100 protein-coding genes, 1 pseudogene and 1 riboswitch are annotated in these 115,343 nt (G+C 54.8%); of the genes and pseudogenes, 54 read left to right on the top strand and 47 right to left on the bottom strand.

Features of this window, described 5'->3' with window-relative positions:
* The first annotated feature begins 16 nt into the window (after positions 1–16).
* On the top strand, positions 17–424 hold the full coding sequence (locus ACOOFE_RS15070) for a nuclear transport factor 2 family protein (protein WP_420410811.1): 408 nt from the start codon (positions 17–19) through the stop codon (positions 422–424).
* Positions 425–498: 74 nt separating this feature from the next.
* Here the strand turns inward: ACOOFE_RS15070 and ACOOFE_RS15075 are convergent, their stop codons facing one another.
* Positions 499–1,659 (bottom strand): methyl-accepting chemotaxis protein, encoded by a 1,161-nt coding sequence (locus ACOOFE_RS15075; RefSeq protein ID WP_420410812.1) that lies wholly within the window; start codon positions 1,657–1,659, stop codon positions 499–501.
* Between the two features lie 51 nt (positions 1,660–1,710).
* On the bottom strand, positions 1,711–2,247 hold the full coding sequence (locus ACOOFE_RS15080) for a PAS domain-containing protein (protein ID WP_420415587.1): 537 nt from the start codon (positions 2,245–2,247) through the stop codon (positions 1,711–1,713).
* A 403-nt stretch (positions 2,248–2,650) separates the two neighbouring features.
* Between ACOOFE_RS15080 and ACOOFE_RS15085 the strand changes: the two genes are divergently transcribed.
* Positions 2,651–3,574, top strand: a complete 924-nt coding sequence (locus ACOOFE_RS15085) for a hypothetical protein (protein WP_420410813.1) — start codon at positions 2,651–2,653, stop codon at positions 3,572–3,574.
* A 44-nt stretch (positions 3,575–3,618) separates the two neighbouring features.
* Here the strand turns inward: ACOOFE_RS15085 and amt are convergent, their stop codons facing one another.
* Complete coding sequence (gene amt, locus ACOOFE_RS15090) at positions 3,619–6,759, bottom strand: ammonium transporter (RefSeq protein ID WP_420410814.1); 3,141 nt, start codon at positions 6,757–6,759, stop codon at positions 3,619–3,621.
* 374 nt (positions 6,760–7,133) lie between these two features.
* Between amt and ACOOFE_RS15095 the strand changes: the two genes are divergently transcribed.
* Complete coding sequence (locus ACOOFE_RS15095; RefSeq protein WP_420410815.1) at positions 7,134–7,616, top strand: DUF962 domain-containing protein; 483 nt, start codon at positions 7,134–7,136, stop codon at positions 7,614–7,616.
* Positions 7,617–7,690: 74 nt separating this feature from the next.
* Here ACOOFE_RS15095 and ACOOFE_RS15100 read toward each other — a convergent pair whose 3' ends face one another.
* The gene (locus ACOOFE_RS15100) at positions 7,691–8,227 is read right to left on the bottom strand and encodes a winged helix-turn-helix transcriptional regulator (RefSeq protein WP_420410816.1); all 537 of its coding nucleotides are present in this window, start codon (positions 8,225–8,227) and stop codon (positions 7,691–7,693) included.
* A gap of 41 nt (positions 8,228–8,268) precedes the next feature.
* Here ACOOFE_RS15100 and ACOOFE_RS15105 point away from each other — a divergent pair, with 41 nt between their 5' ends.
* On the top strand, positions 8,269–8,640 hold the full coding sequence (locus ACOOFE_RS15105) for a VOC family protein (RefSeq protein ID WP_420410817.1): 372 nt from the start codon (positions 8,269–8,271) through the stop codon (positions 8,638–8,640).
* 35 nt (positions 8,641–8,675) lie between these two features.
* Here ACOOFE_RS15105 and ACOOFE_RS15110 read toward each other — a convergent pair whose 3' ends face one another.
* A complete protein-coding gene (locus ACOOFE_RS15110; RefSeq protein WP_420410818.1) occupies positions 8,676–9,746 on the bottom strand; it encodes a metal-dependent hydrolase in 1,071 nt (356 codons plus the stop codon).
* Between the two features lie 277 nt (positions 9,747–10,023).
* On the opposite strand from ACOOFE_RS15110, the gene ACOOFE_RS15115 reads away from it, so the two are divergent.
* Both ACOOFE_RS15115 and ACOOFE_RS15120 read left to right on the top strand, forming a co-directional pair.
* Positions 10,024–10,623: an RNA polymerase sigma factor gene (locus ACOOFE_RS15115; protein WP_420410819.1), complete on the top strand. Its 600-nt coding sequence runs from the start codon at positions 10,024–10,026 to the stop codon at positions 10,621–10,623.
* Positions 10,580–10,939 carry a DUF6768 family protein gene (locus ACOOFE_RS15120; RefSeq protein WP_420410820.1) on the top strand — a complete coding sequence of 120 codons (360 nt, stop codon included), beginning with the start codon at positions 10,580–10,582 and terminating at the stop codon, positions 10,937–10,939. Before ACOOFE_RS15115 ends, ACOOFE_RS15120 begins: the two co-directional genes overlap by 44 nt.
* A gap of 59 nt (positions 10,940–10,998) precedes the next feature.
* Here ACOOFE_RS15120 and ilvD read toward each other — a convergent pair whose 3' ends face one another.
* Positions 10,999–12,843: a dihydroxy-acid dehydratase gene (gene ilvD, locus ACOOFE_RS15125; protein WP_420410821.1), complete on the bottom strand. Its 1,845-nt coding sequence runs from the start codon at positions 12,841–12,843 to the stop codon at positions 10,999–11,001.
* A 399-nt stretch (positions 12,844–13,242) separates the two neighbouring features.
* On the opposite strand from ilvD, the gene ACOOFE_RS15130 reads away from it, so the two are divergent.
* Entirely contained in the window at positions 13,243–14,493 is a 1,251-nt protein-coding gene (locus tag ACOOFE_RS15130) for a GGDEF domain-containing protein (RefSeq protein ID WP_420410822.1), read from the top strand.
* A gap of 100 nt (positions 14,494–14,593) precedes the next feature.
* Positions 14,594–15,061 (top strand): GyrI-like domain-containing protein, encoded by a 468-nt coding sequence (locus tag ACOOFE_RS15135; RefSeq protein WP_420410823.1) that lies wholly within the window; start codon positions 14,594–14,596, stop codon positions 15,059–15,061.
* Between the two features lie 87 nt (positions 15,062–15,148).
* Here the strand turns inward: ACOOFE_RS15135 and ACOOFE_RS15140 are convergent, their stop codons facing one another.
* The 3 genes from ACOOFE_RS15140 to ACOOFE_RS15150 all read right to left on the bottom strand — a co-directional run bounded on the left by ACOOFE_RS15140 (position 15,149) and on the right by ACOOFE_RS15150 (position 18,293).
* A complete protein-coding gene (locus ACOOFE_RS15140) occupies positions 15,149–16,255 on the bottom strand; it encodes an alkene reductase (RefSeq protein ID WP_420410824.1) in 1,107 nt (368 codons plus the stop codon).
* Between the two features lie 110 nt (positions 16,256–16,365).
* Positions 16,366–16,962 carry a TetR/AcrR family transcriptional regulator gene (locus ACOOFE_RS15145; protein ID WP_420410825.1) on the bottom strand — a complete coding sequence of 199 codons (597 nt, stop codon included), beginning with the start codon at positions 16,960–16,962 and terminating at the stop codon, positions 16,366–16,368.
* Positions 16,963–17,105: 143 nt separating this feature from the next.
* Positions 17,106–18,293 (bottom strand): ABC transporter substrate-binding protein, encoded by a 1,188-nt coding sequence (locus ACOOFE_RS15150; RefSeq protein WP_420410826.1) that lies wholly within the window; start codon positions 18,291–18,293, stop codon positions 17,106–17,108.
* A gap of 280 nt (positions 18,294–18,573) precedes the next feature.
* On the opposite strand from ACOOFE_RS15150, the gene ACOOFE_RS15155 reads away from it, so the two are divergent.
* The 4 genes from ACOOFE_RS15155 (at position 18,574) to ACOOFE_RS15170 (ending at position 21,974) form a co-directional block, all read left to right on the top strand.
* Positions 18,574–19,731, top strand: a complete 1,158-nt coding sequence (locus tag ACOOFE_RS15155; protein ID WP_420410827.1) for an SH3 domain-containing protein — start codon at positions 18,574–18,576, stop codon at positions 19,729–19,731.
* Between the two features lie 93 nt (positions 19,732–19,824).
* Positions 19,825–20,283 (top strand): hypothetical protein, encoded by a 459-nt coding sequence (locus tag ACOOFE_RS15160; protein ID WP_420410828.1) that lies wholly within the window; start codon positions 19,825–19,827, stop codon positions 20,281–20,283.
* 147 nt (positions 20,284–20,430) lie between these two features.
* The gene (locus tag ACOOFE_RS15165) at positions 20,431–21,627 is read left to right on the top strand and encodes a lytic murein transglycosylase (RefSeq protein WP_420410829.1); all 1,197 of its coding nucleotides are present in this window, start codon (positions 20,431–20,433) and stop codon (positions 21,625–21,627) included.
* A complete protein-coding gene (locus tag ACOOFE_RS15170; RefSeq protein WP_420410830.1) occupies positions 21,627–21,974 on the top strand; it encodes an SMR family transporter in 348 nt (115 codons plus the stop codon). The genes ACOOFE_RS15165 and ACOOFE_RS15170 overlap by 1 nt, the downstream gene beginning before the upstream one ends.
* 182 nt (positions 21,975–22,156) lie before the next feature.
* On the opposite strand, the gene ACOOFE_RS15175 is transcribed toward ACOOFE_RS15170, so the two are convergent.
* The 4 genes from ACOOFE_RS15175 to ACOOFE_RS15190 all read right to left on the bottom strand — a co-directional run bounded on the left by ACOOFE_RS15175 (position 22,157) and on the right by ACOOFE_RS15190 (position 27,477).
* Entirely contained in the window at positions 22,157–23,908 is a 1,752-nt protein-coding gene (locus ACOOFE_RS15175) for a B12-binding domain-containing radical SAM protein (RefSeq protein ID WP_420410831.1), read from the bottom strand.
* Positions 23,909–24,162: 254 nt separating this feature from the next.
* On the bottom strand, positions 24,163–25,914 hold the full coding sequence (locus tag ACOOFE_RS15180) for a caspase family protein (RefSeq protein ID WP_420410832.1): 1,752 nt from the start codon (positions 25,912–25,914) through the stop codon (positions 24,163–24,165).
* Positions 25,915–26,116: 202 nt separating this feature from the next.
* The gene (locus tag ACOOFE_RS15185; RefSeq protein WP_420410833.1) at positions 26,117–26,668 is read right to left on the bottom strand and encodes a cupin domain-containing protein; all 552 of its coding nucleotides are present in this window, start codon (positions 26,666–26,668) and stop codon (positions 26,117–26,119) included.
* A gap of 104 nt (positions 26,669–26,772) precedes the next feature.
* Positions 26,773–27,477, bottom strand: coding sequence for a metal-dependent hydrolase (locus ACOOFE_RS15190; protein ID WP_420410834.1), 705 nt, complete (start codon positions 27,475–27,477; stop codon positions 26,773–26,775).
* Between the two features lie 240 nt (positions 27,478–27,717).
* Between ACOOFE_RS15190 and ACOOFE_RS15195 the strand changes: the two genes are divergently transcribed.
* From ACOOFE_RS15195 to ACOOFE_RS15210, 4 genes are all read left to right on the top strand, one after another.
* On the top strand, positions 27,718–30,120 hold the full coding sequence (locus ACOOFE_RS15195; protein ID WP_420410835.1) for an EAL domain-containing protein: 2,403 nt from the start codon (positions 27,718–27,720) through the stop codon (positions 30,118–30,120).
* A 289-nt stretch (positions 30,121–30,409) separates the two neighbouring features.
* Positions 30,410–31,873, top strand: a complete 1,464-nt coding sequence (locus ACOOFE_RS15200; RefSeq protein WP_420410836.1) for a hypothetical protein — start codon at positions 30,410–30,412, stop codon at positions 31,871–31,873.
* Positions 31,874–32,011: 138 nt separating this feature from the next.
* Positions 32,012–32,497: a Holliday junction resolvase RuvX gene (gene ruvX, locus ACOOFE_RS15205; RefSeq protein WP_420410837.1), complete on the top strand. Its 486-nt coding sequence runs from the start codon at positions 32,012–32,014 to the stop codon at positions 32,495–32,497.
* A 74-nt stretch (positions 32,498–32,571) separates the two neighbouring features.
* On the top strand, positions 32,572–33,498 hold the full coding sequence (locus ACOOFE_RS15210; protein ID WP_420410838.1) for an AEC family transporter: 927 nt from the start codon (positions 32,572–32,574) through the stop codon (positions 33,496–33,498).
* Between the two features lie 94 nt (positions 33,499–33,592).
* Here ACOOFE_RS15210 and ACOOFE_RS15215 read toward each other — a convergent pair whose 3' ends face one another.
* Positions 33,593–35,272 carry an acyl-CoA dehydrogenase family protein gene (locus ACOOFE_RS15215; RefSeq protein ID WP_420410839.1) on the bottom strand — a complete coding sequence of 560 codons (1,680 nt, stop codon included), beginning with the start codon at positions 35,270–35,272 and terminating at the stop codon, positions 33,593–33,595.
* Positions 35,273–35,524: 252 nt separating this feature from the next.
* Between ACOOFE_RS15215 and ACOOFE_RS15220 the strand changes: the two genes are divergently transcribed.
* Together ACOOFE_RS15220 and ACOOFE_RS15225 are read left to right on the top strand one after the other, a co-directional pair.
* Positions 35,525–36,481: an aspartate carbamoyltransferase catalytic subunit gene (locus ACOOFE_RS15220; protein ID WP_420410840.1), complete on the top strand. Its 957-nt coding sequence runs from the start codon at positions 35,525–35,527 to the stop codon at positions 36,479–36,481.
* 21 nt (positions 36,482–36,502) lie between these two features.
* Positions 36,503–37,804: a dihydroorotase gene (locus ACOOFE_RS15225; RefSeq protein WP_420410841.1), complete on the top strand. Its 1,302-nt coding sequence runs from the start codon at positions 36,503–36,505 to the stop codon at positions 37,802–37,804.
* Positions 37,805–37,822: 18 nt separating this feature from the next.
* Here the strand turns inward: ACOOFE_RS15225 and ACOOFE_RS15230 are convergent.
* Positions 37,823–38,419 (bottom strand): annotated as a pseudogene (locus ACOOFE_RS15230) (peroxiredoxin).
* Between the two features lie 116 nt (positions 38,420–38,535).
* Between ACOOFE_RS15230 and plsY the strand changes: the two are divergent.
* The 8 genes from plsY to rpmG all read left to right on the top strand — a co-directional run bounded on the left by plsY (position 38,536) and on the right by rpmG (position 47,688).
* Positions 38,536–39,198, top strand: coding sequence for a glycerol-3-phosphate 1-O-acyltransferase PlsY (gene plsY / locus ACOOFE_RS15235; protein WP_420410842.1), 663 nt, complete (start codon positions 38,536–38,538; stop codon positions 39,196–39,198).
* Positions 39,195–40,331 (top strand): DNA-processing protein DprA, encoded by a 1,137-nt coding sequence (dprA, locus tag ACOOFE_RS15240; RefSeq protein WP_420410843.1) that lies wholly within the window; start codon positions 39,195–39,197, stop codon positions 40,329–40,331. Before plsY ends, dprA begins: the two co-directional genes overlap by 4 nt.
* 175 nt (positions 40,332–40,506) lie before the next feature.
* Positions 40,507–43,242, top strand: a complete 2,736-nt coding sequence (gene topA / locus ACOOFE_RS15245) for a type I DNA topoisomerase (RefSeq protein ID WP_420410844.1) — start codon at positions 40,507–40,509, stop codon at positions 43,240–43,242.
* Between the two features lie 62 nt (positions 43,243–43,304).
* The gene (gene rnr / locus ACOOFE_RS15250; protein WP_420415588.1) at positions 43,305–45,584 is read left to right on the top strand and encodes a ribonuclease R; all 2,280 of its coding nucleotides are present in this window, start codon (positions 43,305–43,307) and stop codon (positions 45,582–45,584) included.
* On the top strand, positions 45,584–46,048 hold the full coding sequence (locus ACOOFE_RS15255) for a DUF983 domain-containing protein (protein WP_420410845.1): 465 nt from the start codon (positions 45,584–45,586) through the stop codon (positions 46,046–46,048). The genes rnr and ACOOFE_RS15255 overlap by 1 nt, the downstream gene beginning before the upstream one ends.
* 2 nt (positions 46,049–46,050) lie before the next feature.
* Positions 46,051–46,794 carry an NUDIX hydrolase gene (locus ACOOFE_RS15260; protein ID WP_420410846.1) on the top strand — a complete coding sequence of 248 codons (744 nt, stop codon included), beginning with the start codon at positions 46,051–46,053 and terminating at the stop codon, positions 46,792–46,794.
* 81 nt (positions 46,795–46,875) lie between these two features.
* Entirely contained in the window at positions 46,876–47,277 is a 402-nt protein-coding gene (locus tag ACOOFE_RS15265; protein WP_420410847.1) for a RidA family protein, read from the top strand.
* 243 nt (positions 47,278–47,520) lie between these two features.
* The gene (gene rpmG / locus ACOOFE_RS15270) at positions 47,521–47,688 is read left to right on the top strand and encodes a 50S ribosomal protein L33 (RefSeq protein ID WP_008192710.1); all 168 of its coding nucleotides are present in this window, start codon (positions 47,521–47,523) and stop codon (positions 47,686–47,688) included.
* A gap of 69 nt (positions 47,689–47,757) precedes the next feature.
* Here rpmG and ACOOFE_RS15275 read toward each other — a convergent pair whose 3' ends face one another.
* Complete coding sequence (locus tag ACOOFE_RS15275; protein ID WP_420410848.1) at positions 47,758–49,473, bottom strand: methyl-accepting chemotaxis protein; 1,716 nt, start codon at positions 49,471–49,473, stop codon at positions 47,758–47,760.
* 590 nt (positions 49,474–50,063) lie between these two features.
* Positions 50,064–50,435, bottom strand: a complete 372-nt coding sequence (locus ACOOFE_RS15280) for a response regulator (RefSeq protein ID WP_141187116.1) — start codon at positions 50,433–50,435, stop codon at positions 50,064–50,066.
* 140 nt (positions 50,436–50,575) lie between these two features.
* Here ACOOFE_RS15280 and ACOOFE_RS15285 point away from each other — a divergent pair, with 140 nt between their 5' ends.
* From ACOOFE_RS15285 to ACOOFE_RS15295, 3 genes are read left to right on the top strand one after another with little or no spacing between them, the layout of a single operon-like run.
* Entirely contained in the window at positions 50,576–50,875 is a 300-nt protein-coding gene (locus ACOOFE_RS15285) for a DUF3572 domain-containing protein (RefSeq protein ID WP_141187117.1), read from the top strand.
* Positions 50,868–51,530 (top strand): hypothetical protein, encoded by a 663-nt coding sequence (locus ACOOFE_RS15290; RefSeq protein ID WP_420410849.1) that lies wholly within the window; start codon positions 50,868–50,870, stop codon positions 51,528–51,530. The genes ACOOFE_RS15285 and ACOOFE_RS15290 overlap by 8 nt, the downstream gene beginning before the upstream one ends.
* A gap of 48 nt (positions 51,531–51,578) precedes the next feature.
* Positions 51,579–52,877 (top strand): DNA polymerase IV, encoded by a 1,299-nt coding sequence (locus ACOOFE_RS15295; RefSeq protein WP_420410850.1) that lies wholly within the window; start codon positions 51,579–51,581, stop codon positions 52,875–52,877.
* Between the two features lie 3 nt (positions 52,878–52,880).
* Here the strand turns inward: ACOOFE_RS15295 and ACOOFE_RS15300 are convergent, their stop codons facing one another.
* Positions 52,881–53,768, bottom strand: a complete 888-nt coding sequence (locus ACOOFE_RS15300; RefSeq protein WP_420410851.1) for a cell envelope integrity EipB family protein — start codon at positions 53,766–53,768, stop codon at positions 52,881–52,883.
* Between the two features lie 250 nt (positions 53,769–54,018).
* Between ACOOFE_RS15300 and ACOOFE_RS15305 the strand changes: the two genes are divergently transcribed.
* From ACOOFE_RS15305 to ACOOFE_RS15320, 4 genes are all read left to right on the top strand, one after another.
* On the top strand, positions 54,019–54,486 hold the full coding sequence (locus ACOOFE_RS15305) for a RidA family protein (protein WP_420410852.1): 468 nt from the start codon (positions 54,019–54,021) through the stop codon (positions 54,484–54,486).
* 43 nt (positions 54,487–54,529) lie between these two features.
* Positions 54,530–55,297 (top strand): glycerophosphodiester phosphodiesterase family protein, encoded by a 768-nt coding sequence (locus ACOOFE_RS15310; protein WP_420410853.1) that lies wholly within the window; start codon positions 54,530–54,532, stop codon positions 55,295–55,297.
* A gap of 91 nt (positions 55,298–55,388) precedes the next feature.
* Positions 55,389–56,714, top strand: a complete 1,326-nt coding sequence (locus ACOOFE_RS15315) for a GNAT family N-acetyltransferase (RefSeq protein WP_420410854.1) — start codon at positions 55,389–55,391, stop codon at positions 56,712–56,714.
* Positions 56,715–56,821: 107 nt separating this feature from the next.
* Positions 56,822–56,939, top strand: a riboswitch (SAM-I-IV-variant riboswitch).
* Between the two features lie 34 nt (positions 56,940–56,973).
* Positions 56,974–57,891, top strand: a complete 918-nt coding sequence (locus tag ACOOFE_RS15320) for a homoserine O-succinyltransferase (protein WP_420410855.1) — start codon at positions 56,974–56,976, stop codon at positions 57,889–57,891.
* A gap of 229 nt (positions 57,892–58,120) precedes the next feature.
* On the opposite strand, the gene ACOOFE_RS15325 is transcribed toward ACOOFE_RS15320, so the two are convergent.
* On the bottom strand, positions 58,121–59,482 hold the full coding sequence (locus ACOOFE_RS15325) for a pyridoxal phosphate-dependent decarboxylase family protein (protein WP_420410856.1): 1,362 nt from the start codon (positions 59,480–59,482) through the stop codon (positions 58,121–58,123).
* 40 nt (positions 59,483–59,522) lie between these two features.
* Here ACOOFE_RS15325 and ACOOFE_RS15330 point away from each other — a divergent pair, with 40 nt between their 5' ends.
* The 4 genes from ACOOFE_RS15330 to ACOOFE_RS15345 all read left to right on the top strand — a co-directional run bounded on the left by ACOOFE_RS15330 (position 59,523) and on the right by ACOOFE_RS15345 (position 62,955).
* Positions 59,523–59,870: an ArsR/SmtB family transcription factor gene (locus ACOOFE_RS15330; protein WP_420410857.1), complete on the top strand. Its 348-nt coding sequence runs from the start codon at positions 59,523–59,525 to the stop codon at positions 59,868–59,870.
* Positions 59,871–59,992: 122 nt separating this feature from the next.
* Entirely contained in the window at positions 59,993–60,421 is a 429-nt protein-coding gene (locus ACOOFE_RS15335) for an HIT family protein (RefSeq protein ID WP_420410858.1), read from the top strand.
* Positions 60,422–60,561: 140 nt separating this feature from the next.
* Positions 60,562–61,896, top strand: coding sequence for an MFS transporter (locus ACOOFE_RS15340; protein WP_420415589.1), 1,335 nt, complete (start codon positions 60,562–60,564; stop codon positions 61,894–61,896).
* Between the two features lie 408 nt (positions 61,897–62,304).
* A complete protein-coding gene (locus ACOOFE_RS15345; protein ID WP_420410859.1) occupies positions 62,305–62,955 on the top strand; it encodes a substrate-binding periplasmic protein in 651 nt (216 codons plus the stop codon).
* A 53-nt stretch (positions 62,956–63,008) separates the two neighbouring features.
* Here the strand turns inward: ACOOFE_RS15345 and ACOOFE_RS15350 are convergent, their stop codons facing one another.
* Positions 63,009–63,635, bottom strand: a complete 627-nt coding sequence (locus tag ACOOFE_RS15350; RefSeq protein WP_420410860.1) for an AAA family ATPase — start codon at positions 63,633–63,635, stop codon at positions 63,009–63,011.
* Between the two features lie 148 nt (positions 63,636–63,783).
* Here ACOOFE_RS15350 and rnd point away from each other — a divergent pair, with 148 nt between their 5' ends.
* Entirely contained in the window at positions 63,784–64,962 is a 1,179-nt protein-coding gene (rnd, locus tag ACOOFE_RS15355) for a ribonuclease D (protein WP_420415590.1), read from the top strand.
* Positions 64,963–65,003: 41 nt separating this feature from the next.
* Here rnd and ACOOFE_RS15360 read toward each other — a convergent pair whose 3' ends face one another.
* From ACOOFE_RS15360 to ACOOFE_RS15375, 4 genes are all read right to left on the bottom strand, one after another.
* Complete coding sequence (locus ACOOFE_RS15360; protein ID WP_420410861.1) at positions 65,004–66,527, bottom strand: exopolyphosphatase; 1,524 nt, start codon at positions 66,525–66,527, stop codon at positions 65,004–65,006.
* Between the two features lie 277 nt (positions 66,528–66,804).
* Entirely contained in the window at positions 66,805–69,027 is a 2,223-nt protein-coding gene (locus tag ACOOFE_RS15365) for an RNA degradosome polyphosphate kinase (RefSeq protein ID WP_420410862.1), read from the bottom strand.
* Positions 69,028–69,113: 86 nt separating this feature from the next.
* The gene (locus ACOOFE_RS15370) at positions 69,114–69,812 is read right to left on the bottom strand and encodes a hypothetical protein (RefSeq protein WP_420410863.1); all 699 of its coding nucleotides are present in this window, start codon (positions 69,810–69,812) and stop codon (positions 69,114–69,116) included.
* Between the two features lie 11 nt (positions 69,813–69,823).
* Positions 69,824–70,939 (bottom strand): AI-2E family transporter, encoded by a 1,116-nt coding sequence (locus tag ACOOFE_RS15375; protein WP_420410864.1) that lies wholly within the window; start codon positions 70,937–70,939, stop codon positions 69,824–69,826.
* Positions 70,940–71,177: 238 nt separating this feature from the next.
* Between ACOOFE_RS15375 and purM the strand changes: the two genes are divergently transcribed.
* On the top strand, positions 71,178–72,260 hold the full coding sequence (purM, locus tag ACOOFE_RS15380; RefSeq protein ID WP_420410865.1) for a phosphoribosylformylglycinamidine cyclo-ligase: 1,083 nt from the start codon (positions 71,178–71,180) through the stop codon (positions 72,258–72,260).
* Positions 72,257–72,907 carry a phosphoribosylglycinamide formyltransferase gene (gene purN / locus ACOOFE_RS15385; RefSeq protein WP_420410866.1) on the top strand — a complete coding sequence of 217 codons (651 nt, stop codon included), beginning with the start codon at positions 72,257–72,259 and terminating at the stop codon, positions 72,905–72,907. The genes purM and purN overlap by 4 nt, the downstream gene beginning before the upstream one ends.
* 5 nt (positions 72,908–72,912) lie before the next feature.
* On the opposite strand, the gene ACOOFE_RS15390 is transcribed toward purN, so the two are convergent.
* The 3 genes from ACOOFE_RS15390 to ACOOFE_RS15400 form a co-directional block, all read right to left on the bottom strand.
* Positions 72,913–73,680, bottom strand: a complete 768-nt coding sequence (locus tag ACOOFE_RS15390) for a hypothetical protein (protein WP_420410867.1) — start codon at positions 73,678–73,680, stop codon at positions 72,913–72,915.
* 14 nt (positions 73,681–73,694) lie between these two features.
* Positions 73,695–74,183: a Panacea domain-containing protein gene (locus ACOOFE_RS15395; protein ID WP_420410868.1), complete on the bottom strand. Its 489-nt coding sequence runs from the start codon at positions 74,181–74,183 to the stop codon at positions 73,695–73,697.
* A 95-nt stretch (positions 74,184–74,278) separates the two neighbouring features.
* A complete protein-coding gene (locus tag ACOOFE_RS15400) occupies positions 74,279–75,166 on the bottom strand; it encodes an amidohydrolase family protein (RefSeq protein WP_420410869.1) in 888 nt (295 codons plus the stop codon).
* A 176-nt stretch (positions 75,167–75,342) separates the two neighbouring features.
* Here ACOOFE_RS15400 and ACOOFE_RS15405 point away from each other — a divergent pair, with 176 nt between their 5' ends.
* Positions 75,343–76,737 (top strand): PLP-dependent aminotransferase family protein, encoded by a 1,395-nt coding sequence (locus ACOOFE_RS15405; RefSeq protein ID WP_420410870.1) that lies wholly within the window; start codon positions 75,343–75,345, stop codon positions 76,735–76,737.
* A gap of 190 nt (positions 76,738–76,927) precedes the next feature.
* On the top strand, positions 76,928–77,338 hold the full coding sequence (locus ACOOFE_RS15410) for a DUF983 domain-containing protein (RefSeq protein WP_141187139.1): 411 nt from the start codon (positions 76,928–76,930) through the stop codon (positions 77,336–77,338).
* A gap of 304 nt (positions 77,339–77,642) precedes the next feature.
* Here ACOOFE_RS15410 and ACOOFE_RS15415 read toward each other — a convergent pair whose 3' ends face one another.
* The 6 genes from ACOOFE_RS15415 to ndk all read right to left on the bottom strand — a co-directional run bounded on the left by ACOOFE_RS15415 (position 77,643) and on the right by ndk (position 84,225).
* Complete coding sequence (locus tag ACOOFE_RS15415) at positions 77,643–78,845, bottom strand: HlyD family secretion protein (protein ID WP_141187140.1); 1,203 nt, start codon at positions 78,843–78,845, stop codon at positions 77,643–77,645.
* Positions 78,838–79,455 (bottom strand): hypothetical protein, encoded by a 618-nt coding sequence (locus tag ACOOFE_RS15420; RefSeq protein WP_420410871.1) that lies wholly within the window; start codon positions 79,453–79,455, stop codon positions 78,838–78,840. Before ACOOFE_RS15420 ends, ACOOFE_RS15415 begins: the two co-directional genes overlap by 8 nt.
* A 308-nt stretch (positions 79,456–79,763) precedes the next feature.
* A complete protein-coding gene (locus ACOOFE_RS15425) occupies positions 79,764–81,860 on the bottom strand; it encodes a molybdopterin-containing oxidoreductase family protein (protein ID WP_420410872.1) in 2,097 nt (698 codons plus the stop codon).
* 98 nt (positions 81,861–81,958) lie between these two features.
* Positions 81,959–82,396 carry an EF-hand domain-containing protein gene (locus tag ACOOFE_RS15430; protein WP_420410873.1) on the bottom strand — a complete coding sequence of 146 codons (438 nt, stop codon included), beginning with the start codon at positions 82,394–82,396 and terminating at the stop codon, positions 81,959–81,961.
* A 90-nt stretch (positions 82,397–82,486) separates the two neighbouring features.
* A complete protein-coding gene (locus tag ACOOFE_RS15435; RefSeq protein WP_420410874.1) occupies positions 82,487–83,620 on the bottom strand; it encodes a YHYH protein in 1,134 nt (377 codons plus the stop codon).
* A gap of 182 nt (positions 83,621–83,802) precedes the next feature.
* On the bottom strand, positions 83,803–84,225 hold the full coding sequence (gene ndk, locus ACOOFE_RS15440; protein ID WP_133950293.1) for a nucleoside-diphosphate kinase: 423 nt from the start codon (positions 84,223–84,225) through the stop codon (positions 83,803–83,805).
* Between the two features lie 238 nt (positions 84,226–84,463).
* Between ndk and ACOOFE_RS15445 the strand changes: the two genes are divergently transcribed.
* Positions 84,464–85,339, top strand: coding sequence for a DUF4344 domain-containing metallopeptidase (locus ACOOFE_RS15445; RefSeq protein WP_420410875.1), 876 nt, complete (start codon positions 84,464–84,466; stop codon positions 85,337–85,339).
* A 266-nt stretch (positions 85,340–85,605) separates the two neighbouring features.
* On the opposite strand, the gene ACOOFE_RS15450 is transcribed toward ACOOFE_RS15445, so the two are convergent.
* On the bottom strand, positions 85,606–86,520 hold the full coding sequence (locus ACOOFE_RS15450; protein ID WP_420410876.1) for a helix-turn-helix domain-containing protein: 915 nt from the start codon (positions 86,518–86,520) through the stop codon (positions 85,606–85,608).
* Between the two features lie 248 nt (positions 86,521–86,768).
* On the opposite strand from ACOOFE_RS15450, the gene ACOOFE_RS15455 reads away from it, so the two are divergent.
* A complete protein-coding gene (locus tag ACOOFE_RS15455; protein ID WP_420410877.1) occupies positions 86,769–87,839 on the top strand; it encodes an alpha/beta hydrolase family protein in 1,071 nt (356 codons plus the stop codon).
* Positions 87,840–87,952: 113 nt separating this feature from the next.
* Complete coding sequence (locus tag ACOOFE_RS15460; protein WP_420410878.1) at positions 87,953–89,839, top strand: ABC-F family ATP-binding cassette domain-containing protein; 1,887 nt, start codon at positions 87,953–87,955, stop codon at positions 89,837–89,839.
* Between the two features lie 22 nt (positions 89,840–89,861).
* Here the strand turns inward: ACOOFE_RS15460 and ACOOFE_RS15465 are convergent, their stop codons facing one another.
* On the bottom strand, positions 89,862–91,886 hold the full coding sequence (locus ACOOFE_RS15465; protein ID WP_420410879.1) for a DUF1963 domain-containing protein: 2,025 nt from the start codon (positions 91,884–91,886) through the stop codon (positions 89,862–89,864).
* Between the two features lie 448 nt (positions 91,887–92,334).
* Between ACOOFE_RS15465 and ACOOFE_RS15470 the strand changes: the two genes are divergently transcribed.
* Complete coding sequence (locus ACOOFE_RS15470) at positions 92,335–93,042, top strand: HAD family hydrolase (RefSeq protein ID WP_420410880.1); 708 nt, start codon at positions 92,335–92,337, stop codon at positions 93,040–93,042.
* A gap of 266 nt (positions 93,043–93,308) precedes the next feature.
* On the opposite strand, the gene ACOOFE_RS15475 is transcribed toward ACOOFE_RS15470, so the two are convergent.
* Entirely contained in the window at positions 93,309–93,704 is a 396-nt protein-coding gene (locus ACOOFE_RS15475) for a rhodanese-like domain-containing protein (protein WP_420410881.1), read from the bottom strand.
* A gap of 315 nt (positions 93,705–94,019) precedes the next feature.
* Here ACOOFE_RS15475 and ACOOFE_RS15480 point away from each other — a divergent pair, with 315 nt between their 5' ends.
* Both ACOOFE_RS15480 and ACOOFE_RS15485 read left to right on the top strand, forming a co-directional pair.
* Positions 94,020–94,985 carry a hypothetical protein gene (locus ACOOFE_RS15480; RefSeq protein WP_420410882.1) on the top strand — a complete coding sequence of 322 codons (966 nt, stop codon included), beginning with the start codon at positions 94,020–94,022 and terminating at the stop codon, positions 94,983–94,985.
* Positions 94,986–95,004: 19 nt separating this feature from the next.
* The gene (locus ACOOFE_RS15485) at positions 95,005–95,367 is read left to right on the top strand and encodes a hypothetical protein (protein ID WP_420410883.1); all 363 of its coding nucleotides are present in this window, start codon (positions 95,005–95,007) and stop codon (positions 95,365–95,367) included.
* Between the two features lie 56 nt (positions 95,368–95,423).
* On the opposite strand, the gene ACOOFE_RS15490 is transcribed toward ACOOFE_RS15485, so the two are convergent.
* The 3 genes from ACOOFE_RS15490 to ACOOFE_RS15500 all read right to left on the bottom strand — a co-directional run bounded on the left by ACOOFE_RS15490 (position 95,424) and on the right by ACOOFE_RS15500 (position 98,552).
* Positions 95,424–96,134, bottom strand: a complete 711-nt coding sequence (locus ACOOFE_RS15490; protein ID WP_420410884.1) for a class I SAM-dependent methyltransferase — start codon at positions 96,132–96,134, stop codon at positions 95,424–95,426.
* On the bottom strand, positions 96,131–96,583 hold the full coding sequence (locus ACOOFE_RS15495; protein WP_420410885.1) for a DNA polymerase III subunit chi: 453 nt from the start codon (positions 96,581–96,583) through the stop codon (positions 96,131–96,133). The genes ACOOFE_RS15490 and ACOOFE_RS15495 overlap by 4 nt, the downstream gene beginning before the upstream one ends.
* Before the next feature lie 469 nt (positions 96,584–97,052).
* Positions 97,053–98,552 carry a leucyl aminopeptidase gene (locus ACOOFE_RS15500; RefSeq protein ID WP_420410886.1) on the bottom strand — a complete coding sequence of 500 codons (1,500 nt, stop codon included), beginning with the start codon at positions 98,550–98,552 and terminating at the stop codon, positions 97,053–97,055.
* A gap of 235 nt (positions 98,553–98,787) precedes the next feature.
* On the opposite strand from ACOOFE_RS15500, the gene lptF reads away from it, so the two are divergent.
* From lptF to rsmA, 6 genes are all read left to right on the top strand, one after another.
* Positions 98,788–99,975 carry an LPS export ABC transporter permease LptF gene (gene lptF, locus ACOOFE_RS15505; protein ID WP_420410887.1) on the top strand — a complete coding sequence of 396 codons (1,188 nt, stop codon included), beginning with the start codon at positions 98,788–98,790 and terminating at the stop codon, positions 99,973–99,975.
* Complete coding sequence (gene lptG / locus ACOOFE_RS15510) at positions 99,972–101,066, top strand: LPS export ABC transporter permease LptG (RefSeq protein ID WP_420410888.1); 1,095 nt, start codon at positions 99,972–99,974, stop codon at positions 101,064–101,066. Before lptF ends, lptG begins: the two co-directional genes overlap by 4 nt.
* Before the next feature lie 59 nt (positions 101,067–101,125).
* Entirely contained in the window at positions 101,126–103,450 is a 2,325-nt protein-coding gene (locus ACOOFE_RS15515; RefSeq protein ID WP_420410889.1) for an LPS-assembly protein LptD, read from the top strand.
* A gap of 162 nt (positions 103,451–103,612) precedes the next feature.
* On the top strand, positions 103,613–104,533 hold the full coding sequence (locus ACOOFE_RS15520; protein WP_420410890.1) for a SurA N-terminal domain-containing protein: 921 nt from the start codon (positions 103,613–103,615) through the stop codon (positions 104,531–104,533).
* 6 nt (positions 104,534–104,539) lie between these two features.
* On the top strand, positions 104,540–105,571 hold the full coding sequence (pdxA, locus tag ACOOFE_RS15525; protein WP_420410891.1) for a 4-hydroxythreonine-4-phosphate dehydrogenase PdxA: 1,032 nt from the start codon (positions 104,540–104,542) through the stop codon (positions 105,569–105,571).
* Positions 105,572–105,575: 4 nt separating this feature from the next.
* Positions 105,576–106,427, top strand: a complete 852-nt coding sequence (gene rsmA / locus ACOOFE_RS15530) for a 16S rRNA (adenine(1518)-N(6)/adenine(1519)-N(6))-dimethyltransferase RsmA (protein WP_420410892.1) — start codon at positions 105,576–105,578, stop codon at positions 106,425–106,427.
* Positions 106,428–106,479: 52 nt separating this feature from the next.
* On the opposite strand, the gene gmk is transcribed toward rsmA, so the two are convergent.
* The 8 genes from gmk to ACOOFE_RS15570 all read right to left on the bottom strand — a co-directional run bounded on the left by gmk (position 106,480) and on the right by ACOOFE_RS15570 (position 114,817).
* On the bottom strand, positions 106,480–107,175 hold the full coding sequence (gene gmk, locus ACOOFE_RS15535) for a guanylate kinase (protein ID WP_420410893.1): 696 nt from the start codon (positions 107,173–107,175) through the stop codon (positions 106,480–106,482).
* A 7-nt stretch (positions 107,176–107,182) separates the two neighbouring features.
* Positions 107,183–108,076, bottom strand: coding sequence for a YicC/YloC family endoribonuclease (locus ACOOFE_RS15540; RefSeq protein WP_420410894.1), 894 nt, complete (start codon positions 108,074–108,076; stop codon positions 107,183–107,185).
* A gap of 76 nt (positions 108,077–108,152) precedes the next feature.
* Positions 108,153–109,256, bottom strand: a complete 1,104-nt coding sequence (gene mltG, locus ACOOFE_RS15545) for an endolytic transglycosylase MltG (protein ID WP_420410895.1) — start codon at positions 109,254–109,256, stop codon at positions 108,153–108,155.
* Positions 109,257–109,369: 113 nt separating this feature from the next.
* Complete coding sequence (gene fabF, locus ACOOFE_RS15550; protein ID WP_141187163.1) at positions 109,370–110,635, bottom strand: beta-ketoacyl-ACP synthase II; 1,266 nt, start codon at positions 110,633–110,635, stop codon at positions 109,370–109,372.
* Positions 110,636–110,725: 90 nt separating this feature from the next.
* The gene (locus tag ACOOFE_RS15555) at positions 110,726–110,959 is read right to left on the bottom strand and encodes an acyl carrier protein (RefSeq protein WP_008194310.1); all 234 of its coding nucleotides are present in this window, start codon (positions 110,957–110,959) and stop codon (positions 110,726–110,728) included.
* Between the two features lie 243 nt (positions 110,960–111,202).
* Entirely contained in the window at positions 111,203–111,940 is a 738-nt protein-coding gene (fabG, locus tag ACOOFE_RS15560) for a 3-oxoacyl-[acyl-carrier-protein] reductase (protein ID WP_420410896.1), read from the bottom strand.
* Between the two features lie 77 nt (positions 111,941–112,017).
* Positions 112,018–112,962: an ACP S-malonyltransferase gene (gene fabD / locus ACOOFE_RS15565; protein WP_420410897.1), complete on the bottom strand. Its 945-nt coding sequence runs from the start codon at positions 112,960–112,962 to the stop codon at positions 112,018–112,020.
* A 301-nt stretch (positions 112,963–113,263) separates the two neighbouring features.
* On the bottom strand, positions 113,264–114,817 hold the full coding sequence (locus tag ACOOFE_RS15570; protein WP_420410898.1) for a lipase family protein: 1,554 nt from the start codon (positions 114,815–114,817) through the stop codon (positions 113,264–113,266).
* Positions 114,818–115,343: the final 526 nt, after the last annotated feature.

A 115,343-nucleotide genomic window follows, 5' to 3' on the forward strand; every position in this document is an offset into this window, starting at 1 on the left:
GATTTCGGGAGGATCCATGACCGAATACTCAGACCATCTGAACCTGTGGCTCAGCGGCCTTGAAGGTGGGGATAAATTCAAGATCCTGAACAAGATTTTGGCAGATGACTGCGTGTTTTACAGCCCCGTCATGCACACACCGCAAAAGGGCAAACAGCTGACATTTCTTTATCTCGCCAGCGCGTTCACTGTCTTGCTGAAAGAAGGCAAATTTCAGTACCGGCGGATCCTTGAACAAAGCAATGATGCTGTTCTGGAGTTTGAAACCGAGATCGATGGGATCCTCATCAACGGCGTCGACATGATGACCTTCAACGACGATGGGCAGATCACCGAATTCAAGGTGATGCTGCGGCCGATGAAAGCGCTTGAAAAGGTCAAGGCGTTGATGATGGCTGAGCTTGAGGCGATAAAATCAGCTTAAGCTGGCACCTGAACTCTTGATCAGTACAGCACCAACAAAATCAGAGATGTGGCAGGTGATTGTGCGCAGAACCGTCAGCCGACCTTGGTCGCGCTGGCAATAAATTCTCTAATATCAACGCGCAACGATCGCATGTGTTCTTCCTGCGCGCTAAGAGTCTCGGCTTCCGCAAGCACTTGATCGCTGATTTCTTTGCTTTCCACCATAGCTGTTTGAACGTCGGAAATGCTTTTGCTGACTTCAACAGCTCCGGTGGCAACTTCGTCAATATTCTGTGCAATTTCACTCGTCGCATCCGCCTGCTCTTCCACGGATGATGCAATTGCTGTTGAGACTTTGCTGACCTGGTCAATTGCTTTGCCAATTTCCTCGCTTGCTGAAACTGCATTTCGAGTTGCGGACTGCAAACCTGAGATTTGACCGTTAATGGTCTGCGTCGCATCTGCGGTCTGACCGGCCAGGGCTTTGACTTCCTGCGCAACAATCGCAAATCCGCGGCCATGTTCGCCGGCGCGCGCTGCCTCAATTGTGGCATTCAACGCCAGAAGGTTGGTTTGTGCAGCGATATCCGTAATCAATTGAACCACATCACCAATTTCGGATGACATTTTCGCAAGGCTACCGATTTCCTTTTTCATGACTTCTGATTTAGAAACTGCACCGGTGGCTGTGTCAGCAGCCGAATAGACCTGCCGATTGATCTCCTTGACCGAACTGCTCAATTCCTCAGTGGCAGCCGAAACACTTTGCATGTTGGCCGATGTTTCCTCTGCCGCAGAGGCTAACATCGTAGAGTGTTCATTTACGGTGTTGCTAGTGTGTGCCACACCGGTCGACAACGTATTCAACTCCTCGACGGATTTAGTGACCGTATCCACGACCTCTTTCAGCCTGGATTCAAATTGATTTGCGAGTTCACAAAAGGCGTCATGCTTTTCTTTTATGGCAATGGTCGCCTGGTTGATGCTGCTGGCGGCACTGGCAAAACCGCCGACCATTCCGGTTTCGGATATCAATCGGAAATGCTGGTTGCGACCGACATAATCCAGACACGCCTTGGATTCGCGCAAATAGGCGTCCGTCCGGTCAATGAGCAAATTGATCGAATGCATCAGCTCAGCGGCATCGCCCTTCTCCGTGATGCCAATGATGCGGGCTTCGAAGTCACCGGCAGCGACTGCCTTGCACACCTTGGTCGCCTTTTTCAAAGAGGATCTGCTCAATCCGGTCATCATGTGTCTCTTCCCAAACTCAAACTGAAGCGAAGTCCCATTCGTCACCTGCAATCAAGCAACCGCGCGCAAGTTTGCGAGGAACTCGTCATAGCCAATCCCATTTTCCGCCAGCAGATTCAGCACCATCTGTTCTGCCGCGAGCATGCCTTCTTTACGGCTGGCATGACGTTTCTCCTCTTCCAGGAGGGCGCTGTAGAGAGGAATAATATGCTGATTGATCACTGCTTTTTCCGGAACACGCCGGTTGGAGTGATAACTGATTATTTTCCCGCTTGAATCAAAGCTCGGCGTGACATGAGCATAGACCCAATAATGGTCACCGTTTTTGCAGCGGTTGATGACATAGGCGAAGATTTCATTCCCCGCCTCTAACGTCGCCCATAGCAGCTTGAAAACGCATCGAGGCATGTCCGGGTGACGGATTATGCTGTGAGGCTGCCCCAAGAGTTCTTTTTCGGTAAAACCCGCCACTTCTAGAAAAACACGATTGGCGTAGGTGATCCGGCCCTTCAGGTCGGTCTTGCTCACAATAACATCATCGCGCGCGAAGGTTCTTTCGTGTCCAGTTAACGTAACTGTCTTAGGCACCCCAACACCCCCGGTAAGTTGCAGCAAAAAACTCAGCACACCTCAAAAAATCCTCGCAAAGTATTCGGTGAAGCAATTTAAATTTTACTAAACACGACAATACGTATTATCACAATATTATTTTCTACATTGATATAAATACGGTTATTGTTTTCAACAAATACGACCGACCCATAAATCCGAACATCAATATTCGAAATTAAACATCGAAATGAAAAATTCATATGAATATATTTGAGATTTCCGCGAACCTTCACCTAGGTAAGGTAATGAAATATACGCTTATATTGCCGCCAAGGTTTTAACGAAGTAAAAATCGAGCTAATCTTCAAATGGGCTTTCCCACCGGAACAGCTGCTCGGTGGGCAGATGAGTTCGGTTGTAACTGTGGCAAGGATCAGCGGTGAAGATTTCAAGACCATTCCGACGCCGCCTTTTTGCACTGCCGCTTGCATCGTGTTTGCTTGTATCCGCTGCGTTGCTGCTGCCGATGCCAAAACCGGCAAGCGCCCAGACACCGCTGATTGAAAACACCTTACTGGGTATTGGCATTTGCCCGCCGTGGCACCCGCAATCCGTAGAGGTTTGCCGCAACAGTGTGGAAACCGTTTTAGACGCTTTTTCTGCGCGCCTTGACATATCGGCAGCCGGTAGACGGATGATGCTCAATGAAGGCGCCTCTGCGGCCAATTTGAAAAAAACCGTGATGGAGCTAGCCAACACACTGGGCCCGTCCGACCGGCTGATCATATACGCCAACTTGCCGTCGACCAGCACCGACCAAACGGACGCGGGTGAAAACAGCCGCCAAATCCTGCAATTGTGGGCCGATCACGAGCCGGAAACCACACAGATAGCTATTGAAACCGGTACATGGGTCTCAGCACCGGCCTTTGCCGCCATGTTACATACCGTGCCCGCCGGCGAGGTTATCTTAATTCTGGACACAAACAATTCAGATACGATCGACGCCGAACTCTTGGAAAAACACGCGACCAATTTGGACGAACGGCCGGAAGCGCTAGTGACATCCGCAGGCGCAGGACAAAAGGCCAATTTTTCCGCAGACCGGACGATTGCCCTGTTCGCAAAACACCTGGCAGTAGCCCTGGAGGCGGTCGACGGAACACTGGCTGATGTGATCCAAACCGCTTCCGCGGGAACACGGCAGGCAGCCATCCCCATTTGTATTTCTCTCAAGGAAAACCAATCGGATGGCCCGAAGGAAGAAAAAAACTGCACACAGGTCCCGGAAATCCATGATCCGGCAGGTATCCTAGGAACAATCGCTATGCCGGTGATCGTAGCCGCTTCTAACGGCAATTGACCGCAGTATTTGGCAATGACCCGTCGGTAAATCCGAGAACCTGATCAGTTGGCAAGCTCTTTTGCCTCAAACGGCTCTTCCCCAAGCTCACAAGCAAACCGCAGCTGATCAAGCGCCGATCTCACATCTGCAGGCGCTTCATGGACAAGCTGATCAACCGGAGCTGGCTTGCCGATCAGAAACCCTTGAGCTTCATGGCAGCCACGCTCTGCTAATAGACAGAGCTTTTCGGTATCCTCAACCCCTTCGGCAACAATCCGCATGTCCAACGCTTTGCCGAGCCGGACCACAGTTTCAACAATGGCCAGCGAGTTATAGTTCCGCGAGGCTTCTTGAACGAATGACCGGTCGATCTTGATGCAATCAAACGGGAAACGGCTCAGATAACTGAGCGACGAATACCCAACACCAAAATCGTCGAGGGCGATTTTGACACCAACGGCTTTCAACTTCGTCAGGATCGACAGGGCCCTAGCATCATCTTCAATCAACGTGTTTTCGGTGATCTCCAGCTCAATCCGGTGCGCCGGGATGCCCGACGCTTCGATCGCGCTTTCGACATCTTCCAAAAAGTCCTTGTCGCGGAACTGGACCGGACTGACATTCAAACTGATGTTTGCGGACGGAATCTCCTGCGCTGCCACCGCGAGCGCTCTTTGCAAAACGAATTTGCCAATACCAATGATTTGGCCCGAGCCCTCAGCGACAGGGATAAACTCGCCTGGACTGATGAGCCCTCGTTCCGGGTGGTGCCACCGGATCAATGCCTCATAAGATACGATTTGTCCGGTCGCCAGATTGAGCCGCGGCTGAAAATAGAGTTCGAACTCGTTGTTTGAGAGAGCGGAGTTCAAGTCCTTTTCCATAGCCCGGCGCTTGCGGACCTCAGCCCCCATGCCCTGGCGGAACAGACAATAGGTTTGCCGCCCCCGGCTTTTGGCGTTGTAAAGTGCGATATCGGCATTTGAAATGATCTGTTCTTCGCTATCAGCCGATGTAATCAACGCCACTCCGACACTTGCGCTTGGTTTGACGACCAGCCCGTGACCACAGTTGATCGGCTCTGACAAAAGCGAGACCAACCGGTGCGCCATATCCTCAGCCTGATTGGCAAAAGCAATCGAAGTCTGAATGATTGCAAATTCATCCCCACCAAGCCGGGCAACCGTATCACTTCCCCGGCAAGCGGAAATGAGCCGTTCAGCGGTTACCCGGATGACTTTGTCGCCCGCCGGATGCCCATGCAGATCATTGATGTCTTTGAACTTATCCAAGTCGACCAACAATAGGGCCGCCCCCTGCCCGGCCTTATGACAACGCGTGAGTGTATGTTTCAACTCTGCATTAAAAACGGCCCTGTTGGGCAAATCCGTCAAGGGATCGTGCTGGGCCAGATGCAGAATTTGCGCCTCAGCTTTCTTCCGCTCCCGCAAGTCAACCAAAGCCGAGACCCGGGTCGGCGTCCCGCGGTAAGAAATCACACGTGTCCGGATTTCGACCGGCACCCTCTCGCCCGAACGGTTGATGAAAGTGACTTCGCGCGGTTCTTTTTCTGCTTTGACCAAATGCTCTTCCAAGGTTCCGGCTAAATCGGTCTCGACAAACTCATAAAGTCCGCGCATCTCCAGATCTTCTATGGAGTGACCGACCAGCTCTTCAAAGGTTTTGTTGCCGTCTAGAATGCGGCCATCGACCGAAATTACGATGGCATCAAAGGTCGCGTTGGCCAGCGCCGACAGGCGCTCAGATTCTTCCTGTGTCCTCTTCGCATCGGCAACACGTGAATACGCCTGTTCCTGGCTTTGAACGGTTTCCATCAATGCATTGAAGAGACGGGTGAGCCTTTCGGAATCTTCGCCCTTAGACACTTTAAGTCGCATCGACAAATCCGCTTTGCCAGCAATCAAGCTATCAAGTGCATCTTCCACATGGCCAATGCCGAGCCGCGTGCCATGCTCGGCTTCATTCAGCCCAATATCCTCATCCTGGCGGGACAGGCGGAGCGGCCGAAGCTTATTCAGAAGCCCAAGTACGAGGAAACTTACGCCAAAGCACCAGGCGAAATTCGTCAAGACACCTTGAAGCTGGATCATTAACTGCGGCATACGTGCCCCAAGCGGCAATGAGTCTATCGGCGCTAGCAGAGCTAAGGCAAGCGTCCCGGCAACACCGGCAAATCCATGTACACTGATCGCGCCGACTGGATCATCCAGCTTGAACCTGCGCTCCAGAAACACTGCTCCCAACAGAGCAACGGCGCCACCAAGCGCACCAACGGCCAAAGCTGCTGGCGGGGTTAGAATATGGCAACCGGCGGTCACCGCGACCAAGCCGCCCAAAAGGCCGGAGATGGAGTTTTCCGGCAGAACCACACCGTCCCGGTATTTTCCTAGCAGATAGCCTGCCGCTGTTCCGGCTGCGGCAGCCAGAACCGTATTGGCAAAAATGCCTGGCACGTCCGGGCTTGCTGATAGGGTCGATCCACCGTTGAAGCCAAGCCAGCCGACGAACAGCGCAAGTGCTCCTGCGGTTGCCAGAACCGAGCTATGGCCCTGGATCCGACAAGGGCGACCCTCGGTATCAAAGCGCCCAATCCGCGGCCCTAGGAAGATACAGGCTGCCAGCGCTATCCAGGCACCTGTTGCATGCACCACGGTGGACCCCGCGAAATCGACAAATCCCCTGTCAGCAAGAAAGGCCTCGGCATCCGGATACAGCACACCGCCCCAGGCCCAGCGGGCAAAAACCGGATAAATCAGTCCAGCAGTCAGTACGGTGCACCAGATGTATGCTTGGAGCCGCATGCGTTCCGCGACCGCCCCTGAAATGATGGTTGCCGCAGTCCCGCAGAACATCACTTGAAAGGCAAAAACGGTCAAAATCCAAGGAGTAACATCCGACAAGGCAATCAGGCGTAGATCAATCCCGGCGAACCAGCAGCCGCCAGCGCCGAATGCTAGGCTAAAGCCGAACACGGCGAAGATGATCACACAGATAGCGAGGTCAAGCAGGTTTTTCTGCGCCACATTGATGGAATTCTTGGACCGGACCAGGCCCGCTTCCAACAGCATGAAACCAACCTGCATCAGCAGTACGAGCCCAGCGGCCACCAGCAGCCAGACCATATCCAATGTTCTTTGCAAGCCTTCGACCGCTGCAGCCGCAGGTGATGCCAGAAATGGCAAACAAAAAACTCCAGGCAGCAACCCAAGTCCAAATAGAGCCCGCATCATGTGTAATCGATTTACCTGCTTGTCCGACCAAGCGGCATGATTTAAGCGCAATTCTTAATTATGCATTGCCAAAAATATCAATGCTTACAACTTCAGCAACTTGCGCAAATTTGCAGCACTTCAAAGTGATCCATCAATTCACAGCTACGAACTCTTCAAATTCACAAAGACAGCCCAATGATTGCCTGAAATTGCTTCATTTTCTGCCGCCCCATTAAACCTCATAGCAAGCAGAGAGCCTGCTCCAACTATTGCGATTTATAGTTGATATTTATTGAACGATTGATCAATCTAAATCAGCTCATAAGGGGATATTGGAGGAAACGATGGCAACTCGATCTGCAACAAGCCGCAGGATTGACGGCTTACTGACCGAATATGGCGAAAGCCACCAGAACGCGACCAACAAATTCATTCACTGGATTTGTGTACCTGTGATTGTCTGGACGGTCACAGCGCTGCTTTGGAGCTTGCCTGTCCCGGCAGTCTTCGAAACCGTCCCTTATCTTAATTGGGCTACCGTCGTGATTGCTCTGGCGACTGTTTATTACCTAACGCTTTCGATTCCGCTGGCTTTCGGCATGGCATTTATCGGGATTGTTTGCAGCATAATCAATGGGGCCTATGACCTCCGCTTGCCGTTGTGGCAAACAGCACTCGCTGTTTTTGTTGTTGCCTGGATCGGCCAATTCATCGGCCACAAGATCGAAGGCAAAAAGCCATCCTTTTTCAAAGACATCCAGTTCCTGTTAATCGGACCTGCATGGCTTTTGCACTTTCTGTACCGAAAGGTCGGGATCAAATACTGAACGGCAAATGTGTCCTATTCCGGCTGACAACTCACACGCAACGCCGCTCCCTTAGGCCACACAGCTCAATGTGCCTAGAAAGATAAACCGATAGCCTGGTTGATGTGCCAACCAGTATTTGCGGCATGATAGATTGGGAACGGTGTCCGGGCGGAAACAATGATATCGCGCTTCAACCAATCCTGATTTTCCAGGATTGAAAGCGTTTGCGATAAAGCACGGTCCGTCACCGGTGCCAGCCCGGACCTGATGTTCGAAAAGCGCTGCGGCGTTCCAGTCACAGCCAAAATCGGGACAACCCAACTCCGGCGAAGGAGATGAACGGCTGTGTCATCTGGAACAGCCTCCAGAATTCTATGCGCCATGGCAGCAGCCTCAATCCCCTTCTTCGTTAAACGGAATTCTGGCCGCAAAGGATGACCGTGACCGGGATTTTTCTCAAGAAGGCCCAATTGACCCAGATGTGCCAGACTTGAGGCAAAGGATGTCCGGCTGGCCCCTGTTGCGGCGATCAATGCAGCTTGCCGCCCCGGCACACCTGAATGCAAAAGGGATAGGATTTTTAAAGACCACGCCTTTGACGTGAGCTTGACAAGGAGCTCAATTTCCATGATTTATAGTTACTATATTTTCGATACATAAGGAAGCAGATATGTCGATTGTTTCATTGGACAACACCATCACCCTGGCTCTTTCCGTGCGGGACCGGCACGCCAGCGCCGAATGGTATGAAAAGACACTCGGCTTCAAGCTCCGTATGCATATTGACGAAGCTGGCTGGAGCGAACTGCAAACAAACACAGATGGCGTCACCCTGGGATTGGGTGAACAAACGGAACCGCAACCCGGCAACAGTGTTCCGGTGTTTGGTGTCGCCGACATTGCGAGCGCACGGTCAGCCTTGGAAGAAGCCAATGTGAAGTTTGACGGGGAAACCGAGACCATTGATGGCATGGTTAGCATCGCGACTTTTTACGATCCGGACGGCAATGCCTTGATGCTGGCTCAAGACCTGTCCTCGTGACCTTTTGAGCACGCCGCAATCAATTGGGTCGTGCTCTAGCAGGCCCGTTCTGCCGGCTTTTCAGCTTGCTGGTATCTATCCGGGACTTCAGCTGCCCGGATAGCCGGGCGCCCCAAAAGGCGCTCACCCAGCCACTGGAAGTCTTCATCGCTGACGCGGCGCTGCGACAGGTCACGTTCCGGCGCCATTGGCACAATGCCAGCATCTGTCTGTTCGCCGATGGCAAAACGGAACGCGTAGCCTGGGGTCAGCCCCATACGCAGGTCAGACATGACCACCTTACCGTCCAACAGCTCTGCCCGGTTAAATCCCCGGCTGAACCACTCCAGCTTTTGGTAAGCTGCCGAGCTTTCGAGGCAGGCGACCAATTCCGGGCGGCGCGGATGTTCATAGATCTCTGGTGATTGCGCCCCATCAAACAAAGAGAAATACAGGTTTTGATACCGGTCTTTGTCGAGGCCGATCACTTTCCAAAGCGCAATATTGAAGGGCGCCGCAATGGCATAAATCTTGTCCGGAACAGGTCCTGATTTTGCAAAAATCTGCTGGGCCCGATGTTCGACATAACTCTGAATACCAAGAGAGGCCACCATATAGGCCGTGGTGATTGTCAACACACCCCTTATCCAACGGCCGAACCGCTGCGACCAGTCCTTCTTGAAAAACGCCCAGACCACTACAGCCAGGAGCGGCAGACTATAAAAAGGATCGATGATGAAAACCGACCCTGCCCCAACGGGGTCGGGATAAAAAGGCCAGAATATCCGGGTGCCATAAACAGTCATGGCATCGATGATCGCGTGCGTTGCAAAACACAGATAGACGGTCAGATAGGTCAGCCAGCGGTGGTCCTTCAAACCTTTGACCAGACGGACCAACACTTCTCCGAACAAAGGCGCGGCGAGCGCATGTACAAAAATCGAATGGGTCCACCCGCGGTGATAGACAAAACTGTCGACCGGGTCGTCAAAGGGAAGAAAGACGTCCAGATCCGGAACTGTCCCCAACAAGCCGCCCAAAAGCGCAGCCTTCCGCGGTCCGATTGTTTTGCCGAGGCAAACCGTTGACACCGCCGCGCCGAGAACAAATTGAGTAAGTGAATCCATGGATGGGTCCGGTAAGGTTTTTTCGACGACTTACAATCGACTTTTAAGTGGGTCAACGCTCATAGGATGCAAGCCTGAGGAGCCGAGAATCTATCAATGGTGAAGTTCAACTCTTAGTATGACTACAACCTGTTGATTTCCAACCATTTCCAGCTGATTCCAGAGGCCCGTCCTTCATCACGATTGAAGCCTCTGTCAAAAAAACAGTGTGCCCAATGAACCAAAACTCATCTGCGCGGCACTTGTATCCTGGAACCGATGAAAAACGGGAACTTGGATGACTGACACCCGGTTGCAGAAAGTCAGGGCATTGGAAGCCCTGCTGGTGCTCGACGCCAAAGCAGGAAACAAACGGGCTCTTGAACACCTCGTGGCTCTGCGCGGCGACCGTCTTTATGCACATGCTGTACGGCTGGCTGGAGACCGGGAGGCAGCTCGCGACATTGTCCAGGAGGCCTGGGTGCAGATCCTGCGCAGCTTGCCGGGGCTCACAGATGAAACGTCGTTTCTTCCTTGGGCGCTCTGCATTGTCTCGCGCCGGGTCGCAGCCTTTATCAAGACCCGGCAGAAAGACCGTAGGCTGGCCGAAGACTTTGCACCAGAAGCACCACAGGCGTTCACACTGAATACGGACCAGATACTCGATGCGCCGAAAGTCCGCGAGATTTTGCGCCAGCTCCCGCCAGTTCAACACGCCACAATCGCTCTGTTTTATCTGGAAGACATGAGCGTCGCCGAGGTCGCAAAAGCGCTGGATGTGCCCATAGGAACAGTCAAGACCCGGCTGATGACTGCGCGGGCAACCTTGAGAAATTACCTTGAAGGAGACCAAAATGGACAAGCTCGACAAGCTGATCGAAGATGCCATGAAGGGTGAAGACCGTGTTCTTTTTGAAGATACAAGGGAGCTTGGTTATTTCGCCCTTGGGCTGAAGCAGTTCCGCGGCAAGCTCGGCTGGGTCACTTGGGTGATCATGGTCACTCAGAGCCTGATGTTTTTGGCTGGGATCTGGTGCCTCTATGAGCTTTACGTCGCAACTGACGCATTGCTTGCGGTGAAATGGGGTGTCACAGCAGCGACTTTGATCCTGATCGCCACCAACCTGAAACTCAGCATTTGGCCGCAAATGCAGGCGGACAGGGTCTTGCGCGAATTGAAAAGGGTTGAACTGATGCTGCTCAACCGAAACTGAAGCAATATAAAAGAAGGCGGGCTCAAAGGCCCGCCTTCTGCATTTGTTTTTGAAGGTGATCAATCCACCTGACGGAATGCTCCTTTTGAAGCAGATGTCGTCATCTTGGCATAAGCGCGCAGCGCCGTAGATACCTTGCGAGTGCGTTTCTCCAGAGGCTTCCAACCGTCAGCGCCCTTAGCATCCATGGCAGCACGGCGCTCAGCCAGAACAGCGTCAGACAAATCGACTTTCAACACCCGGTTCGGGATGTCGATGACAATGGTGTCGCCCTCTTCCACCAGGCCAATTGCGCCGCCTTCCGCCGCTTCCGGTGAAATGTGGCCGATGGACAATCCCGAAGATCCGCCGGAGAAGCGGCCGTCTGTGATCAGCGCACAGGCTTTGCCAAGCCCCTTGGACTTCAGATAGGAGGTCGGATACAGCATCTCCTGCATACCCGGACCGCCGCGCGGGCCTTCATAGCGGATCAGCACCACGTCGCCTTCCTTGACCTTGTTGGTCAGGATCGCGGAAACGGCACTGTCCTGGCTCTCAAAGATCCGGGCCGGGCCGGTGAAGGTCAGAATGCTCTCATCCACACCGGCGGTTTTCACCACGCAGCCATCTTCGGCAATATTGCCATAAAGAACCGCAAGGCCGCCGTCCTTGGAATAAGCGTGTTCAGCATCGCGGATCACACCAGCGCTGCGGTCGGTGTCAAGATCATCCCAGCGCCGGTCCTGGCTGAACGCAACCTGTGTCGGCACACCGCCGGGCGCTGCCTTATAGAACTGATGGACGCTATCGGAATTGGTCTGAACGACATCCCAACGCGCCAAGGCTTCCTTCATGGAAGCGGAGTGAACGGTGGGATTGTCCGAATGCAGCAGCCCAGCCCGGTCGAGTTCGCCCAGGATGCCCATGATACCACCCGCACGGTGAACATCTTCCATGTGGATGTTTTCAACCGCCGGAGCGACCTTACACAGCACAGGAACCTTTTTGGACAACCGGTCGATGTCATCCATGGTGAAGCCGATATCGCCTTCATAAGACGCGGCCAGCAAGTGCAGGATCGTGTTGGTCGAGCCGCCCATAGAAATGTCGAGGCTCATGGCATTTTCGAAGGCATTGAAATTGGCGATGTTGCGCGGCAAAACGCTTTCATCGTCCTGCTCGTAGTAACGCTTAGCCAAATCAACAATCAGGTGCCCTGCTTCCACAAACAGGCGCTCGCGGTCTGCGTGGGTCGCAAGTGTCGAGCCATTGCCCGGCAACGCCAGCCCCAGAGCTTCCGTTAGGCAGTTCATGGAGTTGGCCGTAAACATTCCCGAGCACGAGCCGCAGGTCGGGCAGGCATTTTGTTCCATTTGAAGAACATCGGCATCGGACATGCTGTCGTCAGCTGCTGCGATCATGGCATCAATCAGATCGATGGACTTGGCTTCGCCGTTTTCCAAAACAACCTTGCCCGCTTCCATCGGCCCGCCGGAGACAAACACCACCGGAATGTTCAGCCGCATGGCTGCATTCAGCATTCCAGGAGTGATCTTGTCGCAATTGGAAATACAAACCAGAGCATCCGCGCAGTGGCCGTTGACCATATATTCCACAGCGTCAGAAATGACTTCCCGGCTCGGCAGTGAATACAGCATGCCGTCATGGCCCATAGCGATGCCGTCATCCACCGCGATGGTGTTGAATTCCTTGGCAACACCGCCTGCCTTTTCCACTTCCCGTGCCACCAGCTGGCCGAGATCCTTCAGGTGCACATGGCCCGGCACAAACTGGGTGAAGGAGTTGGAAATCGCGATGATCGGTTTGCCAAAATCATCATCCTTCATGCCCGTTGCGCGCCATAGGCCGCGGGCACCGGCCATGTTCCGGCCATGGGTGGATGTTCTTGAACGATATGGAGGCATATCGGGTCTCCCTGGAGAATTCTTGTCCGGCCAAAGCACGGCATGCTTGAGCCGCTGTACCGGCCTTTGTCGCGTCAGCCGGTGCTGTCTTAACTAGCGGTGTGACAGGTTTTGAAAACATTGAAAAGGGCTGTTCCGCCCAAAACCGTACGCTCCGGTACGATTTTGGTTCATTCGGTGACTTTCACAGCCACATCCCTCCCTACAAATTGATTGGATATTGGATATTCAACTCATAATCTCTGATTATTTTTTATCATTATTTCCAGATACTTATATTGATGACCTGCATTCCGAAGCAGCCATTCAGCAACTATACCGAGGACACAAAGGGCGAATTGTTGTATACATTTACAACTTTCCGATTCCGTCACCTTCCGTTTAAAGACCACATATTTCATGAATCTGGATGTCAAAACCCTCTTTATGGTGGTCACTCAAGGGTACTTTACTGGTGCCCTCATCCTTGGTGTCCTTGCAGTTACAGTCCGGTCAATTCCCAAAACAATACGGGCCGGATGGGGACTGTGGTCGCTGTGCCTGCTGTTATCCGGGCTAGGTGCATTGTTGATCGGGCAGCGCGGTGCCATTCCCGATTATCTGAGCATTGTTGCCGCAAATGCGTTTTTAACAATCAGCTTTGGACTGACACCAAATGCAACTGCGTTGTTGAACAACAAGAAGATGCCGTACCTCTCCTTGCCAGTACTAGGAACAGTCGGTTGGTTTGCGCTGTATAGCTTTGATTTTTTTCGCGAAGATACGTTTCTCCGGGTGATTTATGTAAATGTGTTTTGTCTAATCGGCATATTGCTGTGTCTGCGTGAAAGTCTGCAATTAGACCGCCAACAGATCAGCAGCTGGTTTTTAACGGTGGCTTTTGTTCTTGATGCTGTTGTCCGTGTGAGTTTTATCGTTCCACACCTACAACAACAGTACCCTTCATTGCTGGTTTCCTATGAAACGATGCACCTGCAAATCTGCATGCTCGTGTTGATCGGAACGATTGTGATCAAGGTTGTCGGGATCAGCGTTTCGATTTTCGAGATACAACGGCAGCAATTTCGAGAAGAATCCGAAAAGGACGCTTTGACCGGACTTCTCAATCAACGGGGCTTTCTCAGAACCGCATCAGTTCAGACTGAAAAGCACAGCTTACCAATCACGAATTATGCCCTTGTCCTGATGGAAATCGACGATCTGAGGTTGATCGAAAAGCGTTACGGCGCATCCATGATGGACGCTCTATTGAAATTGTTTGCGCAGATTTCCCGTGTTTCAATTCCTCAAGACGTCATTGCCGGTGTCGATCGGAATGGACAAATAGCGCTTTATCTACCGCAATCGGATCAAACCGGGGCGAATTCCTATGCCCGCCGGATTTCAAAAACACTGATCACAAAAAGCCGCTCGGCATCCGGTTCGCAGGTTTCAACCACAATGAGCGCCGGCATTTTTGCCGGAACAAGCGAAACACCGCTTCAAAGGGCATTGGAAATTGCAGGAAATTGTCTGCATCAGGCCCACAAAAACGGTGGCAACAAAATCATAACCCATGAACCCGGCAATAAGGGTCACCTGAAACACATAGATGCCGACATTCCTTTTGCGCGCCGGCTCAAATCCCATGTTCCGAATCCCAGTCCTTAGCCCAAGCCCTATACTGTCATATTTGACAGGCATCAAAGACAAGTCCGCAGAAAATCCTAGTGTATTGAAAATTGTAATCCTGTGAAAAAAGGAGAGCACAATGCCGGACTTCAAAGTGGTGACCACCCAAGAAATCCCCTATTTCTACATACAGGAAACCTGCAGCATGGACCCGAAAGACATCGGCGCTGCGATGGGGCGAGCTTTTCAGACGGTCTGGGAGTTTTTGCAATCAAACGGTGTTGCGACAACCGGTAAGGCGCTGGCGGTCTATCACACCTACGATCCGGAGCAGATGACATTTCAGGCCGGTTTTTCCGTCGCTCCTGATGCGGCCGCCAAAGCAGCCGACCCGGTCAAGTTCGACAAGACACCGGCCGGAGAAGTGCTCTATTTCCAGCACAAGGGCGCCTATTCGAAACTGCGCAACAGCTATGGCCTGATGATGGCTTATGCGGAGCAGAATGGATTAAAGATCGGTGCGCCCGCTTGGGAAGTCTATGTGAACGATCCCGCAACCACCCCGGAAGACGAGCTGTTAACCGACGTTTTTGTGATGCTTGGATAAAAAAACCGGCGCAGGATCTCCCCTGCACCGGCTTCTTTCGGGCCGCCCTGGATTTGTGGATGTCAGGCGGTCTGAAATTCAAGTTTGTTATTCCGCGGCAACAGCGCTTTCGGCCAGTGTCGGGTAGTCGAGATATCCCTTCTCACCGCCGCCATAGAGCGTTTCCGGGTCGAGCGGATTGAGCGGCGCGTCTTTTTCCAGCCGCTCAACAAGATCCGGATTGGAAATGAACGGACGGCCAATCGCAACCAGATCCAAACCACCTTTGTCGACAGCATCCAACGCCATTTGCCGGTCATACCCGTTGTTGCCCATCTTCGCACCATCAAACAAGGCATAGAGCTTTGCCAGATCACCGCCTTCTGGGATCTCGCGCGGGCCGCCTGTCTGGCCTTCGACAAGATGGAGATAGGCCAGGCCGTATCCGTTGAGCAGCTTTATCACGTGAGTGAAGACCGCCTGCGGATCGCTCTCAGTAATGTTATTGGCATTGGAGAACGGGCTTAGCCGGATCCCGACACGGTCTGCGCTCCAGGCACCAGTCACGGCATCGACAACCTCTTTCAAGAACCGTGTCCGGTTTTCGATCGATCCGCCGTATTCATCCGTCCGTTGGTTCGCACCATCCTTCAGGAACTGATCGATCAAATAACCATTGGCCGCGTGAATCTCGACACCATCGAACCCGGCCGCTTTGGCGTTCAAAGTTGCCTTGCGATAGTCCTCAACAATGCCAGCAATCTCATCGGTTTCCAGCGCCCGCGGCGTTGTGGTTTCAATGAAGCTCTGCCCGTCAAATGTCTTTGCTTCCGCTGAAATCGCAGATGGCGCCACCGGATCTGCCCCGCCTGGCTGCAGAACCGGATGAGAAATCCGGCCGACATGCCACAGCTGAATGACGATTTTGCCGCCTTTAGCGTGAACCGCATCTGTAACCTTCTTCCAACCCTCGATTTGAGCGTCGGAATAGATGCCAGGGGTCCAGGCATACCCTTTCCCTTGCGGGGTAATCTGCGAGGCCTCGGTGATGATCAAGCCCGCGCTAGCACGCTGCTCGTAATACTTGGCTTGCAATTCAAACGGCGCATCGTCTTCGGCCCGAGCTCGGTTCCGGGTGAGCGGTGCCATGACTATTCTGTTTTTCAGATCTATGGCTCCGGCACTGGCCGGAGAAAACAACGTTGTGTCGGACATCATGTTTCCTTTTAACATTTCAACGCAGTGAACTTTATTTTTGGACTTTTCAGTCCATATTTAGGCCATCAACATCAATCTCGAGATGCTGACGGCAAACTTGTGTTTCCTTAAGTGGACACGATCGATTTCGCCTGAGCGAGTGTCTTGGCAATCCTCTCAGCCGGAAAACCGGCTTTGCGCAATGCCAAGGTTCCGATTGCGAGCGAGGCATAGGCGCTGGCGCTGTCCCGGGCTGCCTCCGGATGTTCCGGATCGATGGACTTCGCCAAGATTTCCTCAATGGATTCCAGATGCTGCCGGCCAATGCGGGCAACTTCTTCGTCATGCGGCGCCAATTCTGTGATGCAATTGATCAGCATGCAGCCGCGGGAACCGCCCTGAGGATTGGCGAGTGCTTCGACCATTGCCCCAACAGGATCTTCTCCAGCGGTATCGGCGACAGCCTGCAGGTTCTTCAAAGCATTACGCGAATAATGCGCCAAGGCCCGCTGAAACAGCGCCTGTTTGCTACCGAAGGTTCCGTAGAAGCTTGACCGGCTCAGCCCCATTGCCTTGGTGAGGTCTTCAAGAGACGCGGCTTCAAAGCCTTTTTGCCAAAACACATTCAACGCCACTTCGAGCGCTTTCGCTTCGTCGAATTCCCGCGGCCGGCCAGGTCCCTGCCCGCGGGTGTTGGTCTTTTGTATGTCGGCTGTCTCGCTCATGAAATGGGATATGGACCGGCCATTCCGCAATTACAAGGCTTGGTCGGAAATTTTCGGACCGGTCAGTCCGAAACAGATAATTTAATGCTGAATACGCCCAACGCCTATGCAATGCCGCGCTGGCAGTTTGAAAACAAAAAGAACTACATCCGGCAGGATCCGGAATAGGCATCCCCGACATCGTCGAACACCCGGGCAGTCGCCTCCATTTCATAGAGCTTGCTTGTCCGGCGGACGCCTTCGACCAGATAAAAGTCCTGGATCGGAAACTGATTGTCATTAAAGCGGAAATCACCGCGCACACTTTCAAAGGGGGCAGCGTTCATCGCCGAAATCAGTGTTTCGGTGTCTTTGAGACCTCCGGTCAGCTCCAGCGAGAAATGCAAAAACTTCGCCGCATCATAACCTTGTGCGGCATAGACAGACGGCTGGTAGCCGTAGGCCCGATAGAACTCACGCATGAAGCGTTTGTTGGCGGGATTGTCCAGATTGGGGGCCCAAGGCGACGCCGACATCAACCCCTCCGCGGTTTCCGCGAGATAAGGCAGAGACACACCATCGATGGTGCGGGCCGACAAAAATGGGATGAGCCCTTTTAAGCCGGATGTGTGAAACTGACGCACAAGGGCGACCCCCATGCCGGACGGCATGAAAGCATAAATGGCATCCGGACCAATCTCCTCGATTTGGGCGAACTCAGCAGAAAACTCAGTTTGACCCAGTTTCGGGTAGAGTTCCCGTGCGATCTGTCCTTTGAAGTGCCGCTGGAAGGCTGCGATCGCATCACGGGCAGCTTCATAGTCCGGAGCTATGGTGACAACCCGCTGGTACCCTTTCAGGCTGGCATAGCGGCCCATGGTTTCATGAACCTGATCATCCTGCGAAGCAGTCGAATAAAAATACCGGTTGCAAGCACGCCCGGCGATCGGAGCCGGACCGGAACTCGTGCCGATAAACAAGGTCCGCGACCGAACGACAGGATCATGAACCGCTAGCATGACCTTTGAAAAGTTCACCCCGACCAAAACATCAATGCCGTTGACCTCAATCAGCTGCATGGCCTTGTCAGCGGCATAGTCCGGATCAAGCTTGTCATCGGTGATGAGAACATTGGTTTCCAGTCCGCCCAAGGCGCCATTGGACTGTTTGACCGCCAACATAAAGCCGTCCCGCATATGTTCGCCATAAATGGCAGCAGGCCCAGATAGGGTCGCCATCAGCCCAACGGTCAGTTTTGGTGTTTCTTGGGCCTGAGTTGACGCGGCGCTGATCAGAAGGCTGCCCAAAACCGCTCCGGCCATTTTCTTCAACCGCGCGTGCAATTGCATCATCGTGTTTTGCCCAAGTTAGATCTGTCTTCGTGCCGCCCAAAGTAAGAAGTTTTTCGCCTGCGCCGCACGTCACCTTTGCTGACAGTTTGGCACCCACAAGTTAGGCATTTGCAAACAAACGGCAGGTTTGCCCCAATCTCTCATCGCCGAAAATGCCAAAAAACTCCCCAGAGCCGCCGCATTCCGGCCCGCATGCAGGCGCATTGCGCGGGCTTATTGCACTAGTCTTAAAACGGTAAACGCTCCGCGCGTGCCACACCGCAACCAATGGAGGGCTTTTATGAAAGCTGTATCCGCCCAAACTCATGTTTGCGATCCTCAGACCGAGGGCACACCGGACAATGCAAAAGAACAGTCTTTCTCAATCCAGGCAGACCTAACAAAAGACCTTGGTGAGGAGACAAAAACACCCATTGATCGCCTACATGCTGGATCTGATGAGCACGATCCCAGTGAGCTGGCCGCCCGTATTCTACAGCTGCATGCGGCAAATGACGCAGCTCTTCCCCAGCGCACAAAACGGCCGGAACTGCTTTGGGAAGATGATGATCCGCTACAGATGCCGGTTGTCTTTGCCTCAGATTCAGCTAGCGAGTGGCTTTCAAAAGACCACCAACAGACTTTTCGCCCATCCCAACCGACGCGGTATGGCCCTTCGTTTAGAGCCCTTCTTGCCAGTACGGTTCTTCTGGCAGCCGCGGGCAGCGGAGCCATTGCATTAGGACTTCCAGATATGGTGGGCAATGCAGACACAAAGGTTTTGGAAGTTCAAACCACGAAAATTTCTGCCGTTCCTAAAGAAGACCGGTTTGCGGGCATTACCACGTCTCAGAGTTCGTCATCCTCCAACTCAGCCAATCCGAAACAAATTGAAAAGGCGAAGGATCGCATCCGGCAGGCGTTTGTAGATACATCTCCAAATTCTCAGAACCAGACGACCGATATTTCCGGGCGCACTGCTCCGCCGGAAACGGGCCAATCGACCATTCCATCTTCAAGCACAACGGCCGATGTCCCGTCCCTTCCCCTCGCGCCGCCACCCGAAGCCTTGGCAGCGATCCCCAAAACAGGTTCGATCCCTCCTGCTGTATTGAAAGAACCAGCGAAAGCAACGCTTGAGCAGACCCAATCTGACACCTCCTTGCAGGACAAAAGTGATGGCGGGAAAAGACCGGAACTCCCTCAGCAAGAATTCCTGAAGGAGCGCCAGTCAGCAGCCCCCTCCAAAGCAACAGCCGGCAAGGATGCAGGTCCGTCGAACACAGGCATTGTGACGGCCTCTGTCAACCTCCGCCAATCGGACCAGAAAAACGGCAAGATCATCGGCACAGTCCCGGATGGCACCGAAATCCAGTATGAGACTTGCGGCAAATGGTGGTGCGAAGTCGTCTATGAGGGCAAGACCGGTTTTGTCGGCCAGAAATTCGTCCAGCGATAAGTGCACAAGACCGGGCAGCGGCCAACGTGTAGAGGCTTGTTAAGGCCCTGCCCCTATTCTTTTATCCTGGTACCAACCACAAGAGACGCAATCATGGCCGGAAAAACCCTGAAGTACTGTGGCTTTGCCGCCTTTCTGCTGATGCCGGTTCACGCATTCGCCGGCGGCACTGATTGCGTCGTCTATGCCACCGATTATGCCAATGCCCACGTTGGCAGCGGCGATATGGTCGGTGATGCGGTCTCCGGTGGCATGGCCGGAGCTGTCGCAGGTGGTCAGTGGAATCCTCTGACGGGCGGTGCCGAGCGCGGTGCAAGGGCTGGCGGTGCGCTTGGTGTTCTCAACAACCTCGGCTCCATCCCGCAAGGCTGGCAGGCGCTGTACGACATGGCTTACCAGATCTGCCGCCAACAAACCTCCGGTGCATCTGCAGCACCCAACCCATCCGGCCCGGGGACTGGCTGCCGGTCTTCAGTCGGCGTCAACAAACCGATGGAAGTCACCCCAGATGGCGGCCTAATGGCCGGTTCCGGTGGCCGGAACTGCCGCTAACTCGAACAAAACGTTGCGTCTATCGTGGATGAGTGCATCTCGCGCTCCGGAAACGGTTGACCTTTAAAACGAACCACCTTCAACTGAGCATCGATTTATTCCGGCCCGATCGGGTCACAAGATTCTCTTTGATGACAGGACAGGTTCATGACCGGCCGTATTTTGCCCAGTAAACTCTTTGCCGCAGCCGCACTGGCGAGTTTTACGCTTGCCGCTTCACCGGCGGCAGCCCAGCAATGCGGCGGCGACTTCCGGCAGTTTCTGGCAGGTGTGAAACAGGAGGCTGTATCAAAAGGGCTGTCCGCCAAAGCCGCCGACCAGACACTGTCAGGCGCCCAGATCGACCGCAAGGTTCTGTCCCGCGACCGGGCGCAAGGCGTCTTCAAGATGACCTTCTTGGATTTTTCCAAGCGGGTGATTTCCGGTTACCGGATGAAAAACGGCGCCGCCAATATGAAAAAATATGCGAGCGTGTTTGACCGCACAGAACGCGAATATGGCGTCCCGGCGCCTGTGATCACCGCCTTCTGGGCACTGGAGACCGACTTTGGCGCCGTTCAGGGCGACTTCAACACAGTCAACGCTCTGGCGACGCTCGCCCATGACTGCCGCCGTCCGGAACTCTTCCGCCCGCAACTGATCGCCGCCATTGAGATGGTTCAACACGGTGATCTCGACCCGCGCCGCACCACCGGCGCCTGGGCCGGGGAAATCGGCATGGTTCAGATGCTGCCCGAAGACATCATCAAATTCGGCAAGGACGGTGATGGCGACGGCCATGTACGCCTTAAGAAAAGTGCACCGGACGCGATCCTGACGGCGGGCGCTTTCATCAACCATCTCGGCTGGACGGCAGGCCAGCCGTGGCTGCAGGAAGTCATTGTGCCTAAAAACCTCAATTGGGCGGAGACCGGCCTGGGCAAAACAAAGTCCGGCAGCGATTGGGCCGCACTTGGTGTCAAATCGCGCTGGGGCCAGATATCCGGCAATCTGCCGGCCTCTCTGCTGCTGCCGCAGGGCCGCAAAGGACCGGCGTTCCTCGCCTATCCGAACTACAACATCTATCTGGAATGGAACCAGTCGTTCATCTACACGACTTCTGCTGCCTATTTCGCAACCCGTCTAGCCGGTGCGCCGCGCTACAATGCCGGAAACCCGGATCAGGGCCTGAACGACGCGCAGATGAAACAGCTGCAAACCAAATTGCGGAACATGGGCTATGACGTCGGCAAGATCGACGGCATTTTGGGCTCCGGCACCCGTGGCGCCGTTCAAGCCGTGCAGCAAAAACTCGGCATGCAGGCCGATGCCTGGCCAACCCCGGCATTGCTGAACAAACTCTGATGCAGGCGGTTACCCTTAGCACTTACCTGTTTTTGGGGGCTGCCATTGTCGCGGAAGTGATTGCGACTTCCGCGCTTGCAAGGGCTGAGAATTTCACCAAGCTGACGCCGACGATCATTACGATCGTCGGCTATGCCCTATCATTCTGGCTGCTGTCGTTTCCGATCCGCGTGCTGCCGACGGGCATTGTTTATGCGGTCTGGTCTGGTGCCGGCATCGTCTTGATCACCATGGTTGCCTGGTTTCTTTTTGACCAGAAACTGGACGTTCCCGCCCTCCTCGGCCTCGGCCTGATCATCGCCGGGGTCATTGTGATCAACGTCTTTTCCAAGTCGGTTGGGCATTAGTTCGAGTAGTACACTTTTGGGCTCACAATTGTCGTCCCCGACTTGATCGGGGATCCACTCACAATCCCACTTGTCAAAGCTATGAAAGATTGCGCATAGGCTCTGCAAACGAGTAGATCCCGGATCTCCGCTTTTGCGTCGTCCGGGATGACGATTGAAAGGTCTAACGTTACAGTCAGCCACTACTCCGCAGCCGTCACCTTCCCGGCAACGTCGGGAGCGCCGTGGGTTTTCGGTATAGCCTCCTTGAAGACCTGGATCAGCTCCATTTCGTTCTCTTCCGCCTCGGTGGTGGGGGTGAGCGCCAGATCCACGTAATTCCGGCGGTTTTCATCGGCCAGCACGCGCTTCATCGCCGGACGGAATTTCAGGAACAAGGCCGCCCAGCGCAAGCCGACCCACAGCGCTTCTGCATACCGCTTGGGATAGAAGATCAGCGGGTTTTCCAGTTTCATACCGGACCGGCGCTGGTCGCGGTGTTTGCGGCGGACGATGCCGCATTCAAGCGGATGTACCTTTTCGATCAGGATCGCGCCCAAAAAATGGATCATCGAGGAATAGAGCGCTTTGGTCCGCGCGCCGCGCGCCGCATCCCGCCGTAAAACCGTCTCGACATGCTCGGTCGTATAAAACTGCTTCCAGCTGTCGTAGTAGACCTTCTCCCACTCCTGATCCGACATAATCGGATGATGCGTAACCCGGTGGTTGAGATCGTATTTGTTAAAGTCCGGATCCATCCAGACATTCTTTGAGGCCAGAACCTTGTGATCTTCTGATCCCGGTAGCGGGGTTAGGAAAAAGAACTCAATAAGGTCGAGCGGCAGTTCCTTTTTGATGATCTCGATATTGCGGGCAATTTTCTCCGGCGTGTCATCCGGAAAGCCGAGAATGTAACCAGCGTAAGTGATGACACCTGCGTCTTTCCACGCCTGCAGCATCTTGCGGTATTCCCAGATCTTGTTCTGCTTCTTCTTCGCAGACGACAAGGCATCCGGATCGATGTTTTCAAGCCCGATAAACACCCGTGCGCAGCCAGCTCGCGCAGCCTTCTCAATGAAGCCCGGCAGACGGTAACACAGCGTGTCAACCTGAAGCGTCAGCTTGAATTTGAGCCCCGCCTCTTCGCGCAGCCAGATCAGACGATCAAGAATGGCTTCCCAATTCTTGTTTCGGGCAAAATCATCATCGGTGATGAAAAAACGATGGATGTTCTGCGCATCATTGGCGCGGATAATAGCTTCAATATCATCGGGCGTGCGGAAGCGGGATTTGCGGCCCTGGACATTGATGATCGTGCAAAACGAGCACTGGAACGGGCAACCGCGCCCGGCGTCAAAACTCGTGTAAGCGCCAGCCATTTTCCGCACCGCATCCGCAGGCAAGATCGGCTGCACGGCATTTTCCAGGCTCGGCAGATCCTTCATGAAATTGTAGAGAGGCTTCAGGTCTCCTTCCCAGGCATCCTTCAAAAGCGCATCCATGCGACCTTCCGCTTCACCGGCATAGATGGTCAGCCCCAACTCCTGCGCCGCTATGATTTCCGGCGGCACCTCGGGCAGCATCGCAATGCTGCCAGCTGCGTGAAAACCGCCGGCCGCTATTTGGATACCCGACGCAATAAAATCCCTGGCAATATCGACAGCCCGTGGAAACTGATTGGTCTGCACGCCGACCAACCCCACGAGACAGCCATCGGCCTGCTTCAATTTTGGGATGAGTTTTTTGACTTCAACCTTGGTGTTGGTTTCGTCGATCACCTCAATTTCAATGTCGACGTCGTCTCCCAGTACCCTTCTGTCGCGGCAGTCTTGGATCAGACCGTAGACGGACGCCAAAGAATTGGATGGGATCGGTGCCCGCAGCCACTGGATAACATAGCCTTCGTCGTCATAGTGCGACGGTTTAATCAAAAGCACTGAAAAGCGTTTGCGCATGAAATTCGATGCTCCGTTCAGCTAAAACCAAACCGGGATCGTAGGTATTTCCCCCATGGCTCATACTGACGGCGCATTTCCCCTTCCGCAAGGGAATTTTGAATCTGGATATGCCAACACTTCTATCTGCCAATTTGCACAGTCAGAGTTCACACGCCAATTAACGTTCAGTGTGTTCACAACCCTTCGCCGTTTATTGCCTGCATTGGCTTGTTCAGCAATTCATCCGTATCGGCAAAAGGCCCATCGTTTGTCTACTGCCAGCGGCAATTCCACGTGTCACCCTTTCTCATTCTTGTGCAGATTACCGACCGACCGCAGGCGTGTGTTCCTTTTATGCTATTCTGGCTCCTTGCCGAACCTAATCCCCAGAGTTGATGCGCAGCTGTGATTGCACTGGGACAGTTGCTTGCCGTCTTGCGGTTGCTCGATGCCCTGTTGTTTGGCTTAGACCCGGTGTTTGTTTTTCTTTCTTTTGCAACCGTCACGCATTTGCTGCCGACCAGTTTTTTCCCCGACGCGCATTGAATTGGACAAGCTCTCTCTGCAAGGTCTTTGAGCTGATTGATGAGTGCCGTGGAAGGTTCCAAAGATGCCAATTCAAGCGAACGGTACTCTTTTGCTTGCTCCAAAGCTGCCTTGCTTTTTCGCCCCCATAACCCATCCGCTTTCCCAACCGGGCAACCAAGGCGGATAAGCTCTGTTTGTACACTCCGGGCCAGTTCTTCCTTAGACGGTGAGGGCTGCACCGGTTCACCATCTTTGACCGGTCGCGCGGATGTGTTCCCTGCGAGCTGAGAAGCCTCACTGTGTAAACGTTCTTTGATATTTTCTGGGGCGACAGACTGTTTTTGTTTCTTTTCGAGCTCTGCAGCCCGTTCCGCCAACAGTGCCTCAATTCTGATTTCTGCCAATTCCGAATAAACACCTGCTGGATAGCGCGCAATGTAACTGCTAAATGATTTTGGATTTTTCGATTTTTGGATGGATTGCCAGAAAGCTATTTCAGCCGAAAGATCTGGTTGGACCGGCTGTTTTTTCTTGGCAGCGGCTTTGTTCTTTAATTCCTCAACTCGAACTATCGCAATGTCCGTAAATTGCCCTTTTGGAAAGCGTTTCAGATAGTTTTCGAAATAAAGAGCATTGTCACTGTTTTTGATTGTATCCCAGTAGGAGAGTTCAATTTTAGGGTCCACCGCAGGTGGCTTGGCTTTCTCGACAACAGCTGGCTTTTCCGGCACTTTCGGCCGCAAAATGATCTCACCTGTGAGAGATGAGTTTTCCCAAGGCACCTGCTTTCCGTTTGTCGCGGCTAGGACATCACGTCGAACCGCGATAAGGTCGCGTGAAATATCTTGACCAGGCGTCCCGAGATGTTTCAGAAGCGCCTTTGTGAATGGGCTATTTTTTCCTTGCCCGTCCAACGCCACATTGCCGGGCTGCGTAGCAAACGAAATTAAAGTACCGATTCCCGAACTTGTTTTAGCAAGTCCTCTTCCAACCGCCGTCGACCGCGTTCCCATAGAACGGGCAAGGTTTTCGGCAAGTGGGTTATCCCGGCAGGCATCCAGAAAGACCAAATTGGTTTTACTGGTTTGCTCCATTGTTCTCAGGATTAGGTTTATGGGGACAGCTTCGAACTCAAGATCCAACTGCGAGTTGAGCTGCGCATCCGTGGGCAGAATGTAGTTTTCGCCATGCACTTGAAGTCCATGACCAGCGTAAAAAAACAACGCAATGTCCGCTTGGTCGAGCTTTGAAACGAATTCATTGATTTTGATACGCAGTTTCTGGAGATTGAGATCTAATCCTTCGACAACGTCGAAGTTCAGGTCTTCCAGTTTCTCGGCCATTCCCTTCGCGTCGTTGTAGGGATTGTTGAGTTTCGAGACGTGTTGGTAACCCGAATTGCCAATAACCAGCGCTACGCGACGTTCTGCGTGAACTGTTTCTGAGTAAGAAAAAACTACAAGAACAAAAATCAGAAAACGAAATACCCAAACCACTCTACCGCCCCCATGACGTACGTGGGATCTTTGTTTGATTTTAGCTTCAAATTGTCAGGAAGATAAACCGCAACGGAAGCGATTTTTGAAGTAATCTCGTTAGTCAGCCCAATCGTCAGGTCGGGTGAACAGCACTTCTTGCATAAATTTCAAGAACAATTTTTCGCTCGTGCGTAGTAAAAAATCTGGCAATATACTTCATTTATTCGATTTTTTGCGTAGAACTTCCGCCCGGCGCCGCTTCCAGCACCGTCGCCTTGCCATCGTCACCCAAAAGGAACACAGCCAAGATCCGCACCGGACCGTCTCCAGTGTTTACACCGCGATGGGTGACATTCATGGCTTCCAGCAGCCCCTCACCTTTCCGGTAGATCTTTTTGCCGATCCCCTCATAGGTCACGGTTATCTCGCCTTCCAGTATGTAGGCAAAAAGCGGCGCATGGTGCTGATGCCAGTCGGTTGCCTCGCCCGGCGCCATGGTGACAACAAGGGAGCGCACCGATGGGTTTTCCTGCGGAAACCGGACAGTCTCACCAGCGACCGTTTTATCTCCGGAGAAGACGTCCCGAACCTTGTCGTAGGGTGTTTTTGCCGTTTCTTCGGCAGCTTTGGCCGCTTCGGATCCGGGCTTAGCCGCTGGTTGCGAGGGGGCCGGTTTGCCGTCCGGCGTGATCGCCTTGTCCGCTGCGAGGCTCGAGGACAGACCCAAGTTTAAGGCAAGTCCAAGACTTGCAATCCAGACGACCGGCCGCATGCTTTCTCCTGCGTTTCGTTAATAGGTTCAAGAGACCTGCGGATCAGAGCACTTCACTCCCCTGCCCCGCAGTTCTCGGACCCTTCAAGCGGCCTATTTTACGCCTAAATCTCGATCGATGCGCCTGGTGACACAGCCGCAACTTTCGAGCCGCCTGCGCCCATGGCACTTATGAAGGTATCCGTGTTCTGGTCCAGAATCGGGAACGTGCCATAGTGGCAGGGCACAATTGTGTCGAACTCGAAATAGCGCTGGCAGGCCATGGCGGCTGTCTTTCCGCCCATGGTGAAGCGGTCACCAATCGGCACCAGACCGATACTCGGCCGGTAAATCTCATTGATCAGCGCCATGTCGGAAAAAATGTCCGTATCGCCCATATGATAAATCACCTTTTGGCCAGGCACTTCAACAATCACACCGTGGGGATTGCCGAGATAAATCGCCTCTCCGTCGGTTTGTTTGGAGGACGAATGATCCGCGCGGACCATACCGACCCGGAAAGAGCCAGTGTCGACCATGCCGCCGGAATTCATGGGATTGATGTTTTCTATACCCTGCCGCGTCGCCCACATGCAGATCTCAAAGTTCGCCGTCAGCAACGCTCCGGTTGATTTCAGGATCTCAATGCTGTCGCCGATGTGATCGTCGTGGCCATGGGTGAGAATGACGTGGGTTACGCCGTCCGTCACCTGATCAACGCTCAGATCAGCTGGGAACATCGGGTTGCCGGTTAAGAAAGGATCAATCATGATCGAGGCTTCACCAGTTTCGATTTTAAAGGCCGAATGACCATACCAAGTGAGTTTCATAGGCTTACTTCATCCATACTAATAAAATTAACCGACTTCACAGCGCACCACCTGCAAAATAACAGTGTTGTGATTTCCTATGTTATCATAAAGACGTTTTTGCTACGGTGATGCAACATTAGACTTTTGCAACCAGAGCGCATTTAGACGGAAAACGAAGCACGGATTCAAAAGACAACAAATATAAACAACCTGTTTCCTGTGGCGGTGTCCCATTCGGCGATAAAAAGGATGTCAGAAATGAAAATCCGAAGCTATGTGGTTTTCTGTTTTTTGCTGGCTGCCTTGCTGCCCACCGTCGTCTTCAGCACCTGGTCGTACCGCGAAACAGTTTCGCGGGAGTTTTCCGAGGTGAAAGACCGGCATCTTTTACTTGCCCAGAAAGCCGCTGCGACACTGGATCACTATCATCACAATCTGGTTGCCGCAGTTGAGGCTGTCGGCAAGAGCTTGATGAAATCCAATGGCGCAGGTGAATATGCAAAGCTATTTGATCAGCTTAAAATCAAAGGCGTGATCATTTCTTATAAGACCGGTGGCCAAGTCATCTACTCAGCCGGAGAGAATTCCGTCGACACGGTCACCATTCCCAAGACAGTCCTTGCCGGCCTTATTGAAACGGCCGAGCCCGGAAAACCAAGTTTCTCAGACATCACGGCAACTGCAGCCGGTGAGAACCTAATCTATCTCACCCTGGAAAAAAGCGACCGCTTTCTGATCGGGCTAATCGCACCGGACTACATTGTCGCTCTGGGCAAAAGCATCGTTTTTGGCGAAAAAGGTCACGCCGCAATTGTCGACCGCTCCGGAAACGTTATTGCGCATCCACGAGATCAGTGGATGAAATCCCGAAAGAACATCGCAAGCCTTTCAATTGTTGGCAAAATGATGAATGGCGAAACCGGCATAGAAGAATTCTATTCGCCAGCAGTCGAACGCACTATGATTGCCGGATTCACAACCGTTCAAGGCCCTGGCTGGGGCGTAATGGTGCCACAGCCAGTTTCTGAGATATATGCAAAGGCTGACCAAGTTCACGCCTCGCTGATCCCAACGATTGCTATCGCCCTTGTATTGATCTTCGCAATCGGATTGTTTCTTGCCCGTTCTTTGTCCCGGCCAATTGAAGAATTGGCAGGCGCTATGCACAAGGGCGCCCTTGATCAAAAATTGTCACCGCTGCACATGCCCAGAAGTCTGGTTCAGTTTCAGGAAAACAAGGAAGTTTGCGAAAGCTACAACAGATTGGTCCAACGCATGACGCTGGCCAATGACCAGATAGAAAAACTGGCGTTTAGCGATCATGTGACCGGACTGCCGAACAGGAAGCATTTACAACTCCGGGCTAGCGCTATTCTCAAAGAGGCTGGCGAACCCAAGCGAGGTGGGGTTATCCTCCTCGTAGATCTCGATAATTTTAAAGAAATCAACGACCTGCATGGCCACCACACCGGCGATCAGCATTTAAAAAATTGCGCCCAAATCCTTTCCAAAGTGGCAGATGATGTTGCCTCGGCACTTCAAGGCCCCAAACCCTATGCTTCGCCGATCGTGGCCAGGATCGGCGGTGATGAATTCATTGTATTGATCCAGGGCCTGATGGGTGATCAAGCGATTCGTGCGTTTCTGAATACAGTTCAGGCAGCCCTCTCTAAACCTGTCCCAGAACTCAACATCACGCCTGGAGCCAGCATCGGCTGTGCCCAGTTTCCAAGTGACGGCGTGGAACTGAAAGAGCTGCTGAAGCGCGCGGACATCGCCATGTACCATGCCAAACGGTCAGGCAAAAACCGGACCCAGGTTTACTCTCCTCTTATCGGCACAAAGTCGATCGGCGAGATCCGGCGGGAACTGACAGCAGCCATCGAAACTGGGGGACTGTTCTTAGAATATCAGCCAAAGATCTGTACCAAGCGGCGTACGGTCATCAGTGTTGAAGCGCTCGCCCGCTGGAATCATCCGGAGCTTGGCCTGTTTCTGCCCAAATTCTGGGTTCCGACCTTGATGGGATCGCACACCATGTCCCGGCTTGGCGAATGGGTCGTAGCGACGGCGATGCGGGATTTGGCAGCTATCCGGGCGGAAGGCCATGATCTTTGGATGTCGGTGAACATCGGGTCTGATCATTTTGTGACCGGCGATTTCGCGGACAAGATTGAAGCGATCCGGAGCGATCAGAAATTCAGTGCTGAGCACCTGGAATTCGAGGTGACCGAAGACACACTTTTCAACTCCGAAGAAAGGGCGGTCCAAGCTTTCAATCGGCTTCACAGCCTCGGATATAAAATCTCAATCGACGATTTTGGCATCGGATATTCAAATATCACCCGGCTGGCAAATCTGCCGGTAGACTTTCTGAAAATCGACCAGTCCATTATCGCCGGAGCCAGCAAAGACCCGCGAATCCGGACAATTCTGGCGTCCACGATCGCCATGGCCAAAGACCTCGACTGCGCCACGGTGGCAGAAGGGATCGAAACGAATTTCCAAGCTGAGTTTGCAACTCAATTGGGCGCAAATTGTCTGCAAGGCTATTATTTTACGGGCAGTTTGCCGCTGGATAAACTGTTGGTCTGGCTTGACGAGCAACCCGGCCCAACAGGGCACTCCTACCTCCGCGAAACGGATGATAAAGTGGCGTGAACCTTTCCGGCCGCGCGAATGTTTTCGGACGTGAATCTGAAATTCATTTCGCCTCTGAGGGGACATGCAAAGGGCTACGAATTCGAGTGCCGCCAATTCGGCTGACAAGCTGACATATGAAGGTTTCTTCCCGCCCTTTTGGCAAATTGTCCAAACCCATTCTTGAAAATTCTCCTGTAGCTGGAAATAGAATTTCAACCGCTTCATGAGAAGTTCTTAAAGCATCATATGCTTTGTTATTTGACCTAGCGAAATCCCAGAAAGTGGCAATTTCCGCGCCATAGGACCTATGCCGAGTATTACTTCAGAGGAAATTTTTCAGATCCTGCTCGGAACTGAGCACTCAGGAAACTCGGCGACCGTTTATCGAGTTTCCTTTGCAGTGCCGAATTCGCTGTTAGGTCAATCTCACAGCGGCAATAACGCCGGTTTTTCTTTCGGGATTGTTCAGCTAGACGCCGGAAACAATAGTTTTGCGCAATCGGCGCTTTCGCAAATCCTTCAAAGCGCACGCGACACCGGTGCTATCGACAACACTCAGTATGTGAGATTGAGCCAATATATCGGCGCGAGCCGGCCAGACCTGGACCCAGTCCTTGCATCAACTTACGCCGCTGACAGATCCTTCCTGAATGACACCGTTTTTGGTCAGCAATATGCAAACGACATCGTCGATCTCTATAGCGAACAATATATTGCCAGTTCGCTGCTCCCAACTCTGCAAACCTTTCTAACGGTCATCGAAGAGAAATGGGGAACCGGGACAGTCTTTAGTAGCAGCCACCCGGATTACGCGTCGGCGCTGGCCATGATTACGTCAATCGCAAACCGCTTTGGCTCAATCAACGAAACAACGGCGCATTTTTTGGAAAATGAACCGTCCAGCCTTGCGGTGGTAAAAGCCAGGTTCGATCAACTCGCTGCCACAACCGTCGTCAATCCGCAGGATTGGGATCTCATCCTGATCGGAGCGGATCTCTGGCAAAGCCGATTTGGCGACACTGGCGGTGACGATATTCTTAACGGCACATCAGGGAGTGACAGCTTGTTCGGCGGAGCTGGCAATGACCTCGTGACTGGCGGTGGCGGCAATGATGTGGCTGACGGAGGAGACGGCCTCGACACCGCGATTTTTTCCGGTTCCAGGGACCAATACGCCATCTTCACAAGCAGTGACGGCAAACTCATCGTCAGCGATGCCGTCTCTAACCGCGATGGGACCGATACGGTTGAGAATTTCGAGAGTTTGCAGTTTTCCGGCAACACACTGGATATCACTACATCCCTGATCGAGCCAACTGACACTGACAACAGCGCTCATCAGATTTACCGCTTTTTCAATTCCAACACAGGTGCGCATTTCTTCACTTCAAACATTGAAGAACGAAACACGGTCATCGAAACGCTGCCCAGTTTTATCTACGAAGGCAACAGCTACGACAGCAACGCCACTTCGTCTTCCGGAAATGCCGTTTTTCGCTTTTTAAACGCTGATACCGGAATTCACTTTTATACGGCTTCCGAAGCCGAACGAGACTCTATTCTAGATCAACTGCCGAACTATGCTCTGGAAGGTATTAGCTACTACGCCGCACCGGATGGCAGCGCGGACGGACAGGCCCTTCATAGATTTTACAACACCGCCAACGGAACCCATTTCTATACGGTTTCAGAAGCAGAGCGGGACACGATCATCGAAACCCTCGGGCAGTATTCCTATGAAGGTATTGCGTATTATGTCGATCTGGCCTGATTGAAGCCGAGCTGGGCGTTTTCATCCCTCCCCGAAGATTATCAGCTGACTTGTTCGCGGAAGCAAATTGTCTGTACTCCGCCGTTTTTCGCAACGATGGACTGGATCGGCCATCGCCATGCTGATACATGCGGGGCCATGGCAAACGATCCCACCTTATCGCTTGAAGACTTTTTGGCAGCTGTCCCGGAGCGGACACGCCTGATCGGACTGGACCTCGGCACCAAAACCATTGGCCTTGCCCTCTCTGATCTTGGCCGCGGCATTGCGAGCCCGATGGAAACCATCCGGCGCAAGAAGTTTACACAAGACGCAGAACAGCTCTTGAAGATCTGTGCTGATCAAGAGGTCGGCGGGATCGTTCTGGGATTGCCGCTCAACATGGATGGCACCGAAGGCCCGAGAGCCCAGGCAACACGAGCCTTTACCCGCAATCTTGCGCAAAAAACAGAGCTGCCGATCACCTTGTGGGATGAGCGCCTGTCAACAGCGGCTGTCACCCGGACACTGCTGGAAGCCGACTCCAGCCGCGCAAAACGCGCCGAAGTGGTCGATAAGATGGCTGCTGCTTACATTCTTCAAGGGTTTCTGGACCGCCTCGGCCATATGGGCCTCGGGTCTTAATTTGTGTTTCCCGGCCTGTTTCTCAAACAGGTTTACACGCCGTTTGACACACTGAATTTGTTGAGAGCGCATCAATGCAGATGATTTTCTTTGCCCTTGCGCCAGTCATTCTGGTCATTGCATCCGGCTATTTGCTCGCACGCGCCAATCTGATCAGCGGTGAGCAATGGGTTGGGGTTGAGCGGCTTGCCTATTTCGTCCTTTTTCCAGCCGTTCTCTTCCGGACCATTGCGCTGGCAGATTTTTCCAGTGTCCCGACCCTCGACATGGGCGCTGCACTTCTATCAGCGATCGTGACGCTGGCCGTTGCCCTGCTCGCTGCCCGCACACTGATCGAACGGATCTGGGGCATTCCTGCGGTCCGCTTCACATCCATTTTTCAGGGAACACTGCGCTGGAACGCCATGATCGCGCTGGCGATTGCCGCCAACATCGGCGGGGAAACCGGACTTGCTATGCTGGCGGTCGCCATGGTGTTCATGATCCCGATCTTGAACGGGGCCAGCATTGTTGTACTGTCCCGGTACGCCAGCGGCACCCAACCAAACTTCGCCAAGATCCTCAAAGACCTCTTCACAAATCCCTTCATCTTGTCGATCTTTGCTGGCGTCTTGATGAACCTCAGCGGTTTGACCCTGCCAACGATCCTGGACGATACGCTGGAGATATTTGCCCGCGCGGCTCTGCCCATTGGTATCATCTGTGTCGGTGCTGGGCTCGACCTCAGCTCCCTGCGCCGCCCCGGCCCGGCGCTGACCATGGGAACTTTCCTGCGCCCGGTGTTCATGCCGCTGCTGGCGTTTCTTTTTGCCCAACTTTACGGCGTCACCGGTCCGGCACTGTCCGTCGTCATCATCGCATCGGCTGTGCCCTGCGCCAGCAACTCCTATCTGCTCGCACGTCAATTGGGCGGCGATGCCAAGCTGATGGCTGAGATCATCACACTACAAACCTTGGCCGCGACTGTGACCATTCCTGCAGCGCTGTTGCTGTTCACCTAAGGCGTTTCAGAATTCTTTAATCACGTCACCGCCGATCGCCTAAAAGCTTTGATTTCATGCAGCGTTAGGCGTTCAAGTTTTACCGGCAACGCCTTTAGGCTGCTGCCGGACAAAGGCTCTCAACAATTTCCGCGGCATCGATGCCAACCGGCAGCATGCCGTAGGTCGTTCGCCAGCCGCCGGAAAGCCGGGTTTTGGCGAAGGCGTCCGCGACATCATCCAGCGCCAGTTCTTTGAGCGCAGCCGCAGCACCGGTCAGTGCCAGCCGTTCGGTCAGTATCCGCGCCTGACCATTGTCGGATAGGGCTTTCGCCGCCAGGGGTTGGAGGTCTGTGCAGGTAGATACGATGGCTGGACCGCCACTGGACGAGAGTTCTTCCAGAACCAAACCTGGCGCTTCCGGATGACGGCCCAGCGCCCTGAGCACATCCAATGCCATCACATTGCCGGAGCCTTCCCAGATCGGATTGACCGGTGCATCCCGATAAATCCGTGCCATATCGAAGTCTTCGACATAACCATTACCGCCCAGGCATTCGAGCGCCTCATAGGTCAGCGCAGGCCCGGTCTTGCAGATCCAGTATTTGATCGCCGGGGTCATCAGCCTTGCGTAAGCAGCTTCCACCGGATCGCTATCTGCCCTGGCTGCGGCCCGCACCAGTCGCATGGCAAGCGCGGTCGCCGCCGCCACATCCAGCGCCATGTCAGCGAGGACCTGAGTCATTAGCGGTTGATCGATCAGATCAGCGCCAAAGACCTTGCGGTGGCGGCAATGATGCACGGCGCGGCTGAGCGCCGCCCGCATTTGCCCGGCAGACCCCAACGCGCAGTCGATGCGGGTTGGAGTTACCATATCGATGATCGTTGCGATCCCTCGTCCCTCATCTCCGAGCAGATACCCCTCCGCCCTGTGGAATTCCACTTCGGACGAGGCATTGGATTTGTTGCCAAGTTTGTCTTTCAGGCGTTGAAAGCGCAGGCCGTTGACCCGGCCATCCGGCAAAATGCGCGGGATCAGGAAACAACTTGGCCCGGTCGTGGTTTTTGCCAGCACGAGGAATGCATCGCACATCGGCGCAGAAAAGAACCACTTGTGCCCGGTAATGGCATAGCGCCCTTGATTGCCGGCCTCTGCCGTCGATGAAATGGCCCGGAGATCGGTTCCGCCCTGCTTTTCGGTCATGCCCATGCCGATGGTGATGCTGTTCTTTTCCGATATGGGAAGGAAGCGAGGATCGTAGGTCCGGGTCTGCATCTTCGGTAGAAAGTCAGCACAAACGTCCGGATACTTCGCCAGGACCGAAACAGCTGCATTGGTCATTGTGATCGGGCAAGTGTGCCCGGTTTCAGCTTGAGACGTGAGGAAAAACTTGGCGGCCCGGCTGATCTGAGTGGAAACACCGCCATCAAGCAGCGCGCTGTGCAATCCTCCGGCAAAAGAATGGCGCATCAATTCATGGTAAGCGGGATGAAACTCAACCTGGTCCGATCGGCGGCCGCGGCGGTCATGGGTCTTTAGAACCGGCAACTGGGTGTTGGCCAGACGTCCGAGCTCCAGGAATTCATGGGATCCAGTCTCGACTCCATGTGCTTCGACATCGGCCAACTCGCCATCATCTAAATGTCCTGCCAGACAGGCCCGCAGGATTGGATCTCCTTTAGCCAGGTTAATCCCACCATACTCGGGTGCCTGATTGATCACGTCATGGGTTGCAAACGCCTCAATTCCAGTGTCATCGGCGTCTTCAATTCTGGTGTCCAGCTGACCAGCCATGCGATTATCTCCTCCCGCCCGGCGCTCTTACTCGCTCCGTTTACGTAAACGTAATAGAAAAATTCATCTGGTGGCAACAGCTGGATTTGATGCAATGCGATAATCGAAGCGGACCAACACCCGCACTGGGAAAAAAGCCAAGGCAATAAATTTGTCCGTTTGATCAAAGTTTTAGGCCGCATGTGGACAGCGGGCAGAGACCAATTTCTTGCCTTGTGCCGTGGCGCAATTTCGCCTAAAGGAATGGTCTCGATGAGCGAGCAAGAATCCTATCGAGACAACCCTTTCCCCCATCGTCATTTGCTGGGCATTGAGGGTCTTCACCCCCACGAAATACTGGGCCTTCTGGACCGTGCCGAAGAAGCCGTGGAGATTTCCCGGCAGGTGCACAAGCGCAAGCAGGTGCTTGAAGGGCGGACCCAGATCAATCTGTTCTTTGAGGCGTCCACCCGGACCCAAAGTTCGTTTGAGCTGGCGGGCAAGCGGCTTGGGGCCGATGTCATGAACATGGCGGTCTCCCAGTCCTCAGTGAAAAAAGGCGAGACGCTGATCGACACGGCGGCAACGCTCAACGCTATGCACCCGGATTTGCTGGTCGTGCGCCATCATGCGGCCGGTGCGGTCCACCTACTCGCCCGGAAAGTCGGCTGTGCGGTGGTCAATGCCGGCGACGGTCCGCATGAGCACCCGACACAGGCCCTGCTGGATGCGCTGACAATCCGCCGTCACAAGGGCAAGATCGCCCGGTTGACGGTGGCGATCTGTGGCGACATTGCCCATTCCCGCGTAGCCCGCTCCAATATCATACTTTTGAACGCGCTTGGCGCCCGGGTCCGGGTCATTGCCCCCTCCACGCTGCTGCCCTCCGGCATTGCCCAAATGGGCGCCGAAGTTTTTCAGGACATGCGTGAGGGATTGAAGGGTGCAGACATCGTCATGATGCTGCGTTTGCAGCGCGAGCGCATGAACGGCGCCTTCATCCCGTCCGTGCGGGAATACTACCGCTACTACGGGCTGGATGCCGAAAAACTGTCTCACGCCAAGAACGATACGCTCGTCATGCATCCTGGCCCGATGAACCGGGGTGTTGAGATCGATCCGGCCATTGCCGACGGCCCGCAAAGCCTCATTCGCGAACAGGTGGAAATGGGTGTGGCCGTCCGAATGGCCGTGCTCGAAGCCCTCGCCGCCAACCTGCCAACATCATAAGCCAACCAGAGGACAAATATCGTGGCACTCGACACACCCAAACCTCTGGTTCTCTCCAACGCCAGAGTGATTGACCCGGCGCGCGATCTGGATGCGCCCGGCTCGATCATCATCGCCGACGGCACGATCCTGGCCGCCGGCCCGGAAGCGGCCAACCAGGGCGCGCCTTATGGCGCAGACGTCATCGACTGCAAGGGCGCCATCGCCTGCCCCGGCCTCATCGACATGTGCGTCTCCGTTGGCGAACCGGGCGCAGAACACCGCGAAACGCTCGCCAGCGCTTCTGAAGCGGCAGCGGCTGGCGGCATCACCACCATCTGCACCATGCCGGACACCGACCCGGTGATCGACGATCCGGCCCTGGTCGACTTCATCCACCGGCGCGCCCGCGACACAGCGAGCGTCAACGTTCTTCCCCTTGCCGCCCTCACGAAAGGACTTGAGGGCACAGAGATGACCGAGATCGGCCTTTTAAAGGAAGCCGGTGCGGTCGCCTTCAGCAATGGCCACAAGTCGGTAAAGAACCCGCAAATTCTGCGACGCATAATGACCTATGCCCGTGATTTCGATGCGCTGATCATCCACCATACCGAAGATCCGGATCTGGCTGGCGGGGTGATGAATGCCGGCCTAAATGCCAGCTGGAAGGGCCTTTCCGGCGTGCCGCGGGAAGCGGAAATCATCATGCTGGAGCGCGATCTGCGCCTTGTTGGCATGTCGAAGGGCAAGTACCACGCGAACCTGATCTCGACCTCCGACAGCGCCGATGTCATCCGCACCGGCAAGGACCGGGGCCTCAACATCACCGCTGGTATCTCGATCAATCACCTGACGCACAATGAAAACGACATTGGCGCCTACCGCACCTTCTTCAAAATGTCGCCGCCCTTGCGCGATGAAGACGACCGCCAGGCCATGATTGCCGCGATTGCCGATGGCACCATCGACATCATCTCATCCAACCACGACCCGCAGGACGTGGAAACCAAACGCCACCCCTGGGCGGAAGCCGAAGACGGCGCGATTGGCCTGGAAACTCTGCTCGCGGCGGCCCTCAGGCTCTATCATTCAGAGCAAGTGGGTTTGAAGACCTTGCTGGCAAGCATGACTGTCAATCCGGCCAACCGCCTGGGACTGGAAACCGGCCGCCTTTCAAAAGGCGCTCCGGCCGATGTCACCGTCTTTGACCCCGAACGCCCCTGGGTATTGGAAAAGAGCGCCATCCGCTCGCGCTCCAAAAACTCTCCGTTCGAAGACGCCCGCTTCTCCGGCCGGGTGATGCGAACCGTGGTCGGCGGCAAGACGGTTTTTGCACATGGGTGAGTAACCTTCCGATCGATGTCAGGCTTGGTTGTCTTCCAGCCACGCTATGACATCGGCAGCGTTCCGGTCGGGCGGAAACACCGGATAAAAGGCCTTGATCACAATGCCGTCCCTCACAATCAGGGTTAGACGTTTCAGGAGCGTCTGGCCTTCGACCTCGAAGGACGGCAGATCAAGAGCCTTGGCAAAGACACAATCCTCATCCGACAACAGCGGAAACGGCAGGTGCAATCGTTCGACAGCCTCCGACTGGTAGGCTGTTGATTAGGTTGATAAGCCGAAGATGTGTTCTGCCCCAAGCGCCGACAGCTCTTTGAAGTGATCCCGGAAGGCGCAGGATTGCGGCGTGCAGCCCCGGGCGCCGGGGATCATGTCCCAGCCATCTGGCAACGGAGTGTCCGGTTGCCCGGTTTTTGGGTAGATGTAGATCACAGTGATCCCTGAGAGATCCGTCAGATCGACTCGGCCGCCATCCGTAGCCGTTAGTTCTGTCGACGGCAGTCTCGCCCCCTCGACATGCGCCGCCGTGCTGTCATCTTCCGGCGCCGGCAATTGCGACCAATCCACTTCCGTCAGGCTCAAGGGTTTTCTCCAGTTTCCGTTCGTGCCTAGCATGAATTCCAAATCTGGAATTGCCCTGCAAGATGGCAAGGTTATAAGTTGTACCGAAAGGCCGCTATCACGTTTTTCGAAAGCGGCAAGGTCTTGTAGTTGGGAAGAAACACCAAAAAATGCCTGATCCGATCAGCTGGGAATTTGCCTGGCCTTATTATCTGGCCGCCCTCGCCTTTGGCTATCTGCTTGGCTCCATTCCGTTCGGACTGATCTTCGCCAAGCTTGGCGGGCATGGCGACATTCGCAAGATCGGCTCCGGCAACATCGGCACCACCAATGTGCTCAGAACCGGCAGCAAGAAACTGGCAGCCGCAACGCTTTTGGGCGATGCCTTGAAAGGCACGGTTGCCGTTCTGGTTGCTGCCCAGTTCGGACCTGACACGGCTTTGATCGCTGGTTTTGGCGCCTTTCTTGGCCACCTCTTCCCGGTCTGGCTGAAATTCAAGGGCGGCAAGGGCGTTGCCACGTTTCTCGGTATTCTGCTGGGACTTTACTGGCCGATGTTCCTGATCGCGGCGCTGACCTGGGTCGGGATGGCTTTCCTGTTCCGCTATTCATCGCTTTCTGCGCTGACGGCAACCGCCGCCACACCGGTCATTTTGTATTTTGTCTTCAACCAGGTGCAACTGGCGGAGATGTTTCTTGTGCTCACGCTCTTGCTCTGGGCGAAACATCACGAGAATATTGGGCGTCTTCTCAAAGGTCAGGAGAGCAAGATCGGCAAGAAATCCAAGCCCACGACAGAACCGCCGTCTGAACCGGCGCCGGGAGACGGGTGACCCGCCCGGCCACCGATAAAACACTCCGTCTCTCTGAGGCCCAGCGTCTTGCCTGGTTGCGTTTAATACGGTCTGAGAATGTCGGACCGACAACTTTCAGAGACCTTCTGAACCACACAGGATCTGCCGAACAGGCCCTTCAGCTGCTGCCCGAACTCTCCCGGCGCGGCGGCAAGAAGAGCTATCGCCTTTGCTCAACAGAAGACGCGGAAGCCGAACTTGAAGCGCATCACCGAATGGGCGCCCGGCTGATAGCCCTAGGCAAACCAGAGTATCCGCCGCATCTACGTCATATCGATGGCCCGCCGCCGCTTTTGTCCGTAAAAGGCGGATCACTGACCACCCGCCCCAAGACACTGGCAATTGTCGGCGCGCGCAATGCGTCCCTTTCGGGCCGCAAGTTGTCCGGCATGTTCGCCCGTGACCTGGGCGCGGCCGACTTCGTCATTGCATCTGGCTTGGCGCGGGGGATTGATGCGGCCGCCCATGAAGCGGCTCTGCCAACGGGCACCCTTGCCGTCTTTGCCGGCGGGATTGATGTGCTTTATCCAAACGACCATGACCGCTTACTTGCCGCCGTTCTGCATCACGGTGGGGCAGCAATTAGCGAAATGCCGTTCGGTTGGAAGCCGCGCGGCCGGGATTTTCCGAGGCGCAACCGTCTGATTTCCGGTGTTTCCCTTGGTGTGATCGTCATAGAAGCGGCCAAAAAGTCAGGATCACTGCACACTGCCCGCTTTGCGCTGGAGCAAAACAGGGATATCTTTGCCGTCCCCGGTTCTCCGCTGGACCCGCGTTCTGAGGGCGCCAATGGCTTGATCCGCCAGGGCGCGGCCCTGGTCCGCAATGCAGAGGATGTTCTGGAAGGGCTGGGCGGCCGGATCGAGCCGGTTCTGCCATTTGATCACGACCTCTCCGAACCCGAAAAAGATCTCTTCTCGGCAGCTCAGGAACCGGATGACACCCTGCGCGCCCGCATCATCTCCGCCCTCGGTCCGGCACCGGTCGATCTCGACGAATTGATCCGTTTTTCCAGGACGCCGCCGCGTATGGTGCACATCATATTATTGGAACTTGAGCTTGCCGGGCGCCTCGAAAGGCATCGCGGAAACAAAATCTCGCTCCTTCTTTGACAAAGGATTTCCCCATATATGTCAGTGGATAACCCATCGGCGAAACGGACAGCTTGACCAGAAAGCCACAAAGGTCCATTTGACAGGCGGCGCGTGATCCGTGATCGTCTGCGCCTTCAATTCGCTTCTCTTCCGGACGGACCTCCCGATTCCGGCACAAATTTTTTGGGTAAGAATGAACGTCGTTATTGTGGAATCGCCGGCGAAAGCCAAGACGATCAACAAATATCTAGGCTCCGATTACACGGTGCTGGCCTCTTACGGCCACGTCCGCGATCTGCCGGCCAAAGATGGTTCGGTCAAACCCGACGAAGACTTTGCCATGAGCTGGCAGGTCGACAGCAAGTCTCAAAAACGCCTGAGTGAGATCGCCAGTGCGGTGAAGGAGGCTGACCGCCTCATTCTCGCAACCGACCCCGACCGCGAGGGGGAAGCGATTTCGTGGCACGTTCTGGAAGTCCTGCAGAAAAAGCGGGTTCTGAAAGACAAACAGATTGAACGGGTGGTGTTCAACGCGATCACCAAGAAGGCCATCCTGGAAGCGATGGACAACCCGCGGGAGCTGGATACGCCGCTGGTGGATGCCTATCTGGCCCGCCGCGCCCTTGATTATCTCGTCGGATTCACCCTCTCCCCGGTTTTGTGGCGCAAATTGCCTGGCGCCCGGTCTGCGGGCCGTGTGCAGTCGGTCGCTCTGCGCCTCATCTGCGACCGGGAAATGGAAATCGAAACATTCCAGCCGCAAGAATACTGGTCGATCTTTGCTGGAATGAAGACACCCGACGGGGATGTTTTCCAGGCAGGTGTCACCGGCTTTGACGGCAAAAAAATTGGCCGTCTCGACATCAAAACCGGCGAAGAAGCTGCAACCATCAAAACGATGTTGGAAAGCGCCAGCTTCTCCGTCGACAGCGTCGCGTCAAAACCCGCCAAACGCAATCCGGCCGCGCCGTTCACCACCTCTACCCTGCAGCAGGAAGCCTCGCGCAAACTGGGTTTTGCCGCTTCGCGCACCATGCAGGTCGCCCAAAAACTTTATGAAGGTATTTCTATTGGCGGTGAGACCTCTGGTCTGATCACCTATATGCGTACCGACGGTGTCTCGATCGCCGGGGAAGCCATTGCTGCCGCGCGGTCCGTCATTACCGAAGATTTTGGCGGCAAATATGTGCCGGAAAAACCGCGCGCTTATTCCTCCAAGGCAAAGAATGCCCAGGAAGCGCACGAAGCGATCCGCCCGACAGACCTTTCCCGCCGCCCTAAGGATGTCGCACCGTTCCTCGATCAGGATCAGGCCAAGCTCTACGAGCTGATCTGGAAGCGCACTATGGCGTCCCAGATGGAATCGGCCGTTCTGGAGCGCACGACCATCGAAATCGTCGCCGATGGTTCCGGCAAACGCGCCAACTTGCGGGCCACCGGCTCAGTCGTCCGGTTTGACGGGTTCCTGGCGCTCTATCAGGAAGGCCGCGACGATGACGAAGATGAAAACTCCAAGCGCCTGCCGGCGGTCGATCAGGGCGCCGCGCTGACCGCAGCCTCCATCGATGGCAAAGCCGAGCCGATCGAGTCGTCCCAGCACTTCACCACTCCGCCGCCGCGCTACACCGAGGCGAGCTTGGTGAAAAAGATGGAAGAGCTGAGCATTGGCCGCCCATCGACGTACGCCTCCACGCTGCAGACCCTGCGCGACCGCGAATATGTCGAACTGGAAAAGAAACAGCTCGTTCCACAAGACAAGGGCCGGATCGTCACCGCTTTCCTGGAAAGTTTCTTCCAGCGTTATGTAGAGTTCGATTTCACCGCGAGCCTTGAAGAACAGCTCGACAAGATTTCGGCTGGTGAACTTTCCTGGCTGGATGTCTTGAAGGATTTCTGGACTGCGTTTTCCGGCTCTGTTGATGAGATCAAGGACCTGCGCGTTGCGGAAGTCATCGACGCGCTGAATGAACTGCTAGGCCCGCACATCTTCCCGGAAAAGGAAGACGGCACAGACGCCCGAAAATGCCCGTCCTGTGATACCGGAAAGCTCTCCTTGAAGGTCAGCCGCTGGGGCGCCTTTATTGGCTGTGAAAACTATCCGGAATGCGGCTACACCCGCCAGCTCGGCAAGCCGAACGGCGACGAAGGCGAAGCTGACGACGGCCCGAAGGTTTTTGGAGAAGATCCGGAAACCGGCCTGGAAGTGTCGCTGCGCACCGGCCGGTTCGGCCCCTATGTACAGCTCGGCAACGAAGCCAAACCGAAGCGTTCGTCGCTGCCAAAGGGCTGGTCAGCTGCGGACATGGATCTTGAAAAAGCCCTGCAGCTGCTGTCTCTGCCGCGCGACGTTGGCGAACACCCGGAAGACGGCAAGATGATCACGGCTGGCATCGGCCGCTATGGCCCGTTTGTCCTGCACGATGGCACCTATGCAAATCTTTCGACACCCGACGAGGTCTTCTCGGTAGGCATCAACCGTGCGGTTGACGCTTTGGCAGAAAAACGCGCCAAGGGCGGCGGACGCCGGGGGGCTGCTGCCACACCGCTGAAGGAACTGGGGGAGCACCCATCCGAAGGCGGACCGGTCAACGTTTATGACGGCCGCTATGGCCCTTATGTCAAACACGGCAAGATCAACGCGACCTTGCCGAAAGACAGCGACCCGCAGACCGTCACGATGGAACAGGCGGTAGAGCTGATTGCGGCCAAGGCCGCCAAGGGCGGCACCAAGAAGAAAGCGGCTGCGAAGAAAACAACCGCGAAAAAGACAACAACCAAGAAGGCAGCGGCCAAGGACGGTGACGAAAAGAGCACCGACAAGAAGCCTGCAGCCAAGAAAACGGCAGCCAAAAAGACCCCTGCGAAATCGGCGGCCAAGGCCAAGGTGGATGCAACGTCTGAAGAGGTGCCCTGGGACGACGCCACTTGAGCGCAAAACGCATTAACACGCGCAAACACACAAAACGAGCCCATGCTAAAGTGCCGGGCGAAATGCCGTCCCGCGAGGATATTCTGGCTTTTGTCGCCGATAATCCCGCGCGGGCAGGCAAAAGGGAAATCGCCCGCCATTTCGGCATCATCGGCGGCGCGCGTATTCACCTGAAGAAAATGCTGAAGGATCTGGCTGAAGACGGCCTGATCGAAAAGCGCAACAAACGCATGATCCGGCCGGGCGACCTGCCGCCGGTGTTTGTCGCCACCCTGATTGCGCGAGATGCCGACGGTGATCTGTTGGGCACACCGGTCGATTGGGACGAAGAGGCCGGCAATCCGCCGAACATCTTGATCCTGCCGGGCAAAACAAAAAACACCCAACCGGGCCTTGGTGACCGGGCGCTGATCCGCCTCACCGAAGCCGATAGCGGACCTGAAGCGGAACACACGGCTCGAGTTATCCGCGTTCTTGAAAAGCGTCAGGCTGCGATTTTGGGCATCTTGCGCAAGCGCGACGGCAACCGCCCGCCCTATCTGGAACCGATTGACCGCAAACAGCGCGAGCTCGATGTCGACCCGGCGGAAATGAAGGAAGCCGAGGACGGCGATCTCGTCAGCGTGCAGATCTCACGCTCTGGAAAATATGGTCACCCGCGGGCTGCGATCGTGGAACGCTTTGGGTCGATGAACTCCGAAAAAGCGGTCTCTGAAATCGCGCTGCACTCCCATGGCATTCCACACGTCTTCCCGAATGCGGTCGAAGCTCAGGCAGAAAGCGCCAAACCGGTCGGCAAACTTGGTAAACGTGAGGATTGGCGGCAGATCCCGCTGATCACCATCGATCCACCGGACGCCAAAGACCATGATGATGCGGTGTATGCGGAAGCCGATGAAGACCCGGACAACGAAGGCGGTTATGTGGCCTACGTGGCGATTGCCGATGTCGCGCACTATGTGACGCCGGGCTCGCCGATGGACCGGGAAGCGAATCTTCGCGGCAATTCGGTTTATTTCCCCGACCGGGTGATCCCGATGTTGCCGGAGCGGATCTCCAACCAGCTGTGTTCCTTGCGGGAAAAGGAAGACAAGCCGGCGATGGGCGTGCGCATGGTCTTCGACAAGACCGGTCGCAAGATCAGCCACACCTTCCACCGCGTGCTAATGCGCTCGGCCGCCAAACTGTCCTATATCCAGGCTCAGAAGGCGATTGACGGCGTTCTGGATGAGAAGACCGAAACGCTGCTGGACGGCATCCTGAAGCCGCTCTGGGCCGCTTATGACGTCCTCCAGAAGGGCCGCGACGCCCGCGAGCCGCTGGAACTGGATCTTCCCGAGCGCAAGATCAAGCTGAAGGACGACGGCACCGTCGATCATGTCTATGTGCCTGAGCGCCTCGACGCGCACAAGCTCATCGAAGAATTCATGATCCAGGCGAATGTTGCCGCGGCCGAAACTCTGGAAAAGAAGAAGACGTCCCTCCTCTACCGGGTGCATGATGCGTCGACGCCGGAGAAACTCGAAAACCTCAAGGAGTTCCTCTCCACTATCGACATGAAGCTGCCGTCCACTGGCGGCCTGCGCCCATCTGTGTTCAACGGCATCTTGAAGAAGGTCAAGGACACGCCTCAGGCCCATCTCGTCAATGAAATTGTCCTGCGCAGCCAGGCCCAGGCAGAATACACACCGCAGAACATCGGCCACTTCGGCCTGAACCTGCGCCGCTATGCCCATTTCACCTCACCGATCCGACGCTATGCCGATCTCGTCGTGCACCGGGGGCTGATTTCCGCGCTTGGGTTGGGCGATGACGGTTTGCCGGACGGTATTGAAAGCAAGCTGGAAGCCATCGGCGGTGAGATTTCGGGCGCGGAACGGCGGGCCATGCTTGCCGAGCGCGATACCATCGACCGGCTGATTGCCCTTTGGATGAGCGATCAGGTCGGCGCGACCTTCCAGGGCCGGATCGCCGGTGTTGTGAAGTCAGGCATGTTCATCCGCCTGGAAGAGACTGGGGCAGATGGTTTCGTACCAGCCTCAACCATCGGCCTCGACTACTACCGCTATGACGATGCAGCGCATGCCCTGATCGGGGACAAAACCGGAGAAACCTATCAGCTTGGAGATCAGGTTGAAGTCCGTCTGGTGGACGCAGCACCTTTTGCCGGTGCTTTGACGTTTGAAGTGGTCAGCCATGGCCGGATTGCCGGCAAGGCGATCCGCAAGGCCATGCCAAAGGCCCGGCGCGGCCCGCCCAAGGGTGGCAACCGGGGTCCCAAAGGCAAGACAAAGGGCGCCAAGGGCAAATCCTCTACGCGGAAAGGCCGGAGGAAATCGTAATGACGGTCAAATACGAATTGAACGGTGTTGAGGAGACGATTGACGCGGCTCCGGAAAAACCCAAACGCCCTTTAATGCGCGCCTTGCGCCGCGGCGCGATGAACACCTGCCCCGCGTGCGGCAAAGGAAAGCTGTTCGCCGGCTTTTTGACAACACGCCACGCCTGCGATCATTGCGGCGAGGAGTTTCATCACCACCGCGCCGACGATGCCCCGCCCTATTTCACCATCACGATTGTCGGCCACATTGTCATTCCCGGCTTGCTTATCGTGGAAATGGCCTGGCGGCCGGAACTGTGGATCCATATGGCAATCTGGATCCCGCTGACGCTGTTTCTGTCTTTAGCCCTTATGAGACCTATCAAGGGGGCTTTGGTGGGGCTACAGTGGGCGCTCTACATGCACGGATTTGATCCGGATGCAGACGACGAATTCCCCGAAGCATCCGCCCACCTTGAAAGCTAGAGATGAGCGATTCCCTAAAAGAGAAATTTGACAAGGACGAACAGGCCGGAAACCATCCTTATATCCGTCCCAAAGACGCCGCCACACTGTTGATCCTAGACCGGACAGGCTCTGGTGACGTGAAGCTGCTGATGGGCCGGCGCCACATGCGGCACACCTTCATGCCCGGAAAATTTGTCTTTCCAGGCGGCCGTGTCGATCCAGGCGATTCCCGAATTTCCAACGTTCTGCCCTATCACCCGCAAGTGGAAGCCAAGCTATCTGAAGGCTTGAAAAACTCCAAGACGGCCGCCCGTGTGCGTGCTTTTGCGCTTGCCGCCGTTCGAGAGACTTACGAGGAAGCCGGCATATTTATCGGGCGCAAGTCGGACAGCGGGCTGCGCCTGGGAACCGGCTTTGAAGAGTTTTCTACCCGGCAGATTCAGCCGGACCTCGGCGGCATGCGCATGATTGCAAGGGCGATCACCCCGCCGCAGCGGCCGCGCCGCTTCGACACCAGGTTTCTGGCCATCTGGGCCGATTCGATTGCAGACCAACTTCCTGGCGGACATGGACCTTCAGGCGAACTCGAAGATTGTGCCTGGCTGACCTTCGAGGAGGCGCGCCAGAAAGAACTGCCGCTCATCACCACAAAGATCTTGACCGATCTGGAAGACCGTTTGAACGCAGATCCAGAACTGTCGCCGGAGACACCGGTTCCCTATTACTTCTTCAAAAAAGGGCGTTTTGAACGGGAATTGATCTGAGATCAGTTGACCTTAGTTGGTTGATCATTGACCCTGAAATCTCTGGTTCGCAGTTCCATCCAGTGCGAAGGAGACCTGCAGATGACGATCCGTTCGATTGTTCCCAGGGAACTGGACTACTACTATTCCAACTGGCAGATGTCGCCGGGCTTGGCCTGCGGCGACTTCATTTACATGACCGGCTTTACCGGATCCGACAGAAACGGTGATGTTCCTGCCGACCCGGAAACGCAGTTCCGCAGCGCCTTCCGCAAGATCGGGCTGGTGCTGGCGGAGGCCGGACTGACGTACAATTCGCTTGTGGAAATGACATCTTACCATGTCGGTCTGCGCGATCATCTGGAACTCTTCAAGAAGGTTCGCAGCGAGTTCGTCGTTGAGCCCTACCCGGCCTGGACGGCAATCGAGGTGGCCGGATTTGTTGCCGAGAAAGCAGTTGTTGAAATCAAAGCTGTGGCACGGCGGCAGTCTCATTCAGGGTAGTTTTGCAGAGCTGATAACCGCAGCAATGACGTGAGAGACGTCTTTGTTGCCATCGGCAGGGAAAATCGGCGGCCGTTCTAAGAGTTCTGCGGGTATTTTGCCCCTCTTCGATCATGGAACCCCTTGACTTTCCCGTCGCTATGAGTAGTTTGCGCGCTGATTTCAGACATTGGGGCAGATTCACCGCCAGCCATCTGGCCATCCGAACCCTTTGCCCGACAACCGAGAACAGGATCCAAGGCCATGGCCAAGGCGACAACAATTAAAATCAAGCTTCTGTCCACGGCGGACACCGGTTTCTTCTATGTCACCAAGAAGAACTCCCGCACCATGACCGAGAAAATGGTCAAGCGGAAGTACGATCCGGTTGCTAAAAAGCACGTTGAATTCAAGGAAGCCAAGATCAAGTAATCTAGGCCGACCCTGAATTTAAAAACCCGCCGTGTCCGGCGGGTTTTTTTGCATCAATTGATTGACTGGTTAGACGGCTGCAACATTTTGCAGGAAAGTTTCCACTTCCGTTTTCAGCTCATCTGTCCGCTGTGACAAATGCCCGGACGCCGTCAGAACGTTTTGAGCAGACCCGGAAGTTTCATTAACAGCTTCGGACAAACCACCCATGCTGGTTGAAACAAAAGTCGTTCCATCAGCTGCTTTTTGCGCGTTGTGGGTGATTTCACTGGTGGCCGCACCCTGCTCCTGCACTGCTGTTGCTATGGTGCTGGTGTAAGCGTTCACTTCATCCATAATTGCCGTAATTTCAGAGATCGCTTTGACTGAATCGTCGGTTGCGTCCTGAATTGCTGTGATTTGAGAACTGATTTCCTCGGTCGCCTTGGATGTCTGTGTCGCCAGCTCCTTTACTTCGGCAGCAACAACAGCAAAACCCTTGCCCGCCTCGCCGGCACGTGCGGCCTCAATGGTGGCGTTCAAAGCCAGCAGGTTGGTTTGCTCCGCAATCGCCTGGATCAGGGTAACAACCTCGCCGATCTTTGTTGCTGAAGCAGCGAGGCCTTCAACCTTTTCATTGGTCACCCGAGTACCTTCGGTTGCCCGGCCGACAACCTCCGTTGTCTGTGCAACCTGCCGTGAAATCTCGGAAATGGAGGCCGACAGTTCTTCAGCGGCGCTTGCAACAGTCTGAACGTTTGCTGTTGTCTCACCGGAGGAGGATTGTGTTTCATCAGCCCTCTGAGAGCTCACCTGGGACAGGCGGGAGAGATTTTCCGCTGTTTCATCCAGCTGGCCGGTTGTATCGCCAACAGAATCAAGCAGCTGGGAAATGTTGGCCCGGAACTGATCAATGAGCTGTTCCATTCGCTGCTGACGGCCTTCAGCAGCGGCCTCTGTTTGTCGCTGCTGATCGCTTAATTCGTGCCGCTCATGAGCCCTGGCTTTAAGAGTTGCCAGTGCTTTTGCTAGAATACCGATCTGGTCTTCCCGCTCACTGTAAGGGACTTCAACCGCAAGATCATCATTTGCGATCTGATCAGTAACGCCGGCCAGACGTGTGACAGGACGAAGTTGCCGTTGAATGGAAAAAACAAGCAGAGCAATCGACACGATCACAACCGGCAGCGCGAGCATCATGAACCGCGACATTAGCTCGTTCACATTTGCCTGGACGGCTGCTTTTTCAACACCTGCATAAAGGATACCGATGACATTACTGTCGGGCGTGAAAATCGGCTGATAGACGGTGTAGTAGTCTTTACCCAAGATGGTCGCCTGACCATGAAAGGTCTCACCCTTGGTCACGACTGGATAGACAGCACCGTTTTTGCCCAGCGGCGTTCCAACTGCCCGCTTTCCATCACCTTTGATAATGTTGGTTGATTTACGCCAAAAATCCTTGTTTTCCGGATCCCAGGCAAACACCGTTGCTGTTTCTCCGGTCATCCTGCCAATCGAGTCAATCATCGTATGGTCGGAAAACTCCGGGATCTCCGGAAGCTCAATCCGCTTCACATCACCATTTGAGGCCCAGGAAATCTTCGACCCCTCAACCTCCTTGTCAAAGATTGTGGCTGCGACCCTCAAGTTGGCATCTTGTTTGGCTGCCGCAGATGAATGCGCCTGCCCGGCCGCTACCTGATAAACGATAGCACCAACAACGATCATGGATCCGGTCAAGAGAACAGCACCAACCAACGCAACTGAGGTGGTGACACTTAAGGATGATAATATACGTTTCATGGCTGGCCCCGCTGGCTGGCTATTCAATAGCCACGCAACGTAACGTCATGCCGTATAATAAATGGTATACACCGTTAATACTGAATAATCGCTTCAGCAATTCCTTGGAAGACTAATTGGAAGTTCACACAACACCGGGTAATTGAAAATATATATATTCTTCAACTGACCAGACAAAAATACGCGAGATCTATCAGGAAAATTAGTGGTCGGCGGGAACACGGTATTCGAGGAGGCCACTCTTCGACCGGTTCCCTGCCGACCTGCCCCACGGACCCAGGAGTTGCGGCGGACCTGAGCACTCCGAGGGGAAACTCTTGTATCTATTCGCAGTGACAAAAATCACAGACCAATAGAACGGTCAGGCGAGGCCTAACCGACAGGTACACTAACTCATTGTTGTGCAATTGCAATAAATTCCCGGAACCGCACACAGAAAGATGAAAATTTTAATTAATACGTAACCTTAACGTGATTGCGAGCAGATCAGCCGGCTATCAATTTTCACTGTGTTTCTTGATTGTCTTTTTCCGGCTTCCGTTGAGTCAATGCGTCTGTTGAGACGCCAAATCACACATTCCTTCGCCGGCTCACGGCTCCCCCAGAAAACCTTTGACCGTCTCTAGAAATTTGGAAACCGAAATCGGTTTGGAAATGTAGGCTTCGCAGCCACCTTGCCGGATGCGCTCTTCATCCCCTTTCATTGCGAAAGCCGTGACGGCAACGACCGGGATTGACGCAATCTCTTCGTCTTCCTTGATCCACTTCGTGACTTCAAGGCCCGAGACTTCCGGCAGCTGAATATCCATCAGAATCAAATCGGGACGGTGTTCGCGCGCCAATTTTAACGCCTCGATACCGGTTCTCGTTTGCAGCGTACCAAACCCGTGGGCCTCGAGCAGATCATGAAACAATTTCATGTTTAGCTCGTTGTCCTCCACGATCAACACGGTTTTTGCCATATATATCAGGCCCTTCGCCGACTTTCGCCGGTCCCAATTTTTTTATGACGTATTCACGTCTTATCCGTTGTGGAACCCATCCCCGGTTCGCATTACATCTTTTCTAACCCGGAATCGTTTCAGAAAGGCAAAAAAACACAATGAAAAATATACAAGGAAAGTCATTGTCTGTTGAAGAGGCTCAGGGAATTGCAACGCAAGCCCTGGTGCAATTGAGCCAGGACCCGGAACAGGTCGGCCGGTTTTTGGCGTTTTCCGGGATCGGCCCCGACCAGATTCGCGACGCAGCCAGTGAACCCGGCTTTTTGGCCGGTGTTCTTGAGTTTTATATGATGGACGAAGCCCTCTTGCTCGCCTTTTGTGAAAACGCAGGATTGCGCCCGACCATGATGGCCGCCGCCCGCTTCGCGCTTGCCGGAGGTCAAGACTACGATGCCTGAACCAACACCTGTGCTTCCAGAAGTGCTTGCGCAAATTCGCGCGCTACCGCCATCCAACCGCCCCTTGATCATCTGCGACGTCGATGAAGTCATCCTCCATATGATCGCCCATCTGGAAGAGTATCTTCACGGCAACGGGATGCGGTTCCTCAACCACACTTACCGGTTGACGGGAAACATCGCCCATCATGACAGCGATGCCCCCTTACCTGGCGACCAAGTCAAAACCCATCTCATCAAATTCTTCGACGAGGTCAGCCCGCATCAAACCATGGTTCCGGAAGCTGATACGATGTTGGCGGCATTGTCAGAGCGATGGGACATCGTCCTTCTGACCAACCTACCCGGGCCCCACAACAAGCCAGCCCGGGAAACTCTGCTCGGCGGCCTGGGCATCCCTTATCCAGTGCTGACCAATTCCGGCCCCAAAGGCGGAGCTGTTGCAGCGCTTTCTGGCGGCCGGTCTCATCCGGTGGTTTTCATTGACGACAGCCCAACCAATCACCGCTCGGTTCAGGCGTCCCTCCCGTCCGCCGTCCAGATTCAATTCATCGCCGATCAAAGGTTTCTTAGATCTGTAGAGCCAGAGGCCCATATTGATCTCTTGACCGGTGACTGGCGCGAGACATGCCGCTTTATCGAGGCTATCTTATAGCTTTGCTGAAACTGCCGGATCTTCGCCTCTGTATGACCGCGTGAGCCAATGACAAAAGAGCTGAAAGCGCTGTGCCGGGATTGTGGGACCCGGCTGCCCGGTCAGGCCGCGCGGTGCCCACGTTGCGGCAGCCCACGCCTGTTGAACCATCCTGAACTCGACCAGCTATCGATCGCTCACATCGACTGTGATGCGTTTTACGCATCCGTTGAAAAGCGGGACAATCCGGAGCTGCAGGACAAGCCCGTCATTGTCGGCGGAGGTCAGCGCGGTGTTGTCTCGACCTGCTGTTACATCGCCCGCATTTCCGGTGTGCGCTCTGCCATGCCTATGTTCAAGGCGATGGAGGCATGCCCGGACGCGGTCGTGATCAAGCCGAACATGGAAAAATACTCCAAGGTCGGCAAGGAGATCCGTCAACGCATGCAGGCTCTGACGCCGCTCGTTGAACCGATCTCCATTGATGAGGCCTTTCTTGATTTGACCGGTACAGAACGCCTGCATCACGCAACCGTCGCCGAAACGTTGGCGAAATTTGTCCGGGATATTGAAAACGACATCGGCATTTCCGCAAGCGTTGGCTTGGCGCCGAATAAGTTTCTCGCCAAGCTGGCATCGGACTTGGAAAAGCCGCGTGGATTTTCGGTCATCGGCGCGGCAGAAGCCAAAGACCGGCTGGCTCCAATGCCTGTCGGGAAAATCTGGGGTGTCGGCAAGATGTTTCAAAAGAAATTGGAACGGGACGGCATCCGCACCATCGGGCAACTGCAAGTAATGGATGCCAATACGCTCGCCCGCAAATATGGTTCTATCGGCCTGCGGCTGGCCAAGCTGTCCCACGGTGACGACAGCCGGGATGTCACCCCGTCGCGCGGCGCCAAGAGCGTCTCGACCGAAACCACCTTTCGAACAGACATATCCGACTTTGAGGTTTTGAGGCCGATCTTGCGGGATTTGTCTGAAAAAGTGTCTTTCCGGCTCAAAAAAGCAGACCTTGCCGGCCGGGGCATCACGTTGAAATTGAAGACAGCTGAATTCAAGACCATCACCCGCGCCCGCCATCTCACCGATCCGACTCAGCTGGCCGACAAAATTTTCGACGCGGGAATTGCACTTTTAGAAGCAGAAACCGACGGCCGCCGGTTCCGGCTGATCGGCATCGGCGTCAGCGATCTGGCTGATGCAACTCAAGCCGATCCGGAGGACTTGCTCGATGCCACCGCTGGGCGGCGGAAGAAGGCAGAACTCGCGATCGACAAGCTTCGCGGCAAATTCGGCAAATCCGCCGTCGAACTTGGCCTTACCCACGCCGCAAAACAAGCGCGGAAAACCGCTGAAGATAAATAGACTTTAGTTACTGCAATTCGATTGACTGGTGTGATCGTGCAGCTCCAGCGCCGTCATGGTGCCGGCGAGTTTGAAATCGCCATAATCGAGAACAAGCTTGTCGCTGATCCCGTTTTCAAACAGGCGGAAGGACAATTGATAGACCGGTGTCTGCTCTCCATTGCCGTCATTTTCGGACGGATCGAAGTAGGCAACCGTGACCGGCCAGGATGCGATAGCGTCTAATGTCTCCTGGCGCTTGCCGTCGATTTCCGGCACTTCACCGACGGCCTTCGCGCCAATGACCGCCGTAGTTGCAAATACCTTATCGCCGGTCTCCGCACCGTCATAAATGTCACTGGCTGTAAAATGGCCACCGGTCCGGGCAGCATTAAGAATGCTCATAAGATGTTCGGTCGGAAACTGAACGTCCTTTCCGATTTCAAGCGTCTTTTCCGTTGGCTCTTTCAGATCAATGGCTTTCAGTTCCGATTCAAGACGCGCCGCCCCCCGGCTGGATTCAACCAGTTTTTGGTCCACATAGGTCTTGGACAGGAATTGATAGTTTTCTGCACCGGCATCTTCAAATGAGGTGGTCTGCAAGTCGGTTACTTGTAAGCCGCCATTGACATCTTGGAATTGGGTCACGAACCGGAAGTTGACGCTGTAACCGTCGCAGGCGTCTCCGGAAAACTCATAGACCATCCGGCCACTGAGGCCGGCAATGCCGGATTGCTGCTGTGAATCAGCAAGTTTCATGTCATAGACGGCGCGATGCTGGGCCAAGGGCACACCGGCAATCTGCGCTGCCGCTTGGTCCACCGTGCCAAAAGACAAGATAGCGGAAACGGGAGCGCCAATAACCAGAAGACCGCCAAGAAAAGCCCTGTTTCGAAAAAGACGCTGCATCATCAATCCTCATGACCGCCAATTGGCGGGATATTCCAAGTTTCTACTCTTGTATTCGGGATCCGGCAGATCCGCCAGCCGGGATTGCCGTTTGATGCCAACAAACCGCAAATTGATCCACGCAGAACCAGCCGATCCGTATCTTCTGAATTGGGCAAAGAAGTTTTCCACCAACAGGCGCCGGAAATGCGCTTGTCAGTCCCATTAATTTGCGCCAAGAGACAGCCATTCACTTCCCTGATTGAGGATCGTCATGACCAGCAAAATCGAAACCCGTTTGTCCGAGTTGGGAATCACCTTGCCGGATGCTGCAGCCCCAGCGGCCAATTATGTGCCGTTCGTGAAAACCGGCAATCAGCTGTTCATTTCCGGTCAGCTGCCGATGGAAGCAGGCGCAATTGCCGTTTCCGGTAAACTCGGGGCAGATCTGGATATTGATGCAGGTCAGCGGGCCGCAAAACTTTGCGCCATCAATCTACTGGCCCAGGCAAAAGCTGCAACAGGTGACCTCGACAAGGTTGTGCGCCTGGTCAAGATCGTCGGTTTCGTAAATTCCACCGGTGAATTCACCGATCAGCCAAAGGTCATCAACGGCGCGTCCGACTTCCTGGTCGAGGCCATGGGCGACAGCGGCCGCCATGCACGGTCCGCCGTCAGCGCTGCTTCCCTGCCCTTTGGCGCCGGCGTTGAAATCGAAGCCATTTTTGAAGTCGCCGAATAAGTCTACCAGCGGGCCCCTAGGGGCCCACTTTTGTGAACGGAATATGATGTCTCCCGATTTAGAAGCCATCTTTGCCCGCCCGGTCGCGCATCGGGGTTATCATGACGCCAGCAACGGCATCATCGAAAACACCCCGACGGCGATTGAAAAAGCCATCGACAAAGGCTTTGGCATTGAAGTCGATGTGCAGCAGACCAGTGACGGCGAAGCTCTGGTGTTTCACGACAACGATCTCGACCGCTTGGCAGATGCCGGCGGGCCGGTCGCTGGGCGGACATCCGCAGATCTTGTTAAGCTCCAAATGCTCACCGGTTCAGACCATTTGTGGCTGTTACAAGACCTCTATGATCTCGTCGATGGCCGTGTTCCGCTGGTTGTCGAAATAAAATCCCTTCTGCGCCGGGATGCTCAGGCCGATTTTGTCCGCCGTGTTGTCGATCAAACAGCAGCATACAAAGGACCGGCCTGTATCAAGACGTTCGATCCAGACATGCTGGCCATCGCAAAAGCTCACAACAGCCAAGTCTTGCGCGGCATTGTCGCCGATGCGGCCCGGCCTGGACCGGATTACACACGGCACAGCCGCATGGACCGGTTTATCATGCGCCACCTCTTGCACTTCCCGCGCACCAGCCCGCATTTTATTTCCTACAGTGTCAACGATTTGCCGAGCCTTGGCCCGAGTGTGATGAAGACCCTGTTCAAAACACCGATCATGACCTGGACGGTCCGCACGCCCGGACAATGGGAAGTCGCCAAACGGTTCGCGAATCAAATTGTTTTTGAAGGGTTTGATCCGGACAAGACCTAAACCTCTACACCAACACGCGGCTCTTGCGGTGCACCACAGATGCTCTAAATGGAAAGAAGGGATTGAAATTGCGGCGGGCCGGCACTGAAACATGACGTCATCACCTTCACCGGATAAGGAAAAACCTCATAGCTCAGGTTCCGGTGATGATGGACAGACTTTGTCACTGCGCATCCTATCGTCGCTGGCTGATATTCCGGCAGACAAATGGGACCAGGTCGCCAACCCTGGTTGGCAGCTTACGAGCACGGGCGGATTAACGCCCACGCCAAACTGCACGAATTCCATTGATCTGACTGCAGCGCTCTCTCCAGAAACGGATAATCAATCCAGCAACACCGCCTTCAATCCGTTTCTATCCCACGCTTTTTTGCAGGCGTTGGAAGCCGCTGGTTGCGCCACCCGCCAGACCGGCTGGATGCCCCGGCATATGATCCTGGAAGATGCGTCTGGGGCCGTTTTTGGCGCGGTTCCGGCCTATCTGAAAAGTCACTCGCAAGGGGAATATGTCTTTGACCACGGCTGGGCGGATGCGTTCTACCGGGCGGGCGGCGACTATTATCCCAAGCTGCAAATCTCCGTGCCGTTTACTCCGGCGACTGGACGGCGGTTCCTGACCAGTCCGGACATCAACCGAGAGGCCGGTATCCAGGCGCTCGCGGCGGGCCTGGTTCAAGTGTGCCAGCGCACCGGCGCCTCGTCGGTCCACGCAACGTTCCTGACAAAACCGGAATGGGGCACACTCGGAGAACTCGGTTATTTGCAACGCACCGACCAGCAATTTCATTGGGATAACCATGGTTACGAGGACTTTGATCAGTTTTTGAGTGATCTGGCTTCGCGCAAACGCAAGGCGATCAAGAAGGAACGCCGCGAAGCGCAAAGCGTCGACGGCCTGGAGATTGAGTGGGTAACCGGCAGCGACCTTAAAGAAGCGCACTGGGACGCGTTTTACCGCTTTTACATGGACACCGGGTCGCGAAAGTGGGGCAGTCCCTATCTAAACCGGGAGTTCTTTTCACTGATCAACGAGCGGCTGGCTGAACGCATCTTGCTGGTGCTGGCCAAACGCAGTGGCCGTTATATTGCTGGCGCCTTGAACTTCATCGGCTCTGAAACACTTTTCGGCCGCCACTGGGGCTGCAATGAACACCACCCCTTCCTGCACTTTGAGCTTTGTTATTATCAGGCCATCGATTTTGCCATCGCGAAGGGGCTCAAACGCGTTGAAGCAGGCGCACAAGGCGCGCACAAGCTGGCCCGCGGATACTTGCCGCAGACCACCTATTCCGCCCACTGGATAGCTCATGAGGGGCTCCATCAGGCCGTTGCAGATTATCTGGAACATGAACGGCTGGCCGTGGAACGAGAAAACCAGGCATTGGCGGAACAGGCGCCGTTCCGGAAGGAACCGTAACTGTGTTGTCGGGGTGTTCTTTAGGGGCCTCAAACTTAACGCCAGTCACAACAATGACATTTGCCCGATCAGGGCTTGCCGGATTGGTTTTCTTCGATTACCTAGATTGCCATCATCAAGAGTTGGGACAGATGCCCCACGCCAACCTGCCGATCCGGGCAAGGTGGTTCTTCGAAGAGAAGATGCGGCCCGAGAGCGATCTTAGCGGCAACAAATCGGATCTCAAGAAGGCATCTGTCTCTGGTTACGGGACGTGCAAATGCCGATAAAAATACCTAACAATCTTCCTGGCCGCCCAATTCTGGAATCTGAAGGCGTGATGATCATCCGCGAGGCGGATGCAATCCGGCAGGATATCCGGCCGCTCAACATCGGCCTGCTCAACCTGATGCCGAACAAAATTAAGACCGAGACTCAGTTTGCCCGTCTTCTCGGCTCCACGCCTCTGCAGATCGACCTCACCTTGGTGCGCATGACCAACCACGTGGCGCGCAACACGTCGCAAGAGCATTTGTCGGCGTTTTATCAGCCCTGGGAAGAGGTGAAGACCCAAAAATTTGACGGCTTCATCATCACCGGCGCTCCAGTTGAAAAACTGCCCTTCGAGGAAGTCGGCTATTGGCAGGAAATGTGTGACGTTCTGGATTGGACCCAGACACATGTGCATCGGACCATGACGATTTGCTGGGCAGCTCAAGCAGCTGCTTACCATTTTTATAAGATGCCGAAGTACGCCCGCGATACCAAGGCGACCGGCGTTTACCGCCAGCGTACCCTGGTGCCCGCCTCACCTTATTTGCGCGGGTTTTCGGACGACTTCTGCCTGCCAGTCTCCCGCTGGACCGAAACCCGCAAAGCCGACATTCCAGCGGATAGCAATCTTGCTGTGCTGGCCGAGGATGATGAGACCGGCATGTGTCTGCTGGATGACCCGGACCACCGCAGCCTGCACATGTTCAACCACATTGAATATGACACCACGTCGCTGGCGGACGAGTTTGAACGGGACAGCCAGGTGTCGGAGACCCCGATCCGGCCGCAGAACTATTTCCCGGGTGACGATGCAACACTCGACCCGGTCAACCGCTGGCGGGCCCATGCCCATCTTCTATTCGGCAACTGGATCAACGAGATGTATCAGACGACACCGTTTGATCTGGAAAAGATCGGCGAGTAGATTTCTTGGAGCGCCCTGAATGGCGCTCTTAGTTTGCTGACGAATTCTGATCTGCGTATATTACTCAGTGCCGCACCGGCCTTGAGCCGGTGCCAAGCCCGCCTGTAATAACATTTTCATTAAGTTAGTTTTGGCTGGGATCCCGGATCGCAGCTACGCCGCGTCCGGGAAGGCCAATCGAGGGGTTTGACAGCAGTCTGGAGCGCACTACGGATGCCCCTTCAATCGACTATCCAACAATCTCTGCCTTGGCCTTGGCAATGGCCGCGATCAGGCGGTCGATGTCCTCGTCATTGGTCGCCCAGTTGGAGACGCTGATCCGGAAACCCGTTTTTCCTTGCCAGGTAGCTGGCCCGAACCAGGCTTCGCCGCTGTTTTGAACGTGCTCGGTGATTTGAGCACAGGCGTCTTCGTTTTCGGGCAGCGTGACAAACACCTGATTGAAATGCACGTCATGCGGCACGGTAAACCCGAGTGCGGAGACATCGGCGGCAATGCGTTTGGCATGACCATGAAACCGGTCGACCATCTCGACAACCCCTGCCCTTCCAAGGGACAGCAGTGCGGCCCAGGTTTCCGCACCACGTGCCGACCGGCTGAATTCCGGGGCCCGGTCAGCCGGGTTCGGATCGGCAGCCGGTAGGTAAGACGCGCCGATGGCCATAGACGCCTGCATCTCTTCGGGGTGCCTGCACAGCGCCAGGCCGGAATCGTAGGGCGTGTTCAATGTTTTGTGCGAATCGACCACCCAGCTGTCCGCGCCGTCCAACCCCTTCGGCTTGAAACCAACTTCTTCGGACAGTTTTGCCCAAAGACCGAAAGCCCCGTCCACATGAAGCCAGGCATTGGCGGCCCTGCATTTCTCCGCGAGGCCCTCGAATGGATCAAATGCGCCGGTACAGACGTTGCCTGCTTGCGCCAGTACCAACGTGCGTTCATCGAGTTCCGGCACCTCCTCCAGTTTCATCCGGCCCTGATCGTCTACGTCGACCCACTCAATGTCCTGTGTGCCAAGCCCTGCCATACGAAGCGATTTCAGGACGGTCGCATGGATTTCGCGACCCGCCACAATGCGCAAACGCGGAGCGCCGATTAGGCCAGCGCCGCGCTGATGTCCAAGTCGCGCCAACAGCACATCGCGCGCGGTGACGATCAAAGCCATATTGGCCATGGTCGCGCCGCTGGTGAAGGCACCATTTGTCCCCTTCGGCAAACCCATTAACTCAACGATCCAGGAAATCGCTGTTTTTTCCATCTGAACGACGGACGGGCCCGTCAGGCTGTCCGCGATCTGGTCCCAGGCGGACAGCAGGCTTCTGGCGGCGGACGCTGCCGGAAGAGCCCCGCCGATGACATAGCCGAAGTAACGCCCGGCGGCCGACGCCACAGTTCCCTCCCCGCCAATTCCGGCCATCGTGTCGAGGATATTTGGGAGAGGCAGACCAGCCTCGGGCAACGATCTATCGAGTTGCTGCAAACGGCTCAATTCCGGCTGAACCTGACGGTCAGACAGCTGCTCCAGATAACGCACACCGCGCTTTGCGCCTTCCAGATAGGCTTCGGACTGGACAATGAGCGGGGTCTTTTGCATGATCGGCGCACCTCAACAATATAGAAGAATTTCTATATAGATGAATATCAATATAGATACAACAACAAGCTCTGCCATGCTGGCCGCATTGGCCAGCCCTGCCCGGCTGCAAATCATAATGTGGCTTCTGGATCCCAGGCCGCATTTCCCGGAACAGCGCGATGGAGACCTGGTAGACGATGGCGTCTGCGTCGGTTTCATCACGGACAAGATCGGTCTCAGTCAACCGACCGTCAGCTCTCATATGAAAAAGCTCGCTGACGCTGGTCTGGTAACGGGCAAAAAGCTCGGAAATTGGATGTTTTACAAACCCGACCGCACCAAACTGGAAGCACTCGGCCTCAATCTGTCGGATGCTGCCAGGAAAGATCCGAGCCCCAGGCTCTGACCGGTCGCTGGTTGCTGCAGTCTGATCCAAATGCCCCCTTGCCGCCGGTAATCGACTGGCATTAGGGTTGCCACAACTCACCCAGAAAATGCTTCACGCTTCAAATTCAGAAAGTTCTTCAAATGACCGCACCTGTTTATGACGATCAAAATGTCTTTGCAAAAATCATGCGCGGCGAAATCCCGAGCCACACGGTTTACGAAGACGAAAAAACCCTTGTGATCATGGATATCATGCCGCGTGGCGACGGCCATGTTCTGGTGATCCCGAAGGCGCCCTCGCGCAACATATTCGATATTGCAGCGGAAGATCTCAATGCGGTTATGGCCACTGTTCAGAAAATGGCGCATGCCGTGATCAAGGCATTCGATGCCAACGGTACCACCATTCAACAATTTTCAGAGCCTGCCGGCGGCCAGGTGGTGTTCCACACTCATGTGCATGTCATCCCGCGCTTTGATGGTGTCAAACTGCGCCCGCACACCGGTGAAATGGCAGATAACGACGTTTTGGCAGCAAATGCCGAAAAAATCCGGGCCGCACTGGCGTAAACTACGATCCACTCACCGGAATTTTAGCTAATAAGCACTCGCAGAAGGAATAGCTTTCCAGAGCTTAAATCAGCCGCACCTCTTTTTAGAATCCGGTCGGATTGTTAAGAGTGCTCCAGACGCCAACTCTGGAGCACTTTTTGTTTTCGGTCCTCGGCAACAGACCCTACCGGCATTTGTTCTTTGCGCAGGTTATTGCCCTGTTCGGCACCGGGCTGATGACCGTGGCACTGGCCCTGCTTGCTTATGATTTGGCAGGAGGAAACGCCGGGGTCGTGCTCGGCACTGCACTGACAATCAAAATGGTTGTCTATGTGACCTTGAGCCCGGTTGCGGCCGGGTTTGCAGCCCGCTTTCCCAGACGCGGTTTTCTGGTCTTTCTTGATCTGGTACGCGCAGGAACTGCGCTGGCTTTGCCCTTTGTCGATGCGGTCTGGCAAATCTATGTGCTCATCGCGATCCTGCAATCAGCATCAGCTGCCTTCACACCAACCTTTCAAGCCACCATTCCCGATATTCTGACCGATGAGGAGGACTATACCAACGCCTTGTCGCTGTCGCGCATGGCCTATGATTTTGAGAACTTGCTCAGTCCCATGATCGCGGCTCTGCTGGTTAGCCAGATCGGTTTCCATTGGTTGTTTGCCGGTACATCGGCTGGGTTTCTTCTGTCGGCAGCATTGGTCGTCACTGCAGTCCTTCCTGTGGCCAAAGGGGTCCAAGACATCGCCCCACTTCGGCGCATCCAACGGGGATTGGCGATTTACTTGAAAACACCGCGCCTGAAAGGGTTACTGGCGCTGAACCTCACCGTAGCGGCGGCCGGGTCCATGGTCATCGTCAACAGTGTGGTGGTCGTCAAAGCCCAGTTGGGCCTCAGCGACGCGAACCTGGCGCTCTCCATGGCAGCCTATGGCGGCGGCTCAATGCTGGCCGCGCTGCTGATGCCGAAGGTCTTGAAACAGTTGTCCGAGCGGTCCGTTATGATCTCCGCTGCGACCGCACTACCCCTTGCACTGTTTGTCTTCGCCATCCTTACGTTGAGCCTGCCAGAATCGGCAATTTGGTCTGCTCTTCTTTTGATCTGGTTCTGGATGGGAGCCTGCATGTCTGGTGTCCTCGTCCCAACCGGCCGTCTCTTGCGCAATTCTGCTCATTCAGAAGACCGACCACAGGTGTTTGCTGCTCAGTTTGCGCTCTCCCATGCCTGCTGGCTGATCGCTTATCCACTTGCCGGCTGGCTCGGTAGCACAATGCCTCTTGCCCAAACTGTACTGGTCTTGGGCGCAATTTCAGTTCCAGGCGTTTTGGTTGCGGTCCGCCTCTGGCCCCGGAAGGATCCAAGTTTTCTAGTCCACGACCATCCGGACCTGCCGCTGGACCATCCGCATTTGCAGGAAATTGACGGCAAACGCCATGGACATGACTTTGTCATTGATGGACTTCACCCCAACTGGCCGGATCGCCACCACTAGAGCGCCGGGCGAAAACGTGAAAACGTTTGATGGCTTTGGGTGGTTCATCCGGATAGGCGCGGCACGCAGCGCGATGCGGGGCATCGGGCAAGAGGTGCAACACAGCCGGTGGATCGCCAAAAGCCACCCGGAGGGCCTCGTCTCATTGGCCTGCTGACGTGCGTTGGCCCACCCTTATGATGCCAGCACCACTGCGGGCGGCCCGCCTTGCCAGCAAACAAATGAGACGGGTCAAACGCTTCCATGTTTTCGCCCGGCGCTCTAATTGCCGAAACCGGAGCTTCGCCTGTAGACTGCTCCACTAAATTTCCGTTGGTCGCACACCGTCTATGGATCTACGGTTTGCGACTTGGAAGACTTAGAGGCTTTTGCTTGTTCCTGATACAAGTTCGATTTTGGATTATTGTTTTGACCGCGCAACTATTTCCAGTCAGCGCGAGTGCCGACACTGTGACACTCTACACCGCGGAACTTCCAGGGCTTCATCAATCGGACGGATCTGGCAAATATGATGTTTTTCTGAATAAAGCTGCCGCGGCTGCCGGTGTTGATTTGAAGATTATTTATTGGCCGGTGGCGCGGGCGATCACGGCCTTCCAGAATTGTGAGAACTGTTGCGCAAACCCTTGCACTCAGGCGCCCGGAATTGATTATTGCGGAGGCGCAAACCTCTCCAAGCCTTTGTCCGTGTCCCGGCTCTATGTTTTCACCGCATCCAGCAAGGACCCCATCCGCGATTTAGCGGCTTTGAAGGGCAAAACTGTCGGAAAGCTTCAGGGTATGCAAATCGGTGATGCGGTTCCTGCCGCTGGCTCCAATTTGGTCGAAATTGCAAACATCGCTTCCGCCTTGCAGATGTTGGACCTCGGCCGGCTTGACGCTTTTGCTGCCTGGACGCCGGATATCTTCAACTACCTTTCCCAAAACAATCTCCCGCCGCTCTCTTATGCGGCCGAAGCGCCCGTTTTGACTGTCAGTGAGCACCTCGGCTGTAAAGGACCTACGGGCCAAAAACTAATCGATGCCGCCAACGCGTTACGTTTCCGTTTGCTCAACTGATTTTGTAACAGTCAATTTCCCTGGCTGGGCCATGAGTGACATTAGGCTGTGGGCTAACAATCCACGGCCTGAAGAAGCGGGTGCCATTGGCCTCTCACTTCGTAGTCTTTGGTGTCGTGTTGATCGAAGATCGCAGTTCCGGCCGCCGCATGGCGGGCATAGAGCACCCGGTCTGAGATCCGGCAGAGCACCGGATACCCCTTCTTTGAAAGCGTGTGTTCCAAATCAGCCACTTGGTTCGAGCGTTTGTTGATGCGGTTGGCGACAACATGAATGTCCGCCTTGCCCTTGCGCACCCGTTTGATGTCCGAGATGTCATCGAGAAATTTCAAAGTGGCGTTCCAGTCAAAAGCAGAGGCCAGCACTGGCACCACGATATCGGACGCTTCGGCAATCAAGGTCTTGGCGAGTTCAGAACGCAAGCCGCCCGGACCGTCGATAACGATGGCATCCAGCCCTTTGCCCTTATCGCCGATGGCATTTTCCTTGCTCCAATTCAGACTTTCAATCGCCACCAGGTTTTTTGGACGGCGCTTGGTCCAGGACAAGCTCGATTTCTGCCGGTCTGCATCTGCCAGGGCGACATCCTCGCCGCGCGCTGCAAGCGCCACAGCCAGGTTCGTTGCCAATGTTGTTTTGCCGCATCCGCCCTTTGAATTGACCACCAGGATCTTGCGCATTCCGGTCCTCCACCTCTTATTGTTATCCGCCGCCCCACAGCACCATAGGCGCACTCATTGCACCCATACAAGACTTGCCGCAGCAATTGCCGCCATTTCGTGGCGACAAGGCGGCAGAACTCGGGTATAGCTTTCGATCACCATGGAAGTGATTACAAAAACAAAAGACCTTGCCGCTGCCTGTCAGCAGCTTGCTACCAACGACTTCGTCACTGTCGACACGGAGTTCCTCCGCGAAACCACCTTTTGGCCCAAGCTCTGCGTCATCCAGATGGCAGGGCCGGATATGGCGTTTATCGTTGATGCGCTGGCGGAAGGCCTTGATCTCGCCCCCTTTTTCGACCTTATGCGCGACGAGAATGTGACAAAGGTGTTTCATGCCGCGCGTCAGGACATTGAAATCATCTACCATCTCGGCGGATTGATCCCGGCGCCTCTTTTCGATTCTCAGGTGGCCGCAATGGTCTGTGGCTTTGGCGATTCCATTTCCTATGATCAGCTGGTCTACAAGGTGACCGGCGCCCGGATCGACAAGTCTTCGCGCTTTACCGATTGGGCCCGGCGGCCATTGACCGCTAAACAGCTCGATTACGCGCTGGCCGACGTCACCCATTTGCGCGAAGCCTATCAGTTCCTGAAAGCCAATTTGGCTGAACAGAACCGGACCCATTGGGTGCAGGACGAGATGAAGGTGCTGACATCGGTTGGCACCTACCGAACAGACCCGGACCAAGCGTGGAAACGGCTAAAGCTGCGGGTGCGCAAGCCCATTGAACTTGCTGTGATGATGGAAGTCGCTGCCTGGCGCGAAACTGAAGCTCAAACACGTAATGTGCCGCGCAGCCGTGTGATCAAAGACGACGCAATCTATGAACTTGCCGCCCAGCAGCCGGCAAACGCAGAAGCCTTAGGGCGTCTCAGAACCATTCCGCGCGGATTTGAGCGGTCCCGCAGCGCTGACGATATTCTGAAGGCCGTCCGCCGCGCTTTGGATATTCCAAAAGCTGACCTGCCGAAATTGCCGAAAGGCCGCCAAGCGCCGGATGGATCTGCCGCGGCGGTTGATCTTCTGAAGGTGTTGCTGAAGCTGATCAGCGAAGCCCAAGGTGTTGCCGCAAAGGTCATTGCGACAGTCGATGATCTGGAAAAAATCGCAGCCGACGACAATGCCGATGTGGCCGCGTTAAAAGGTTGGCGCCGGGAGCTGTTTGGGGAAACCGCGCTGAAACTCAAACGCGGAGAAGTTGCTTTGGCCTTCCAGAACCGTCAGATTACCGTTCTGGAACAAACGCAGACTAAGGCCGACGCGACAGAGGCGGCGGAGTAACCGCCACCCCGCGAACAAGCCAGACGGCGCTGGATCTTGGATTAGATCCCACCCCTGACTGTAATTGGAACTTCGATAACCTTGGACAACTGCGCAATCCGCTTGCGCAGCCGTTCACCGTCAAGGTCGGCCAAGTCTGAGCCAAGATCGAGGATCAGTGTGTCGTCTTCCTCGTAGATCCCGACTTTCGGTAGCATTCCGCTCATCGATGCACTTAAGAGTGAGGCGACCCGCAACGTCGCCCCTAGCACCTTGCCTCGGATCCGCAGACGGTCGGTGAATAGTTCCCGGATCAAGGATGACAATGCTCCTTCCCGAAGGCCCTGGTGACGGTAAAACACGGCCGCCGCCAGATACGCACGGCTGGCATGATCAAGACCAACAAAAGATGCATTGGAGATGATGTTAAGGCTCTGCTCGCCACGGTAGTCCGGATGCGCCCGCCAGCCGATGTCCGACAAAAGACAGGCCGCATGCCGCAGCCGCATTTCGTTGGCGGTCTCTTCGATGGAAAGCACCTTGAACAGGGTATCTGACCAATTGATCAGCTCTTCGGCGTGCTGTGGCGAGCGGGCTCGCAACTCGCAAAGTTCCCGGGCAGCCTCAATCACCGGATCCTGTGCCTGCATGTCTTGCGGTAGTTGCGCGTGCAGCAGACCTTCACGAACTCCGGTCGCGGAGAATATCAGCCGTTCGGCTTTCATCGCCGACAAAACCCGTTCAAGCACAACAGCGCCGATCGGAACCAATGGCCGGCGTTGTTTCGAAACAACTTCGGCCCGTTCAATTCCTTGAAGATCCGGAACCGCGATCTTCCGGCAGAACGCGATCGCTTCTTCCGCACTGATTTCGTAGTTGTGCATCACATGCAGCGGGTACTTATTCTGCATCAGATGCAAACGGCCAAGCGACCGCCAAGTTCCGCCAACCGCATAAAACGTCCGTTCACCAGGCGGCAACTCGGGCCAATTGAAATCTTTCAATGCGTTTTCTGTGATGTCACGGGCTGCGGCTATGCTGCCGCCCGCCATCTCGGATAGGCGTAGACCACCGAGCGGGAACGTCATGCCAACGCCCGGCCCATTCCCGTCAATTTCGACAAGCTCCAGACTGCCGCCGCCCATATCACCGACAAGGCCGCGCGGTTGCCAGAAACCGGCCGTGACGCCGAGTGCAGAAAAATAGGCTTCTTCGTTGCCGTCGAGTATCCGGACTGGGGCACCCAAAATGGCTTCGACGTCTTCAACGAAATCCGGTCCGTTTTCAGCGTCCCGGGTTGCGGCGGTGGCAACGATATAGATCTCTTGGCAACCGGTATGCTCAATGAGGGCCCGAAACCGGACGAGTTCGGCAAGAGCAACCTTGACGGATCCATCGGCAAGCTGTCCGGTGGCAGCAACACCACGTCCGAGACCAGCCAAGAGCTTTTCGTTGAACAGCATCGTTGGCGTGCGGGCTTTGCGTTCGTATATGACCAGGCGTACAGAGTTGGATCCGATATCGACCACAGCAATCGGGCCGGTGCCGTTGAGCCGGCCGCGTGCCGGCTGTTGGTTGGATGACATCCTAAAGCAATCCTCGGCCTTGTCGCTTCATTTGAGCCCTTAAGATCTGACTCCGAATACCAGAATGCTTCTGGCTTCGAGTTTTATAACGCCGCCACCACATACCGTCTGGCAGTTGGCAATCATTCCCGGCCCATTCTGCTATTCTCTTCATACTCACACGCGGTTAAAAAAGGAGGAAAATCTGCTTTGTGCGCCAACCCGCCGCACAGCCAGAGAGTGTGACGATGCAGATGCGAACGTCTGCTGGTGTTTTTCCAAAGCACTTGAGCTGGACCTAACCTCTTTTTTTCCGCTTCACAAAAGGTTTTGGTCGGTCACTTTTGAGCGATTTGCCCCGGCCAGACAGCGACGGGTTTGTCATGAAATACCGGTGCGCATTGAACGGCTCTTCCGTTGCTCCCGGTTCAATCCGCTCATGACCGCCATCGGAAAGTATCCGCCAGCTTTGCTGATTGTCTTTCAAGTTGGCGACCATGATCTGGTCGAGCACTTGCTCATGCACCGTTGGTGTTTTCAGCGGCACCAGAACCTCGACGCGCCGGTCGATATTGCGCGGCATCAAGTCGGCCGAGCCAATATACACATGCGCTTGTGGAGATGGCAGGCCATACCCGTTGCCGAAACAGAATATGCGGGAGTGCTCCAGAAACCGGCCGACAATCGACTTCACGCGGATATTTTCGGACAGGCCCTCAATGCCAGGACGCAAGCAACAAATGCCACGAATGACCAGATCAACCTGAACACCCGCTTGGCTTGCCCGATAGAGGGAATCGATCACCTCCGGATCGACCAGACTGTTCATCTTCATCCAGATCTGCGCCGGGCGGCCCGCGCGGGCATGGTCGATTTCTGCCTCGGTCATTTCCAGCATTCGGCTGCGCAGATTGACTGGCGACACGGCGAGATGATTGAGTTCGGCCGGTTCGGCATAACCGGTGATATAGTTGAACACCCGGGCCGCATCTTCTGCCAATTCCGGATCATCGGTGAAGAACGAAAGGTCTTCGTAAATCCGCGCCGTGATCGGATGGTAGTTGCCGGTGCCAATATGGCAATAGGTCTTCAGCTGACCATGCTCGCGGCGGATCACCATGGACAATTTGGAGTGGGTTTTCAGCTCGATGAAGCCGAACACCACCTGCACCCCGGCACGTTCCAGATCGCGGGCCCACTTGATGTTGGCTTCTTCGTCAAACCGGGCTTTCAGTTCCACAAGCGCAGTGACGGATTTTCCCGCCTCGGCCGCCTCCGCCAACGCCTTGACAATCGGGGAGTTGTTGGACGTGCGGTAGAGCGTTTGTTTGATCGCCACGACATCCGGATCGCGCGCCGCTTGCCGCAAATACTGGACCACCACATCGAAAGATTCATACGGGTGATGAACGATGATGTCCTTCTGGTGGATCGCAGCCATACAGTTGCCGCCATGCTCGCGGATCCGTTCAGGAAAACGGGCTGTATAGGGTTCAAACTTCAGGTCCGGACGTTCCAGATCAACCACTTGGCTGAGATTGTGGAGCGCGAGCAGACCTTTGGCGAGGAAGATTTCCTCATCTTCCACGTCCAGAGCTTCGGCGACAAACTCTCTTAAGGCCGGGGGTGTTGTGTCCTGAATTTCCAGCCGGATAGCGGATCCCCGGCGTCGGCGCTTCAGCGCGCTTTCAAAGAGGCGCACGAGATCTTCCGCTTCTTCCTCGATTTCCAAGTCACTGTCACGGATGACCCGGAACGCGCCCTTACCCCGGATTTCGTAGCCCGGGAACAAGCGGCCAATGAAGAGCGAAATCACTTTTTCAACCGCAATAAAGCGCGCAGCACCATCCTTGGAATTCGGCATTTGAACGAAGCGGGCCACCTGGCTTGGAACACGCATGAGTGCAATCATGCCCTCCCCGCCAGAAGACGGCACCAATTCAAAAACGATAGAGAACCCGAGATTCGGAATAAATGGGAACGGATGGGCTGGATCAATCGCCAGCGGCGTCAGAACCGGAAAGATATAAGAGAGAAAATATTCTTCGAGCCAATTCCGCTCGTCGGCTTCCAACGTCTCCGCGCGAAGGATTTCAATACCTTCTTCGGCAATTTCACCCTGCAATTCGCCCCAGATTTGCTGCTGGGATGCCTGCAGCTGATGGACTGCTTCACCGATCTTGTCGAGCTGTTCGGTTGGCGTGAGGCCGTCATCTGACAAGTTGGTGACATCGGCCCGCTGCTGACCGCGCAGTCCAGCCACGCGGACCATGAAAAACTCATCTAGGTTGTTGGCCGAAATCGACAGAAACCGCACCCGCTCCAAAAGCGGGTGGTTGCGGTTCATCGCCTCTTCCAGAACACGGAGATTGAACTGCAGCCAGGACAGCTCCCGGTTCATGAAACGGGCCGGTGATTTCAAGAGATCGTCAGTCGTGTCACGCCCAAATTTTCCAACTGGACGACTGGCTACGTCTGGCACTGCGGCAACGGTGTCTTGCACATCGACAGTCTCAGTCATGAAGCCTTCCTTCGATCCGAAACGATCTGTTTTTCCTTTTGGGCTTTCAGATACCTAACGGTCATATCATTCGCGATTGATATCGCCTAGCCGGTTGTTGGTCCGTAGTCGGGACTTGTAACAGTTTCAAGAACTCGTCCGGCGAGCGGTTTTGTGATCTTCACCCGTCCGGCCAGCGCTTCCCGGTCGATGGCATCGACGGCGCGCATGGCGACTTCCAATGAGCGCTCCATGCGCACCACAAGATAGTCGACCACACCGATATCAACGGAGATCTGACGGTCGGCAAAGAGTTTGACCAAGACCCGGCGCAAGAGATCGTCGTCCGGCTCCAAAACTTCCACCGGTGTTGCAGCCCTCAAGCGGGACATCAGATCCGGCAGCGCAACCTTCCAGGATGCCGGCCAGGTGCGGCTGGTGATCAGAACCGTTTTCCCGGCCTGGCGGGCCGCATTCAATAAATGAAACAGCGCAGTATCGTTGACGCCTCTGTGCGCGTCCTCCACCACACAGGCAGGTGCCGCAACCAGCTTCGACACTTTGTCTTCACTCAAGTCTTCGGCCTGAATAACGATTGCGCCGGTTTCATCCCGGAATGCTTCGACCAAATGGGTTTTGCCAGATCCCACAGGCCCGGCCAGGATCACCACCGGCGACGGCCACTCGGGCCAGCGCTCCAGCAATTCAAAGGCTGCCTGGTTCGACCGGCCGACAAGATAGTCGTCACGGCCGAGGGCCGCATCATGCGGCAAGTCCAGGGGCAGCTGGCGCGGTGTCTCCGCCATTGTTACTCAATCTACTCTTTAGGCCCCGCGTCTGGGGCGGTCTCATCAGGCACTGCCGCGCGCATTCGGCGGGTTCCCGTATATACTGGACTCGCTAGGTACTGCTTCAGTGCGAAGCGCGCAAGCACGCCGATCATGGCCGCAGCCGGAACAGCAATCAACATCCCCACAAATCCAAAGAGATATCCAAAGGCAAACAACGCAAACATCAGCGTCACCGGATGAAGGCCCGTGCTGTTTCCGACCAGTTTCGGCTGCAGGATATTGCCTTCCAAAAACTGCCCGGCCGCAAAAATTCCGCCAATAATCAGGATCATCGGCCAATCCGGCCAGAATTGGACCAGACCGACACCGATGGAGACGACAAATCCGAGACCCGCGCCGACAAATGGAATGAAACTGACGAGCCCGGCCCCCATCCCGATCAGCAGGCCAAAGTTCAGGCCCGCAATCCCCAGCGAAACGGCATAGAATGTTCCCAGCAGCAAGCACACCGAGAGTTGGCCGCGCACAAACCCGGCGACAGCGCCGTCCATTTCCCGCGCCAACTCACGGATTTCAAAAAGATGATCGCGCGGCAGCCAGGCATCGATCTTCTCGACCATATGGTCCCAGTCGAGCAGAAGATAAAATGCGACCACAGGCGTGATGACAAACAGCGACAAGATCGACAAGAGCGCCTGACCACCGCTCCAGATCGACTGCGCCAATTTGCCGACAAAGGCAGCGCCTTGCCCGACAAGATCGGACATGCTGGACTGAAGATCCGCCAGTTTAATCCCCGCAACTGTTGTCAACCGTTCTCCAACTTGATCATTGATAAGAGTTTGGAGTTGGCGCACCAGATCCGGGAAATATTTCAGGAACAACGCCAGCTGATTGCCAAGCACAGGCAGCAGCAAAATGAAGAAAAGGATCAACAAGAAGACAAAGCCGAACAGGATGGTGAGCGTCGCCCAAAGCCGGCCCATGCCAAGTTTTTCCAGCCGGTCGCACACCGGGTCCAGCAGATAGGCAACGGCCGCGCCGGCGACAAACGGCAACAACACCCCTGAAAAAACAAACAAAAAGACGCAGAAAATGCCCAGAGAAATCAGCCAGAACTGGATCTGACGGCGCAATGTCATGAAACGAAATCCTTTGCAGTCTGGCACAGCCGCAAACGTATCAACGCATCGGCTACTTCCAAAGCTCCCCCTGCCGGTGAGTTAGGATGCTGGACAACATCAGGTCAAGTGCCGAGACACCAGACGTCGATCTCAGATGAATTTGGCAGGGGTCGGAGCCGCCCGGCTCTTGTTTTCTGAAGCCTCACACTGTAAGCGCGTCAGGCAAAGCCAACCGCCTAAAGCTTTGGAGCGCCCCATGAGCCAATCCCCGTCCTCCGGTTCCAATGGTCTGACCTATGCCGATGCCGGCGTCGACATTGATGCGGGCAACGCACTGGTCGACCGGATTAAGCCGCTGGTCAAGGCGACTTCCCGTCCTGGCGCGGACAGCGACATTGGCGGTTTTGGCGGCCTGTTCGACCTCAAAGGCGCCGGTTTTAAGGATCCGGTTCTGGTTGCCGCGAACGACGGTGTTGGCACCAAATTGAAAATCGCCATTGAAACCGGCCAGCATCGCACGGTCGGCATCGACCTTGTGGCCATGTGCGTCAACGACCTGATTGTTCAGGGCGCCGAACCGCTGTTTTTCCTCGACTATTTCGCAACCGGCGCGCTGGATGTCGAAACGGCCACCGATGTGGTTGCCGGTATCGCGGATGGCTGCAAGATGGCCGGCGCAGCGCTGATCGGCGGCGAAACGGCCGAAATGCCGGGCATGTATGCCGATGGCGATTATGACCTTGCCGGCTTTTCCGTTGGCGGCGTGGAGCGCGGCGAGATCCTGCCGCGCAAGGATGTTGCAGAAGGCGACGTGCTGCTCGGCCTGGCTTCTTCCGGCGTCCACTCCAACGGCTATTCGATGGTGCGCAAGATCATCGAACTGTCCGGCCTGGATTGGTCTTCAGAAGCCCCCTTCGACAGCACAAAGACGCTGGGCGAAGCTTTGATGGAGCCGACAAAAATCTACGTCAAACCGCTTCTCGCCGCATTGAAGGCAACCAGCGGCATCAAGGCGCTGGCGCACATCACCGGCGGCGGCCTGCCGGAAAACCTGCCGCGCGTCCTGCCGGACGGCAGCTCGGCCCGTATTGATCTTTCCAAGATCAGCGTTCCGGCGGTGTTCTCCTGGCTTGGAGAAAAGGGCGGCGTGGCAGAAGCTGAAATGCTGCGCACCTTCAACTGCGGCATCGGCATGGTGGTCGTGGTTGATGCAGCCGAAGCAGCGTCCGTCCAGAAGGTTCTGGAAGACGCTGGTGAAACCGTCGCTGAAATCGGCCGGATCGAGGCGGCCGGCAGCGCTCCGGTCCTCTTTGACGGTTCTCTGGGCCTTGCTTCATGAGCCGGAAAAAGACCGCCATCCTGATTTCCGGACGCGGCTCCAACATGGGCGCGCTGATTTCAGCTGCGATGGACCCAAGTTTTCCAGCTGAGATTTCCCTGGTCCTGTCCAACCGGCCGGATGCCAAGGGTTTGCAGCGGGCGCAGGATTTCGGCATTCCGACAGCGGTTGTGGATCACAAGGACTTTGGCGGCGACCGCGAAGCCTTTGAAAAGTCAATCGACGAGATTTTGAAAGCCAACAAGATCGACATCGTTGCCCTTGCCGGCTTCATGCGTATCTTGTCGCCCTATCTGGTGAATGCCTGGGCCAACCGGATGATCAACATCCACCCGGCTCTGCTGCCCTCCTTCAAGGGCCTGGCGACCCACGAGCGGGCGCTCGAAGAAGGCGTCAAACTGCACGGCGCGACGGTCCATTTTGTGTCTGCCGAGATGGACGACGGTCCGATCATCATTCAAGGCGCGGTGCCCGTGCTCGACCAGGATACGCCCGACAGCCTCGCCGCCCGTGTGCTCGACGTCGAACACAAGATCTACCCCAAAGCCCTGGAGCTGGTTGCCTCCGGCAAGGCCAAGGTCAAAGGCGGCACCAAAGTCACGACCGGCGATGCCGACGACGGCACCACGCCGCTGATCTGGCCTTGAGTTTATCAGTCGATTTCACCCCAGATATTTGAAAAATCTTGTGTGATTACTGGTGGTTCTGATACTCGCTCATTCGATGGCTTTTTCGAGCTTTCTTCCTCTACTATATCGGTTTCCAATATGCTTTTCGCTTTCTGCAAAGCATTCAAATACAAATCTATCTGCTCCGCTAATTCTGCTTTGGAAAGGAGTTCGAAATCACCTCTTTGCCATACTAAAGGGCATCGTTTGCCTGTTGTTTTATCCTTTGGGAAAGAAAGAAACTCTCCAGGTGAACTCTGAAAATCAGTCAGTGAAAACACTGCATCTTCGATCAACGTCATCAAAAGCCGTATCTGAAAATCTGTCAGTGGCATTGAGGACCACCCAACTAAAAACACAGGCTTAAAAACACCACCTTCACTCAAAATCGCAGTCGGCTTTACAGGGATGCTTAAACCCTTGCTAATCCTGAATGGCTCAACAAATTCATCGAACGCTGGTGCTCCTGAATACTGACGTTCTTTATCAAATCTATAAAACGCTTTGATGAATTCAGTGTTGTGGCGTCGAGAGTTCGGATTCCCTTTCCTTGAAACCGCTTTTAGAGCGGTACGGTAATCTAAGCCATGCAATATCCTATCTGCGGCTACGCGAAGGCCTGTTTGATAGCTAATTGTCGGAATATGCCTTGCAAAACCAACTAACTCCTTAGTTGTCTTATTAATGTCCGGATAATTGTACCTGACCCAATTGTGCACATAGGGAGGACGGTCAAGCTTATTTCTATTCATCTTCACCTCATCATCTAATGCCTCGTCTGTATTCCAAAGTATTCCACGATACTCTCATTACTAATATGCATACCAGGATTTGATTTTGCTTGATGATTAAACACAATATCCCATGGTCCTCCACTAACATGAGACATCTCAACAAGCTTCCCTGTACTCATCGCCAAATACCTATCGAGTACTTGGACCATAAAAGCCTCTAGTTCTGGCTTCATGTCGATTTCACAATCGATCAACTCGAGCGTCTTAGCGTCTCTCTTTTTTGCAAAACTAGATATTGGCTTGTCGCCAAAGACTTTGAACTGACTGTATAGTTCCCTGAATACAGGACCGTATTGCCACGCTTCGATTTTCGCCCCAACTAAGGGTTGGCCAGTTTTCGCTAAATGCCAAGCGTGCAGGAAGTATACAAGCTTATTGACATCGATGTTTGTTATCTCACGTCCGTGTTTTTTCGCGTAACTAAGAACGAAATTGGCGACTGCTCTAACATCATGCGTCATGTATACCATCCACAGCTCATTTGTACTCGTTCTGTTCCACATCGGTCAACACCCCGCAGAACCATATCAACAGTTAACAAATCACAAACTCACCCTCACCGCGTCCCGATCTGCCCCATGGAAATCGTCCGGCCAAAAACCCGTTCGGCGTTTTTGTAGGCGAGTTTTTCGGCGATTGGTCTGGGGAATTGGGACAGCCACATCCGGTTCATGTCCATGATCGCCGAATAGTTTTCCCACTGGCTGTTGACCCAAGTGTCACTGCCGATCATCAGCCGGTCCTGGAAATCCAATATAATTTCCACCCAGTCCGGGCTGAGTTTGTCGCCCGGTCCGGCAATGTCCCACTCCCGTAAAGACGTATCGGCCAGAAGCTCCGGAAATTCGTCCATCAGCCCATAGACCTCCTGGGCAGATGTTGAGAGGCCGGCATGGGCCCATATGATTTTGACATCGGGGTCGAGCCCATAAAGCCAGCGGATGGGCTCGGCACCAGAATGGACATGAAGATAAATATCCCGGTCCTTCGCCATCTTGATGATCTTGCGGAACAGCGGCTCGTCGGACGTATCCAGCTGGTGGATGTGGAATTCGCCAATCCCTTCATGGGGATAGGTTTCCAAGCGGCCTTGAAGATACTCCTCCATGCCGTCCATTTTGGTCCAGTTCGACGACCCGGCGCTGCCATGATAAGGGCGCAACTCCGGCACGATCCGGCTTGGCGCGTATTCGAAAAGCATGATGGTGCCCTCATCGGGCGTTGACGAGACGAGCGCCATGGCAACCCCGTTCCGGTCCATCAGTTCGACGACCGTTTCGACCGAATATCTCTGCCAAGCAGGCTCCTTGTAATGCATGTGAGCGTCAAACAGCGGCAGATCCTTCACCGCCGGCCCAATCGGCGGCGCTTTTTCATCTGCAAGGCTGCCGCAGGTCATTCCCCCCAACGCTAAAATAGCCAAAGCCATACTTTTGATCGTCATGTTTAGTTCCATCGCTGTCCGCCGTCCGGCCCGATTATAGAGCGGACGGCTGATCCGGGTAGCTGCAGATCGTTCGGAACTTTTCTCCATCCGTCTGGCTTTTTTGCAGCAGGTGACAAAATGGATCGAACTGTATATACAGTCATTATGCAGTCAATTTACTGGAATGACCTTAGATGACCAACTGGCGTCCCGACCTTACCCGAAGCAATGCTCCCCGGTATCTCGCACTGGCTGACCAGATCGAACAAGATATCGCCGCTGGCCGCCTAAAAGCCGGTGACCGGCTACCGGCACAGCGGCGCCTGGCCGCCCAGCTGGGTCTCGATTTCACAACGGTCGCCCGCGGTTATACCGAAGCCCAACGGCGCGGTGTGATATCCTCCCAGGTTGGCAGCGGCACCTTTGTCTCAGAAACCTACCAACCAGCTCCGAACCGCGCTGAGACCACTTCGTCCCGCCGACCCTGCCCGGCTGACACATCCATGAATCTCCCGCCGGAACCTGATGATCCGGCTTTGAAATCCAAAATGCGGAACAGTCTCACCGCCCTCTCCGCGGACCTGATCCCCTTAATGCGCTATCAGACCTTTGACGGCTGCGAGCCGGCTCTCGAAGCTACAATCACTTGGCTGCAGCGGTCCGGCCTGATAGCTGACCCGGAGCGGATCCAGATTACACCCGGGGCCCAGGCGGCACTGGCGGCCATATTGAGCGGGCTGACACAGCCAGGCGATTTGATCGCGTGCGAGAGGATCACGTATCCGGGGCTTCGCTCACTTGGTGCCCAAATGGGTCTCAAACTGATTGGCCTGCCGATGGATGCTGACGGGATCGAACCGGACGCACTGGAAGCTGCCTGCCAAACGAATGAATTAAAGGCGCTTTATCTCAATCCAACGCTGCAAAACCCCACCACCCGAACCGTTCCGCTGGACCGCCGGCAGGCCTTGGTGGAAATCGCAGCACGCTACAACATTCCGATCCTGGAAGACGACCCCTATAGCCCGCTTTTGCCGGTTGCCCCGCTTCCCTTTGCAGGTTTGGCACCGCAGAACACTTGGTATATCGGCTCCTTGTCGAAGTCTTTGGGTGCAGGCTTGCGGGTTGCTTATGTACAGGCGCCGAACAAAAAGGCAGCTTGGCAGTTGTCGCGGGCGCTGCGCGCATCGCACGTCATGCCGCCCCCCTTGATGGTGGCGCTGGCCAGCCAATGGGTGCTGGACGGGACAGCCGCAGAAATCTCCTCAACCATTGCAGTTGAAAGTGCCGGGCGGCAGAAGCTCGCGGCCAAAAGGCTGCAAAGCCGGGACTACCTGGCCAACCCAAACGGGTTTCATCTGTGGCTTGCCCTGAAAAACGGCTGGACCCGCGCCGCTTTTGCCAGCCAGGTGCGCGGCCTCGGCCTTGGCATTACAGAAAGCGACGCCTTTACGGTTCAAGGCACCCCGGCAGAGGCTGTTCGCCTGTGCCTTGGCGGACCGGTCTCCCGAAGCACCTTGGACAGTGCTTTGGAGAGCATTGCAACCCTTCTGGAAACGTCGCCCGAACAAGCCTCGGCCTATTTCTGAGTGCTTGAACCATACCGGAATCGGACCATTGGAACCAAAATGCCGCAACCCGAGGGCTTGCAGCTTGCGCACAATCAGGTATTTTTGACTGCAGACAAAATGAAGTGATTTCTCCAATTGACTGCAAATGACCGCATAGACCTGTTGTGGTTTCAGGCGCAGGCATGTGAACATCTGAAAGGCTCGAGAGATGAGCACACAGCACAGCTGGCCAAAGCTGCCGCCATTTCAAACCGGCATCAAAGGCCGCTGCCCGCGCTGCGGTGAGGGCAAAATTTTCGACGGCTTCCTGACCATGGCCAAGGGCTGCAAACATTGCGGTCTGGATTACAGCTTTGCCGATCCGGCAGATGGCCCGGCGTTTTTTGTGATCTGTTTTGGCTGCGTTCCAGCGGTGACCTTTGGCATTTGGCTGGAGATCGCGTTCCAGGCGCCCTACTGGGTCCATTTGTTCACCACTCTGCCGCTGATCCTATTGACCTGCATTCCAATGCTGCGCCCCTTGAAAGGCTGGCTGGTGGCGAGCCAGTATTTCTACAAGGCCCAGGAAGGCCAGCTGGTGACGGCGGAAGACGCCCAATCCGACACGGCGCCGGGTTAACTCCCCTGGGACGCGGCTCTTTCAAGGCGCAGCCCTGCCGTGGATCCGAGCCTTGGTTTCGCGTCTATGCTCCTGGATCAGCTTCTTAAAGCGACAAAACAGAAATTCGGGAACGCTGTTTGCCGTTCATCCTTGGGACGGCACTCCAGCGGAACCGGCGGCCCGGCCCCCGCCCCATCCCTCAATCCCGAGGGAGGGGGCCGGAGTTTTTTGTTGCATTGGTCTGTTTGCGTCCTAGTCTCATTGTCAGGGCCTATTTTGACGATCCGGGCCCTGCGGCGCAGAGCCCTACATTCTTCGCCAATTAGTGCCCGCCACCAGCAAGCCCAACGCCAGAGACCAGAGCGATCCACACCTTGATGCGAAGGCCCCAGGCCTTGATGATCCCAAGACCGCCCAAAACGTGCCCCATCAACCCGTGACCGAGATTTCGGTCGTAGGTCTGAACTATACAGCCACTGCCATTGATCAACTTCTGCTCGTGTTCGGGATAGACCATCTCAAGCAGAACCGTCACTTCACCGCGCGCCGAGAACTGTGAAGGTTCCAGCAATCGGCCTGTCGCTGTTATTTGACCAGCCGCAATTTCAGGCTGGATACCGACAATGCGCGCCGGAAGAACCGCATCCACCATAGCAATGTTGAAATTGGTGTCGCAGGCGACCTCGGCGGGCATACCGACATAAAGGATTGAGCGCGCAACTTGCGAGAACCCTGCAAGAACCCGTTTGGGATGCTCAGGATCCCGGTCGGGGATAATCAACATCGCCGGACTGGTCGCGATTTGGGATGCGCGCGCACCAACATGCAAGGTCAGCTGATCAATCACCCCATCTACCTGAGACCGGACAACCGTTTTTTCCAATTCCACATTTGCTTGTTTCAGAGCGGAATTGGCACTTTCCCGTTGGGCTGGAAGAACTTCGTCCAATTGAAGATTGGCCTCATCAAGCGCCGCTTGCGCTTGCGAAACTTTTGCTTCAGCTGCATCCATATCAGCAACGGCTGCTTCATAACGGCTTGCGGTATAGGCTGCCGACTTTCGGAGACGTAGCTCTTCCTGGTCTTCAAAAACTTCAGATGCTTGTTGTAGGATCGCCTTTTCCCTGTCCACAGAAGCTTCAGCCGAACGGACTTGAGCTTGCGCCAGAGCAAAGGACTTCTCGATTTCGACCAGCTTCAATTCGGCTGTCCGCACTGCAGCCTGCTCTGTTTCATCACTGACTGCAAACAGGATTTGGCCTGGCTCTACTCTCGATCCGTTGTCTACTTCAATGCGCGTCACGGTGCCGCCATTCTCACTGACGACAGGGACAGTCCGAAACGGCACAAATCCGGTGTAAGACTTTGGATAGTAGTAGAAAACGGTAAAGAACACCGCAAAGGCCAAGGCCAGCCAGGCGAACAAAGCGATATGCACGTTGTAGAGCGTGATCGGAATTCCCCGCCAGCGAAGATAGAGGATACGCAAAACGAACGGGATCGACGTTACGGTCAACTCAATCATTGTCGGTCACTCCCGCAGATTTCGGCGATGCTTTTTTTGTTGGCGCGGGCGGTGGACCGTTTGCCTCCGAGCCGGGTTCAACGGTCTGAGCCGCTGGAATGTTGGGTTCTATTTTCGGTGAAGGCCGGACCCGATTGCCATACCGGTCATGCTCGCCCAGATGCTCATGCTGCAACTCTTCAAGCATGAGGCCTTCCAGCTCTCCTTTGAGGGTGTGTTCCTTCATGGGCTCAAACCAAAGCATCAAATCGCGTGCAAGGGCGGTCGCGATCAAGGACAACGGCAGAAGAATGCTGAAATGACTTAAGGGTGGAAAAATCTCATAGGCAAACGCGACCATCAATAACGTTGGAATGGTGGTTTGAAGCGGCGTCCCCTCATTGTGCCGCTCGGCAAAGCGGTCGAACCGCGCATAGAGGTGGAAAACAGCGAAGACCAAGAGAAAGAGCAGGATGAGCGCCGAAAAGGCCGTGGTATCCGTTTCTCCCGGCGGCGCCCACCAAGGAACTGTTTGCGCCATTTTCTCTGATGTTGACGCCAGGACCGGAGTTGGGAACACGCCAAGTGTGGCAAGCCAAAGACAAACGGATTTCAATTGGCTTGGTTTCATCACGTCTAACTCCGTTAAGTATTTCATGTGGCACGGAGGAGTTCGACCAGCCGATCGAAAAAACCACCGTCCCAAAAATCATTCCGATCCACAATCTATAAGGTCCGCTTCGCGGAAACTTCCTGAAACTGACCAAACGACATTCAAATACTCAAATCAATAATACGTTTCTCGGATTCGCTGATTCTGTTTCATTATTTTGAATTTGTCAGCAAATTCAATCGACAGGATAATATTCCACTGCGGAAGAGCCGCGAGTTTCCTGATCGGACAGGCCCTATTCCGATAAACGTTTGTCATCGCAGAATCTAGACTGCCCGTAACCACACCGCCGTGTCGTGATAGGCCGCGCCGCCATACGGTGGGACGGGATCTGCGCCGGTGAGCGTATTAATGCCGCGACCGTCCTCAAATGCCTCATTCGGCCAGATGCCTTCAGAAATTACCGTGCCAGGCGCGACTGTTTCCACGAGACGGGCATGCAAAATGACAGCACCCCGGCGGTTGCCCATTTTAACCTTCGCACCGTCCTCTATCCCGAACCGGGCCGCATCTTCCGGACGCAACCAGGCTTCCGGCCGACCTTCTTTTTTGCGCGATCCTTCTGTCTCATTGAAACTGGAATTTAGGAACGAGCGCGCCGGAGCTGTCACCAGCCGTAGCGGATGGTCTTCGCTGGCTGCTTCGATCGCCTCCCATTGATCCGGCAGTTCAGGCATCTGCTGCCACGGACCAAAGGGTTCACCCGCCGGTTTGTTTGGTGCGGCCGACCGGCCCCAGTCCGGCTTGAAATGGAACTTGCCGTCGGCATGGCCAAAGCCATTTAGATAATGCGCGTCGTCAAACTCCGGCTGCAGATCGATCCACTTGGACGCTTCCAACTCTTCCAAAGAGCCATAGCCGGAGTTTTCCAGCATCCAGCCGATATGATCGCGCGCGCTCATTTCAAAACCTTGATGAGATTTTGAGTCAACGCGGGCTGCGATCTCATTCAAAACAAAAAGATTTTCCTTCGGACCTTCCGGCGGCTCAACCACCTTTGGTCCTAAAAGGATATATTGGTGGCCACCACCTTTATAGATGTCGTCATGCTCGAGGAATTGCGTTGCCGGCAGGACGATATCGGCCATCTCTGCCGTCTCTGTCATGAACTGCTCATGGACGACGGTGAAAAGATCTTCGCTGTGAAACCCTTGCCGGACCAGCTCTTGTTCGGGAGCAACCGACATCGGATTGGTGTTCTGGATCAGCATCGCTTTTACCGGCGGACCGCCCAGAAGTGCCTCTTCATCGCCGGTCAGAATGCGGCCGATCAGGCTCTGATCGAGGGCTCGCACCGACGGATCAATGAGACTGCCCGCCTCGATCATTTCCTTATTCAGCTGATAGATGGCGCCATTGTTGTGGAACGCACCGCCGCCTTCATATTGCCAGCAGCCGGTGACAGCGGCAATCGAGGCAGCAGCGTGCATGGCAACCGCCCCATTGCGCGCCCGGGTGAACCCGTAGCCCAGCCGGAAGAAGGTCTTTTTGACCTCGCCGATCAGCTTGGCAACCTCTTCAATATGTTGAACATCCAGGCCGGTGATCCCGGCTGCCCACTCCGGAGTGCGTTGTTGAAGATGTGAGTCTAGTTCTTTTGGGAAGTCCGTGTATTTATTAAGATATTCCCAATCGGCAAAGCCGTCGCGAAAAAGCACATGCATGATCGCGCAGGCAAGTGCTGCATCGGTTCCCGGTTTCAGAACCAGGCCAATATCCGCCTGTTTCATGGTCTCGGTCTTATAGACATCGATGACGATGATCTTCGCGCCACGTTTCTTGCGGGCGGCAATCGCGTGGGTCATGACGTTGACTTGGGTCGCAACAGGGTTGGTTCCCCAGATGACAATCTGATCGGAGAGCGCCATTTCGCGCGGGTCGGGACCTGCAAGTTTGCCGGTTCCGGCGACATAACCAGTCCAAGCCATATTGGTGCAGAAACTGTCGAACTGACGCGAATAACCCTTGGCATGACGGAGGCGATGAATGCTGTCACGCTGCACCAGGCCCATAGTGCCGGCATAGTGATAGGGCCAGACGCTCTCAGCACCGAAGTCCGCTTCCGCTGCCAAAAACTTCTGGGCGATCAGATCGAGCGCAGCGTCCCAGGTAATTTCCTCGAACCGGCCCTCCCCCTTTTTGCCGGTACGGCGTAGGGGTTTCAGCAAGCGCTCGGGGTGATAAAGACGCTCTGCATATCGCGCGACCTTGGCGCAGACGACACCGGCGGTATAGGCATTGTCCTTGGCCCCGTTCAGCCGCTTGATCTTGCCCTGGTCATCAAAACTGACATCCAGCGCACAGGTGGACGGACAGTCATGGGGACAGGCAGAAAAGGCTGATTTTGGCGGCTGCTGCGTCATGGATCATTCCGGTCTTTGAACACGAACGATCCTTATCCATGTAAAGGCGCCGAACCGTCAAGCACCGCATTGTTTGGGTGACATTTCTGTTATCCCGCCTACCCGCCGCGCAGTCTGATGCGGGCGTCTCGGTCGTGCCACTTGGTTTGAAATTCCTCGATTGTCACGACGCCATCGTTGTTGCCGTCCATCATGTCGACCCAGCTGCCGGAATTCGACATGAACTCACCGGCAGACACCTTGCCGTCACCGTTGATGTCGTTCAGGTCCAGACCTCTTAAGATGGTTGTATTTGCCGGTTCTGACTGCTCCGCGCTCGCTGCTGAAAATTCGTTGCTGTCCAGATAGCCGTCCTTGTTGGCATCCAGTTTTGCAAAGAGAGCTTGTCTGCGCTTTTCGGCTTCTTCGACGGACACCTCTCCGTCGTTGTTGATGTCCCATCGCTCCATGAAACTGGCGCCAGCTTCGTCTGCTGCCCATGCATGTGGTGCAGCCAGCAACCCGACAACGAACGCCAGCAAGATTTTCCGTTTCATCAATTTGCCCCTAATCCCCAAAGTATTGGACGCAGGCACATTCCAAGAATGGAAAAGAGTGCGTGGCGCCACGCACTCTTGTTGCTTTATTCAGCTGCCACTGCAAGGCCCGCGGCCGCCCTGGCGGCGTTGCCCTTGACGGGGCCCAGCGCCTGGCGGCGGTGGACGGTGACCGCCTTGAAGGAACCGGGGCCTATGCCCGCCCTGCGCCTGAATGAGCGTCAACGCGGTGTCGCTGTTGTCAGAAAAGGCAGTAAAGTCGATGGTTTGCGCGGAAGTGTCCGTTTCTTCCGCCAAGGCCGCAAATTGGGCTTCGGCCTCACCGGCATCTACATCCGCCCGGCGCTTCAGCCGCTTAAAACTGTTGTCCGGCGACCCCATCCAGCAGCGTGGAATATAGGGAAACTGATCTGTCAGCACATAATGATAAGTGCCTTTGGGATATTCCGGAGTGACAGCAAACCGGCCGTTGCACTGGTCCAAATCACCGGCGCCGCGCACATAGGCCCAGTCCTGGGTGAATTTGCCGTTGTAGCGCCCACCCGGTCCGCTCGGCCGTGTGCCATTTTTTATCCGGTAGCTGCTTTTCAGCTTTTTGATGCCGGATTTCTTTTGCGGATTGGAATAGCCGTAGGGTCCGTAAATCGGGAACCCATCGGCGGCATAACCAATCAGCGCCGGTACAGACCGCCCACCTTCTGAAGCTAAAACACCCGTTGGAATGCCGTGATAATGATAGGTTCCATCGGGCTGCACATGGGCATTGTATTTGTCCAGACCCAGTTTGCAGGCCCCGCCCATGGCCTCATAATTCCAGCCGGATCTCCGGTTGTTTTGCCAGTATTCGGCGGTTCCCGGATCCATAACAACGCCGTTGAGAGCAATGCCGAAGACAGACCCTTGGGCGTTGGTTGCGCGGCCGTTTTTGCGTGGGGCCAGCGGCACTTTCAAATTGTAGTTCTTTTTCGAGATGCGATGCGGATTGTTGCGGTTCGGAAAACTGCCTGGCGACTTGATCGGATAGCCATTGGCGCGGATCCGACGCTTGTTGCCGTCTACCGTGATGTCCGCGGACGCCTCTGCTTCGGGTACCAGCAGGTGCAGAATATTTTCGCCGAAATGACTGTGTTCCAGGTCTTCTTCACCGGAAATCGGTGACGCGCTGTCGTGTGCACCGGCGGGCGTTACCGCCAATGCGCAAATGAGAAATGCCGTAGTGCGCATTTCAGTTCTCCCATGTCTTTCGCCCAAGACATGTCTTATATGGCCGCCCTGTCAAAAGAATGCTGTCGCCAAGGCGTCTTAAAATGTTTCTGCGTGTAACAAAGTGCCATTTTGCCGGACAATAAAAAAAACCGGCCCCCAGATGGGAGCCGGTTCGAAACGTCAAATAATGACGAGAAAATTTAGCCGACCAGCTCGGTGCCGGAGAACCAGAAGGCGATTTCTTCTGCAGCGGTTTCCGGAGCGTCGGAGCCGTGAACGGAGTTTTCGCCGATGGACAGGGCGAACTCCTTACGGATCGTGCCTTCGTCAGCGTCGGCCGGGTTGGTGGCGCCCATGACTTCGCGGTTTTTCGCAATCGCGTTTTCACCTTCCAGAACCTGAACAACGGTCGGGCCGGAGGACATGAATTCGGTCAGTTCGCCGAAGAACGGACGCTCTTTGTGAACAGCATAGAAGGCTTCCGCTTCACGGATGGACATCCATACGCGCTTGGAGGCTACGACGCGAAGGCCGGCATCTTCGAATTTTTTGATGATGGCACCGGTCAGGTTCCGCTTGGTGGCGTCCGGCTTGATCATGGAAAACGTGCGTTCAATCGCCATTTCATCGTCTTTCTTGAACTAGAGGGTGGGACCGGCCAAGTCCGCCGTGTCCTATGGTCTTTTTGAGAAATTTCGCGGCCTTAATAACGGGGCCTTGCCCTGCCCGCAAGGGGGGGCGGGCCATGACATTTTCATGTCGATGGTGGAAGGACGGATGACTTCGCCGCTGGCAATGACCCGAAATGCCGCCTAATCTGGTTTTTGAACTGTACGTGAACTTGTAAACAAGGCTTGTTGAATGCGCCTCCCTTCGCCCAATTTTGCCAGCTGGCTCCGCAACTTGCTCGCCTTTGTTTGCCTTGGATTTTTTTCGGCAACTTTGCCCTTTGCCGCGATGGCCGACGGCAAAGCCGATAACGGGCTTTCCCTGGATGAGCGCCTGGCTGAACTTTCTTCAGAAGAACTGGAAAACTTGCTTGTCTTTGTCGGCGGTAACGCGCTTTTCACCACGTACCACGAAGCCGGACATATGCTGATTTCCGAATTCCGCATTCCCGTTTTGGGTCAAGAAGAAGACGCGGTCGACAATCTGGCAACCATCGTCATGCTGTCCGATGAAACGGACGACCGGGACCTTTTGTTGATCAATGCCATGATCGGCTGGTTTCTCGTCTCCTCGGATGAGGAAAATGATCTGGTCTTTTATGGCGAACACGATCTTGATGAACAGCGCGGGTACCGGATCCTGTGCCTGATGGTCGGCGCCGACGAAGAAACCTTCGCAGATATTGCCCGCGATCTTGAAATGCCGGATGAGCGGATCGAGAGCTGTGCCTACGACTATGCACAAACATCCGATTCCTGGCGGGAAGTGACGGATCCGCACACGAGTGACAGCGACGAGCCAGGAGGCAAGGTTACGGTTTCTCATGAACCAGCTTCTGAAGGCCTTGAGAGCGTCGTCCTGTTTATGAAAGAAGCTGAGATCCTGGAACAGGTGGCCGAAGACCTGGATACCTATTTTAAGCTACCGGAACAGATTACACTCCGGACAACGTCCTGCGGCGGGTCAAACGCCTATTGGGATGCAAACGATCGCTCTGTCACGCTGTGCCATGAATTGCTCGGCGCCTTTGCCGAACTTTACTTGGACGAAATCGCAAACGAAGACTAGGCCGTGTGGTCAAATTGGAGACACCTTTCGTGAGACGAAGGGCGAAAGATGGCGTGGAAAGACCCACAGAGTGTATCAGTGATACGGTCAAGGGGCAGTCCACGTCAGATTGCTGCCCTTTGTTTCACCCGAAGGGCTGGGCCTGCAGCGCTCAATCCGCTACGTAAATCCGGCTTGATGATGCGCCAGCATCACCTGCGCCAGATTTTCTTGATCTTGAACGCAGCAAATCCCAGCGAAAGACATCTCCAATTCGTCCACACGGCCTAGGCCGCAGCTTGGTGCTTCTTGCGGTAAGCACCCGGGGAAAGATCAAACCGTTTTTGAAATTCCTTATAAAAATTCGAGCGCGTTAAAAAACCTGCAGCTTCGAGCACCTGCGTGACAGGATCCTCTGTTTCGCGTAGCAGCCTGGCCGCTTCCTCCAAACGGAACTGGTTGACGAACTGGCTCACGCTCATCCCAGCTGCCAGATTGATTGCCCGGGACAACTCCCGGTCAGGCACGCCAACCCGTCGGGCCAATCTGGATGCGGTGAGCGTATCATCCCGAAACAACTCCTGATCGGCCAATATAGTTCGTGCTGCAGCCACGACATTTGCAAACTCTTCTGAAGGAGTGCCCTGCTGCCTCTCCTCGGATGCTTTTCTGTCGGCCCGTCCGATCCAAAGAACCAAGCCTGCCGCACCCGCCAACCCGGCAAGCGTCGCCAAAGACAGTAGCCGGGCCGCCGCTTCGACATCAGCCCAGAAAAACAAGAGGGCAATGCCGCCATCAATCACAAGCGTTGCGAACATCGCGCCAGCAGCACCTGCTTCTATCCTGTTCCAGCGGCCCGTCACACCTGTCGGGATTTGCGACAAGGCGTCAGGGCCACGCCGCCAATGCTGAACCAGCAAAACCGTGTAGACGCCGAAACTCACGGCAACAACACCATCAATCAGCGTGAAGATCGGAACAGGCAACAGCAACACACCGGAGGCTGTCAGTGCGATTGCGCCATGCAGCACCATCAGTCGCCGCAAACGTTCGGCCGGCTCGGACAAAGCCAGAAAGCTTAGGTAAGAGAGCGGTGAAATCCAGATCGCCAGCGTCCTTTGAACGATCACAAACTGATCGAAACCGAATGCGAACCGCATACCCACAAGGACCGCTTCGATAACAAGGACTGTCAGCAGCACGAGAAAACAAAACCGCGCTCGCCTAGGAATGGAGCGACTAAAAAGAACGGACACCCACAGCAGCAAAAACACCGTTGCAAGCAAAAAAGAGACGGGAATGCTGATCATGGTGATCCAGTTAGTGGGAGAAATTCCTTGGCGGCTGTCCTTTAACACGTTTGAGGACAGGACACAGGGCGTCCGGCGCTTGTCAACATGACGTTTCCGGCCACACCTCGAAGGGACCAAACATCGACTTTGGAGCTTTCATGTCCCTTTCCGCTTCTTATTTGCGCCCTGCCCTTGCCCTGTTCGCAAGCCTTACATTCCTGGCGAATGCGGCCTTTGCCTCATCACCAGAAAAGCCCGCCGGCCCGGAATTTGGCCCGGGCGTTCAGGAACTCGTCATTGACGACAGCCGGACGGACCGCCCGTTGTCAGGGCACATTTGGTACCCAACCCCGACGCCAGAGCGCTCGCCGCAAGCAGATAAAAGCCGTGTCTGGCAAATGGCGCCGGCAGATCAAGGCGCCCCGATGGTGGACGCGCGTTTTCCGCTGCTAGTTGTCTCCCATGGCATGTATGGCAACACCTTCAACCAAGCTTGGCTTGGGTCGGCGCTTGCGCGCCGGGGTTACATTGTCGCCATGGTCAATCATCCTGGAACCAGTTCCTTCCTGCGGGATCCCAATCACGCACGCCAGCTGTGGGATCGCCCGAAGGACCTCACACGGCTGATCAGCTTTTTGACGGAAAACAGCGACTGGAGTGATCGGATTGATCCGGACAAGATTTACGCTGCCGGCCATTCACTTGGCGGTTTTACGGTGATGCTTGCAGGTGGGGCCCTGTTTGACACCACACTCTATGATGAGGGCTGCTTTGGCGATGCCCAAATCCCCGTTGTTTGCGACATCCTGCGGGGTTGGTCCGTTGCCGAAACGCCTGCAGACCGGCGGGCAATGTCACAAATCCTTCGAGACAGCCGCCTCCAAAAGATCATCAGCCTGGACCTGGGCGGCACACCGGTTCTGTCGCGATCAAGCCTGTCATCGGTGGCGATCCCGGTTCTCGTTCTTGGCGCCGGACGCGCCGATATGCTGGACCAGGATCTGGAGTCCCGCGCGCTTGCCAAGGTGCTCCCGACTGAGCTGGTACAGCATATCGAGCTTAAAAGCGCAGGGCACTTCGACTTCATGGGCGTCTGCAAACCAGAGGGCTATGCCATCTTGAAAGAACACGAGCCGGGCGATGAAATCGTCTGCCTGAAAGGAACGGACGAACGGGAAGCGCAACACAGATTGATCTTGAATGAGATCCTGTCGTTTTTGGAGAACTAACAGATATAACCTGTGGCAAGGCCTTGCAGCTTTGCCACAGGTGGCATCGGGAAAGCACACCGGCAGCGCTTTGGTCTTGCAAGTTTGAAAAAGCTCGGCCATTGATCCGCCCCATGTTGCAGATATCGGAATTATCCTACCGGATCGGGGACCGTCTCCTGATCGACAAAGCCAGCGTAACCCTGCCAGCCAAGGCCAAAACCGGTCTTGTCGGCCGCAATGGCGCGGGCAAATCGACTTTGTTCAAGATCATCACCGGCGACCTGTCGTCGGAAACCGGCTCGGTGCAGATCCCCAAGCGCGCGCGCATCGGCCAGGTGGCCCAGGAAGCACCGGGCACGGAAGATACGCTGATGGAGGTGGTGCTGGCGGCCGATACCGAGCGCACCAGACTTCTGGCCGATGCTGAAACGGAAACCGACCCGGATAAAATCGCCGAGATTCACACCCGCCTTGCCGATATAGGTGCGCATACGGCGGAAGCACGCGCCGGCGCTATTCTGTCTGGTCTGGGGTTTGATGCTGCGGCACAGCAACGGCCTTGCTCGGCCTTCTCCGGCGGTTGGCGGATGCGCGTCGCCCTGGCAGCCGTGCTCTTTTCCGAACCCGATCTCCTGCTGCTGGACGAGCCGACCAACTACCTTGATCTGGAAGGCACGCTCTGGCTGGAAAACTATGTTGCGCGTTATCCGCATCAGGTCTTGCTGATCTCCCACGACCGGGATCTTTTGAACAAAGCGGTCGACAGCATCGTCCACCTCGACCGTGGCAAGATGACCTATTACTCCGGCGGCTATGACAGTTTCGACCGGCAGCGGCGCGAAGCGATGATCCTTGCCGAGAAAGCCAAAGTGAAGCAGGACGCGCAACGCCAGCACATGCAGGCCTTCGTCGACCGCTTCCGCTACAAGGCCTCCAAAGCCCGGCAAGCGCAGGCGCGCCTCAAAATGCTGGAGAAGATGGAGCCGATCGCAGCGCTCACCGAAGAAAGCTCCAAGCCAATCCACTTCCCGGATCCGGACGGCCGGCTCGCCCCACCGATCATCAAGCTGGAGGGTGTGTCGACGGGTTATGGCGACACCAAGATCCTGTCGCGTCTGACACTCAACATCGACACCGACGACCGGATTGCGCTCCTTGGGGCCAACGGCAACGGCAAGTCCACCTTCGCCAAGCTGATTTCCAACCGCTTGGCGGCCATGGACGGCGACATCACCAAGGCGTCGAAACTGAAGATCGCGTTTTTCGCCCAGCACCAGCTCGATGAACTGCGGCCTGCAGAAAGCGCGGTCTCTCACGTCCGTGCGCTGATGCCCGAGGCCCCGGAGGCCAAGGTCCGGGCCCGCGTTGCCCGCTTTGGCCTGCCGACCGACCGCCAGGAAACGCCGGCCAAGGATCTTTCGGGCGGCGAAAAAGCGCGGCTGTTGCTTGGTTTGGCAACCTTTGACGGCCCGCACCTTCTCATTCTTGATGAGCCGACCAACCACCTCGACATCGACAGCCGCGAAGCGCTGGTGATGGCGCTGAACGAATATCAAGGCGCTGTTGTCTTGATCAGCCACGACCGCCACCTGGTGGAGGCCTGCGCCGACCGGCTCTGGCTGGTAGCGGGTGGCAAGGTCGAGCCGTATGACGGCGATATGGAGGATTATAAACGTCTGATCCTGCAAGGCCCGGAAGCGGCCCGGAAAGCGCGCGACAAGGCGGCGGCAGCGGAAACGGAAGCGGCCTCCTCCCAAGAAAAACGCCGGGAAGCGGCCCAAAAGCGCAGCCAACTAAAACCGCTGAAACAGAAGATCGACGCGGCAGAAAAGGAAATGGCGCGTCTTCAGGAAAAGATCGCCAAGATCGACGACATGCTTTCAGATCCGGAGTTTTTCCAAACCGACCCCGACCGCGCCACCAAATTCGCCAAAGAACGCGCCTTTTGCGAGAAAAAGCTGGTCAAAACGGAAGAAGAATGGCTGGAGCTGTCCGCAGAGTTTGAAGAGGCGGGGTGAGATTTCTACTACTTCAAATGTCTCAGTGACCTTCGAACGTCACTGAGACTTTGTCCCAACGTCTTTTTTTGAGGTTCTTCGGCGAAATCCAGAACTGAAACACTCCAACATCACCAAATCGCCAGCCCATTATGTCATCGTAACAAAGCTGCAGAAGCATATGATCGTTTGCATGTTCGAATGACGCATTGCCTTGAATATCAAATCCAGCACCAAACATCTGGTGCCAGTGCCCCGCAGGAAGACGACGATTTTCCGATAGTTCGCTCTGAATTGTCTTGGGAAGCAGCCTAAATACGTCATCTGAAGACGCATAGAATGCGAAGTAGGTAGACAACAACAGGTTACCCTTCAGAAGCCGATTACCTTGCATGAACCCATCAAACTCGTTTGCTTGAAGCTTTATGAAATATTCTTTGAGACGTTCGGCATCTTCCGTAGGCAGTATTGAATAGAGCGGTATTGCATTCGACCAAAGGTCGATTTCCTGGCACAGACTAATAAATCTTGGTTCTGCTTGCTCAAGCTCAATTCTTTGTTCTTCGCTAACATACTTAGCTTTCTTCTTTATTAAATCGCCAGTTTTCCCGGCTGCGATCCGCAAAACTGCAGCTAAATGCTGAGCCGTGTGACCAAAAAAAATCGCAGTTTCGCTTGTGGCTTCATTAACAAGAGTTTTTGAAGGCCCATTCATCTGAAGCGGAGCATGCATATTTATGGACGCAATCGCAGTCTGAATATCTGAATTGGAACACAGTCCAGCTTTTATTAGATCAATTGGGAAATAAGGGAGTTCGAATTTTGAAGGAGGACCATACAAGAAATCAGTTGCTACACCATGCCGTCCAAACCAATGCCAATTTCGTATTGCATCTGGCGGTGGCGGCGTTCGCGCTGGCAGATCCACGCTATCGATATGCAGCACAGAACACTCACGCCCATCGCCATCCAGAAAAAACGCCAACCACCCGTCAGCTGGTAACAAATCCGACCCGCCAATTTCTCTGAAATGAGCAAGATCAATCTGCGTCAAAAAGGCCATCGGAGTTTTTGTTTTACGCGTTCGTGGCCAGGCTTGATTACCCAAGCGCGGCAATCCGCCAAACCAACTCCGCGCCCCCTCCCAAAACACCCCATTTAACCGAGGTGCACGCAGAAGTGTTACCGGCTCAGTTGACTTGATTTCAGCTCGAGTGGTTTTGCTCTCTTCAACACTCGGCATTCCGCCTTCTTCAACGATGATTTCGACGATCTGCATCGCATATGGCACGATCATACCGGCGCCATTGAATTCGGTTTTCTTGAATACCTGTACTGGCTGTCTGTTTTCTTCAATTACCCGCTGCAAAATTGATGTATCTGGATCAGCGCTTTTTAACCCCCAATACTTCTCGGCTTCCTTAAACAGCATAAACACTGGTTCGAACAGTTTGGCGCCATGAATGGAACTGATGATCTCGTGCACATCGCGCGCGCTCCCGAACAGGCCAGTATAGATTAGTGAAACGGCGTCCTTTTCCGGTTTGCTCAGTTCACCATAGGATGGTGGGGGCTGGAATTTTGCAGGGTCTCCCCCACAGCGTGTCAAACTAACGCCCATGACGAGAGCGAAAGAGGGACCAGCAGGTGCTGCCCCAAGATAATCATTTTGTTTCAGATCTTTTTTGCCAGATTCATAGGCGTTACTCGGACTTTCTACAGCAGTGAAATCTATAGTCGATCCAGACGTTCTTTTCGCGGAACTCGGGCGAGAACCCGCGGATTTCTCTGGAATAGAAATCGTTGTCGCTGGCTTTGGGCGAGGAAAAGCCTTCAACACCCATACAATGACAGTCAGAACCAGAGTGATTGCAAGCGCACCAAAAGCTAACCCCCAATCTCTCGGGTCCTTGATCTCCCATGCATAGAAAACAACACCTATGCTTGCGAGCCCAACGGCAGCTAAAACTGCCTGAACAAACCTGACCAAATCGCTAGTCCCAAATAATGCAAAAACCCACCTCGAGTTTTCTCTTATGCAATTTTGACTATTAATTTTGACTGACACCCCTAAACTCATTCGCCAAGTAACGCGCCTTTTGCGAGAAAAAACTGGTCAAGACCGAAGAAGACTGGCTGGAGCTGTCAGCTGAGTTTGAAGAGGCGGGGTGAGGTCTTCAAATTCTCAACTGGTGTCACCCCGGACTGATCCGGGTCTACGCGTTTGCAGAACCGTAGGGAAAGAGCCCGTTTTGGACGGGCTACAGATAGGCTCATAAGCTTCTGGCCGTTGACGCTCTGTGGACTGGAACCCGGATCAAGTCCGGGGTGACACATAGTGGGAAGCTTCGCTATCGAATTTCAGCTCTTCGTGTCATCCCTAACACTTCCTTACCGAATTCCATCAAATGCCACCTCACAGACACACTTGATTTTGACTCTGCCGAAATAGTCTCCCCCGCAATATCAGGGTTGGGTCGCCGCAAGGCGGTGTTTCAGGGCGATACGGGACGATTGTGACAACAAAGATCACCACATTGGGTTTTGATGCCGACGACACGCTTTGGCACAACGAACATTTGTTCCGCCTGACCGAACAGCGATTTGCAGAACTTTTGGCGGATTACACCGATGTCGCGGGTCTGAAAGCGCATCTTTTGGAAGCAGAAAAACGCAACATTCTGCACTACGGCTACGGCATCAAGAGTTTCACCTTGTCGATGATCGAAACCGCCATTGAGGTGACCGACCGCCAGGTGCCAGCTGATGTTATTTCGCAAATCCTGGACGCCGGCCGGGAGATCTTGGCTGAACCCGCAGCCCCCCTGCCCCATGTCATTGAGACGCTGAAGACGGTCAAACAAAATGACTATAAAATCGTCATGATCACGAAGGGCGATCTCTTTGATCAGGAGCGGAAGGCGGTCGGCTCCGGCCTGGACCGGTATTTCGATGCCATTGAGATCGTCTCGGAAAAGACGCCGGAAACTTACGAAACCCTGTTCCACCGCCATGGGAAAGGAGCTCAAGAAGCCATGATGATCGGCAATTCGCTGAAATCGGATGTCCTGCCGGCACTCAAAGCCGGATCCTTCGGCACCCATGTGCCGTTCAGCCGGACCCGGGCACTCGAAGAAGCGGACACGCCCGAAACCACGGACAGGTTTTTCCAGATCGATCACATCGGCCAAGTGCCGGAGCTGTTGGCCGCGCTTGCCGCCTGATTGGATGCGGCGTTTGACCCAGCAGCGCCACATTCTCTTCGGTCATCCCCGATTCATTCGGGGATCCACTGGTACCTGTGGCCGCCGGAGCGAGCACAAACCCGGTGACAATTCTTTATCCGAACAATAAATCGGAATGCGCGGAGCTGTGGATAGGATCCCCGAATGAATCGGGGATGACGGGTGTGCGGGTGTTATCGCACTGTGCCTAATCAAACGCTGCAGAAGCACGATGCTGGTGTCGAAGGTGACAAGTTCGCTTCAGCTCAGTCGTCCTTTTCCACCGGACCACCCTGTTTCACCCAATCAGCAAACCCATCCGTGATGTGGGTTGCCTCAAACCCCATGGACTTAAGGGTCGCAACCGTCAGCGCCGAGCGCCAGCCAGCGGCGCAGTGGAAGACGAACTTCTTGTCCTCGCCGAAAATCTCTTTGAAATAAGGGCTTTCCGGATCGATCCAAAATTCCGTCATTCCGCGAGGGCAATGAAAACTGCCGGGAATGTAACCAGAGTGTTTGCGCTCGCGGATATCGCGTAGATCGACAAACTGAACCCTTGGGTCTTCTACCAGTGCAATGGCGTCTTTGGCATCAATCTCCTCAATCTGAGACCGCGCTTGCGCCACCAGTTCTTTGGATGAGATTTTGAGTTTGTTTGTCATTGAGAATTCTCCTCAACCTGTTCTCTTAATTCCTAGCTCCAAAAGCGCCAGAATGTGCATGACCCTTCCCAAATCGATTTTGTCTGGTTGAGAAAGCTTGATTATTGCTGATCTCGAAATCTGCCTTCTATTACGGATCAATGCCATTGGCTTTTTAATGAAATACCAAAGAGTGCGTTCAATTCTCCACATGAACAAGCCACTATTTGACTGCCCCCTACTCCACCACAACCACCAATAGTTGCTATTTGCAGCATTTCGCGGCAGTATATTTTTCAGTTACAAATTGGGACTGAGCCTATTAGGAGGCGCCTGATGTATTGCAAAAACGAAATTTCTATTGTGAACATAGCACTATTTATTCTGGCTTTTACAATTGATCCAGTTGTGGCAAAGAATCCATCTTTTTGTGACTTCAGAGACTTCGACAAAAGCGAGCCCAAGGCAATATTCAATTCTACCCGTGCAACTAACCGCACCCATCTAATGTGGGCAAGCGATGTAGACAGATGGGAACATGACTCCAAAATAGATAAAGTGCAGCATATTCTTCAAAACTTACACGACTATAATCTATCACTTGTTTGGGAAAAAGCAGGTATCCTAGTCCCATATTATAATCCGATCCACAAAAATGAATGCCGAGGGGCTAGCGAATTTGGTCCAATCGGCGCTTTTGTAAAAGACTTCAACTCACCGATTCTTACACCGAATGACGGAGAAAAGGCCGCTACAGCTTATGTTAGAAAGAAGAATGGCAGCCAGACCGATGAAAACAATTCTCCTCGAAAGCCTGAAAACAATACTGACTCCAGTGATGAGAAAGCACGAGTTACTGGAACTGAAATAATAGCGAGTTACGAAAAAGAAGACGGAACTATATCCACTTCGAATTTGTATTTCTTCGCAACTTACTACTTCAATGATGAAACGGTTACGATTAGCTCCACTTCAGGAGACCAAGGAGAAACAATTGCTTTCAGCCCAAACTCTTTTGGGATTGAAATAGAACATGCAATATCAATTTTCGAAGAACATGACGTTCTCATAGACGTTTTCGAAGGAAATAAATTACTGAAAGAAGGCAATAGCTTTGACAGTCGATTTTTTCAGAGATACTCCGAAGATACTTATTTAAAAGTTAAATTCACCCATGACACAGAAGGATTTTACTTTGAAAATGTAAAGAAGGAAAAATTTGCAAAAACCCCAATCATATTCTACTCTCCGAAGGGTCGAATACTTATGGCAAAAACAGTTTCTCTTGCAGACTTTAATTAGTATTTTGCGGTATCCATCAATGAAAAAAATTAGCTTCGTTGCAATAGCCGGTTTTGTCGGGTGGGTTATCAGCAGTTTTTTCCCAAGTGTTCCCGGCTTGGATGACACATTGATATTTATTGGCACAGTAGCGGCGACTTCGGGCGCAGCATTGGGAATGTTAGTAAAACCGCTAAAGCTTCACTGGTTGATCTTATTTGTGTTCGCGTCTCTAGCGTTCTGCGCACTGGGAACTTCTCTGTTCATAAAGATCTTGTCAGGAGAACCTGGACAAACCGCTACTTTTCTACTCATAAACATTTCGCTCCTTATGTTCTTGCCTCTTGGTTTTATTATTGAAATTGTCGGCATTAAGGTTACCTCTAGCGAAATTGAAACGTGATCGGGATCAATCTAATTTTTGCGTGCACTCCCTAGTCCCAATCCAAATAGCCTTTTCTAAACCTCTTTGAAAAACTCTGCCCTGACATGCGGGATGACCCGTCCGGGGCGTTCGATGTCGTAAAATTCCTCGCGGACGCGTTTCAGGCCATAGTCCTCAAATCGGCGCCATTCCGATGGCCTCATCGGCCAGGGTGGACCTTTGGCATCACCATCTTCACTCTGGCTGCGGTTGATCATCAGCAGCGTGCCGCCTGGAGCCACCAGTCCGGCAATCACTTCAATCGCCTTCGCTCTGAGATCTCCATCCAGCGCTTGAATGGTGTAACACTCTTGAACCAAATCAAAGGCGTCTTGCCAATCGCCTGAAAGGTTGAAGAGATCCGCGGAGCGGTAGGAAACGGAGCTTTCCGGAAACCGTTCTTTGGCCCAGGAGATCGCGTCTTCCGACAGGTCAAAGGCCTCGGTCCTGTATCCGGCAGCGGCCAGGGCTTCGGCGTTGTCGCCGAGACCGCAGCCAATATCGATGGACCGCCTGCCCTCACCCGGATTCTTTGCCAGCCATTCAACAATGGCATCCTTTGGTGCAAGATCGGCCCAGGGAATGGCTGCGGGATCGCCGCCCGCTTCCTTGTAAACCGTATGGAACCATGCGAGCCGGTCGTCGGTGTTGCCGCCTTTGGCACCCGTCAGTTCATCGATGCGCTCACGCGCCGCGTCCCGGCGCGCCATGAACTCCCGATCTGAATGGACGGTCTCATTGCTCATGCCTTGCGCTCCCATCCACCAGCTTCGGTTTGTTGCCAATAGGCGATTTGAAACCCGTCCGCCTTGGCTTCTTTCCAGCGCCCCCGCGCTTCTTCCACCGCGCTTTGGTCGTTGCCGTCGAACATATAGATCGCCCGCTTGTAATCATTGAGCGCTGGCGGTGCGGCCCGGTCGACCAGAAACCGGACATCGGCCGCATTCGGGTTGTCTTGCTCATTGGTCAGATAAATCGGCTGCTGTTCGGCGTAACCATCCGCCTTGGTGCCATGCGGCAGAAAACTGTCATCGCGATAGGTCCACAAATGCGCATCCAGCGCATTACAGCGCTCTTGGCTCCCGGTTTGGACGACCACTTTCCAATCCCGGTCCAGGCATTTTTGCAACAATTCCGGCAAAGCAAGTTCCAACGGCTTGTGCAGGAGATGGTAAAAGACAACTTCAACAGTCATTTGGTTTCAACGGTCATTTGCTTCAAGGTTCTAAAACGCTTGCCTAGTCTCAAGATCTATTCAACGCAGGTTCGCCTGAGTGATGCAGCACGGCCACAGGGCAGTGAACAAATTCACCTTGGGGAAAACCAGCCGTGGACACCATAGCCGACTCGTTGCATTAACCTTCCGAAAATATCGACCCCTTACTCTTTCGATCCGGGGACGATCATTGTTGATCATGCGTTGCGGCTGGGGAGCGGTTTCCCGACCTGGCCAACTTGGGGATTTTGTATGCTTGCACGAGTATTTGTGTTTTGCGCTTTGGTGGCAGGTGTTGCCGGCGCCACCATCGGCATGGGTTTTCTGGTTGAACCAGCAACCGCCTGTCAGGCCTATAAGACCTGCTAAGAGCTTCCGGACTTACTGTTCATTTGAAAAACCCGCCGTTTTGGCGGGTTTTTCTTTGCCGAATTGTCCCGGCCAAACATCACTTCTCGTAATGGTCGGCCACCAGCTGATTAAGCAGCCGGACGCCATAACCAGAGGCCCAGCTCTGACAAATGTCGTCCTTCGGCGCACCAAAAGCGGTACCGGCGATGTCCAAATGCGCCCACGGCACATCATTGGCGAACCGCTGTAGAAACTGTGCCGCTGTGATGGATCCAGCCCACCGGCCGCCAGTGTTTTTCACATCCGCGTTCGGTGTGTCGATGATCTTGTCGTAATCCTTGGAAAGTGGCAGGCGCCACAGCGGCTCGCCGCTGGCCTTGGCTGATGCCAGCAATTTGTCCGCCAGATCATCGTTGTTGGAAAAGAGCCCGGCATTCAGATTACCGAGAGCCACCAGCACGGCGCCGGTGAGTGTTGCCAAGTCGATCATGATCGCCGGCTTATATTTGTCTTGCGTGTACCACATGGCATCCGCCAGAACGAGCCGGCCTTCTGCGTCGGTGTTCAGGATTTCGATGGTCGTTCCGGACATGGCGGTCACAATGTCACCCGGGCGTTGCGCATTGCCATCCGGCATATTTTCAACAAGACCAATGACGCCAATCACATTGGCTTTGGCTTTGCGGGCGGCAATAGCGTGCATGGCGCCGGTGACAGCCGCTGCCCCGCCCATATCGCCCTTCATTTCTTCCATACCACCGGCCGGTTTGATCGAAATACCGCCCGTATCGAAGACAACACCTTTGCCGACGAGAGCAACAGGCGCGTCCGCCTTCTTACCACCGTTCCAGCGCATGACAGCCAAGCGCGGCGGGCGAACAGAACCTTGGGCAACCCCAAGAAGCGCGGCCATTTTCAGCTTCTTCATTTCCTTTTCGCCGAGGATCTCCACCTCAACACCAAGCTTTTCCAACGCGGACGCCTTAGCGGCAAATTCAACCGGGCCAAGGACATTGGCCGGTTCGTTCACAAGATCCCGAGCAAGGATGACACCGTCGGCAATAGCGTCCGCAGTGCTCCAAGCCTTTCGCGCTGTTTTCGGATCGGCCACCTGAAGGGTTAGTTTGAGGCTCTTCTTCGCCTCATCCTCATCTTTTTTGGTTTTATAGGCGTCAAACTCATATGCCCGGAGCTTCGCACCCATGGCAAATTCAGCAGCTTCTTCGGCGCCCAACTCGACACCTTCCGGCGCGTCTAGCAGGACGGTTGCCGTTTCGGTTTTTGTTTTTTTCAAGCTGGCGTAAACCGCGCCGCCAAAGTTGCGCCAATCGTCGCGTGTCAGCTCGTCCGGAGCGCCAATTCCAAAGAAGATCAGCCGGTCGAGGTCGAGGCCGGCAGGCGCTACGAGGTCGAGGCTTGTTTTTGCCTTTCCAGAAAACCCACCGATTTCAGATACCCGTGCCAAACCGCCTGTCAGGCCTGAAACAAGACCCGTTGTAATTTCACCGGTGCCGAGCCCTTGTGCTGCCAGCCCAACAACCACACCTTTGGCCGGTGTCCCGATCTTTGCAAAAGAGATCTTGTTCAGTCGTGTCATGTTTTGTCCTTGATGTTGTTGTTCTTGCGGGAACCCGCAGGCCAGTCAGAGTTGAGGTGGCAGCAAAGGAGTGTTGCAGATTGCCTAAATCATGGCGTTCTAAAGCGTTTTCGGCAAGATCTTCAGCAAATTAATGTATATTAACCATCTTCTTTCATGGGCCGTTCACCACATTCCATGTTATTCAATATGAAGAGAATTTTATGAGATTTGTAAGGAGTTTCCGGCAGCTGCCATGAACACGCTGGAACGCTACATCATCCGGCGGACGGCCTATGCGTTTACGCTCACCCTCGCGGCTATGACCGGCGTGGTCTGGGCGACGCAGGCGCTTCGGCAATTGGACCTTGTGACCTCCAAGGGGCAAACGATCGTCCAGTTCATCGGAATCACCATGCTTGCGCTGCCGTTCTTGATTGTGACGGTGGCGCCGTTCGCTCTGATGATCGGCCTGATCCTGGTCCTCAACGCCTTGTCCGGCGACAGCGAGCTGATCGTGATCGACGCCAGTGGCGGCTCCAGGTTTCTGGTACTCAAGCCGGTCATGATCTTCGCAACCATCATCATGCTGATTGTGGCCAGCTTTTCTCTTTATGTGGCACCAGCCGGCTTGGCTCAGCTTAGAACAGAAATCACACGGGTACGCGCCGATCTGGTGGCGAACATCGTCAAGCCGGGCAAGTTCATCAATGTCGAAGAGGGTTTGACCTTCCACATCCGCAACCGGTCCGGCAACGGCACGCTTGACGGCCTGTTGATGCACGACACACGCGATACCGACACCGCCTTCACCTATCAAGCAGACAGCGGCAACATCGTGGAGGCGGCGGGACGGACACTGCTGGTTATGCAAAACGGCACAATTCAGAGACGCCCGAAACAACAGGGCGACATCTCCATTGTCCGGTTCCAGTCCTATGCATTCGATTTGTCCAACCTCATTCCGGAAGCCGGTGAACCGGTTTACAAGGCAAGCGAACGCAGCACTAAAACCCTGTTCCAGCCTCCTGGAAATGACTTCTATTCACTCCGCTATCCGGAACGTTTGCGCGCCGAAGTGCATGAAAGGTTCAGCTTACCGCTCTACTGCTTGTCCTTCGCGCTGATCGTCTTTGCGTTCCTCGGCATCGCCCGGACAACACGCCAAGGCCGTGGCGTTGCAATTGTCGGTGCCATTCTCGGCTGTGTTCTTCTGCGGACGACCGGTTTTGGCGTCACCGCGATTTCAAATGACAGCCTTGCCTTATACGCCATGCGCTACGTAGTCCCGGTCGTGGGCGGAGGACTGGCTCTGGTGTCTATCTTGCGCGGACACCAAGGAAAACAATCACAGAGCCTGCAGCGCCTGCAGTTGAAAATCGGAGATTGGATCGAGGCGATTTCCAACCGTCTGAACAAGAACCGCGCCGGGAGCACCACATGATCCTCGGCCGCACACTTTCCCTCTATTTCTCCGGCCGGTTCCTAAAGGCTATTTTGGGCCTCTTTCTTTTTGCGGCCGTGCTGCTGTTCCTGTTCGACGTTCTTGAACTCGTGCGCCGTGGCAGCGACCGGGAAGGCTTCACTGTGATGCGGGTGGCCTACATTTCCCTCCTCCGGGTGCCGCTGCTTTTAGAACAGGTGATCCCCTTCACTGTTCTATTTGGCGCAATCGCTGCTTTTGTCACGCTTAGCCGCGCACTGGAACTTGTTGTGACCCGGGCTGCCGGTATTTCCGCCTGGCAGTTTTCAACACCGGCGGTTGCTGTCGGCCTGGCTCTCGGGATTTTTTCGATCACGGTCTACAATCCTGCCGCTGTCTATCTTCAGGAGAAATCGGAAGAAGCCGCGGCTGGCCTGTTCGGCGCAGACCAGACGTTCCTGTTGCAAAGTTCCGGCGAAGTCTGGGTCCGGCAAGACGGCCTTGATGGCGAATCTGTTCTGCGGGCCGAACAGCTTTTGGACCAGGGAACCCGCCTTTTGTCTGTCACCGTTTTCACTTTTGACGAAGATGGCACTTTCCGGGAGCGGATTGAGGCACAACAAGCCCGGCTCGGCGACAAGACTTGGCATCTGGATAATGCAATCGTTTATACGACTGAAGATGATCCACAGACTTACAGCCTCTATCAAATCAGCACTTTTTTGACTGCGACAGAAGTTCGCGAAAGCATCGGCTCGCCCGAATCGATCTCGTTCTGGAACCTGCCGCGGTTTATCGAATTGGCCAGAAATGCCGGATTACCGGCGTATCGGTATAATCTTCAATACCAATCCTTGCTGGCTCGACCACTTTTATTAATCGCAATGATTCTGATCGCAGCGGCCGTTTCCCTTAAAGTTTCACGCTTTGGAGGGCTTGGACGTATGATTCTGGGTGGAATCCTGTCCGGGTTCGTGCTTTACGTTCTAACCGAACTGGCGAAAGATTTCGGAGGAGCGGGTATTGTGCCTCCGTTGGTAGCTGCGTGGGCGCCAGGAATATTTGGAGTACTCATGGGTTTGACAATTCTCTTGCATCAGGAAGACGGCTAAAGCTCATGACTTTTCCGTATTTTCTGAAGACAGAGACTTGGGCCAGACGAGCCTGTTTGTTGGCAGCAGTAAGCACGCTTACTGTGACCGCTGGGCTATTGACGCATGCTCCTAGTGTTTCCGCGCAAGACTCCGCGAACTTCCTCTCAGGACAAACGGTTTCAGAAGACGCAGAGCTTCTCTTGGAAGCCAATGACCTGACCTATGATTTCGACCGTGACATCATAACAGCGCGCGGTGATGTGCAGGTCTATTACGACGGCAACACCGTTCAAGCCGCCGAAATCATTTTCAACCGGGCCAGCCAGCAGCTCTTTGCCAAGGGCAACGTTATCTTCCTGGACACCGAAGGAAATGTCCTCCGGACCGAAGAACTGCAAATGTCAGAGGACTTCGCGGAAGCCTTCGCGCGGTCCTTGCAAATTGATATGCCGAACCGGACCCGGTTCATTGCTGAGCAAGCGCGGCGCAAAGACGGCAATGTGACGACCATCGAAAATGGCGTCTACACGGTCTATACAAATCCGTCTCGGCCTGCCGGAAAAGCACCGCTGTGGCGCATCCGGTCCAAGACGATTGTTCATGACAAGCAGGAAAAGGTCATCCGCTTCGAGCATGCTTCGCTTGAACTGTTCGGAAAACCGATAATCTACGCGCCCTACTTATCGATGCCCGATCCAACCGTGAAACGGCATTCCGGTTTCTTGATCCCGAATTGGGTTATTGCGGACAAATTGGGTTTTGGTGTCAACGTTCCCTACTATTGGGCTCTTAGCCCGCACCGGGATTTGACAACGACCTTTACTCCGCTCACGAAACAGGGCCTCTTCGCGGACTTCGAGTTCCGGCAACGGTTCCAGAAGGGGAAATTTACACTAGCAGCCGGCGGGATTTATCAGCTCGATCCGGATCAGTTTAATACCCAAAGAGCCGACAGCGACACCCGCGGCGCGTTCCGGACAACCGGTGAATTCAACGTCAGCGGCGCATGGAACCTTGGCTGGGACGTAACCTACAAAAGTGACCGGGCGTTTTTTGAAGACTATTCGTTTACGAGCTGGGGCGGAAATGAGACCTCCCGCGTGTATTTCGAAGGGCTCACTGAACGAAACGGGCTGAGTGTGAATGCATATGCATTCCAAATTGCCCAGGCGGATTACACTTCAAGCAATTTCAATGCAAACGGCTTCTCGCCCGTCGGTAGCTCCTTGCAGAGCAAGCAGCCGTTCGTTCTCCCGGTCGCTGATTATGACTTTGTCTTCGCAGACCCGGTTTTGGACGGCGAATTGGCTCTGACCGCGAATTTCACATCCTTGACGCGTGAAGAGACTGACGCGTTTTCGATTGACGGCGGCACGACGGCCAGGTTCCGGGGCGTCGACGGGACATTCTCCCGTTTTTCGATGGATGGGACATGGCGCCGGACGTTCATAGACCCGCTTGGACAGAGCTTCACACCATTTGCCTATATGAAAGGCGATCTGTTTTTCCTGGCATCCCCGGATTCAGACGTCACGGCGCTCGCCAACGAAAGCTTCGTCGGACGGGCAATGCCTGCGGTCGGTCTGGAATACAGCTACCCCATCATCGCGTCCTTTGATGGCGGCAATCAGATTTTTGAACCGATTGCACAAATCATTGCGCGCCCGAATGAACAGCGGATCGGTGAACTTCCGAATGATGATGCGCAAAGTATCGTTTTCGATACAACGACGCTGTTTGATACCGACAAATTTTCCGGCTTTGACCGGGCCGAAGGCGGTACACGCCTGAACGTTGGCCTGAACTATAAATTGCAGCTAGACAGTGGTCATTACCTGACCGGCCTGTTCGGCAGATCGTATCATTTGGCTGGAAACAACTCTTACAAGATACCGGACATCTTAGGGGCGACTCAGGATTCTGGCCTTGAAACGGATTTGTCCGACTACGTCGGCAGCCTTTATCTGGATACAAAATACGGCATCAAGCTCGGTACCCAGGCGCGCTTCGACAAAGATGATTTTTCGGTCAACCGTCTGCAAGCGCAGGCAAGTGCGATCTACGGGCCTCTGGTATCCTCTGTCGCTTACGCATTCCTTGATGCCCAGCCGAATGTCGGGATTGTCGACCGGCGCGAAGAGCTCTTAGGGTCGGCCAGCCTGCGCCTGCAAGACAATTGGCGCGTGTTCGGCTCCATGCGCTATGACCTTCAGAACAGCAACATCGTCCAAGACGGCATTGGTGTCGGTTACGACGATGAAGGCTTTTCGCTCTCTATGTCCTATTCTGAAGACCGCAGCCGGAATGATGGCGACACCACCAACAAAGTTCTGTTCTTCCGGGTTGGCTTGAGAACGCTTGGCAACACGCAGTTCCAGAGCAATTCTATGAATTCCAATTAGGGATTGCTGCGGTAGCAATCGAGATCGTATTTGCGTGCCACTTTACCGCCCTAAACGGGCGCATATATTGCGCAATCATCCAGTTTGGCATTTCAATATGCCAAGCTCTTTGTTATCCGATAGAATAACCGCATCAATCTGGCCAGCATTTACGAGAATTCCATGCGCAACCGCTTCGTCATCTTGTCAGCACTTTTGGCTCTCTTATTGGCTGCGCCGATCGCGCCAACGGCTGAAGCTGCGATCAAGGTTATCGTAAACGACGTCCCAATCACGGACTATGACATCACGCAGCGGGCCAGGCTGATCACCTTGACACAGCGTAAAAAAGCGTCAGTGGCGCGCCGGGAAGCGCTGCAGGAACTGGTCGACGATCAGGTCAAACTGTCCGAGGCGAAACGGATGGGGGTCAGCGTTAGCGATCAGGAAGTCAACAACGCCTATGGCAACATTGCGCGCAATGTCAAAATGAACCCGTCTCAACTGACCCGAGCCCTTGGCCAGGGCGGCGTTAAAGCTGACACGCTGAAAGCACGTCTGAAAGCTCAGCTTGCCTGGAGCAAATTGGTGCGGCGGCGTTTCAGCGGCGGTGTTGATGTCGATGAATCCGACATTATTGCTGCCTTACGCAAGACCGACGAAGAAGACCGTAAGACGTCGGTTGAATATGACCTGAAACGAGTGATTGTCGTCGTGCCGAAGAAATCATCCAACAGCTTCAAGGCAAAACGCAAACGCGAAATCAACCAGATCCGCAACGCGCTTTCAAGCTGCGAGGAGATGGGAGCAGTCTTGGGCCAATACAGCGAAGTGGTTGTCCAACCGATCGGTCGGCGGCTTGAGACAGAAATCCCAGCGAATTTAATTGAACAAGTTAAATCTCTAGGAATTGGCAAGCTCACAAAACCAAGCCCGACACCGGTCGGGTTTGAAATGATCGCGATCTGCGGCATGCGTGAGATTGCTTCGGACATCGCCATGCGGACCAAACTGGAAAATGAGCTGCGCGCGAAGGAAGGCGAAAGCCAGGCCCGCCGCTATTTGATGGATGCCAAACGCCGCTCGACGATCATCTACCGTTGATGTCCAATGGCCAAACTTGAAAAACCAGTTGCCATCACGCTCGGAGAGCCAGCCGGGATCGGGCCAGACCTTACTCTGCAAGCATGGTATAATCGCAAGAAACTCGGTCTCCCCCCCTTCTATATCCGTGGCGACACTAGCCTGATCAGCCAACGTGCTGAAAAACTTGAAATGAATGTCACGTTGGAGAGCTGCACGCCGGAAGACGCTGCCGCGTGTTTTTCCCACGCTCTGCCCGTCGTTCAAACAGGTCCGGCACTCTCAGATACTCCGGGAGTTGAAAATCCGGAAACGGCGGCATCGGTGCTGGCCTCTATTGAACATTGCGTCGAAGACGTCCTGCAGGATAGGGCTATCGCTGTTGTGACCAACCCGATCAACAAGGCGGCTCTCTATAAGGCCGGGTTCACCCATCCCGGTCATACGGAATTTTTGGGCCAGCTTGCTCACAAACATTGGCCTGACTTACCTTCTAAACCGGTCATGATGATAGCCGGACCAGACCTCATGGTTGTCCCGGTCACAATTCATATTCCTCTTCACGAAGTTCCACAGGCCCTGACGGAAGATCTCATCGTTGAGACCGCGCAAATCGTGGCTTCGGATCTGAATACTAGGTTCGGATTTTCTGCGCCAAGGCTTGCGCTCTGTGGCCTCAATCCCCACGCTGGCGAAAACGGTGCGATGGGAACGGAAGACCGGGATGTTATCCAGCCCGCTGTTGAACGGCTCAAGGCGGCGGGAATCCATGCCACTGGCCCACACCCTGCAGATACGCTGTTTCATCCTGATGCCAGATTGAAATACGATTGTGTGCTCGGCATGTATCATGATCAGGTATTGATCCCGGCCAAGACAATCGGTTTTGACGACAGCGTGAATGTAACGCTTGGCCTGCCCTTCATCCGCACCTCTCCAGATCATGGCACTGCTTACACACTGGCAGGAACCGGCATGGCTCGCATTGACAGCTTCTCTGCGTCTATCCGCATGGCCCATGCGCTGGCGCACCCTGAAAACTTTCGGATCCGGGCCTAACTAGATGGCGCAAATCGACGACCTGCCTCCCCTGCGCGAGGTGATTGCCACGCATGGCCTCAACGCCAAAAAGTCTCTTGGCCAGAATTTTCTGCTGGATCTCAATCTGACATCCCGGATCGCGCGCTCTGCCGGCAGCCTCGACGATGTCACCGTCTTGGAAGTCGGGCCGGGACCGGGCGGTCTCACGCGGGCGCTTCTGGCAGCTGGCGCAAAAAAAGTTGTTGCGATCGAAAAGGACAGCCGCTGTCTTCCGGCCTTGGCTGAGATTTCAGACCACTATCCAGGGCGCCTTGAAGTGATCGAGGGGGACGCGCTGGACATTGATCCGGTGGCGCTTACAGGCGGCGGCAAAGTCCGGATCGCCGCAAACCTTCCTTATAATGTCGGCACCCAGCTGCTCATTAACTGGATCACCACACCAGAGTGGCCGCCGTTTTGGTCGTCGCTCACCTTGATGTTTCAAAAGGAAGTCGGCGAACGTATCGCCGCGACACCTGGGTCCAAAAACTACGGCAGGCTTGGCGTGCTGGCCGGCTGGCGCTGCAAGGGCGGTATCTTGTTTGACATTAGCCCCAAAGCGTTTACACCGCCGCCAAAGGTGACCTCCGCTGTGGTCCACCTGACACCAAACATGTCGCCCCTACCCTGCGATCTTAACAGCCTTGAGAAGCTGACAGCAGCAGCGTTTGGGCAACGGCGAAAGATGCTGCGCGCCAGCTTGAAAGCACTGTCTCCTGATGCGGAAATGCTGATTGAAGAGGCAGGATTGAAGCCAACAGCGCGCGCAGAAGAAATCGATATTGCCGGGTTTGTTGATTTAGCGAATACCTTCAAGGCATCCGACGCCCTCTAAGCCAGACAGATCACAAAGGCCGGTAAATTCCGCAAAGCGCGACGTTTTCGCGTCAGCCCTTGGGAGCCAGCTCGTTTTCCAGATCACCGACCATGCCTTGGATCAATCCGCCGATCTTGGGCGAACGGGATTGCTTGAGCCGTTCAGCTCTTAAAATGGCGCGGACATTGTCATAGGCCCGTTCCAGATCGTCGTTGACGACGACATAGTCGTATTCAGACCAATGGCGCATTTCACCGACTGCGGTTTTCATACGTTTCGCGATGACTTCATCGGCATCTTCGGCGCGGCGGTGCAGCCGGGATTTCATTTCAGCGATGGATGGCGGCAGAATGAAAACGGAAACCACATCCGCGCGCATCTTTTCATACAGCTGAAATGTACCCTGAATGTCGATGTCGAAGAGGATATCCCGTCCACTCTCAATCGCATTCTCCACCGGACCACGTGGCGTGGCGTAGTAGTTACCGTGAACCTCGGCCCATTCCAGGAGCTCATCGTGTTCACGCATCTGTTCAAAACGCCCAGGCTCCAGGAAGTGATAATGGACGCCATCCACTTCGCTCGACCGGCGCGGCCGGGTCGTGACGGAAATAGAAAGCTCCAGATTATCTTCTTTTTCCAGAAGCAGTCGGGTAATGGTCGACTTGCCCGCCCCGGACGGCGATGACAGCACAAGCATCAAGCCTCGGCGCTGCTGCTCGGCTTCATCTGCGCTTACCGTTGTTCCAACCGCTGCGTCCGTCATGACCGCTTCACTCCAGGTTTTGTATCTGCTCGCGCATTTGATCGATGACGGCTTTCAAGTCCAGCCCGATTGCCGTTAGATCCACATCATTGGACTTGGAGCATAGGGTATTGGCTTCCCGGTTAAATTCTTGTGCAAGAAAATCAAGCCGCCGGCCGATGGCTCCGCCCGTGTCCAAAAGCTCGCGCACCGCACTGACATGCGCGTGCAGCCGATCCAGCTCTTCACGGATGTCGGCCTTCGTTGCCAGGAACACAGCTTCCTGATGCAGCCGCTGAGGATCGAGCTGCGCATCAGCGGCATCCAAAAGCTCAGACACCATCTTTTTCAAGCGTTCTTTGATCGCTTCTGGCTGGCGCGCTGGAAGGTCCTCGGCAGATTGAGTCAGATTCGCAATCTTATCGACTTGCTGATGGACCACTTTGCCGATCGCAGCACCTTCCGTGTGGCGCATGTCGACCAGATCGATCAGGGCAACATCCAAAGTGGTCAGCAGTGCATTGTGAAGCGCTTGCTGTACGGCTTCGTCTTCGTCCTGTTCCTTCAGTTCAAAGACACCCTTTTGCGCCAAGATGCCGTCCAAAGTCGGCGGCGCTACATTGGGGATTCGGGCTTCCAAGAGTTTGATCGCTGACAGCACAGACTCAAGCGCTGCTTCATTGACCTGAAGTTGATTTTCAGCCTGATCGCGCTGCATGGCAAGACCAATCGAAACATTGCCCCGGCGCAAAACTTTGCTACAGCGTTCGCGGATTTTGGGTTCCAGCGTTTCCAGACCTGTTGGGATCCGGATCCTTAAATCGAGCGACTTGCCGTTGACCGATCGTAACTCCCACGTCCACCGGACCGCGCCAGACTCGCCAAGTGCGCGTGCAAAACCTGTCATGCTGGCAAGTGCCATGTGCCTCTCCGGGGTTGGAACCGGTTTGTCCGCCCGTAACCGACCGGAGCCCTATCAAGTCACCCGACAGATCAGATCAGTTCTGCTCCGACTGACGGCGTTCCCGTTCGATCTTGCGCCATTTGCGGACATTAGCCTGATGCTGCTCATAAGTTTCCGCAAAAATATGTCCACCCGTTCCATCCGCGACAAAGAACAAGTCCTTGGTCCGGGATGGATTGGCCACCGCTTCCATGGCAGCACGGCCTGGATTGCCAATCGGCCCTGGCGGCAGGCCATCAATCTGGTAGGTGTTGTATTTGTTTTCAGCCTTCAATTCTGACTGCTTGATTGCGGAGCGGTCCTTCAACCAGGCTTCTCCACCATAAAGGCCATAAAGAATAGTCGGATCGGACTGCAGACGCATCTTCTTGTTCAGGCGATTGACGAAAACCCCGGCAACACGCGGCCTTTCATCGGCAAGCGCGGTTTCCTTCTCGACAATCGAAGCCAACACGACCAGCTCCTCTGGCGAGGAAACCGGAAGATCGTCAATGCGGCGCTCCCAAATCTCTCCCAGGAGTTTTTCCTGAGCTGCTTTCATCTGCTCAAGTACTTCTTGCCGGGACGTCCCACGAGCAAATGAATAAGTCTCCGGCAGCAACGCGCCTTCTTGTGGGATATCTGTGATTTCACCAACCAAGATCGGATGTGCCCGGACCCGCTCCAGGATTTGTGCCGTCGTCCACCCTTCTGGGATGGTTACTGAATGCGTGACCGCTTTACCGTCCACCAAGTCCGCCATGACGTCTTTCATTGAGACGCCGGGCGCAAACGCATATTCGCCGGCTTTGAGTTTTGTGGCGTTTTTATAAAACCGGGTGCCGAGCTGGAAGACCCACTCATCCAGCATTGTATCTTCGATGACACCTTTTGCAGCCAACCGGTCAGTAATGCCGGTCAATCCGGAACCGGAAGAGATCACAATTGTGGTGTCTTCCTTGAGTGGTCCAGCTTGTTCGAACTTATGTTTGCCGAAATAAAGCGCACCACCGACTGCCGCCAATCCGAAGACTGCCAGTGTGATGACCATATTGATCAGGATAACAATTGGGTTGCGTACATGCCGGGAGCGCTGTGGGGGCGCCGGCGCTTGCTCCGGTTGAAGCGCTTCGCGCGGACTTTTCGGCTTAATGCCCATGGTCTATCGCACCTCCTGACAAGAACGCTGCGGCTCAGTCAACTTGCATACACGTTTATCAAAACCGGGCCAAACCGGAGAATCGGTTCAGAGCCCGGTATAAAGTGAATGCGTTATGCGGCAACTTTGCGGAAGACCAATGAGGCATTTGTGCCGCCGAAACCGAAGGAGTTCGACAAGGCGACGTCAATGTTCATGGACTTTGCTTTATGCGGCACCAGATCAATCTCGGTTTCGACAGACGGATTGTCGAGGTTGATCGTTGGCGGTGCCATGCTGTCACGAATTGCCAAAACGGAGAAAATCGCTTCAACAGCGCCAGCTGCACCAAGCAGGTGGCCAATTGAAGACTTGGTCGAGGACATGGTCAATTGGGACGCATTCTCGCCTGCAAGCCGTGTCACAGCCCCCAATTCGATCTCGTCGCCGAGCGGCGTAGAGGTACCATGCGCGTTGACGTAATCAACGTTGGCCGCAGTTATGCCGGCGCGGTTTAGCGCCGCTTCCATGCAGCGGTAAGCGCCATCACCATCTTCGGACGGTGCCGTGATGTGATACGCATCGCCGGACATGCCGTAGCCGATCACTTCCGCATAGATTTTCGCGCCGCGTTTCACCGCGTGCTCATATTCTTCCAGAATGACAACACCTGCGCCCTCGCCCATGACGAAGCCATCACGGTCTTTATCATATGGCCGGGAGCCTTTTTCAGGCGCATCATTGAAACCGGTCGAGAGTGCCCGGCACGCAGCAAAGCCTGCAAGCGCCAAACGGCCGACCGGGGATTCCGTACCACCGGCAACCATCACATCGGCATCACCAAAGGCGATCAGACGCGAGGCATCCCCGATAGCGTGTGCACCGGTGGAGCAAGCCGTCACCACTGCGTGGTTCGGGCCTTTCAGGCCATGACGGATAGAGACATAACCACCCGCCAGGTTGATCAGGCGGCCCGGAATAAAGAACGGGCTGACCCGGCGCGGCCCTTTGTCGGCAAGAAGATGCGCACCTTTTTCGATGCCCTGAAGCCCCCCGATTCCGGAGCCAATCAGAACGCCGGAGCGGATCTGCTGTTCGTAGGTTTCAGCCTTGAAGCCAGAATCGGCAATTGCCTGGTCGGCAGCTGCCATCGCGTAGACGATGAAATCATCGACCTTGCGCTGTTCCTTGACGTCCATCCAGTCATCCGGATTGAACGCGCCTTCTTCGGCCGGATCGCGCGGAATTTGACAAGCAATCTGGCAGGCCAGATCGTCCACTTTGAAGTTTGTGACCTGATTGGCCCCGCTCTTCCCTTCCAGGATTTTCTTCCAAGTGACATCGGCACTACCGCCCAGCGGCGTCACCATGCCCAATCCTGTTACGACTACTCGCCTCATACACCCGCACTTACGTTAGAAGGGCCGGGCGGGATGAATTACCCCGCCGGCCCGATCTTCAAATAAAGCTCAAGGTAAGGGAAACTGCCCTTACTTGTTAGCTTCCAGGAACTTAACAGCATCGCCAACGGTCAGGATGGTTTCAGCTGCAGTGTCCGGAATTTCAACGCCGAATTCTTCTTCAAATGCCATGACCAGCTCAACGGTGTCGAGGCTGTCTGCGCCCAGATCGTCAATGAAGCTCGCGCCTTCAACAACCTTCTCTGCATCAACGCCGAGGTGCTCGACAACGATTTTCTTTACTCGATCCGCGATATCGCTCATCTTTTACTTCCTTGGTTTTCGTCTGTTCATCCTGCGGCACGATCCCAAACCGATTAGCTTCCAACCGTCGGCTCGCGCCCGCTGTCTTCAAGATGTCTCGGCACAGTCAGGTCAGGAACGGACCAGGCTGCGCAATTCGTAACAATCGGCGGGGTGGTAACACACTTTCTTGACCATTACCAGCCGGACCTAACCGCTTCTTTGCGGTCGGGATTATTTTTGCCAACTCGGCAAATCGTCCTTTTAAATCATTGCCATACCGCCATTGACGTGCAGCGTTTGCCCCGTGACATACGCCGCTTCGCCGCTGGCAAGGTAAGTTGCTGCAGATGCAATCTCATTCGCAGTGCCCAAACGGCCTGCCGGCACGCTGGTCAAAATCGATTCTTTCTGCTTGTCATTGAGGGCATCGGTCATTGCGGTTTCAATGAAACCCGGCGCGATGCAGTTCACCGTGATGTTGCGGCTGGCAACTTCGCGGGCCAAAGATTTGTACATGCCGATCATCCCGGATTTGGCAGCCGCATAGTTGACCTGCCCCGGATTGCCGGTGACACCAACAACGGATGTGATGCCGATGATGCGGCCATTGCGGCGCTTCATCATGCCCTTGATCGCTGCACGGCACAGCAAGAAACCGGACGTCAAGTTGACTTCCAGAACCTGATCCCACTCTTCATCCTTCATGCGCATGAAGATGTTGTCGCGGGTAATACCGGCGTTGTTCACCAGGATATCGACAGAGCCCATTTTCTCTTCAGCAGCCGGAAGAAGGCCCATCACCGCTTCGCGGTCAGACAGGTTGGCCGGAGTGACGAACGCGCGCTCCCCAAGATCTGCCGCAAGGGCCTCAAGCTTTTCCGCCCGGGTTCCGGACAGGGAGACGGTCGCGCCTTGAGCGTGCAGAGCCCGGGCGATGGATTCACCGATCCCGCCGGTCGCACCTGTCACAAGTGCATTTTTGCCTTCCAAGCTGAACATATGGCGTCCTTCCTTGCGTTTCGCGCCGTTTGGCACAGGCCTTGTGTCAGGCCGAATTGAATTGGGTCTAATTGAAATTAGCTGGAGAGTTTTTCGATCACCGCGTCAATATCATCCGGTGAATTGACGGCCATACCCGTTGCTTCTTTGGTGATGCGCTTGACCATGCCGGTCAGGACCTTGCCAGTTCCAACTTCAACGAAGGTGGTGACCCCCTCACCTGCCAGCCATGAAATACTTTCCCGCCAGCGCACGGTGCCTGTCACCTGTTCAATGAGGCGGTCGCGAATGTCCTCCGGATCGGAGATTGGGGCCGCCAGAACATTAGCGACCAGAGGCACGCTTGGTGCTTTGATGTCAGCATTGGCCAGTGCGTCTGCCATGGCGTCTGCCGCAGGCCCCATCAAAGAACAATGGAACGGCGCACTGACTGGAAGAAGAACCGCACGGCGGGCGTCCCGGGCTTTAGCGATTTCGACGGCACGCTCTACAGCAGCAACATGGCCGGAAACAACCACCTGACCCGGCGCATTGTCGTTGGCGGCCTGGCAGACTTCTCCTTGAGCGGCGTCATTGGCAATTTCCACTGCAGCGTCAAAATCCAGACCCAGCAACGCGGCCATGGCGCCCTGCCCCACCGGCACAGCATTCTGCATGGCATCGCCGCGCACGCGCAGGAGTTTTGCGGCCGTTGCCACATCGAGGCTACCGGCAGCCGCAAGCGCGGAGTATTCGCCGAGTGAATGGCCGGCGACAAAGGAGACGGAAGATTTCAGATCCAGGCCCTTGGCTTCCAGAACCCGCATGGTGGCGAGACTCACTGCCATCAGCGCTGGCTGGGCATTGGCGGTGAGCGTCAGATCGCTTTCCGGACCATTCCACATGATGTCGGAGAGTTTCTGATCCAGTGCGTTGTCCACCTCATCGAATACGGCTTTGGCTTCCGGAAATGTATCAGCGAGAAGCTTGCCCATACCAACAGCCTGGCTGCCCTGGCCCGGGAATGTAAATGCGGTGGTCATCTGGAATAGTCTCCGAATTGGCTGCGCTTGCGGGTCTTTTGTTTTTTGGCCCTATGTCAACGCGGCAAAGAAGAGAGTGTTAAGGCAGCCTCTTGACAAAAGGCCGCATGTCTTGGCGGCAGGCTATGAAACGGACCGGGGCAAAGTGTCAAGAGCTGAGGGTGAAGTTTCCGGAAATTCCAGGCCCATTCACACCGAGTGTTATCTGCCTAAACATCCGCCAGCAGCTCACTAGTACTATTGAACCAATCTGCAGAGGGCGGAATAGCCAATACCTTTGTCAAACGATCAATGCACCACATCACCTTGCAGCGATATCCGCACGAAGCGCGGTATCTTTTTCGAGACGCTTGGTGTCGAACCAGATGTTTTTGCTCTCATAATAAGTCGTTATCGACGCCACGAGTTTTTGGAACTCGGCTTCGGTGCCACGCTTCTTTTTGTCCCGCTGAGGATTGATGTCTTCCATCGAGACATAGCGGATCGCCAGGGCCGGGATAACTGGATCCTTCAGGCTTTCCAGCATGTAATCCCGGATCTGACGCTGCTCATGTGCACTGAAGTCTGGCCGCGACACCGCATCAAAGGCTTTCGGTTTGTTGACGTAGACGGTTTTGCCAACGTGTTTGCCGCCGATGAATTTTTCAGTCGTGATCGGATCCTTGGAATTGAGCACCCGGAAACCCGCTGGAGTTTGCGTGTCTGAGAGACGCGCCAGAATGGTTGGGTCGGTGACCTTAATCGCATTGCGGTCAACAGGATTGAATGCCGTTGCAAACTGCTCGGACCGTAGTTTTTTGACGGTAAGCGCCGTTGCAAAGTCCTGGTCACCCGTCCGCGGCGCGCCATACGTCAGAAGTTTCAGATTTTGCCATGGCCAGTTTTTTAGCGCACTGGGCATAGCTGGTCCGCTTCCGTCGGGGCCATAGCGGTTTCCGAGCAAAATTGCAGCAGCGAAATGCTGAGCCAGTGCTCCACCCAGACTGTGTCCGGTGACAAAGATGTTTTCAGGTGCTTTGCCCTTTTTGAGCGCGGCCGCTTTTTGAAGACAGCGTGTCAGTTGCGGAAGTATGGATTGCATGCTCCGGGCAAATCCCCGGTGGACTTGCCCGGTTGTGCTAATGAGGGCGCCTCCTTGGCCCGCCGACAATTTGTTATAGCCGAGATCGGTTATCCAGTCGGGATTGCCCTTTGCACCGCCGTCACTGAAGGACTGGACGGCGGCCCGTGCGGCGGATCCGCTGCGGCTGCCGCGAAAGGCAATATGTGCGTCGTAATCGCCGCTGTCTTTTTGGCGCAACAGGATAAAGCCCATCAGGCTTTGCGAGTGCGGCTGCCCCTCTTCGCCCTTGTCCCCGGTTCCGCCTTCGAATGCGAGCAGGATATCGGAGGCATCCCGGTTCCGGCGGGCGTGTTTTCGGCTTATCTCGGCAATTGCAGAGACTGTTTCCGCTTTTCCGGTTGGCCGGTAACAGATGTAACCGCGACTGATCCGGCCGGTTATTTCTTTTGGCGTCAGATACTCGGTCCAGGTACCGGCTGCATTGGTGATCGTGTCTGACCACGGATGCACCAGAGCATAATCGTAGATGATCGGGTCGTGTGTTGGATTGTCGGCATAACCGTTCAACGCCCCCGGTCCACGATAGCCTTTATGTCCTTTGCTGCGCGCCGTTTGGGACGCCCCTTGGTCCTTCGCCCAGGCATGCACTTTGCCCATCATTGCCGTGCGCTCAGCCTTATCGGCAGCCAGCTCCTCGTAATAAGGATCAAAGGGCCAGACCAGGCTCTGCCCATAAAGGTGATAAGCAAGGATCGACAGGTCGAGGTGATAGACAAGCGGATGATACGGCATATCCGTTGTCTGTACTGATATTGGGCCTGGATCTTGGTTGTACTCCGAGCTTGTCGATACACACGCAGATAGAGCCGATAAAGTGAGTGTCAGGACGCCATAAAACCTGATCCCAAAAACAATCCGTCTCAAGACTGGCCGCATCGCTTCGCCCCCTCACGCTCCACGCCCTATTGTCAATTTAGCAGTCTTCTCGTCAGATCCCCTCGTGTCAAACCCCACTTACTAAGACCGCTAAGTCCTACCCCTCAAAAGAGAGAAAGAACCAGGAAGTTTCAGCGCAGTGTTTTGACGGCAGAGTTGACCACCGCTTTGTCCATTCCCGGAATTGAAACGAAGAGGTGGCCGGTCATGCAGATCAGCCAATAACACTCAGAACGGATAAACTAGGTGGCCTCATAAATGCACAACGAGCTAAACACTAAACACATAGCCCGCGCCCAAAATCAGCAACCCGCTGATACACACAACACCAACAGCTAAAAAGAAAAACGCTTGCTTTACCCGCTCTTGATTGGACATGTGA

The organism is Roseibium sp., from assembly GCF_965216085.1.
GTDB lineage: Bacteria > Pseudomonadota > Alphaproteobacteria > Rhizobiales > Stappiaceae > Roseibium.

Bases quoted from the DNA above. Each gene is read 5' to 3' on its own strand.
- ACOOFE_RS15210 (WP_420410838.1), top strand. From the start codon at position 32,572: ATGCAGATGATTTTCTTTGCCCTTGCGCCAGTCATTCTGGTCATTGCA.
- ACOOFE_RS15420 (WP_420410871.1), bottom strand. From the start codon at position 79,455: ATGAAACCAAGCCAATTGAAATCCGTTTGTCTTTGGCTTGCCACACTT.
- ACOOFE_RS15175 (WP_420410831.1), bottom strand. From the start codon at position 23,908: ATGCGCAAACGCTTTTCAGTGCTTTTGATTAAACCGTCGCACTATGAC.
- ACOOFE_RS15275 (WP_420410848.1), bottom strand. From the start codon at position 49,473: ATGAAACGTATATTATCATCCTTAAGTGTCACCACCTCAGTTGCGTTG.
- ACOOFE_RS15120 (WP_420410820.1), top strand. From the start codon at position 10,580: ATGGACAAGCTCGACAAGCTGATCGAAGATGCCATGAAGGGTGAAGAC.
- ACOOFE_RS15425 (WP_420410872.1), bottom strand. From the start codon at position 81,860: ATGACGCAGCAGCCGCCAAAATCAGCCTTTTCTGCCTGTCCCCATGAC.
- fabG (WP_420410896.1), bottom strand. From the start codon at position 111,940: ATGTTCAGCTTGGAAGGCAAAAATGCACTTGTGACAGGTGCGACCGGC.
- ACOOFE_RS15100 (WP_420410816.1), bottom strand. From the start codon at position 8,227: ATGGAAATTGAGCTCCTTGTCAAGCTCACGTCAAAGGCGTGGTCTTTA.
- mltG (WP_420410895.1), bottom strand. From the start codon at position 109,256: ATGGGCATTAAGCCGAAAAGTCCGCGCGAAGCGCTTCAACCGGAGCAA.
- ACOOFE_RS15260 (WP_420410846.1), top strand. From the start codon at position 46,051: ATGAGCGATTCCCTAAAAGAGAAATTTGACAAGGACGAACAGGCCGGA.
- ACOOFE_RS15485 (WP_420410883.1), top strand. From the start codon at position 95,005: ATGAAAAAAATTAGCTTCGTTGCAATAGCCGGTTTTGTCGGGTGGGTT.
- ACOOFE_RS15455 (WP_420410877.1), top strand. From the start codon at position 86,769: ATGTCCCTTTCCGCTTCTTATTTGCGCCCTGCCCTTGCCCTGTTCGCA.
- pdxA (WP_420410891.1), top strand. From the start codon at position 104,540: ATGGCCAAACTTGAAAAACCAGTTGCCATCACGCTCGGAGAGCCAGCC.
- ACOOFE_RS15155 (WP_420410827.1), top strand. From the start codon at position 18,574: ATGAAAGCTGTATCCGCCCAAACTCATGTTTGCGATCCTCAGACCGAG.
- ACOOFE_RS15160 (WP_420410828.1), top strand. From the start codon at position 19,825: ATGGCCGGAAAAACCCTGAAGTACTGTGGCTTTGCCGCCTTTCTGCTG.
- plsY (WP_420410842.1), top strand. From the start codon at position 38,536: ATGCCTGATCCGATCAGCTGGGAATTTGCCTGGCCTTATTATCTGGCC.
- ACOOFE_RS15110 (WP_420410818.1), bottom strand. From the start codon at position 9,746: ATGGATTCACTTACTCAATTTGTTCTCGGCGCGGCGGTGTCAACGGTT.
- ACOOFE_RS15495 (WP_420410885.1), bottom strand. From the start codon at position 96,583: ATGACTGTTGAAGTTGTCTTTTACCATCTCCTGCACAAGCCGTTGGAA.
- ndk (WP_133950293.1), bottom strand. From the start codon at position 84,225: ATGGCGATTGAACGCACGTTTTCCATGATCAAGCCGGACGCCACCAAG.
- ACOOFE_RS15305 (WP_420410852.1), top strand. From the start codon at position 54,019: ATGACCAGCAAAATCGAAACCCGTTTGTCCGAGTTGGGAATCACCTTG.
- ACOOFE_RS15290 (WP_420410849.1), top strand. From the start codon at position 50,868: ATGCCTGAACCAACACCTGTGCTTCCAGAAGTGCTTGCGCAAATTCGC.
- ACOOFE_RS15415 (WP_141187140.1), bottom strand. From the start codon at position 78,845: ATGATTGAGTTGACCGTAACGTCGATCCCGTTCGTTTTGCGTATCCTC.
- fabF (WP_141187163.1), bottom strand. From the start codon at position 110,635: ATGAGGCGAGTAGTCGTAACAGGATTGGGCATGGTGACGCCGCTGGGC.
- ilvD (WP_420410821.1), bottom strand. From the start codon at position 12,843: ATGCCTCCATATCGTTCAAGAACATCCACCCATGGCCGGAACATGGCC.
- ACOOFE_RS15215 (WP_420410839.1), bottom strand. From the start codon at position 35,272: ATGGCTGGTCAGCTGGACACCAGAATTGAAGACGCCGATGACACTGGA.
- ACOOFE_RS15070 (WP_420410811.1), top strand. From the start codon at position 17: ATGACCGAATACTCAGACCATCTGAACCTGTGGCTCAGCGGCCTTGAA.
- ACOOFE_RS15295 (WP_420410850.1), top strand. From the start codon at position 51,579: ATGACAAAAGAGCTGAAAGCGCTGTGCCGGGATTGTGGGACCCGGCTG.
- ACOOFE_RS15075 (WP_420410812.1), bottom strand. From the start codon at position 1,659: ATGATGACCGGATTGAGCAGATCCTCTTTGAAAAAGGCGACCAAGGTG.
- ACOOFE_RS15370 (WP_420410863.1), bottom strand. From the start codon at position 69,812: ATGGCGGAGACACCGCGCCAGCTGCCCCTGGACTTGCCGCATGATGCG.
- ACOOFE_RS15390 (WP_420410867.1), bottom strand. From the start codon at position 73,680: ATGAATAGAAATAAGCTTGACCGTCCTCCCTATGTGCACAATTGGGTC.
- ACOOFE_RS15475 (WP_420410881.1), bottom strand. From the start codon at position 93,704: ATGACAAACAAACTCAAAATCTCATCCAAAGAACTGGTGGCGCAAGCG.
- ACOOFE_RS15555 (WP_008194310.1), bottom strand. From the start codon at position 110,959: ATGAGCGATATCGCGGATCGAGTAAAGAAAATCGTTGTCGAGCACCTC.
- ACOOFE_RS15445 (WP_420410875.1), top strand. From the start codon at position 84,464: ATGCGCCTCCCTTCGCCCAATTTTGCCAGCTGGCTCCGCAACTTGCTC.
- fabD (WP_420410897.1), bottom strand. From the start codon at position 112,962: ATGACCACCGCATTTACATTCCCGGGCCAGGGCAGCCAGGCTGTTGGT.
- ACOOFE_RS15255 (WP_420410845.1), top strand. From the start codon at position 45,584: ATGACGGTCAAATACGAATTGAACGGTGTTGAGGAGACGATTGACGCG.
- ACOOFE_RS15540 (WP_420410894.1), bottom strand. From the start codon at position 108,076: ATGGCACTTGCCAGCATGACAGGTTTTGCACGCGCACTTGGCGAGTCT.
- ACOOFE_RS15335 (WP_420410858.1), top strand. From the start codon at position 59,993: ATGACCGCACCTGTTTATGACGATCAAAATGTCTTTGCAAAAATCATG.
- purN (WP_420410866.1), top strand. From the start codon at position 72,257: ATGAGCCGGAAAAAGACCGCCATCCTGATTTCCGGACGCGGCTCCAAC.
- ACOOFE_RS15190 (WP_420410834.1), bottom strand. From the start codon at position 27,477: ATGAAACTCACTTGGTATGGTCATTCGGCCTTTAAAATCGAAACTGGT.
- ACOOFE_RS15500 (WP_420410886.1), bottom strand. From the start codon at position 98,552: ATGACACGACTGAACAAGATCTCTTTTGCAAAGATCGGGACACCGGCC.
- ACOOFE_RS15185 (WP_420410833.1), bottom strand. From the start codon at position 26,668: ATGCGGCCGGTCGTCTGGATTGCAAGTCTTGGACTTGCCTTAAACTTG.
- ruvX (WP_420410837.1), top strand. From the start codon at position 32,012: ATGGCAAACGATCCCACCTTATCGCTTGAAGACTTTTTGGCAGCTGTC.
- ACOOFE_RS15365 (WP_420410862.1), bottom strand. From the start codon at position 69,027: ATGACTGAGACTGTCGATGTGCAAGACACCGTTGCCGCAGTGCCAGAC.
- ACOOFE_RS15350 (WP_420410860.1), bottom strand. From the start codon at position 63,635: ATGCGCAAGATCCTGGTGGTCAATTCAAAGGGCGGATGCGGCAAAACA.
- ACOOFE_RS15115 (WP_420410819.1), top strand. From the start codon at position 10,024: ATGACTGACACCCGGTTGCAGAAAGTCAGGGCATTGGAAGCCCTGCTG.
- ACOOFE_RS15520 (WP_420410890.1), top strand. From the start codon at position 103,613: ATGCGCAACCGCTTCGTCATCTTGTCAGCACTTTTGGCTCTCTTATTG.
- ACOOFE_RS15220 (WP_420410840.1), top strand. From the start codon at position 35,525: ATGAGCGAGCAAGAATCCTATCGAGACAACCCTTTCCCCCATCGTCAT.
- ACOOFE_RS15170 (WP_420410830.1), top strand. From the start codon at position 21,627: ATGCAGGCGGTTACCCTTAGCACTTACCTGTTTTTGGGGGCTGCCATT.
- ACOOFE_RS15410 (WP_141187139.1), top strand. From the start codon at position 76,928: ATGAGCACACAGCACAGCTGGCCAAAGCTGCCGCCATTTCAAACCGGC.
- ACOOFE_RS15285 (WP_141187117.1), top strand. From the start codon at position 50,576: ATGAAAAATATACAAGGAAAGTCATTGTCTGTTGAAGAGGCTCAGGGA.
- ACOOFE_RS15325 (WP_420410856.1), bottom strand. From the start codon at position 59,482: ATGCAAAAGACCCCGCTCATTGTCCAGTCCGAAGCCTATCTGGAAGGC.
- rnr (WP_420415588.1), top strand. From the start codon at position 43,305: ATGCCGTCCCGCGAGGATATTCTGGCTTTTGTCGCCGATAATCCCGCG.
- ACOOFE_RS15480 (WP_420410882.1), top strand. From the start codon at position 94,020: ATGTATTGCAAAAACGAAATTTCTATTGTGAACATAGCACTATTTATT.
- ACOOFE_RS15135 (WP_420410823.1), top strand. From the start codon at position 14,594: ATGCCGGACTTCAAAGTGGTGACCACCCAAGAAATCCCCTATTTCTAC.
- ACOOFE_RS15265 (WP_420410847.1), top strand. From the start codon at position 46,876: ATGACGATCCGTTCGATTGTTCCCAGGGAACTGGACTACTACTATTCC.
- lptG (WP_420410888.1), top strand. From the start codon at position 99,972: ATGATCCTCGGCCGCACACTTTCCCTCTATTTCTCCGGCCGGTTCCTA.
- ACOOFE_RS15570 (WP_420410898.1), bottom strand. From the start codon at position 114,817: ATGCCGTATCATCCGCTTGTCTATCACCTCGACCTGTCGATCCTTGCT.
- ACOOFE_RS15360 (WP_420410861.1), bottom strand. From the start codon at position 66,527: ATGTCATCCAACCAACAGCCGGCACGCGGCCGGCTCAACGGCACCGGC.
- ACOOFE_RS15460 (WP_420410878.1), top strand. From the start codon at position 87,953: ATGTTGCAGATATCGGAATTATCCTACCGGATCGGGGACCGTCTCCTG.
- ACOOFE_RS15435 (WP_420410874.1), bottom strand. From the start codon at position 83,620: ATGCGCACTACGGCATTTCTCATTTGCGCATTGGCGGTAACGCCCGCC.
- ACOOFE_RS15400 (WP_420410869.1), bottom strand. From the start codon at position 75,166: ATGACGATCAAAAGTATGGCTTTGGCTATTTTAGCGTTGGGGGGAATG.
- ACOOFE_RS15300 (WP_420410851.1), bottom strand. From the start codon at position 53,768: ATGATGCAGCGTCTTTTTCGAAACAGGGCTTTTCTTGGCGGTCTTCTG.
- rsmA (WP_420410892.1), top strand. From the start codon at position 105,576: ATGGCGCAAATCGACGACCTGCCTCCCCTGCGCGAGGTGATTGCCACG.
- ACOOFE_RS15140 (WP_420410824.1), bottom strand. From the start codon at position 16,255: ATGTCCGACACAACGTTGTTTTCTCCGGCCAGTGCCGGAGCCATAGAT.
- ACOOFE_RS15165 (WP_420410829.1), top strand. From the start codon at position 20,431: ATGACCGGCCGTATTTTGCCCAGTAAACTCTTTGCCGCAGCCGCACTG.
- ACOOFE_RS15395 (WP_420410868.1), bottom strand. From the start codon at position 74,183: ATGACGCATGATGTTAGAGCAGTCGCCAATTTCGTTCTTAGTTACGCG.
- ACOOFE_RS15430 (WP_420410873.1), bottom strand. From the start codon at position 82,396: ATGAAACGGAAAATCTTGCTGGCGTTCGTTGTCGGGTTGCTGGCTGCA.
- ACOOFE_RS15310 (WP_420410853.1), top strand. From the start codon at position 54,530: ATGATGTCTCCCGATTTAGAAGCCATCTTTGCCCGCCCGGTCGCGCAT.
- ACOOFE_RS15095 (WP_420410815.1), top strand. From the start codon at position 7,134: ATGGCAACTCGATCTGCAACAAGCCGCAGGATTGACGGCTTACTGACC.
- lptF (WP_420410887.1), top strand. From the start codon at position 98,788: ATGAACACGCTGGAACGCTACATCATCCGGCGGACGGCCTATGCGTTT.
- ACOOFE_RS15145 (WP_420410825.1), bottom strand. From the start codon at position 16,962: ATGAGCGAGACAGCCGACATACAAAAGACCAACACCCGCGGGCAGGGA.
- ACOOFE_RS15130 (WP_420410822.1), top strand. From the start codon at position 13,243: ATGAATCTGGATGTCAAAACCCTCTTTATGGTGGTCACTCAAGGGTAC.
- ACOOFE_RS15195 (WP_420410835.1), top strand. From the start codon at position 27,718: ATGAAAATCCGAAGCTATGTGGTTTTCTGTTTTTTGCTGGCTGCCTTG.
- ACOOFE_RS15200 (WP_420410836.1), top strand. From the start codon at position 30,410: ATGCCGAGTATTACTTCAGAGGAAATTTTTCAGATCCTGCTCGGAACT.
- ACOOFE_RS15490 (WP_420410884.1), bottom strand. From the start codon at position 96,134: ATGAGCAATGAGACCGTCCATTCAGATCGGGAGTTCATGGCGCGCCGG.
- ACOOFE_RS15315 (WP_420410854.1), top strand. From the start codon at position 55,389: ATGACGTCATCACCTTCACCGGATAAGGAAAAACCTCATAGCTCAGGT.
- gmk (WP_420410893.1), bottom strand. From the start codon at position 107,175: ATGACGGACGCAGCGGTTGGAACAACGGTAAGCGCAGATGAAGCCGAG.
- ACOOFE_RS15105 (WP_420410817.1), top strand. From the start codon at position 8,269: ATGTCGATTGTTTCATTGGACAACACCATCACCCTGGCTCTTTCCGTG.
- ACOOFE_RS15405 (WP_420410870.1), top strand. From the start codon at position 75,343: ATGACCAACTGGCGTCCCGACCTTACCCGAAGCAATGCTCCCCGGTAT.
- ACOOFE_RS15320 (WP_420410855.1), top strand. From the start codon at position 56,974: ATGCCGATAAAAATACCTAACAATCTTCCTGGCCGCCCAATTCTGGAA.
- topA (WP_420410844.1), top strand. From the start codon at position 40,507: ATGAACGTCGTTATTGTGGAATCGCCGGCGAAAGCCAAGACGATCAAC.
- ACOOFE_RS15280 (WP_141187116.1), bottom strand. From the start codon at position 50,435: ATGGCAAAAACCGTGTTGATCGTGGAGGACAACGAGCTAAACATGAAA.
- ACOOFE_RS15330 (WP_420410857.1), top strand. From the start codon at position 59,523: ATGAATATCAATATAGATACAACAACAAGCTCTGCCATGCTGGCCGCA.
- purM (WP_420410865.1), top strand. From the start codon at position 71,178: ATGAGCCAATCCCCGTCCTCCGGTTCCAATGGTCTGACCTATGCCGAT.
- ACOOFE_RS15375 (WP_420410864.1), bottom strand. From the start codon at position 70,939: ATGACATTGCGCCGTCAGATCCAGTTCTGGCTGATTTCTCTGGGCATT.
- rpmG (WP_008192710.1), top strand. From the start codon at position 47,521: ATGGCCAAGGCGACAACAATTAAAATCAAGCTTCTGTCCACGGCGGAC.
- ACOOFE_RS15150 (WP_420410826.1), bottom strand. From the start codon at position 18,293: ATGATGCAATTGCACGCGCGGTTGAAGAAAATGGCCGGAGCGGTTTTG.